At 70.5% G+C, this 85,953-nt stretch carries 79 protein-coding genes and 11 pseudogenes; 45 read left to right on the top strand and 45 right to left on the bottom strand.

What is annotated here, in order from left to right:
- Positions 1-253: 253 nt before the first annotated feature.
- Entirely contained in the window at positions 254-781 is a 528-nt protein-coding gene (locus tag AB4039_RS16520) for a GNAT family N-acetyltransferase (RefSeq protein WP_266845347.1), read from the bottom strand.
- Between the two features lie 187 nt (positions 782-968).
- Positions 969-1,106 (bottom strand): annotated as a pseudogene (locus AB4039_RS16525) (SDR family NAD(P)-dependent oxidoreductase); the annotation flags it as partial.
- Positions 1,107-1,247: 141 nt separating this feature from the next.
- On the opposite strand from AB4039_RS16525, the gene AB4039_RS16530 reads away from it, so the two are divergent.
- Together AB4039_RS16530 and AB4039_RS16535 are read left to right on the top strand one after the other, a co-directional pair.
- Positions 1,248-1,763 carry a winged helix-turn-helix domain-containing protein gene (locus tag AB4039_RS16530; RefSeq protein ID WP_442271054.1) on the top strand — a complete coding sequence of 172 codons (516 nt, stop codon included), beginning with the start codon at positions 1,248-1,250 and terminating at the stop codon, positions 1,761-1,763.
- Positions 1,760-2,350 carry an IS630 family transposase gene (locus AB4039_RS16535; RefSeq protein ID WP_442271055.1) on the top strand — a complete coding sequence of 197 codons (591 nt, stop codon included), beginning with the start codon at positions 1,760-1,762 and terminating at the stop codon, positions 2,348-2,350. The genes AB4039_RS16530 and AB4039_RS16535 overlap by 4 nt, the downstream gene beginning before the upstream one ends.
- Here AB4039_RS16535 and AB4039_RS16540 read toward each other — a convergent pair.
- From AB4039_RS16540 to AB4039_RS16555, 4 genes are all read right to left on the bottom strand, one after another.
- Positions 2,344-2,799, bottom strand: a complete 456-nt coding sequence (locus tag AB4039_RS16540; protein ID WP_442271056.1) for a hypothetical protein — start codon at positions 2,797-2,799, stop codon at positions 2,344-2,346. The genes AB4039_RS16535 and AB4039_RS16540 overlap by 7 nt on opposite strands.
- Positions 2,800-2,876: 77 nt before the next feature.
- Complete coding sequence (locus AB4039_RS16545; RefSeq protein WP_442271102.1) at positions 2,877-2,960, bottom strand: hypothetical protein; 84 nt, start codon at positions 2,958-2,960, stop codon at positions 2,877-2,879.
- Positions 2,942-3,979, bottom strand: coding sequence for an RCC1 domain-containing protein (locus AB4039_RS16550; protein ID WP_442271057.1), 1,038 nt, complete (start codon positions 3,977-3,979; stop codon positions 2,942-2,944). The genes AB4039_RS16545 and AB4039_RS16550 overlap by 19 nt, the downstream gene beginning before the upstream one ends.
- A gap of 965 nt (positions 3,980-4,944) precedes the next feature.
- On the bottom strand, positions 4,945-5,277 hold the full coding sequence (locus AB4039_RS16555) for a hypothetical protein (protein WP_442271058.1): 333 nt from the start codon (positions 5,275-5,277) through the stop codon (positions 4,945-4,947).
- Between the two features lie 208 nt (positions 5,278-5,485).
- Here AB4039_RS16555 and AB4039_RS16560 point away from each other — a divergent pair, with 208 nt between their 5' ends.
- Positions 5,486-6,031, top strand: coding sequence for a YcxB family protein (locus tag AB4039_RS16560; RefSeq protein ID WP_442271059.1), 546 nt, complete (start codon positions 5,486-5,488; stop codon positions 6,029-6,031).
- Positions 6,032-6,187: 156 nt separating this feature from the next.
- Positions 6,188-6,313, top strand: a complete 126-nt coding sequence (locus AB4039_RS16565; RefSeq protein ID WP_442271060.1) for a hypothetical protein — start codon at positions 6,188-6,190, stop codon at positions 6,311-6,313.
- 726 nt (positions 6,314-7,039) lie between these two features.
- On the opposite strand, the gene AB4039_RS16570 is transcribed toward AB4039_RS16565, so the two are convergent.
- Complete coding sequence (locus AB4039_RS16570; protein ID WP_442271061.1) at positions 7,040-7,321, bottom strand: hypothetical protein; 282 nt, start codon at positions 7,319-7,321, stop codon at positions 7,040-7,042.
- A 103-nt stretch (positions 7,322-7,424) separates the two neighbouring features.
- On the opposite strand from AB4039_RS16570, the gene AB4039_RS16575 reads away from it, so the two are divergent.
- Together AB4039_RS16575 and AB4039_RS16580 are read left to right on the top strand one after the other, a co-directional pair.
- Positions 7,425-8,039 (top strand): PadR family transcriptional regulator, encoded by a 615-nt coding sequence (locus AB4039_RS16575; RefSeq protein WP_442271062.1) that lies wholly within the window; start codon positions 7,425-7,427, stop codon positions 8,037-8,039.
- Positions 8,036-9,589 (top strand): FAD-dependent monooxygenase, encoded by a 1,554-nt coding sequence (locus AB4039_RS16580; RefSeq protein WP_442271063.1) that lies wholly within the window; start codon positions 8,036-8,038, stop codon positions 9,587-9,589. Before AB4039_RS16575 ends, AB4039_RS16580 begins: the two co-directional genes overlap by 4 nt.
- Positions 9,590-9,860: 271 nt before the next feature.
- Here AB4039_RS16580 and AB4039_RS16585 read toward each other — a convergent pair.
- Both AB4039_RS16585 and AB4039_RS16590 read right to left on the bottom strand, forming a co-directional pair.
- Positions 9,861-10,299: pseudogene (locus AB4039_RS16585) on the bottom strand (transposase); the annotation flags it as partial.
- An 81-nt stretch (positions 10,300-10,380) separates the two neighbouring features.
- Positions 10,381-10,766, bottom strand: a pseudogene (locus AB4039_RS16590) (TetR family transcriptional regulator C-terminal domain-containing protein).
- A gap of 6 nt (positions 10,767-10,772) precedes the next feature.
- On the opposite strand from AB4039_RS16590, the pseudogene AB4039_RS16595 reads away from it, so the two are divergent.
- The 9 genes and pseudogenes from AB4039_RS16595 to AB4039_RS16635 all read left to right on the top strand — a co-directional run.
- Positions 10,773-11,138: pseudogene (locus AB4039_RS16595) on the top strand (FAD-dependent oxidoreductase); the annotation flags it as partial.
- Between the two features lie 484 nt (positions 11,139-11,622).
- Positions 11,623-11,886 carry a hypothetical protein gene (locus AB4039_RS16600; protein WP_442271064.1) on the top strand — a complete coding sequence of 88 codons (264 nt, stop codon included), beginning with the start codon at positions 11,623-11,625 and terminating at the stop codon, positions 11,884-11,886.
- A gap of 394 nt (positions 11,887-12,280) precedes the next feature.
- A complete protein-coding gene (locus AB4039_RS16605) occupies positions 12,281-12,598 on the top strand; it encodes a hypothetical protein (RefSeq protein ID WP_442271065.1) in 318 nt (105 codons plus the stop codon).
- Positions 12,553-13,572 carry an ice-binding family protein gene (locus AB4039_RS16610; protein ID WP_442271066.1) on the top strand — a complete coding sequence of 340 codons (1,020 nt, stop codon included), beginning with the start codon at positions 12,553-12,555 and terminating at the stop codon, positions 13,570-13,572. The genes AB4039_RS16605 and AB4039_RS16610 overlap by 46 nt, the downstream gene beginning before the upstream one ends.
- Positions 13,573-13,684: 112 nt before the next feature.
- Complete coding sequence (locus AB4039_RS16615) at positions 13,685-14,428, top strand: DUF5819 family protein (protein ID WP_266846369.1); 744 nt, start codon at positions 13,685-13,687, stop codon at positions 14,426-14,428.
- Positions 14,418-15,590, top strand: coding sequence for an HTTM domain-containing protein (locus AB4039_RS16620; RefSeq protein WP_266846370.1), 1,173 nt, complete (start codon positions 14,418-14,420; stop codon positions 15,588-15,590). Before AB4039_RS16615 ends, AB4039_RS16620 begins: the two co-directional genes overlap by 11 nt.
- A 232-nt stretch (positions 15,591-15,822) precedes the next feature.
- A complete protein-coding gene (locus AB4039_RS16625) occupies positions 15,823-16,050 on the top strand; it encodes a hypothetical protein (RefSeq protein ID WP_442271103.1) in 228 nt (75 codons plus the stop codon).
- Between the two features lie 108 nt (positions 16,051-16,158).
- Positions 16,159-16,521, top strand: a complete 363-nt coding sequence (locus AB4039_RS16630) for a YceI family protein (RefSeq protein WP_442271067.1) — start codon at positions 16,159-16,161, stop codon at positions 16,519-16,521.
- A gap of 293 nt (positions 16,522-16,814) precedes the next feature.
- On the top strand, positions 16,815-17,639 hold the full coding sequence (locus AB4039_RS16635; protein ID WP_266846372.1) for a GNAT family N-acetyltransferase: 825 nt from the start codon (positions 16,815-16,817) through the stop codon (positions 17,637-17,639).
- Between the two features lie 130 nt (positions 17,640-17,769).
- On the opposite strand, the pseudogene AB4039_RS16640 reads toward AB4039_RS16635, so the two are convergent.
- Positions 17,770-18,075: pseudogene (locus tag AB4039_RS16640) on the bottom strand (relaxase domain-containing protein); the annotation flags it as partial.
- 247 nt (positions 18,076-18,322) lie between these two features.
- Here AB4039_RS16640 and AB4039_RS16645 point away from each other — a divergent pair.
- Entirely contained in the window at positions 18,323-18,595 is a 273-nt protein-coding gene (locus AB4039_RS16645) for a hypothetical protein (protein WP_442271068.1), read from the top strand.
- Positions 18,596-18,612: 17 nt separating this feature from the next.
- On the opposite strand, the gene AB4039_RS16650 is transcribed toward AB4039_RS16645, so the two are convergent.
- A complete protein-coding gene (locus tag AB4039_RS16650) occupies positions 18,613-19,149 on the bottom strand; it encodes a hypothetical protein (protein ID WP_266846374.1) in 537 nt (178 codons plus the stop codon).
- 109 nt (positions 19,150-19,258) lie between these two features.
- Positions 19,259-20,366, bottom strand: a pseudogene (locus AB4039_RS16655) (IS3 family transposase).
- Between AB4039_RS16655 and AB4039_RS16660 the strand changes: the two are divergent.
- Entirely contained in the window at positions 20,317-20,907 is a 591-nt protein-coding gene (locus tag AB4039_RS16660; protein ID WP_442271069.1) for an IS630 family transposase, read from the top strand. The pseudogene AB4039_RS16655 and the gene AB4039_RS16660 sit on opposite strands and share 50 nt — an antisense overlap.
- Before the next feature lie 6 nt (positions 20,908-20,913).
- Here AB4039_RS16660 and AB4039_RS16665 read toward each other — a convergent pair whose 3' ends face one another.
- Positions 20,914-21,435, bottom strand: coding sequence for a nucleotidyltransferase domain-containing protein (locus AB4039_RS16665; protein ID WP_266846376.1), 522 nt, complete (start codon positions 21,433-21,435; stop codon positions 20,914-20,916).
- Between the two features lie 464 nt (positions 21,436-21,899).
- Here AB4039_RS16665 and AB4039_RS16670 point away from each other — a divergent pair, with 464 nt between their 5' ends.
- The 4 genes from AB4039_RS16670 to AB4039_RS16685 all read left to right on the top strand — a co-directional run bounded on the left by AB4039_RS16670 (position 21,900) and on the right by AB4039_RS16685 (position 24,087).
- A complete protein-coding gene (locus AB4039_RS16670) occupies positions 21,900-22,472 on the top strand; it encodes a hypothetical protein (RefSeq protein WP_266846377.1) in 573 nt (190 codons plus the stop codon).
- A 323-nt stretch (positions 22,473-22,795) separates the two neighbouring features.
- Positions 22,796-23,146, top strand: coding sequence for an extradiol dioxygenase (locus AB4039_RS16675; RefSeq protein WP_266846378.1), 351 nt, complete (start codon positions 22,796-22,798; stop codon positions 23,144-23,146).
- A 240-nt stretch (positions 23,147-23,386) separates the two neighbouring features.
- Positions 23,387-23,710 (top strand): hypothetical protein, encoded by a 324-nt coding sequence (locus AB4039_RS16680; protein ID WP_266846379.1) that lies wholly within the window; start codon positions 23,387-23,389, stop codon positions 23,708-23,710.
- A gap of 122 nt (positions 23,711-23,832) precedes the next feature.
- Positions 23,833-24,087, top strand: coding sequence for a hypothetical protein (locus AB4039_RS16685; RefSeq protein ID WP_266846380.1), 255 nt, complete (start codon positions 23,833-23,835; stop codon positions 24,085-24,087).
- Between the two features lie 405 nt (positions 24,088-24,492).
- Here AB4039_RS16685 and AB4039_RS16690 read toward each other — a convergent pair whose 3' ends face one another.
- The 3 genes from AB4039_RS16690 to AB4039_RS16700 form a co-directional block, all read right to left on the bottom strand.
- A complete protein-coding gene (locus tag AB4039_RS16690) occupies positions 24,493-25,239 on the bottom strand; it encodes a hypothetical protein (RefSeq protein WP_266846381.1) in 747 nt (248 codons plus the stop codon).
- A 438-nt stretch (positions 25,240-25,677) separates the two neighbouring features.
- The gene (locus AB4039_RS16695; protein ID WP_442271070.1) at positions 25,678-26,238 is read right to left on the bottom strand and encodes a hypothetical protein; all 561 of its coding nucleotides are present in this window, start codon (positions 26,236-26,238) and stop codon (positions 25,678-25,680) included.
- Between the two features lie 370 nt (positions 26,239-26,608).
- Entirely contained in the window at positions 26,609-27,046 is a 438-nt protein-coding gene (locus AB4039_RS16700; RefSeq protein ID WP_266846383.1) for an ankyrin repeat domain-containing protein, read from the bottom strand.
- Between the two features lie 20 nt (positions 27,047-27,066).
- Here AB4039_RS16700 and AB4039_RS16705 point away from each other — a divergent pair, with 20 nt between their 5' ends.
- Complete coding sequence (locus tag AB4039_RS16705; RefSeq protein WP_442271071.1) at positions 27,067-27,465, top strand: hypothetical protein; 399 nt, start codon at positions 27,067-27,069, stop codon at positions 27,463-27,465.
- On the opposite strand, the gene AB4039_RS16710 is transcribed toward AB4039_RS16705, so the two are convergent.
- A complete protein-coding gene (locus AB4039_RS16710; protein ID WP_442271105.1) occupies positions 27,446-27,850 on the bottom strand; it encodes a hypothetical protein in 405 nt (134 codons plus the stop codon). The two genes, AB4039_RS16705 and AB4039_RS16710, sit on opposite strands and share 20 nt — an antisense overlap.
- Positions 27,851-28,569: 719 nt before the next feature.
- On the opposite strand from AB4039_RS16710, the pseudogene AB4039_RS16715 reads away from it, so the two are divergent.
- Positions 28,570-28,985 (top strand): annotated as a pseudogene (locus AB4039_RS16715) (transposase); the annotation flags it as partial.
- A 105-nt stretch (positions 28,986-29,090) separates the two neighbouring features.
- Here AB4039_RS16715 and AB4039_RS16720 read toward each other — a convergent pair.
- Positions 29,091-29,579 (bottom strand): hypothetical protein, encoded by a 489-nt coding sequence (locus tag AB4039_RS16720; RefSeq protein ID WP_266846386.1) that lies wholly within the window; start codon positions 29,577-29,579, stop codon positions 29,091-29,093.
- 816 nt (positions 29,580-30,395) lie between these two features.
- On the opposite strand from AB4039_RS16720, the gene AB4039_RS16725 reads away from it, so the two are divergent.
- Together AB4039_RS16725 and AB4039_RS16730 are read left to right on the top strand one after the other, a co-directional pair.
- On the top strand, positions 30,396-30,899 hold the full coding sequence (locus AB4039_RS16725; protein ID WP_442271072.1) for an N-acetyltransferase: 504 nt from the start codon (positions 30,396-30,398) through the stop codon (positions 30,897-30,899).
- 217 nt (positions 30,900-31,116) lie between these two features.
- Positions 31,117-31,260, top strand: a pseudogene (locus AB4039_RS16730) (transposase); the annotation flags it as partial.
- Here AB4039_RS16730 and AB4039_RS16735 read toward each other — a convergent pair.
- A pseudogene (locus tag AB4039_RS16735) lies at positions 31,258-31,914 on the bottom strand (site-specific integrase); the annotation flags it as partial. The pseudogenes AB4039_RS16730 and AB4039_RS16735 sit on opposite strands and share 3 nt — an antisense overlap.
- Positions 31,915-32,628: 714 nt before the next feature.
- Between AB4039_RS16735 and AB4039_RS16740 the strand changes: the two are divergent.
- On the top strand, positions 32,629-32,955 hold the full coding sequence (locus AB4039_RS16740; RefSeq protein ID WP_266846388.1) for a GYD domain-containing protein: 327 nt from the start codon (positions 32,629-32,631) through the stop codon (positions 32,953-32,955).
- A 161-nt stretch (positions 32,956-33,116) separates the two neighbouring features.
- Here the strand turns inward: AB4039_RS16740 and AB4039_RS16745 are convergent, their stop codons facing one another.
- Positions 33,117-33,905 carry an amidohydrolase family protein gene (locus AB4039_RS16745; protein WP_266846389.1) on the bottom strand — a complete coding sequence of 263 codons (789 nt, stop codon included), beginning with the start codon at positions 33,903-33,905 and terminating at the stop codon, positions 33,117-33,119.
- Between the two features lie 100 nt (positions 33,906-34,005).
- Between AB4039_RS16745 and AB4039_RS16750 the strand changes: the two genes are divergently transcribed.
- Positions 34,006-34,362, top strand: a complete 357-nt coding sequence (locus tag AB4039_RS16750) for a MerR family transcriptional regulator (protein ID WP_266846390.1) — start codon at positions 34,006-34,008, stop codon at positions 34,360-34,362.
- Positions 34,363-35,777: 1,415 nt separating this feature from the next.
- On the opposite strand, the gene AB4039_RS16755 is transcribed toward AB4039_RS16750, so the two are convergent.
- Both AB4039_RS16755 and AB4039_RS16760 read right to left on the bottom strand, forming a co-directional pair.
- Entirely contained in the window at positions 35,778-35,984 is a 207-nt protein-coding gene (locus AB4039_RS16755; RefSeq protein ID WP_442271073.1) for a hypothetical protein, read from the bottom strand.
- Positions 35,985-36,052: 68 nt separating this feature from the next.
- On the bottom strand, positions 36,053-37,093 hold the full coding sequence (locus AB4039_RS16760) for an XRE family transcriptional regulator (protein WP_442271074.1): 1,041 nt from the start codon (positions 37,091-37,093) through the stop codon (positions 36,053-36,055).
- Between the two features lie 258 nt (positions 37,094-37,351).
- Here AB4039_RS16760 and AB4039_RS16765 point away from each other — a divergent pair, with 258 nt between their 5' ends.
- Positions 37,352-38,107, top strand: a complete 756-nt coding sequence (locus AB4039_RS16765; protein ID WP_442271075.1) for an ASCH domain-containing protein — start codon at positions 37,352-37,354, stop codon at positions 38,105-38,107.
- Positions 38,108-38,143: 36 nt separating this feature from the next.
- On the opposite strand, the pseudogene AB4039_RS16770 reads toward AB4039_RS16765, so the two are convergent.
- From AB4039_RS16770 to AB4039_RS16795, 6 genes and pseudogenes are all read right to left on the bottom strand, one after another.
- Positions 38,144-38,576, bottom strand: a pseudogene (locus AB4039_RS16770) (transposase); the annotation flags it as partial.
- Positions 38,577-39,052: 476 nt separating this feature from the next.
- Complete coding sequence (gene aspA, locus AB4039_RS16775) at positions 39,053-40,462, bottom strand: aspartate ammonia-lyase (RefSeq protein ID WP_442271076.1); 1,410 nt, start codon at positions 40,460-40,462, stop codon at positions 39,053-39,055.
- Between the two features lie 53 nt (positions 40,463-40,515).
- Positions 40,516-41,532: an asparaginase gene (locus AB4039_RS16780; protein ID WP_266846393.1), complete on the bottom strand. Its 1,017-nt coding sequence runs from the start codon at positions 41,530-41,532 to the stop codon at positions 40,516-40,518.
- 88 nt (positions 41,533-41,620) lie between these two features.
- Positions 41,621-43,060 (bottom strand): amino acid permease, encoded by a 1,440-nt coding sequence (locus tag AB4039_RS16785; RefSeq protein WP_266846394.1) that lies wholly within the window; start codon positions 43,058-43,060, stop codon positions 41,621-41,623.
- Positions 43,057-43,734, bottom strand: a complete 678-nt coding sequence (locus tag AB4039_RS16790; RefSeq protein ID WP_266846542.1) for a FadR/GntR family transcriptional regulator — start codon at positions 43,732-43,734, stop codon at positions 43,057-43,059. Before AB4039_RS16790 ends, AB4039_RS16785 begins: the two co-directional genes overlap by 4 nt.
- Positions 43,735-43,819: 85 nt before the next feature.
- Entirely contained in the window at positions 43,820-44,611 is a 792-nt protein-coding gene (locus AB4039_RS16795) for a gamma-glutamyl-gamma-aminobutyrate hydrolase family protein (RefSeq protein ID WP_266846395.1), read from the bottom strand.
- Between the two features lie 262 nt (positions 44,612-44,873).
- On the opposite strand from AB4039_RS16795, the gene AB4039_RS16800 reads away from it, so the two are divergent.
- Complete coding sequence (locus tag AB4039_RS16800; protein ID WP_442271077.1) at positions 44,874-45,782, top strand: LysR family transcriptional regulator; 909 nt, start codon at positions 44,874-44,876, stop codon at positions 45,780-45,782.
- Between the two features lie 226 nt (positions 45,783-46,008).
- A complete protein-coding gene (locus AB4039_RS16805) occupies positions 46,009-47,274 on the top strand; it encodes a hypothetical protein (RefSeq protein WP_442271078.1) in 1,266 nt (421 codons plus the stop codon).
- Between the two features lie 82 nt (positions 47,275-47,356).
- Here the strand turns inward: AB4039_RS16805 and AB4039_RS16810 are convergent, their stop codons facing one another.
- Entirely contained in the window at positions 47,357-48,880 is a 1,524-nt protein-coding gene (locus AB4039_RS16810) for an FAD-dependent monooxygenase (RefSeq protein WP_266846543.1), read from the bottom strand.
- A gap of 628 nt (positions 48,881-49,508) precedes the next feature.
- Between AB4039_RS16810 and AB4039_RS16815 the strand changes: the two genes are divergently transcribed.
- Positions 49,509-49,724 carry a DUF3117 domain-containing protein gene (locus AB4039_RS16815; protein WP_266846545.1) on the top strand — a complete coding sequence of 72 codons (216 nt, stop codon included), beginning with the start codon at positions 49,509-49,511 and terminating at the stop codon, positions 49,722-49,724.
- 38 nt (positions 49,725-49,762) lie between these two features.
- Here AB4039_RS16815 and AB4039_RS16820 read toward each other — a convergent pair whose 3' ends face one another.
- Positions 49,763-50,200 carry a DoxX family protein gene (locus tag AB4039_RS16820; protein WP_266846398.1) on the bottom strand — a complete coding sequence of 146 codons (438 nt, stop codon included), beginning with the start codon at positions 50,198-50,200 and terminating at the stop codon, positions 49,763-49,765.
- Positions 50,201-50,298: 98 nt separating this feature from the next.
- Between AB4039_RS16820 and AB4039_RS16825 the strand changes: the two genes are divergently transcribed.
- A complete protein-coding gene (locus tag AB4039_RS16825) occupies positions 50,299-50,898 on the top strand; it encodes a TetR/AcrR family transcriptional regulator (RefSeq protein WP_442271079.1) in 600 nt (199 codons plus the stop codon).
- 278 nt (positions 50,899-51,176) lie between these two features.
- On the opposite strand, the gene AB4039_RS16830 is transcribed toward AB4039_RS16825, so the two are convergent.
- Positions 51,177-52,115, bottom strand: coding sequence for an NADP-dependent oxidoreductase (locus tag AB4039_RS16830; RefSeq protein ID WP_442271080.1), 939 nt, complete (start codon positions 52,113-52,115; stop codon positions 51,177-51,179).
- 309 nt (positions 52,116-52,424) lie between these two features.
- Here AB4039_RS16830 and AB4039_RS16835 point away from each other — a divergent pair, with 309 nt between their 5' ends.
- Complete coding sequence (locus AB4039_RS16835) at positions 52,425-53,600, top strand: phospholipase D-like domain-containing protein (protein WP_442271081.1); 1,176 nt, start codon at positions 52,425-52,427, stop codon at positions 53,598-53,600.
- A 79-nt stretch (positions 53,601-53,679) separates the two neighbouring features.
- Here the strand turns inward: AB4039_RS16835 and AB4039_RS16840 are convergent, their stop codons facing one another.
- Entirely contained in the window at positions 53,680-54,795 is a 1,116-nt protein-coding gene (locus AB4039_RS16840) for an NADAR family protein (RefSeq protein ID WP_442271082.1), read from the bottom strand.
- A gap of 91 nt (positions 54,796-54,886) precedes the next feature.
- Between AB4039_RS16840 and AB4039_RS16845 the strand changes: the two genes are divergently transcribed.
- Positions 54,887-55,759 (top strand): endonuclease/exonuclease/phosphatase family protein, encoded by an 873-nt coding sequence (locus AB4039_RS16845; protein ID WP_442271083.1) that lies wholly within the window; start codon positions 54,887-54,889, stop codon positions 55,757-55,759.
- A 299-nt stretch (positions 55,760-56,058) separates the two neighbouring features.
- Here AB4039_RS16845 and AB4039_RS16850 read toward each other — a convergent pair whose 3' ends face one another.
- From AB4039_RS16850 to AB4039_RS16870, 5 genes are all read right to left on the bottom strand, one after another.
- Complete coding sequence (locus AB4039_RS16850; RefSeq protein ID WP_442271084.1) at positions 56,059-57,045, bottom strand: TolB family protein; 987 nt, start codon at positions 57,043-57,045, stop codon at positions 56,059-56,061.
- Positions 57,042-58,286 (bottom strand): MFS transporter, encoded by a 1,245-nt coding sequence (locus AB4039_RS16855; RefSeq protein WP_442271085.1) that lies wholly within the window; start codon positions 58,284-58,286, stop codon positions 57,042-57,044. Before AB4039_RS16855 ends, AB4039_RS16850 begins: the two co-directional genes overlap by 4 nt.
- Complete coding sequence (locus AB4039_RS16860; RefSeq protein WP_266846406.1) at positions 58,286-59,635, bottom strand: discoidin domain-containing protein; 1,350 nt, start codon at positions 59,633-59,635, stop codon at positions 58,286-58,288. Before AB4039_RS16860 ends, AB4039_RS16855 begins: the two co-directional genes overlap by 1 nt.
- 291 nt (positions 59,636-59,926) lie before the next feature.
- Positions 59,927-60,619 carry a hypothetical protein gene (locus tag AB4039_RS16865; RefSeq protein ID WP_442271086.1) on the bottom strand — a complete coding sequence of 231 codons (693 nt, stop codon included), beginning with the start codon at positions 60,617-60,619 and terminating at the stop codon, positions 59,927-59,929.
- 646 nt (positions 60,620-61,265) lie between these two features.
- Complete coding sequence (locus tag AB4039_RS16870) at positions 61,266-62,003, bottom strand: VOC family protein (RefSeq protein WP_442271087.1); 738 nt, start codon at positions 62,001-62,003, stop codon at positions 61,266-61,268.
- Between the two features lie 801 nt (positions 62,004-62,804).
- Here AB4039_RS16870 and AB4039_RS16875 point away from each other — a divergent pair.
- Positions 62,805-64,166: a tetratricopeptide repeat protein gene (locus tag AB4039_RS16875; protein WP_442271088.1), complete on the top strand. Its 1,362-nt coding sequence runs from the start codon at positions 62,805-62,807 to the stop codon at positions 64,164-64,166.
- 17 nt (positions 64,167-64,183) lie between these two features.
- On the top strand, positions 64,184-65,053 hold the full coding sequence (locus AB4039_RS16880; RefSeq protein WP_442271089.1) for a glycosyltransferase family 2 protein: 870 nt from the start codon (positions 64,184-64,186) through the stop codon (positions 65,051-65,053).
- A 178-nt stretch (positions 65,054-65,231) separates the two neighbouring features.
- Here AB4039_RS16880 and AB4039_RS16885 read toward each other — a convergent pair whose 3' ends face one another.
- Positions 65,232-65,459: a hypothetical protein gene (locus AB4039_RS16885; protein ID WP_266846411.1), complete on the bottom strand. Its 228-nt coding sequence runs from the start codon at positions 65,457-65,459 to the stop codon at positions 65,232-65,234.
- A 314-nt stretch (positions 65,460-65,773) separates the two neighbouring features.
- Positions 65,774-66,145, bottom strand: coding sequence for a winged helix-turn-helix transcriptional regulator (locus AB4039_RS16890; RefSeq protein ID WP_442271090.1), 372 nt, complete (start codon positions 66,143-66,145; stop codon positions 65,774-65,776).
- Between the two features lie 91 nt (positions 66,146-66,236).
- Here AB4039_RS16890 and AB4039_RS16895 point away from each other — a divergent pair, with 91 nt between their 5' ends.
- The 3 genes and pseudogenes from AB4039_RS16895 (at position 66,237) to AB4039_RS16905 (ending at position 69,985) form a co-directional block, all read left to right on the top strand.
- Positions 66,237-67,076, top strand: coding sequence for an SDR family oxidoreductase (locus AB4039_RS16895; RefSeq protein WP_442271091.1), 840 nt, complete (start codon positions 66,237-66,239; stop codon positions 67,074-67,076).
- Between the two features lie 1,328 nt (positions 67,077-68,404).
- Positions 68,405-68,494: pseudogene (locus AB4039_RS16900) on the top strand (transposase); the annotation flags it as partial.
- Positions 68,495-68,995: 501 nt separating this feature from the next.
- A complete protein-coding gene (locus AB4039_RS16905; RefSeq protein ID WP_442271104.1) occupies positions 68,996-69,985 on the top strand; it encodes a MerR family transcriptional regulator in 990 nt (329 codons plus the stop codon).
- Positions 69,986-70,233: 248 nt separating this feature from the next.
- Here AB4039_RS16905 and AB4039_RS16910 read toward each other — a convergent pair whose 3' ends face one another.
- From AB4039_RS16910 to AB4039_RS16920, 3 genes are all read right to left on the bottom strand, one after another.
- Positions 70,234-70,974, bottom strand: coding sequence for an alpha/beta hydrolase (locus AB4039_RS16910; RefSeq protein WP_442271092.1), 741 nt, complete (start codon positions 70,972-70,974; stop codon positions 70,234-70,236).
- A 392-nt stretch (positions 70,975-71,366) separates the two neighbouring features.
- On the bottom strand, positions 71,367-71,654 hold the full coding sequence (locus AB4039_RS16915) for a hypothetical protein (RefSeq protein WP_442271093.1): 288 nt from the start codon (positions 71,652-71,654) through the stop codon (positions 71,367-71,369).
- Between the two features lie 606 nt (positions 71,655-72,260).
- A complete protein-coding gene (locus AB4039_RS16920) occupies positions 72,261-73,721 on the bottom strand; it encodes an oxygenase MpaB family protein (protein ID WP_442271094.1) in 1,461 nt (486 codons plus the stop codon).
- A gap of 236 nt (positions 73,722-73,957) precedes the next feature.
- Between AB4039_RS16920 and AB4039_RS16925 the strand changes: the two genes are divergently transcribed.
- The 5 genes from AB4039_RS16925 to AB4039_RS16945 all read left to right on the top strand — a co-directional run bounded on the left by AB4039_RS16925 (position 73,958) and on the right by AB4039_RS16945 (position 77,740).
- The gene (locus AB4039_RS16925; RefSeq protein ID WP_442271095.1) at positions 73,958-74,512 is read left to right on the top strand and encodes a hypothetical protein; all 555 of its coding nucleotides are present in this window, start codon (positions 73,958-73,960) and stop codon (positions 74,510-74,512) included.
- Positions 74,513-74,803: 291 nt separating this feature from the next.
- A complete protein-coding gene (locus tag AB4039_RS16930) occupies positions 74,804-75,631 on the top strand; it encodes an RlpA-like double-psi beta-barrel domain-containing protein (protein WP_442271096.1) in 828 nt (275 codons plus the stop codon).
- A 236-nt stretch (positions 75,632-75,867) separates the two neighbouring features.
- The gene (locus tag AB4039_RS16935) at positions 75,868-76,335 is read left to right on the top strand and encodes a hypothetical protein (protein ID WP_442271097.1); all 468 of its coding nucleotides are present in this window, start codon (positions 75,868-75,870) and stop codon (positions 76,333-76,335) included.
- Between the two features lie 233 nt (positions 76,336-76,568).
- Positions 76,569-77,096 (top strand): RICIN domain-containing protein, encoded by a 528-nt coding sequence (locus tag AB4039_RS16940; RefSeq protein WP_442271098.1) that lies wholly within the window; start codon positions 76,569-76,571, stop codon positions 77,094-77,096.
- A 200-nt stretch (positions 77,097-77,296) separates the two neighbouring features.
- The gene (locus tag AB4039_RS16945) at positions 77,297-77,740 is read left to right on the top strand and encodes a protein kilB (protein WP_266846422.1); all 444 of its coding nucleotides are present in this window, start codon (positions 77,297-77,299) and stop codon (positions 77,738-77,740) included.
- Positions 77,741-77,845: 105 nt separating this feature from the next.
- Here AB4039_RS16945 and AB4039_RS16950 read toward each other — a convergent pair whose 3' ends face one another.
- The 3 genes from AB4039_RS16950 to AB4039_RS16960 form a co-directional block, all read right to left on the bottom strand.
- Positions 77,846-78,388, bottom strand: a complete 543-nt coding sequence (locus tag AB4039_RS16950) for a 2'-5' RNA ligase family protein (protein WP_442271099.1) — start codon at positions 78,386-78,388, stop codon at positions 77,846-77,848.
- A 180-nt stretch (positions 78,389-78,568) separates the two neighbouring features.
- On the bottom strand, positions 78,569-78,994 hold the full coding sequence (locus tag AB4039_RS16955) for an SMI1/KNR4 family protein (RefSeq protein ID WP_266846424.1): 426 nt from the start codon (positions 78,992-78,994) through the stop codon (positions 78,569-78,571).
- 318 nt (positions 78,995-79,312) lie between these two features.
- On the bottom strand, positions 79,313-80,809 hold the full coding sequence (locus AB4039_RS16960; RefSeq protein WP_442271100.1) for an esterase/lipase family protein: 1,497 nt from the start codon (positions 80,807-80,809) through the stop codon (positions 79,313-79,315).
- Positions 80,810-80,829: 20 nt separating this feature from the next.
- Between AB4039_RS16960 and AB4039_RS16965 the strand changes: the two genes are divergently transcribed.
- A complete protein-coding gene (locus AB4039_RS16965; protein WP_442271101.1) occupies positions 80,830-85,800 on the top strand; it encodes a hypothetical protein in 4,971 nt (1,656 codons plus the stop codon).
- Positions 85,801-85,953 lie beyond the last annotated feature (153 nt).

Consider the following 85,953-nt stretch of genomic DNA (forward strand, 5'->3'; position numbering starts at 1 on the left):
GCCGGGGCCGGGGCCGGGGCCGGGGCCGGGGCCGGGGCCGGGGCACGCTCCCCGGTGACGCCGAGGAAGTCCAGCCCGGAGACGTGGTTGACCATCCCGTACCAGAGCATCGGGTCCCCGGCCACGTCACGAGCCCTGCCGACCGGACACCCGGCGGGCAGGCCCCGCCAGCCCCACATGCCCTGACGAGCCCGCCGCGACCGATCCGCCGATCACGGGAGCGGAGCCGCTTGCTCGTCACTGACCCACTCTCCTAGCGGGAGCCGCTGCGGAAACCCGGATAGCCCAGGATGAGGACCTTCTCCGCCGGGTTCCGGACGTAGGGGATCACCTTCCCGGTGTCCTCGAAGCCGAGCCGCCGGTAGAAGGCCAGCGCGCGCCCGTTGTTCTCGTTGACGCCGAGGGTCAGCCGCCGGGCGTCGGTGTGCTCGCGCGCGTGGCGGATGGCCGCGTGCACGAGTTCTGCGGCGGGGCCGGCGGTGCCGCGATGAGCCGGGGCGACGTAGACGGAACGGACGCACAGGGTGTCGGGGACGTCGGGGACGGGTTCGACCCCGGCGACCCCCACCCAGTTCCCGGTCTGGTCACGGACCGTGAAGGTGGTGCGTTCCCGGGTGGCGGCCTCGGCGGCGGCCTGTTGCTGCCAGTAGCGGTCCGGACGGGCGGCGGTGTCCTCGTAGGAGAGGTTGAAGGCCTCAGGGGAGTCGCGGAGCGCTTCCAGCGTGATCTCGCGGAGTTCCCGCCACTCCTCGGCGGTGATACGGCGAACGACGTAGTGCATGCGCCGAGCCTGGCACGGTCGCCGCAGGGCGGGATCACACGTGAGGATGATCTTCGCTCCGGACCTCCCCCGTGGTGGGGAGGCCACGCGACAGGCGGATCAGAGCCTTCCCGGCGGTTGTGTCCGGCGCGGTTGTGTCCGGCTGGTGGAGGAGCACTGCCGAGGATCGGGAGGCTCGTGATGGCCGAGAGATCACCCGGACCCCCTGGGCCCGCAGCCGCTTGGAGAGGATCTCGGCGAACCCTGCCTGGGCGCTCTTGGCCGCGTAGAAGGCGTCGTGTGCTTCCGAGCGGTGATGACCGGCCGTTCCGCAGGCGGAGACCATGTTTTGCCACTGCTACGGCACCGGGCGGGCGCATCCCCTATGGGAGGTGGAGGCCGAGGAGCCTGAGAGCCTGGGCAAGCCTTACTGATCTTTTCGTAAGTTCGGTGGGTGTGGTGGCGGTGTGGGTGGGAGGCTGTCGGGGTGGCTTATCGACCTTCCCCTTCGGCTGCCGGCTCCTCCCTTCCTCCGTTGTCGCGGCCTCAGTTGGCGGAGGCGCGTCGTGTTCGGGCAGCCGAGTTGTTCGAGGACGGTGTCTCGAATGCGGAGATCGCGAGGGCGGTGGGGGTGTGTGCCGAGAGTGTGCGGCGTTGGCGGCGGGTGTGGGAGCAAGGCGATGCTTCGGCCCTGCGGCGACGGGCAGCCACCGGACGGCCGCCCAAGCTGGACGACACCCAGGTCGAGACGGTCCGGGCCGCGTTGGAGCACGGTGCCCAGGCGCATGGTTTCGAGGCCGACCTGTGGACCCTGGAACGAGTCGGCGCGGTCGTCACCCGTTCAACGGGGGTGGTGTTGTCGAGGGCGTCGGTGTGGCGGCTGCTGACCGGCCGGCTCGGATGGAGCCTGCAACGGCCCGAGCGGCGGGCGGTCGAGCGGGACGAGTCGGAGATCGCCCGCTGGATCGCGCACGAGTGGCCGCGCATCAAAAAGGGGCCGTGAACACACGTGCCTGGATCGTCTCCCTCGACGAATCAGGCGTCTCCCTGCTCCCTCAGATCCGCCGCACCTACTCGCCCCGAGGCCGGACTCCGCTCCTGCGGCACCGCCTGAACTGGAAGCGCGCCTCGATGGCCGGGGCCTTGGGTTACCACTCCACCGACCCCGATCGAGGGGCCCGCCTGTGCTTCCGCCTCAAGCCCGGCAGCTACGACACCGCCGCCCTCATCGAGGTCCTGGAGCAGATGAAGGTGTTCTACCGCGGCGAGCGAGTGGTCCTGGTCTGGGACGGCCTTTCCGCCCACTGGAGCCGGGCGATGCGGGCCTGGGCCGCCGACCAGGACTGGCTCACCCTGGAGCGATTACCCGCCTACGCTCCCGAGCTGAACCCGGTGGAGCTGCTGTGGTCCTCACTCAAGAAGCGTGAACTCGCCAATCTGGCCGGCGACCACCTCGCCGATGTCGCCGACGCCACCGAGCACGGGATCCACCGCATCCACACCAACCCCCGACTGCCATGGTCATTCCTCGCCCATATCGGCCTGACCATCCACCCGCCACACCCACCGAACTTACGAAAAGATCAGTAAGGCAGCTGGTCCAGGAACCAGGTGGAGAGTTCCTCGGTGACCAGGGTGTGCATCTCGCTCTGGGAGGCGAACTTGACGGCGTGGAAGGGCGTCTCTTCCAGGTCCTCGTCCCTGATCGGGGTGTAGAGGTCGTCGTGAGTGGCCGGCTCGCGTACGGCGATGGCGCTGACGGCCGGGACGAAGCAGTGCTCGCGGATCGGGTTGCTGACGCGGAAGCCCAGCACGGCCGGGAGTTCGTTCAGCTTGTCGGCGAGGATGCCTAAGCCGGGCAGGGTGCCGCCGGGTGCGCCGTCGATGTCGGGCAGTCCGTTGGTGAGGACCTCGCGGTTGGGGGTGGTGAGGACGCGGGGGTTGGCGACGACCTGGCTCTCGCCCTCGGACTGGGTGCGCAGTTTTGTGCCGGAGACGGCGGCTCCGTCCCCGATGAGGGCGTCGGCCCCGGCAGCCACGTCGTTGCGTGGAGCGTTAAGGGAGTCGGCAGGGTCGGGAGGCGTTCTGCACCCCGACCCTGGCTGGTGCTGGTGTGTCAGTTGGCCAGGCTGAAGTCGCCGCCGATCGGTGCGGCGATCTTGTCGACACCGGTCAGGGACGTCAGGGTGGTGACCGGGATACTGCTGTCTGTGCGGGTGTTGTTGCCGAGCTGGCCGGAGCCGTTGGCGCCCCAGGAGCGCTCCGTGCCGTCGCCGAGCAGGGCGATGGTGGTTCACGGCCGCCGGCCACGAGCTGGACGCCGGTCAGACCGGGTACCGGGGCGGGAGTGATCCGGTAGTCCGTGGTGCCGTCACCGAGCTGGCCGGAGGTGTTCTGGCCCCAGGCGTGGAGGCTCTTGTCGCCGCCGGTGACGGCCATGCTGTGGCTGGCGCCCGCTGCGATGTGCGAGACCTCGCCGGACCAGGTGTCCTGGGTCTTGACCGGCGTGGAGCGGTTGATGGTGCTGTTGTCTCCGAGCTGGCCGGTGGCGTTGTGGCCCCAGGCCATGACCGCGCCGCCATTGCCGGGCGGCCCGACGAGGGCGAGGTTGTGGTTGGCGCCGGCGGCGATCCGGGTGAGGCCGGTCAGACCGCTCACCGGGGCGGCCACGTTCCTGCTCGCCGAGCTGCCGTCGCCGAGCTGACCGTTGATGTTGTAGCCCCAGGCCCAGACCGTGCCGTCCTCGCGCAGCGCCAGGCTGTGGTTGAGCCCTGCGGCGATCGCGATGACCTTGGTCAAGCCTTCTACCTGCACCGGCACGCTGCTGTCGGATTTGGTGCCGTTGCCGAGCTGCCCGTAGTTGTTGCACCCCCAGGCGACCACGGTCTGGTCGGCGCGCAGGGCCAGACTGCGCGATCCGCCTGCCGCGATCTCGGTGGCGTCGGACAGGCTGACGACCTGGCCGGGAGCATTGTGCTTGAACACCGAGCCGTCGCCGAGCTGGCCAGACTTGTTCTCGCCCCAGGACTGCACGGTCCCGTCGGTCAGCAGCGCTAGTCCGTGACCGGAGGCCGAGCCGCTGCCGCCGACCGCGATCTTCACCACCTCGTTGCTGGTGAGTCCGAGCACTGTGGCGGCGGTGGGACAGAAGTCGCTCCAGGCGCCGTTGCCGAGTTGTCCGGCCCGGTTGTCGCCCCAGGACTTCAGCCTCTTCTCCACGTGATGCCTTCCCGATCGGTAACGAGAGCGTGGAGCGCGGGCTTGAGGCGACTGTGGTCGCCCTTCGAGTTACCCCCGCGCGCACGGTTACCGTATGTGCTCAAAGAGTCACGTCTCGTCATGACTGGTTCCTGAAGAAGGTCTGGGTGGACCGGGAGCAAACGCCGACGTTCTTGCGCAGCCCGAGCCAAGATCGTTCACGGAATGTGTGCCAGAACCCAAACTCGCGAACAAAGCCACCCGGTCGTAGTCGTCCGGGCCGTCACCTGTGCAGATACCGCCCTCGCAGTCCAGGCGCTCGCAGTGGTCGACTGGTGGAAGGCGCGGGCCGGTTCCGGCGTTCTGGGGGCCGACCGCGGGACCGGCACGGACAGGGGCACGCCTGCGAATCCGGCCCGGATGTCCGCGAAGGAGCGTCCCTCCCAGCTTTTGCACGTGTCCCAGCCCCGTCCGCCGGGGAGGGTTCCCGGGCAGTCGTACATGTGCGTCTCGGGGTCGATGTCCATCTCAGCTCTCCTGGCAGGTAGGCCCGCTGATCCTCGCGCGCTCCGTGACGGCGGCCAGGGCGGTGGGCGAGGCGGTGGGGGACGTGAAGCTTGCCCTGTTCCCTGCGCCACGCGACCACCGCGCCCCAGCCGAAGGCCGGGTTCGTCCGCGTGCCGCCTGCCGGAGCGGGGAAGCCGGGCAGGCGGCGGCGCCAGGACGTGACGGCCGCGCGGCTCACCCCGATCCGGCCGACCTCCGCGAGCCGCACCGTGTCCTCGCCTTCAACGACCGGCGCCGGGGCCGCGAGCGGGGAGCGCCGGCCCGGCCCGGTACGGCGGACCTCCTCCCAGTCCACCTCCGGCCGCACCGCATCCAGCAGCGCTACATCCTCGGCCGAGTAGAGCGGGACCAGACCACGCCCCCGTTCGCCTTTCCCCAGTCCACCTGCGCCGTGGCGACCGAAGACAGATAACCGAGCCTCACCAAGTGATCGAAGTCGTCCTGCGGACGCCGAGGCGCCGGGCGGCCTGGTCCGGGCCGGGGGGGACGTGCCGGTCGAGGAGGGCCGGCAGGTCCCTGCGGCGGCCGAGGGCGGCCACCTGGTCCGGGTGGACGTCAGGAAACTCCGTGTCCCCGCCGAGGCGGATCAGCAGGCCAGCGCGGACAAGGTGGCCGATCGCCGCCGCGGTCACCCGCGGTCGGCACCGCAACGGCTGCCCCAGGGCCTGCGTCAGCCGGTCCGCCGGCACCCCGGCACCGAGCGGCCCCCGAAGGGCCGCGCGGACCTGCTCCGGGTCGGCGGCCTCCACCACCGCCCGCGACCACCGCCACGGGCCCGCGTCCGCCTCCGGACCAGGCCCGACCCGACCGCCCGCCGCCAGGCCGCCAGGCCGCCAGGGTCCGCCTGTGGCTCCGCGGCGTTCTCGTGCACTCCAATGCACGTAGTCCGTAGCGCTGCTGACCGCCGCACCGCGCCTCCCATATCCGGGGGGAGGGAGCGGAACGCTATGCTCCGCCCATGTGAACGACAACGAGATAGACCTGCGCCCGGACGTCCCGGCCGCGGGCGAAGTGCTGCGGTTCAGGGGACAGGCGGACAAGAGCGAGCTCCGTGCGGCCCTCCAGGCGGCTGGAGTGTTCCGCCGGACGCGGTTGTTCGGCGTGGCGGGGGCGCTGGCCATCGCGCTGCTGGGCGTGGGCCTCAGCGCCGACGGCTATACGGTCGACTTCCCCTTCCTGGCCGCAGCGGTCGCGTATGGAGCAACGATCTGGCTGCTGACGCCCCGTCGGACCGTCTCCCGCACGCTCAAGGCCGCCCAGGCGCACGGTGAGATGGAGTACGCCGTCGACGACGGCGGCATCACGGTCAGCTGCGCCGGCGGCGAGCAGGGGCGCGTGTCCTGGGAGGAGCTGAAGCGGTTCCACGAGACGCCCGAGGTCTACGTCGTCGTGGGCAGGTCCGGCTGGAAGACCTGCTTCTTCGTCCTGCCCAAGAGGCTGATGCCCGCGCCGGGCCAGGCCGAACTGGTCGGCTCCCTGCTCGGCTCACGACTGGGGTGGGCCTGAGGACGGCGTCCCGGAACGTGGCCGCCCACAGGCTGCGATGACCAGCAGGGGTCGCGCCGGGGCGGTACGCGCGGCCAGGCCGCAGCGGAGGGGCGTAGCCGGCCCGCCCGCCCGCGCTGCGGGCGCCGGCGGGGAGTCAGCTGGTAGGTGTGCTTGATGTGCGTCCAGGCCCTGGTGTACGCGCACCAGAACGCCCGAGACGAGGGTGCCCACTGGTCCGGGGACTGGTCGCCCTTCGACCGGTTCGACGCCGCCGCGACCGCGAGCAGCTGCGGCCCCTGAAGGTCGTTGGCGAATGCCTTGCGCTTGGGGGTGTCCCAGGTGCCGGCGCCCGACCGCCAGGCATTGGCCAAAGGCACCATGTGGCCGGCATCGACCTGCGAGGCCGAAGACAGGGTCTTGCCGTCATACGGGCTGACCAAGTGCCCGTGACGGCGCGGCACTGATCGTCACGCACGACCCGCAGCCGGCGATCAGGGAGCGCTGAGGCGCGCCTCGTTTGACGGCTACTCCTGGTCGCCCCTTCGCTGGATGCACCCCGTGAACACGGACCTCCCTGCGGCCCTGGCCGTCTTCCCCAACACCCTCGGCCGCCTGCACCGCCAGGACTCGTGTGGGAAAGAGGCAGCCCACAAGCCACAGGTCAGGACCTGACAGCGGGTCTCGGACCGCAAGGACGGCGCCGCTGTGGAGCACAACCCCGCGGCGGCTCTGTCGTGGTCGCTCGCCCGCGCGTTGGTTCAGTGCCCGGGGCCAGATCCCGGGCCGCCCCCGGCGGTTGGCATAGTCCTGGAAGCGGGCGCAGGCCGGGGAGGGGGTGATCAGGGGCGGGGCGAATCGGGCCGGCGAAGGCACCGCCGTCCCTACACACGCGTCACGCCTTCTACCCGCGAAACGACACGCACCTGCACCAAGCGGACGACACCTCCTCCCCTGCCAGCCCAGCTCAGAACACCGCAACGCGGTGAACGTCGCTGCCGCCAGCCGATGCAGAATTCATGACGCCCCTCAGTCGGTGGGGTATCGGGCGACGAGGGCGGGTTCGTAGACGACGGTGGTGGTGGGGCAGTCCTCGGCGAGACCGAGGAGGGCCTGGCGCTCGTTCTCGTCGACGGCCTGGTCCCAGCGCAGCTTCGTGCCGACCCAGGTCGCGGCGTAGGACAGTACCTCCAGGCGGCGTCCGCGTTCCTCGTACGGGAGGGCGGTCAGCTCCATCCCGTTGGCCTGGAGGTACGTCGAAGGCTCGGCGCAGTCCGCGTCGAGCCAATGTTGCAGTCGTCGTCGCCGCACCTGCTTCCAGGGCTCACACCCTTGCACTCAGCATCTCTGGGGATATGCTCGGATCCGAGTAATCGCATCCGAGCAGTCTGCCGTGTCAACACACTGGAGTTCCATGCCCGCCCGTGAACCCCACGCCGTCCAGAAGCCCCCGAAGCGCCCCGCCAACGCCCTCGCCCTCGCCGTACTCGGGTTGCTGCTGGAGCAGCCGATGCATCCCCATGCCATGGCCAGCGCGCTCCGCGAACGCGGCATGGAGCGCGCGTTCAAGCTGACGACCGGATCGCTCTACGACACCGTCCGCGCGCTCACGCGGGACGGGTGGATCGAGGCGGACGGCACCGAGCAGGTCGGCAACCGTCCGGCCCGCACCGTCTACCGCCACACCCCCGCCGGGCGGGACGGCTTCACCGACTGGCTCGACGAGCTGATCCGAGAGCCCTCACCCGAGTACCCGCGGTTCCTCTCCGCCGTCGGGTACCTCGGCGCGCTGGGCCGTGTCCGTGCGGCGGGGGCGCTGCGGGAGCGGGCCGCCGCGCTACGGGAGCGGATCGCGCAGGACGCCGAGGGCTACCGCGCGGCCCGCGAGGAGCACAACGCGCCGCGCCTGTTCGTCATCGAGGCCGAGTACGCCGCGGCCATGGCGCAGGCCGAGCTGGCGTGGGCGGAGCGCATCGCCGACGAGATCGAGCGCGGGACGCTGACGTGGCCGGAAGGGGGCGGGCGATGAGTGACACCGCGTCGAAGGACGAGGTCGTCGACGTTCTGATCGTCGGTGCCGGGCCTGCCGGGCTGGCGCTCGGCGGGGAGTTGGGGCGGGCAGGAGTGCGGGCGCTGGTCCTGGAGCGGGAGCCCGAACCGCCGGGCTTCTGCCGCGGGTTCAACCTCAACGCCCGGAGCCTGGAGCTGCTCGACCGCCGTGGCCTGGCCGCCGGCTTCCTCGCGGAGGGACCGACCGTGCAGACGACGGTGTTCGTCGGTGCGTCCCGCCTCGACCTCGCCGCCATGCGCACGAAACACCCCTACACCCTCGGCATCCCCCAGACCCGCGTGGAGGAACTGCTCGCCGAGTGGGCCGTGGGGTCAGGCGCGCGCCTCGTCCGCGGTCGGCGCCTCACCGGGCTGCGCCAGGACGGTGAGGGCGTGACGGTCGAGGTGGACGGGGCCGAGGGCCCGTCCATCGTGCGCTGCCGGTGGCTGGTCGGCTGCGACGGGGGCCGCAGCACGGTGCGGAAGGCGGCCGGGATCGGGTTCCCCGGGACGCCCGCGCGGAAGTTCACCCTGCTCGGGGACGTGGTGCTCGCCGACCCGTCGGCCGTCTCGTTCGGCCCCAATGCCGGGCCCGGCGGCCGCTCGGTGTTCGCGATCCCGCGCCCCGGTTACGTCCGTCTCGTCACCGCCGACCCGGCACCGCCCGCGGACCCGTACGAGCCGGTGCCGCTCGACTCCTTCCAGCGCGCGGTCGAGGCCGCGTTGGGACACCAGGCCGACATCGCCGAGGCGCTGTGGCTGACCCGGTTCGGGGACGCGGCGCGGCTCGCCGAGCAGTTCCGGGCAGGCCGCGTGCTGCTCGCCGGGGACGCCGCGCACATCCACCCCCCGGCCGGCGCCATCGGCGTCAACGCGGCGATCGACGACGCCGTCAACCTGGGCTGGAAGCTAGCCCTGGTGGCGCGAGGGCAGGCGCCGGACACGCTGCTCGACACCTACCACGACGAGCGCCACGCGGCCGGCAAGCGTCTGCTCCGCAACACCCGCGCGCAGGCGGTGCTCGCCCCGGCGGACGGAGACGACGACCACCTGGCGCCCGTACGCGATCTGCTCGCCGAGCTGGCCGAGCCCGGGGACACGGCCGGGCCGTTGGCCGAGATGATCACCGCTGTCGACACCCGCTACCCCTCCTCCGGAGACCCCGCACACCCGTGGGCGGGACGGATGGTGCCGGACATCCCGGTGGGCCCGGACGGCGAGGACAGCCTCACGGGACTGCTGACCCGCTCGGCCGGCGGCGCACTGCTGCTCGACGGCTCGGCGGGCTCGCACGCCCTCTCCGCCGCCGCCCGTCCATGGGCGGACCGGGTCACCACCGCCCGTACCCACTCGCACGCCCTGGAGCGCGCTCACGCGGTCCTCGTCCGTCCGGACGGGCACGCAGCATGGATCGGCGCACCGTCAGTACCTGTGGACGCGGCCGCGGAGGAGCTGCGGGAGACCCTGGCGCACTGGTTCGGGCGCCCGGAGGCACTCGTCGACGGTCTCCCGAGGACCGGCCACCGCTGAGCGGGCGTGGCCCTTCCGGCTCGCCGGTGACACGATGGCTGAGGCTGGGGCGAGGCCGAGAAGCGCGCCATCGACACCGCGTACGGCACCACCGCTGAGACGAGCAGGCTCGGCACGCTGCACACGCTGTACGCCCTATACGCGCTGTACGCGGAGAACAGCTCGGAAGGCTGAGCCTTGCCGGGCCGCGCGGGTCGGACAAGATCCGGAAGAGGCGGCTTACTGAGCATTTCAGAATGAGGTTCGGAGGCGCCGCAAACAGATGATGCTTGTCGTAGTCGTAGCCTCGGTCGGCGAACAGCCGCCGCGGCCGGTGACGGGGTCGGCCGACCAGGCCGCGGATACGGGGGATGCTGTCCAGCAGCGGCATTAGCTGGGTGACGTCGTGCCGGTTTCCGCTGGTCAGCGACACCGCGAGAGGCGTTCCGTGCCGGCCGGGGATCAGGAGGTGCTTGCTGCCAGGCCGGGCGCGGTCGACCGGCGAAGGTCCCGTGTGAGCCCCCCCTTTCAGGGCCCGGACGTGAGAGCCGTCGATCGCGGCGTCGTCCATGTCCAGCAGACCCGCCTTGCGGAGTTCTGCGAGGAGGATGACGTGCAGGTGGGGCCAGACGCCGGCTTCGGTCCAGTCCCGCGCGCCGCCAGCACGTCACCCCGCTGCAGCCGATCGTCTCGGTCGGCACGTCCGCCCAGGTCACACCCGTGCGCAGGACTTACTGATCGTTTCAGAATGAGGACGTGGGTGGCGGAGGCGGGCTGCAGGCCGGTTCGAGCAGGACCGTGGATGCCTGGGTCTAACGCAGGGCGGAGGCGACCAGGCCTTCGAGGGCCTCGCGCGGTACTTCGCCGCCGCTGACCAGCCGGTCGAAGATCAGCCCGTCGATGCAGGTCAGCAGGATGTGAGTGCGATTCTCGGCGTCCGGCACGCCGTGCACGGTGAGGAACAGTCGGACGGCCTGGCGTCCGGCGTTCTCGCGGGGTACGAGGATCTCACGCAGCTCAGGGTCACGCACGCTCTCAACGGCGCAGGCGTAGCGGGCCGGCGAGGCGGCGGCCCTCGCCGGTGAGTCGCTGTCGGGTGAAGCTCCGCCTGGTCGAGTTGGACCAGGTGCGTGACGAGTCCGATGAGCAGCGCGGCTCGGGTGCGGAAGGAGGCCGACGGGAGGGTGCGTCGGTCCACACGGCAGTGGTGGTCGGAGGGGGCATCGGCGGGCTGGCCACCGCGATCAGCCTGCGCTGTATCGGATGGGAAGTAACAGCCGTCGAGCGCGCCCATGCTTCACTGGGCGAACTCGGCGTCGGCGAGGCGGTACGGGACGCCTCGCGAGGCCAGTACAGCGGCGGCACTCGCACGCCATAAGGCGGTTGGCTGGCCCRCATGGACGGCTTGGTGCTGGAGAAAGCGGTGGGCACGCCGATCATGGGCATCCGCCGCTCCACCTTGCACCGCCTGCTTCGCAACTACCTGCCCGCCGAGGCACTGCTGATCGGTTGCGAGGCGGCCTCGGTCGAGCAGATCGACCCCGGGACGGTTCGAGTCGGCTGCGGCGATGTGTGGCCGTAGGCGGGGCGCGACTCGGATCAGTTCAACTGCGGTAGGACCCTGGCGTGGTGCCGAAGGCGGCGCCGTCGCCAAAGGGCTGTTCTACCTGCTGATCAATGGCGTCGCCGTGTTCGTTCGTCGCCCTGGTGTACCTGGTCCGGCACATCCGGCTCTCCGGCCGGCACCACCGTACGCTCCGCTGACAAGGCTCCCGATGGCCCTGGCGGCTCGGGGGGCAGGTCATGACGCTGCCTCCGATCAGCTGGATCGCCCGGCTGGTTCACCGGGTCGTGGCCCTGAACCGGCACCGCTTACCGAGCGACACGGTGGCCTGATCCCTGCTTGCTCATCTGCGGTCTGCCATGCGTGATGGCGCCTGACAATGAACCCTTCAGCGTCTGAAGGTGACTCCGTGACCGTGGTCACCGTCTGCGGCGGGGAGATCGTCGCCGTGCGATCCCAGGGCTCTACCGACCACTGAGATGTCGTCGCGGTGACTGCGTTCCGAGCGCTCGAGCCGGTCCGGCGCCTGCAGCTGGTGCTCTGTGCGCCGAAGCGGATGTCACGTTCCTGGCCGACGGTGGAGGTGATCTTCTCCGTGCCGGCAGGTGACGATGGTCTTCTTCTCCTGCTCGACGTACGGGGTGAGCGCGTGGATGCCGCGCTGGGCGGCGCGCGAGATCAGCCGCCGGGTGCCGCCGGAGATGCAGGATCGCTCGCCAGCCGCTTGCGGATGGACTCATTCTCGATCTGGTGAACGATATCTGAATGCTTCCGATTCTGCCCTCAGGGTCATGTGAATGTACGGAAAGTGGATCGGCGCGCCCGTCCTGCAGCAAGTTGCTGAGATCACCCGCCTGGCGGCGCTTCGAATGTGTGGCGGGTTTGGGTGCATTGCTGAGGTGGGTGGATCCGCCTCGCGTGAGTTAACCATGCCCCATCCGCCCGAGGGAATGTCGGATGATAGGCGTGGTAAGTTTCGGTATTCTCATTTCACTTCGCGGTGCTGAATGTGTTTATAAGGCACCCTCTTTCCCGCTGTCTGTTTTTGACGCGCGGTTATTGCTCCGTAATATGCGGCGACAACAAGGCTTCCCGGGTGATCGGTAGGGCCCGGTACGCCACGGCCCCCCACAGGAAATGGCCTCTTGATGAAGCTGAAAATCCAAGCGGCTCAGCGCCGCACTCTGTCCGGCTGGCTGGCCTCGGCCGTCGCCGTCACGGTTGCCGCTGTCATGGTCGCCGGATTGCCGACGCAGGCCCTGGCCATCGCGACTGCCGTGCCTCTGGGCACCACCGCCAGCTACTCCGTTCTGGCAGGTCAGGGAGTCACCAACACCGGCCCCACGGTGATCGACCACGACCTCGGGACGCACCCGAACCCGGCCATCACCGGATTCCCGCCCGGCCTGGTCCTCGGTCCGTGCACCCTGCGGATGCTCAGGCCCTCCAGGCCAAGAGCGATCTGATCATCGCGTACAACAACGCGGCCGGCCAGGCCGAGGACTTCGACCTTCCGGCGGCCATCGGTTCGGGAACGTCCGGTCCCACGGAGCTGATTCCGGGCGTCTACACGAGGGACCCCGCCGGCAGTGTCGGACTCACCGGGGACCTGGTCCTGAATGCCGGGGGGAACCCCAACGCCGTCTGGGTGTTCCAGATTCCTGCAGCCCTGACGACGGCAACCTCCAGCCGGATCCTCCTCACGAACGGCGCTTCGCCGTGCAACGTGTTCTGGCAGATCGGGAGTTCGGCCGAACTCAACACCAACACCACCTTCGTGGGCACCATCATGGCCCTGACCTCGATCTTCCTGCGAACGGGGACGAACATCGAGGGCCGGGCGCTGGCCCGTAACGGCGAAGTGACGATGGACAACAACCGGATCTTCCTCGGCGGGTGCGCCACCGGCGGGACGACCACGGGCACGACCACCGGTACGACGACCGGAACGACCACTGTCGGCACGACGACCGGCGCGACCGCCGGAACGCCGACCCCCGGATCGACGACCGGTACGACCGTGGGTCTGATCGGTGGTGGCCTCCTGGGCGGACCGATCGTCGACCTCGTGTCTGGTGGTACCTCGGGGAACATCGCCGGAAACACCTCCGGAAACACCTCGGGCAACACGGCCGGGAACACGGCTGGCGGGAACACGACCGGTGGGAACACCATCGGCGGGACGATCACCGGTGGGAACGTCACTGGTGGCCACGGCGGTCAGCCCGGTGGCCCGGACCACGGCGGCAGGCCGGGAGATGACCACGGTGGGCCGGAGGGCGGGCCGGGCCATTGGCACGACGAGGGACCTGGTAAGCCGGACCACGACCACGACCACGACCACGGCCACGGCCACGGCCACGACGGGAAGCCCGGCGACCACTACGGCTACGGCAACAAGCCCGAAGGCCACGAGGGTCACCAAGGCCACGAGGGCTAGGCAGCAGGCTGCACGAAGCCCGTTCATCGAATGACGGCGCGCGGCGGGATCCTCATCGAATCCGCCGCGCGCCGTAGGTGAGAGTCGCAGAGACCTCAGGCGAACAGCAGACATGAGAAAGACCGGGTGGGTCGCGGTGTCGAGCGGAATTGAATCTGCGGGCGTGAAGGAACTTCATCAGTCCGATTCCGGTCCGGTCCCCCGACAGCATCATGACGAAGCGGCCGTTCCGGGCAAGCAGCTCATAAGAGTGCGCGCAGTGAAAGCAGGGCTGCGCACCGCCGTAGCCCTCTGCCTGCTGACGACACTGGTCCACGCTGTCTTGGTGTTCCTTCACGTGGCCCCCGCCAACCCTGTATCGAAGCGGTACAGCTCACAGATCAACGGGTGGGTGTACCCGCTCTTCGAACAGAACTGGCGGCTCTTCGCCCCGGACCCCGACTCCTTCAACCGGAAAATCCTGGCGAGGACCGCACATACCGACTCCGATGGATCGGTGAGGGTAACCCCCTGGCTCGACCTGGCTGCCGTGGACAATTCCGCAGTCGATCACAATGTTTTTCCAAGCCATACATCTCAAAACCTTCTGCGCCGCGCCTGGACCTCCTATGTCGAGACACACGGAGGAAGCGACACGGCACGCTCGGAACGGGCCGTGATGTTGCAGAAGTACCTGCGCAACATCGCCGCGGACCGCGTCGCTGCCCACAACGACGGCGGCACCTTCGACTTCATTCAGCTTCGGGTCGTCACACTGCCCGTCGCCGCGCCCGGCACAGCAGCCGGGAACCGCCCGCCGGCACCCACCGAGGACCGGCTCCTGCCCTGGTGGAAGGTGACCTCCCATGGGAAATGAGCAGATCCCCCAGCCCCCTTCCACGACCGCCACGCCGCACCGACCTGCGGCCCAAGAGACTTCGCTCGCCGGCGCGGCCCACCAGTGGATCCTCGACCGGATCGCCGCACTGTGGGCACTACTCACCGACCGGCCCATGTCCCTGTACGCCGCGTCGGTGCTGCGCATCGGCTACGGACTGCTCTACCTGATCTTCCTGCTGCGCGAGTTCCCGCACCGTGACGAGATCTGGGGCCCCGACTCCCCGTGGACACCGGCGCTCGCACGACAGCTCTTCGACCAGACGGGCTGGAACAGCGCCCTGGTCCTGTCCGACAGCCGCGCCTACTTCGAACTCTGCTACGTGACGGCCCTCCTCACGTCCGCGTTGTTCATGCTGGGCTGGCGGACCCGCGCCATGTCCATCCTCTTCGCCGTCGTGGTGACCTCGTTCCATGCCAGATCGATCTTCATGACGGACGGGGGCGACAACCTGATCCTGCTGATGGCCCTCTACCTCGTCCTCACCGCCTGCGGCCGGCGCTGGTCCCTGGACGCACGCAGAAACCGGCTCAGGGCGGCACGTGCGGAGAGTGCGCCGGAGCCGGTGAGGAGCGTCTACGCACGGCAACTCCTTGACGCTCGCATCACCTTGACCACGGTGGTGCACAACTGCGGCATCCTCGTCATCGCGGCACAGGTCTGCTTCCTCTACGGATCGGCCGGCCTGTACAAGGTCCAGGGCCCGACCTGGGGCGGCGGCACCGCTCTCCACTACGCGCTGAACCTCGAACTCTTCCAGCCCTGGCCTGCGCTCTCCCACCTCGTGGACGGGTACCCGATGGTGATCGCGATCGCCGGCTACGGGACGGTGCTCTTGCAGGTCGCCTTCCCGTTCGTGCTCTTCGGCAGGCTCAAGTACCCCGTCCTGACCGTGCTGCTGGGCATGCACATCGGCATCGCGGTGCTCCTGGGACTGCCTCTCTTCTCCGGCGCGATGATCATTGCGGACGCCGTGTTCCTTCCCGACCGCTTCTACGCCTTCCTGCCTCACCTGTGGCGACGCGCAGCACGGCGCACGGGGATGTGGCGGTCGGCACCCGGCCGAGGGGCAGGATCCGCATCGGTACCTCCACAGGGCAGAACCGGCGAACCCAGCTCCAAGCGTCGAGTCGGCGCCTGAGGAGCCGTTGCCCTATCGAGCACGGTGGGTGTGAGTTCGAGTGTGGTTGCCCGGTGCCCGCGAACTTTCCCGCCTGGGACCGCGTCCACGCTTCCATCCGACGCTGGCGGACAAAGGCCTGACAGCCGAGTTCCGCGACCGGCTGCGCGACCGGATCCGTGAAGCGGCCGGCCGCGACCGGGAGCCGACGGCAGGCGTCATCGACTCCCAGTCGGTGAATGGCGCCGCCTCGGTGCCAGCCGCGACCAGGGGCTTCGACGGCGGCAAGACAGTCAACGGCCGCAAGCGCCACATCGTGGTGGACGCCCTCGGACTGCTACTGCATCAGCGGCGATCCGGGCGAAGGATTCCGCCTGCTCGTGCTCTCCGACAGTCTCCAGACAGGCGGCGAGCATCCCAGGGGCCCAAGGCATGCCGGCCTCACAGGCACGCCGCAGCAACGGCCGCGCCGAGGGCCTGAGCGAGCACCGGTGACGCACCACGAGCACGTCGGTCCCCAGGGCTGCCGTACGCGCTCCGTGACCGCCATCGGATCCGTCCTGGTTGAAGGGGCAAGTCAGGGGCGCACATGACCATGACCAAATGGTTCTTCGAGTCCGGTCATACTGCGGCGGAGTTCCGCGCCAGGCACATGATGGTCACCTACGTGCGCGGGCAGCTCAAGAACGTGCACGGCCTGCTGGAGGTCGATCCCGACGAGCCGGAGAAGGCGCGCGTCGAGGCGACGGTCGACGCGACCGAGGTGTACACCGGTCAGCCCCAGCGCGACGCCCACCTCCGCAGTGCCGATTTCTTCGACGTCGAGCACCACCCGACCTGGACGTTCGTCGGGTCGCGCATTCAATCAGTGAGCGGAACCGAGTTCGAGGTGACCGGAGATCCCACGGTACGCGGCGTGACGCGCCCCGTAACCTTCGACGTCACTTACTGATCGTTTCAGATGGTGCCCAGGCAACGGAGGCAGATGAGGCAGCAGGCCCGTTCGAGCACGCCCTGGTGGAGGTCTGCCTGTCGTTCGTAGCGGGTGCGGAGCCGTGGGCAATGCTGGGTCGGGTCCCCGAGATAGTCACCAACAAATATCGGTTGTGAACAGCTGCACAGTCCTGCGACGGTGCCTGTGTGTATTGCAGAGCCGTCAACGAGTCTGACATCGAGGCGATCTTAGATCTCTTCGGCTGCGCCGAGCATGCCGCAATCGGGCGCCGGGAGACGACGCGAGCAGACGTGCGTGACCTGCTCGCGAGCCCCGGCCTGGATGTGGCGTCGCGCACGATGGTCGTGGAGTCGAAGGAGGGGCGGCTCAGCGGCTTCGTCGCCCTGCATCCCGCACCGCAGGCTGGCCAACTCCGGGCCCATCTGATCCTTGCACCCGCAGACGGCGCTACGGACACGGCCAGAGCACTGCTTCACCTGCTCGACGAGTGGGTGCTACGGGACGCGCCACAACCCAACACCCCCGTGACCATGTTTCAGCTGCCCAACTGCCCGGCCCATGACCTCATGGCCGCCGAGGGCTGGAGCATCGTGCACAGCTACACGCGCCTCAGAGTCGACCTGGACACCACTGAGTTCCCCGAACCGGCTCAGCCACCCCTCGGTGTGCAACTGCGCGTCGCTGCCGATGACCAGGACCGGCGCGCCGTCCACTCTGTTTTGGAGGACGCGCTGGCCGGGCACTGGAACCACCGGCGGCGTACCTTCGCCGAGTTCGACCGTGACCAGCGACAGCGCGGCAGCTACGACGCGGCCCTGTGGTGGCTGGCCGAGGCCGGTGGGGTCTGTGCGGGTGCTGTCATCGCTCGCGACCCGTCAGAGCGCGCATGGATCGCCTGGCTCGGAGTTCTCGATGCCTACCGCGGCCGCGGCATCGGCACGCAGTTGTTGCGCACCGTCTTCCGGCTCCTCCGGGACCGTGGCCATCACAGCGTGGGCGTCGATGTCGACACCCACAACTCTGCCGGCGCTCTCAGCGTCTACCGGGCCGCCGGGATGAGCGAGCGGGGCACCGCTGACCAGTGGCGCAAGATCTACGCCCACCAGCCTTTCTGACCAATTCAGTTGAGCCTCGGATCTTGCGCTCGGCGATCTTGGTCGGCAGGGTGTCCGCGTGCGTGCTGATCTCGTTTCAAATGACCTGTGGGAGCGCGTGGCTCCGCTGCTTCCGCTCGCTCCCGAACATGGAGCGCAGTTCGGCGAGCGAGCGCAGCTCCTTGCGTTTGGGCGAGCGGGTCCGGTCGGCGGCCTGGCAGGCCAGCCCGTAGGCGGCCCGCTCCCCCGGCGGGTGCCCCTGCCGTTCCTCGTACTCGGCCGTGAGGACGGGGAGCGCGTCCTCGATCTGCTGGCGGCGGGTCGACTGCCATCGGATGAGCCGCTGGTCGATGCCCGCGATCTCCATGACCGGCCGGCGGCCGGGCGTCACCTCCCGCGGCTCCCACGCCCACCCGAGCCGGGCGGAGACCTCCTCCACGAAGCGGAGGGTGTAGATGCCTGTCCGTCACCTGCGATGTCTGCGGCGAAGCACTCACCGACCCGGACACCGAAAACGTCATGCACTTCGACACTTATAACGTCCGCACCATCCAGGTCCTCATCGACCGCGACGCCATCATGACCGGCGCTGCCGCCGGAGGAGTCCAGCCCTGGAAGTACTACGACCTGGCGAGGGCTACTGCAGCTACGACTTCTTCGCAAAGTGCCCCCACCGCCTCGCCTGTGCCCGCTGCCCGTTCTACGTGCCCAAGGACACCACCCGGGGCCAGCTGCTGAACGTGAAGGACGGCATCCAGCAGATGTTCGAACAGCTCGACCTGACCACAGACGAACGCGAAGCCCTCGAAGGCGACCGTGAGGCAGTGGAGGCGCTTCTCGATCGTCTGGCCAACGTTCCCACCCCGGCCGGCCCGACGCCAAGCCAGCTCGGCGCTCAGAAGGCGTTCATCCCCCTCACCGCTCTCACCGGTGGACCTACGCCGGCGTCAGGACGGAGCACAGGAGGTGGCTCGTGACGCCGACGAGCACGCTTCTACTCGGCCCCGTCTGGGGTGGCCCTCTGGGCGTGGAAGGACACCACTCCGCGCCACGGCGACGGGCCACCCAGCGTCTGGTCGAGGTGTTCTTGCGACGCGTCGAGCGAGCGTCGAGCTGCGTTGACGAACTTCAGGTGCGCCTCCTCAAGAGCGCTGTGAATCGGCCGAAGCTCCTCCAGGTCCGTGGACTGGCGGCCATGGAACAGGATCGTGAAGTCCTCCACCACGTCGCAGAGCTGCAAGGCTGCGGTTGCGGCCTCGCGAGTCGCAACCAAGCTCAACGACTGAACGCCCGCGTTGAACGGCCCCCATACATGGGCAGCAGGCTCGCGCTCCTCGAGGAACGCTTCACGCAGCTCAGCTTCCACGGCGCCGAACGCCTGCAGAAACCTCTCGTAGGCGGCGGTCTGTGTCCCTTGCAACCACTGCCGGTTCTGGCTGCGCCGCCCGACGATCCCGCCTGCGATGACGCCCACGACGGTGGCGGCGACGCCGCCTGCGGTGGATATCAGAAGTTCCCACGGGACAGCCATGTCAGTTCCCCCTCAGGCTGGATGGGCTGTTCAAGCGAGCGCTCGTTCACTCTAGTGGCCCGTCACTATTGGTCGGCGGGTCTGGTGCAGGTTCGGGTGACAGGTTCGGTCACGCGGCCTGGAGGGCCGGTGTGGTCATGACGGTCTCGTATTCGACGGGGGTCAGGCGGCCGAGTGCGGCTTGTCGGCGGCGTCGGTGGTAGGTCCGCTCGATCCAGGTGACGATCGCGATCCGCAGTTCCTCTCGGGTGGTCCAGCTGCGGCGGTCGAGGACGTTCTTCCTCAGCAGGCTGAAGAAGGACTCCATGGCCGCGTTGTCGCCGGCTGCCCCCACTCTCCCTATCGATCCGGCCATCCGGTGCCGGTCGAGCGCCTGGACGAACTTCCGGGACCGAAATTGCGATCCGCGATCGCTGTGCGCGATGCATCCGTCGACGTTTTCACGCCGGGCCACGGCATTGTCCAGAGCGGTCACCGCCAGGCGGGACTTCATCCGTGTGTCGATGGAGTAGCCCACGATCCTGTTGCTGAACACGTCCTTGATCGCGCAGAGGTACAGCTTGCCGTCGCCGGTGGCATGCTCGGTGATGTCAGCGAGCCACAGACGGTTCGGGCCACTCGCGGTGAAGCTGCGGCTCACGAGATCGTCGTGCACCGGCGGGCCGGCCTTCTTGCCCCGGCCGCGAGGAACCGGTAGCCGAACTCCGGGTCCTCGCGGTGGGCGTCGAACAGCGCGTCCGCGCGATAGGCCTGTTCCAGTACGGCGTCGGGCACCGGCTTGTCGAGCCAGCGGTAGTAGGGCTGCCTGGCGAGCTTCAGCACCCGGCACGTCACCGAGACGGGCGTTCCGTCCGCGGCCAGCTCCTTCACGAGCGGGTAGATCCTTTTCCCGGCAGATGCGCCTGCGACAGATAGGCCGCGGCCCGGCGCAGGACCTCGTTCTCCTGCTCCAACAGCTTGATCCGCCGACGCGCTTCGCGCAGTTCCGCGTTCTCCCGGCTGGTGGTCCCGGCCTTGGCCCCGTCGTCGATGTCCGCCCGGCGCATCCATTTCCACAACGTCATCGGGTGGACCCCGAAGTCAACGGCCACCTGCTCGACCGTCACACCCGGGCCGCGGTTCCGCGCGACCCGCACGACGTCCTGGCGGAACTCTTCCGGATAAGGCTTGGGGAAGAGGACGACCACCTGGAAGTCCTCCAACGACCCCGACTTCATCACCAAGATGCACCGGATTCTGGCCCTCTACGACACCCCGCCGGACGACTGGCGCGTCGTCTGCGTGGACGAGTTCGGCCCGCTGAACCTGATGCCCCGCAAGGGCAAGGCGTGGGGACCGGTCCGTTCACCGCGCCGGCTGCGGGCGACCTACAACCGGTACAACGGCGTCATGCACGTGCTTGCCGCCCTCGATCTGGCCACGGGCGAGATCTACTACCGCATCCGCAGACGAAAACGCTGGCGCGAGTTCCTCGGCCTGCTCAAGGCCCTGCGGGCCCGCTGGCCCGGGGAGAAGCTGTACGTCGTGCTGGACAACTTCTCCCCGCACAAGCACCCCAACGTCCGGGCGTGGGCAGCGGCGCACGACATCGAGCTGGTCTTCCTGCCGACCTACGGATCCTGGCTGAACTGGATCGAGTCCGAGTTCGCCGCCATCGCCGCCTACGTCCGCCGGCGCAACGCCAGGACCGGGCCCAAGACCCGGTTCGCTCCCGACTCGCCCATCCGGGAATGGACCGAGTACCCCACGGCGGCGTGATCCTCCCTACAGCACCGGAAACCGCTGTTCGGGCAGGAGGTCGACCCCGAACCGCTCGTTCAGGGCGGCCAGGTCCCGGCGGTCCTCGTCATCGAGCTCGTACCCTGAGTGGCACTCCACCTGACCCTGCGCGGTCAAGCACCGCACCGGCTCACCCTGAAGGGTCCCGTTCCCGCCGAACCAGGCAGCCAAATAGACCCACGCCTCGCCGTTCTCCATCGTGTAGTCGCCATTGCCCTCTCCGTCGAACACCACCGGATGGACATCGACACTCCTCCCCTCGGCATCACGCAAGACGAAGCACGAGGAAAGACGGCCCTCCACAAGAACGAAGCCCAGGCCGCCGAGGGCCTGAACCGCATCCTCAGCCTGGTCGACCCGGACGATCAGATCGACATCCTTATGCGGCCGGGTCTGCTCGCCGAGGAGGGCATCAACTCCCCAGCCACCGTCCCCGAGCCACACCTGAACACTCTGCGCCTCCAGAGTCCTGATCACAGCCAACGCGTTCGTAACATCCATCATCATCACGCCAGTATCGCCACAAAAACGACGGACACCTCGGCATTTACCTGGTCAACGCTCTGCCTTTACCGGGCACCGGGTCCACCAGCTCGGCCCAGCTCTGCTGACCGTCACGTTGGACGCGGCTCACGCCCAGGCCCTCGCCGTGCTCCCAGCTGCCCGCCGCGGACTCCCCCGCCAGACGCCCGCCATCGAGGACGAACTCCGCTGGGGCGCAGGGCCGGCCGAGACGGCTGCCGCCTCCCTCGCGGTGGACCTGGCCGCCTACGGGGCCGGAACCTACGGTCTTTCCCGCGCCTCGCTGTTCCGCCAGACTGTCCCGGTCGTTGATCAGGGGGCAGGGGATGAGTGACGGGCGCGGTGGTGGTCGGGTTCCCGTGAAGTCGGGCCGTCGGGCAACCGGCGGGAAGGGGCGCGGCAAACAGCGCACCGCCGGGATGTCCTCCCGGATGGTGACGCGCCTCAGCGTGACGACCGCGATCGCCACGCCGTGCGCCCTGATCGGCCTGGCGATTGTCGCGAGCAATCCGGACTACGGCGCGCTCGGCATGATCACGGGGTTCGTGGTGCTCGTCGCCGGCCTCGGAGTGGTGGCCGGGCTGCGGCCCACCTGGTGGCTGATCGGTCCGGCCCTCGTACTGGAGATCGGGCTGCTGGTGGCATCCAGGCCGGTGGTTCGGACCGAGGTGCTGGTCCTGCGCGGAGTGCGTACTCCGGTGGTAGTGACCGACGCCCACAGCTCCAGGGACAAGACCGGGCGCGTGAGTTGGAAATGCGACCTGCGCCGTACGGACGGCCTGCCCCTGCCGCACGCCACGCTCGAAGGATATGCGGGCTGCTTCGGCCCCTCCGACGTTGGCCGGACCCAGAACCTCCTGGTAGATCCGTCCGGCTGGGTACCTCCGCGAGCGCCGGACGTGGACCATGCAGGCCTGGATGAGGGGATCGCCCTGATCGGTTCGGCAGCGGTGCTTTTCGCAGGCCTGGCCATCGCCGCCGGCCGGCTCAACCTGCGGGCCGCCGGCCGCCGAGTTCGGTGAACGAGCAATGCACCCGGTTCTGCCGGCTCATCCCGGGTATTCCAACAGGCTCCGCAGGTGCGGGCTTGGCGAGGGTGCGTGGGGGCGGAGGCCGTCGCCCCCGCAAGCCCAACAGCCACGAACGTGAAGCAGCGACCGGTCACACTTCACGGAGACAAGTCAGTAGCGGCGAGATGGGCTCCCCAGGGGTATGGGCTCCCCAGGGGTGTGGTTGTCCGTTGTCACGCAACTCAGTCGTCGTGTCATCGAATGCAGCCCAAGGTCTTTGCCACCATGATGCCGGGGGGCACGACCGCCAGCACGTCGTCGGGCAGGAGCCAGCCATGATCAGCGGTGCACATGTCATCCTCTACAGCCAGGACGCCGAGGCGGACCGCGCCTTCATCCGCGACGTCCTCAACTTTCCCGGCGTCGACACAGGCGGCGGCTGGCTCATCTTCAAGCTGCCCCCGGCCGAGGTGGCCGTGCACCCGGCCGACGGCCCGCCCCAACACGAGTTCTTCCTGATGTGCGACGACCTTGATTCCCAGCTCGGCGAGTTCCGCGCGCAGGGCGTCGAGATCACCCGCCCGGTCAGCGAACAGCGCTGGGGCAAACTGACTGCGATCCGGCTCCCCAGCGGCGCCGAACTCCCGCTGTACGAACCGCTGCACCCCATCGCCCACAGCCTGTGACTCCACGGCACTCAGCTGAGCCGACGAGTCTCAGGGTGGCCGCAAAAGCATCGGTGGCGCCGCCGCAACAGAGAGGCCGGCCGCGGCGGAATCGCTTTCGTAGCGGTTCGTAACAGCCCGGCCCATCGCGTGACGCTCGGACGTTGCGTCATCGAACCTAGTCGCCGCAGGTCAAGGCGCCGCGACCGCCTGACTTCGGTGACACGGAACAACAGGACCAGTGTCCTGTCTCACCGAACCTTGACCGATCTCATCAAACTTTGGCCGAGGTCTCCACGGACCCGCCAGCACGCAGCACCCGACTCCGAGGCGCTCCTCGCAACCCGGGCCGAGTCGTACCGGCTCCATGTCGAGGTCCGAAGCAGCCTCTTCCGGCTCCGCCTCGTCGCGCTGGTCCCGCAGGCGCAGCAGCTTGCCGAGCAGGCCGCTGAGATACAGGTGAAGACACGAGAGATCTTCTTCGCTGCCGACAGGGACGGCATGCCCGCCCGAGGCGAGGTGGCGGAGCATGCCGGTGAAGCCTTCGCGGTCCGCGCCAAAGAGGTGCCGGCTGCAGGAGAGTGATGAACCCGCTCAGTGGTCAATCTTCGCTGAGAACGGCCAAAGTTCGGTGAGACAGGACAACCAGCCCGGTGGCCTTGGCGTGGCACTCGCGCAGGAAATCGAACACGTGTTTTAGTGGAGTGGTGAGAGCACCGTTCCGCTTCCCCGAGGACCTGATCACCCTGCAACAGGCGTGGCAGGAGACCTACGCCGCGCTCGCGCAGGCCCCCGCCGGGGCGGGCACCACCGCGCTGCGGCGCCGGCTGATCAGCCTGTCGGCCCGCCTGTGCACCCACCCCTACTGGACGGAGCCCGCCGGCTGGCGGGCCGGCGGCGTCGAGCTCCGCCACGCCGCCCACACCCACACCCCGGCGGCAGGACGGGAGGCCGCGGCATGAGCCGGCCCGTCGACGCCGCACCCGCACGACCCGCGCCCGTCCCGACCGGACCCTGCGTCCGCTGCCGTCGGCCCACCACCCGCTACGGAGCAGGTGCCAGCCCGCTGTGCACGCCCTGCCAGCAGGCCCGGCAGGAGCAGCAGACCGGCCCCTGACCGTGACCGAACCCCCACCACCCGTACCGATCACGCTGCTGCTGCCGGACGGGCAGACGATCGAGCGCGTACGGCTCTACGAACGACTCCAGCTCGACACCGGACCGTGGGTATACCGCATAGCCGTCCCCCTCTGGCAGACGGCCGAAGGCGGCGGCGAGCCGGCCGAGTCAGCCCTCATGCAACCAGCGAACTACCAGACACCCACCATGACAAGGCCGGCGCCGCGCCGCCACACTCCGCCTCGCGCTCAGCGCCACTTGTGACTGCTCGGCCCGAACTCCCGTGGGCTGCCGAGCCAGTCCGTGAGCGCCGCGTCGGGCGTGTCACCTCGCATGCCGTCCACCGTGCGCGGATCATCCGCTGTGATCTCCCGCGCCAGACGCTCGGCCTGGAGCAGGGGATCCTCGTCGGTCACCGGTCGTACGAGCCCGATGCGCCCCAGGGAACGCCAGGCGCCATCGGGCTGGAGCGCATAGGTCCGCAGGGCGAGGCGAATCTCGTCGAGGACCCCGGGGGTCGCCCACGCCTGATCGACTTCACACGTCCAGGTGTCGAGCCACGTGGAGTGGGCACGCAGGATGCCCTGGAGTTCCCGGGCGACGGCGGCGGAGGGCCACTCCCACCCACGGTCCCGGGTGGCCCGTGCCACCTCGGCGTCGTACTGCCCGGCATCGAAGCGGTATTCGTAAGAGGAAATGTCTTCGGGCTCCTTACAGGCCCACACCACCGTGTCGCCCTCGCGTCGCATGACGACATCGAGTGCGGAGCGGCAACAGCACCACGCCGCAATTTCTACTTCGTGGGGCACCTCCCCCACCGAGAAGGGCCCATCCGGCAGCAGCCATCTGAGAGGGTCACCGCAGACCGCCCCGTAGTAGTCGTGCTCGATGAAGTCCGAGCCGTCGATCAGGGGGCGGACCTCGGGGTTGTCGTGACGGTCCCGCGGATCCGAAGGGATCACATCGATACCGAAGACATTCAGATGCGTACGCATGGGCCCAGCCTGGGCCCGGCAGCGGGCGGTTGTCACACCGTTTTCCCCTGGTCGTCGGCCCGGCCGAGAGGACCCGCGCGGGCACCCGGGCAGGTTCCGGCGCGGGAGCCGTACGGTCGGGGTGAAGATGGTGCGCCCGCAGCCGGCGGCGGACAGCGCGTTCCGCAGCCGATTCCGGCGTGAGGCGGCTGCCGGGCACAGGCGGGCGGCCGGCGCCCGAACCTCGGTTACCACGACAAGCCAGCCACCCGCCCGGTCACCGAAGCTGGAGGAACGTGGAGCCGACACGCCCCTGGCGATCACCGCCAGTGATCGCTACACCTCGCCGGTTACGCCCGGACAACGCAGCGACGGACGTGACCAAGAAGCTCGCCTCGCGCCAATAACGGGCGCCCCGAACACGGCCTCGACTGAAGAGCTGGCGTATGTCACACCACGTCAGGTGGACTGGCCGTTGACGCGGTACTCCTCGAAGGGCATCGAGTCCCATTCAGTATGTGCGCCGTCGCGCGTCACCATGAACAACGGACGGGATCGGAGGTCCTGCCCAACGAGTTGTCCGCGAATCAGTACCCCGGGATCATCCGGTCCGGCGTAGCCCTCGGGCGTGTAGCGAAGGTACGCGTCCGCTGCCTCGGCATACGCGGTTGCGTCACTCTCCAGCTCCGACAGGTCTCTCCCGACCAGGGGGAGTCCGTGGTACGCGACCTGGGGACCGTGCACGGCGTCGGCAGCGATGCAGAACAGCCCTACAGCCTGGCTGACGTAGGCCGTGACGGCAGGCGGTGAAGGAGCCACCCCGCGACGGTGGACTTCGATCTTCCAAGTCGGCGAGAAGATCGCGTGGTCCCGTGCACAATCGCTGACCTTCGTCTGGCCGAATGTCTCAGCCGCCTCGACCACTTCGTCGATGGTCATACCGAACCGGAGCGGTCCGACGCCGACAGCCGGCGAATAGGACCACTCGTCCCGTTCGGCGACTCCGGTCTTGAACGCCATAGTCACTCCTCTGGAGACACCTGGGCCTTGCCGCTGCCCATCATGTCAATCGACGACCAGCGGACCGCCGGTGCCGCCGAGCGCGCGCAGATCACTCAGCGCGAGCCCCCATCTGGGCTCGGCCGCGAATACGCGACACCTGAACATGCGAGCTCACCAGTCTCAAGCCCCGGGATCGTCTCGGCGGCCTGCGCCGACATCGGCACGACCGAAAGGCCGCAGCACCACGCTCAGGCACCTCCACACGACGCGCCCGGCCCACCGCCTCCAGGCTGCGGCGCTGCGAGCCACGCGGCTTGGTGGAGGGCGCCGTACGGCCGAGTGCCGGCGGGACCGGGGCGGCGGGGCGCAGGCGATCACTGGGCGCCAGCTACGGAGCTGGGTGAGCTGTCGGTTGCGCCCCTGCTGCCCGGAGGATCTCGGCAGCGTCGGGGTGAGGTCCGTTGTTCGCCCAGTCCAGCGGGGACATTCCTGTGCCGTGGTCTTCGCGAAGGTTGGGATCGGCACCATGTGCCAACAACTGCCAGATCGTTTCGGTGTGCCCCCAGCAGGCGGCTGCGCACAGCGGTGTGCCCTCCGAGCCGCGGCCGCTGCTTTCGGTGTCGGGAGAGGCTCCGGCTTCCATGAGCAAACGAGCTATCTCGGCCTCGCCCTGCACTGAAGCCAGGTACAGCGGAGTGGTGCCGTCACTGTTCCGTCTCTCTGGACTCGCTCTACTGCGCAACAGGGCCTTCGTGTGCATGGCGTCGCCTGCCAGGACTGCTTCGAAGAGGTGGCGGGAGAGCTTCTTCTGCTTGCGCTGCTTCATGGCTGGTGAAACTAGCGGGCATGCGGCTGCGCAGGCGAGGTGCGGCTCTGGTCCACTTCTTGTGGTGCCTCACGGACCGTGAGGTCAGTGGCGTGTGGTGGGATGGCCGGACTCTGTTGTTGATCTTCTGGGAGCCCTTCGTGACGTCCTCGTACCCGTCGCTGACTCGTGCCTTGACCGAGACTTTGGTCGATGTGTTGTGGTTCATCGAGGGGTGCGAAGACGAGCAGATGGACCCGGACGACGCGGTCAAGGTTCTGGAGGGCGTTGCCCACGTGGTCAGCACGCTGCCGACTGATCAGCAGCGGGAGCTGATCGAGCTGGTGGGAGAGATGACAGCCTCTGAGACCAACCTGGCTCGTCGCGAGTTCTTGGAAGGGTTCCCGGAGGGCTTCGGCCTCATCGACGATGCGTCCTGAACAGCCTTTTCAGGAGTAGAGCAGGACGCGCTTGCGGAGGAGCTCGAAGCCGGCGCGGCCGAACATCTGGCGCTTGAGCATCTTGATCCTTGACATGGCCTTCGACGACTCCAGAGTTCCACGGCTGCGAGAGTCCGGCGGTGACGGCGTCGAGATCGCGTTCCAGGTGCCGGGCGAATCGTTGGAGGCTGTGCAGGTCGGTGGTGGTCACGGCTTCGATCCAGGCCGGCAGCTGGTGTCCCTGCAGCTCGGTGAGCATGTGGGCGAAGGAGTGCACGTGACCAGCGAGTGCGTCCAGTTCAGGGCAGTTCGCCAGCATGGTCTTGAGCTGGAGCCGGTCGCCTTCGGCCAGGGCGTCGGGGTGGGTGAGGATCCAGCGGGTCACGGCGCGGGCGGACGGCGGCCGGGGCCGACCGGCTGGGGCTTCCCGCGGGGATTCCGGCTGACGTGGTCGCGAACGCTGCCGTAGCCGTCCGGGTAGCCCTGTTCCTTGATTTCCTCCCACAGCTTCCAGGCGTTGGTTCAACCCTCTTGAGGGCGGCGCCGGCGGCGGAGCCTACCGRTCAGCGTCCAGGCGCCCAGTGCCGAAGGGCATGCCCGGATCGGACGTGGCGTGGGCGAGACCGTTTGGCGCTACTTCTGCGGCGCGGTCAGATCCGGCGTGAGGATGGCTTTGACCACCGGCTCGTAGGGGTTCGGCGTCTCCCACGGCTTCATCTTCTTCCGCGGTTCGGCAGTGCCCTCCCTACGAACTCGTAGCCGACGCCGTACCTCCCATGAGAGCCCGCAGGACAGCCGGTCTGGTTGCACGGCGGATCGCCGCCGTACAGGTCGACCTGGCCCGTTACCGTTTTCGTGGCTCCGCAATGGGGCCTCCGGCCTTCGGGTCTGGCATGACTTCCCCCCTTGTTGTTGATGATCCGGGGGGTGGTGTCACCGGGTCCTGAGGCATCGACGGACCGCTGATGAGGGGCTTGAGCCCCGGCTCCACCCGGGCCGGAAGAGCTCCCCGTAACGTGGATGTGGCAGCCCGATGCCGAGGCAAGGCCGGACGAAAGCGTGGTGGAGGGGCCTGCACGTGATCGACACCAGCATCATCGACGTCTTCCTCGGTTCGGATCACCCGCCAGATCCGCAAGGCCGGACGGCGCCGCCTGGTCTCGCTGCTACGGCCGAAGGCGCCGCGGCTGGTCGAGGAGATCTTTGCCGCGTTGGACGAGCAGACCGTCATCGTCCCGGGGACCGAGGCGGCCGCGCTGATCGTCCCGAGCCTGGCCGCCTCGCTGACGGCCGTCCTTGACCAGCGGAAACTGCTGGCGGGGCGGATCGAGGAACTGCTGGAAGCCCACCCTCTTTCGAAAGTCCTGACGTCGATGCCGGGAGTCGGCGTCAGGACCGGAGCCCGGATCCTGATCGAGGTCGGCGACGGCAGCACCTTCCCGACCGCCGGCCACCTCGCCGCCTATGCCGGTCTCGCCCCGGCGACCCGCAGCGTGGCAGACAGAGTTCCACCCGACCACCTTGACCAAAGACATAGGGGCCCCCGCTCTCCCGACCCCTCACTTGTGCGCAGCCACCGGCTCTCCGAGGGTCTCGAAGCCCGCCGGTGGGCGACGGGTTCGGCGTCAGCACGAATCGGGGTGCGGGGGTGAAACATAGATCGCGGACAGCACCCCGTCGCCCCGCACGGTGACCGGGCCGGGGGCGGTGGTGTCGACCAGCTTCAGGTCGTACGGCAGGGCCGTCAACGGGAGGTCTTCGCCGAGGTAGCTCACCGAGAGCGTGCCACGACAGACCGAGGGCCCCGGCGGCGCGGTGTCGGGCACCCGGCCGTCCTGCGGGCCGACCGCATGGGAGGCGATGCCGATCAGGGTGTACGAATATTCGTAGCGGGCCCCACTGACGAAACTGGCCGCGTGCGTCTTCTTCAAATCGACCCAGTAGTGGGCGAGCTTCACCGGGACCGATTCGCACGGGCGCTTGATGTCCTCCGGAGTGAAGTTCAGCCCGGAGGAGTCCAACATCAGGCCCTTGGTCTGGTAGTCCCCGCTGGCGCTGCGGAGTTCCTTCAGGTAGCCGGTCAGCTGTTCGACGCTCATTGCGGCGGTCTTCACACACTCCTTGGGCGCGGTGGGCAACGCGCTCGCGGCCGGAGCGGCGGAGCCTGTGGCGGGCGCGTAGTGCACGAGTCCGGAGTTCGAAGGAGCCGGGGCCTTGGCGGCGGGCTCGCCCCCTCCTGAACATCCCGAGACCGCCAGAAGCACGGCCGCGAAGGCGGCGGGCACTACCGATGACGCACGCGCGCGGTGCATGTGTCCCTCCAGGTGCAAATCGAGACGGCTTCCCCGGACGGATCCTCTCAAGTACGGAAGGACCGCGCAGCCGTTCGGACAAGGAACCGGCCCGGGCCGACGGGCCGGACTGTGTACGCGGAGACCGATCCATTTCCATCCGTCCGGGCGTCGTCGTGCAGGGCTTCGACGCCGACGAGGAGTACGCCAAGGTGTATGCACTCCCGCAAAAAGCACTCTTCACGGCGAACCGGGCGGGCGTGGCCCCCTTCGTCATGCGCGGCCGCGAGTACCCCGTCGCRCTCAAGGCTGCACCGGCCCGGCCGCCGGGTCGACCTCACAGTCCTCCGCACCCGCGGACCACCGCACCGCGGCACGCGAGCGCACTCGACAAGCCCGTCGGACGGCGGCTGAGCCAGAAGAGGGTTCATGGAGCACGTCGCGAACACCTACGCAACACGAAGGCCCAGTTCAGAAGCCATCTAAGAAGCCGTTGCCGTCCCGATCACGGAGTCTGTCGATCGAACGGCAGTCTCGATAGGGTGATCGCGGACCTTGCCCGGCATGAGAGCGGAGCCTGGCGGTATGCGGGGAAAATCAAGGGGAGCGGACGGCCGCGCACTGCTACGGTCGGGCGCCATGAGCTGGCTTCCCGATGACTTCGTCCACCCCGTCCTGGTACCGCTGCCGGGCGGTGGTCATCACCTGCGGCCGATCCGGGAGGCGGACACCCCGCTCGACTATCCGGCTGTGATGGGTTCGCGCGAGCGGCTGTGGACCATCTTCGGCCCGGCCTGGGGCTGGCCCGCGGCCACCATGACCTACGAGGCCGACCAGGCCGACCTGTTGCGGCACGAGAAGGAGATCGCCGCGCACCAGTCCTTCAACTACGCGCTGTTCGACGCGGTGGAGACAGCTCTGCTCGGCTGTGTCTACATCGACCCACCGGAGAGGGCCGGCGCGGACGGCGAGATCTCCTGGTGGGTGGTGGACGAGCTGGTGGGCAGCAAGGTCGAGAAGGCCTTCGACGCGCTGGTGCCGCAGTGGATCGCGGCCGACTGGCCGTTCGAGCAGCCGCGCTTCCTCGGCCGCGAGATCTCCTGGTCGGACTGGCTCGCCCTGCCGCAGCATCCCGACACGTAAGTGGCTGCTGCCCGTACCGGTCTCGAAGGCTGTCGGTCGAACGGGAGTCTCGATCGGGTGACTGCGGCGGTTTCCGCGCGTGGAAGCAGGGCTTCCTGGTAGCTCGGGGGTGCGATCCCATTCCGAGTGGTTCCCGGAGGCCTTGTTGTCCTTGTTGTACGTGCCCGGGCACGTTGACTTCAACTCGCCCGCCGTGTCGTGCGATTGCCTCGCGCATGTGTACGGCAACGCGGCCGACCATCCGGACCGGGTACGCCGGTACCCGTCGGACATGACGGACGCGGAGTGGGCGGCGGTGCGCCCATTGTTGCCGGTGCCGGCCTGGCCGGAGGGCCGGGGCGGGCAGCCCGAAGGCGTGCCGTCCCTCCTCGAACAGGAACGCCTCCCTCGGCCGGGGCCCCCAACCGCGAGCGCCCTTGCCCTGTACGAACCCCCGACAGGTACGCGATCTTCGCCATTACGTAATCCCGGCAGGCCACGGCCTCCTTCCGAGCTGTAGGAATGGCATCCCTCCATCCGGAGAAGAACTCCTTCAGCGCTCGCTGCGACGGCGGCACCCGAAGCCCGAAGTCACCGCGGTGACGGGGCCGGTTGAAGGGGTCTACGGGCGATTCCACGATCGCCCCGAACAGGCGGTGAATCCCGCCTGCGTATCGCTGTTCCAGGAACGCGAAGTAGGCATCAATCTTGTTGATCTTTCGCTCGGACGGTCGAGCGGGCCCGCCTCCCCGGACCTGCGAAGTACCGGTCCATCACAGACGCGGTGAGCTGCCACGGCACGATGCTGTAGTGCTCGCACACCTCCAGCGCCGGCTTGACCAGCTGTCGACTGTCCCGGGCATCAGACCCGCGGCGTCTCGCGCCCACTGGTACTCAGCAAGCATGGCGAAGAAGAAGGCCCGCTGATCCGCTGTCCTGCTCTGGCAGAGCGACGTGCATGGAGAGAGAAGACCTCGGCCAGCCCGACGTCCGCACTGCTGCCAGTGACCGAGGAACGGGTTTCGGAATCTCCCATGAACCCGCAGATCACGAGTGCCGCTCGCAATATCCGTGAGCAACTGAGGTGATCTCACCCCCTTGAAGGACACCTCGAACACGGGACCCCACCAGGCAGATCTCCTCGATCGCGCCCTCCCTGATCGCCGATGAACCCGTACGTACTCCAGTAACGAAGTAGGCCGGCCACCGCACGGCGAGGGCGGCGCCGCGAGCGCGGGCGGCGGCCCGACGCTGCAACACCCCGAACGACGACCGACCCTCTTCGGTGTGCCAAACGACCAACTCGCCATCCAGCACCAGGCCGGCGGGGAGCTGCGCCTCGGCGGCGGCCGCCAGATCCGGCCACCGGTCCTACACAGGGGACCCGCGCCGGGTCTGCACCAGCGCGGCGGGGCCCGGCACGGCTTCCGCAGCCTGCGTGAGCATCGGCTCCACCGGCGGCCTGAGCACCATCCCGGGCCTCCCTCGCACCCTCCACTTCCATGGTCGGCCGAACCCCTCGGGGCGTCCTGCCGCCTCATCCATCCGGGGATCAGGTGTGCACTGAGCGTTGTAGTTGGTTCTGACCGCGCTTCCGTGATGAGCAAGCCCTTTGTATCGGGCGGCCAGCTCACCCGTTGGCTGTGCGCCGTGGCGGTCATCGTCCCCGGCTGTTTGGGGGAACTGTGGGCCACCCGGCCCTTCTCCCACCCAGCGCGGGCATCCATTGCTGAAACGAAAGAGAGAGACGATGCCGCTCTATCTATCAAGGTTCAGCTACACGCCGGAGACGTGGGCGAGGCTGATCGGTCACCCCGAGGACCGCGCAAAGGCCGCTCAGTCGTACATCGAGTCCGTCGGTGGGAAGCTCCACGGCTTCTGGTACGCCTTCGGCACGCACGACGGCTATAACCTCTGGGAAGCCCCGGACAACGTGTCCATGGCCTCGGTTGCGCTGGCGATCAGTGGCGGTGGCGCGCTGAGCTCGTTTGAAACGACCGTTCTCCTGAGCGTCGATGAAACGCTGGATGCCCTGCGCAGAGCCGAGCAAGTCCGTTATCGGGCTCCTGGCAAGTAGCGGCCCGGCGAGCCGGCCTGCTGCCTCAGGCGGGCTGGGGCGCGGCCGCCCCTTTCAGGCGTATCCGTCACGGAAGAGCGGTCAGAACCCTTCAGTTGTCGGGGTTCGCCATCTGAAGTGCTCAGCCTGTCGGAGTCGCACCCGGGGACGCCGGGCCTGCCTCAGCCGAGCCCGGCCAATTCGGCGATCGTCCCGCCGAGCACCCGGTCGCGTACCTCTCCCGGGCTGGTGACCCGCTCCACCATCGCTCGGGCGAGGACTGGGTCTCCGTACGGGGCGTCCGAGCCGAACAAGGTCCGGTCCGGGATCTCCTTGATGGCCAGCCGGACCGAGAAGACGATGCTGGCAGTGGAGAGCTCCAGGTACATGTTCGGGGTGTCCCGGACCAGCTCGACAGTCTCCATCCAGTTCAGCCCTCCGAGCTGGCTGACCACCAGCGGAACCGTCGGATACCGGCCGGCGAGCGCTGACAGCGTCCTCAGGTCGTCCGCCGTGGTGGGGGCGGATCCGTGCACGACCACGGGCAGCCGACCGTGATCGGCCGCCGCCTGGAGCACCGGTTCAATCATCCCTGCCCGTCCGGGCGGCGGCGTCAGCTCGCCAATCCCGTGCAGTCCACGCCCGATGACCTCGCGTTCCACGGTCGCGGCGATTTGTTCCGGCTCCAGGTCCAGCGGTACGGAAAGGAAGCCGATGAACCGCTCCGGCCGTGCGGCGAGTGCGGCGTCCAACTCCCCCCACGCGCAGCGATACCCCTCGGCCGTGCCGGCCCGACCCCCGATGGCCTCGTGCAGGATCGCCATCTCCCGACGCAGCGAGGTGAGGTCAGCGGCCCGCTCCGGGTGTGGACGGGTGGCGAACAGCACGGCACGGTCCACCCCGGCCTCGTCCAGTAGCCCCACATGTGCCTCGACGGGGTCGTGGACGTGACTGTGTGCATCGATGATCAATGGTTCACTCCCTCCTTGACGATCGGCCCCGGAATGCGGCCGACCAGTCCACTGTTGCTCCCTGACACGGTGGGAAGGTCAAGTGGGAAGAAGCTGGGCGATGCTGATCGGTGAGCTGTCACGTCGTGTCGGAGTCAGCGAGCGCCTGCTGCGCTACTACGAGCGGATGGAGCTGATCCACTCTGAGCGCCGCACGAACGGCTATCGCGAGTACGACGACCAGACGGTGGAGACGGTGCGGCGCATCCGCGCCTTGTTGGCCGCGGGCCTGCCCACCCGCATCATCCGTCAGGTCCTGCCCTGCACCTTCGACGAGGCAACGCTGCGCCCCTGTCCCGGCATTCTCACCAGCCTTCGCGACCAGCTGAACGTCCTCGACCAGCGAGCCGCCGACCTGGAGACCGCGCGTAGCCTTCTGCGCCAGACGATCGCCGCCACGGAGAACTCAGCAGGCTAGGACCGGACGGCGACCGCCCAAGTCCCGCGCATCGTTGAGTTGTCGCAGGTGAGAACCGTAGTCACCCTCTCGTCCGCCAACCGCGGCGCTCAGGGCCGCCAGAAGTCGGACGCTCATCCGCCAAGTGAAGCGCTCATGTCCCGTGCCAGCGAACCTTGATCGAGTGCCATCGAGGTTTGATCAGCGCTCTGAGCGAACCCCCCACCTGAGGCGGGCTTGCCTCGGGTGGGAGTTCGAGGGTGTTGTTCAGCGGGCGAGTCGGTGGACGCTGCCGCAGGTCGACATGACCCAGCTACCCGACCACTCCCTGGCCGACGACGCGGTCGGCCGGCTAGGGCTGGGCGGCCGTTCCGTATGCGGCGCCGAGCGCGGAGAAGACCATGGCGCTCGCGCTGCCCATCACGCCGAAGAATGGACCGTAGATCGGCTGCTCAATCTCCGCCACCGGCCCGTCGGACGCTACTGCGGAGACCGGAGGCCGACGAGCGCGCTCGCTCCGAGGAGCGCGACAGCGATACGACGCATAGGACTTCCTTCCAGGTGCGGGGTCGTATGGACCCCTGCCGCTAGAACGCGATCATCACGCCCGTGGTTTCTGCCTTGTCGTTCATTCGATCCAGCGAAAAGTGCTCAAAGCCTCGGTGAGAACGCTCAGCCTTCGGTGAAGCGGAACACCACCCGGGTGAGTCCCGCCGCGTCCACACTCGACCCCAACTTCGAACATGCACCCTAATGGGAAGGGACGTCCTCCGCCTGCATGCAGATACGGAGTCGGCGCCTCGCCCGTGTGCCCGGCATGCAAGGAAGCACGGGCGGCGCAGTACGGGAAGTAGCGATGTCCGCACCACCACCGGCCCACACCCCGCGCCTGGACCTCCTCCGCTTCCTTGAGCGGGTCCAGGTCCAGGACCTCCAGCGCACCCGCGACTGGATAGCCACCGAAGAACGTCTGATCGCCGCCCAGGGCGGACGCCGGCCCGCGCCGCCGCCCGCACAACAATGCGGGCCACCACCGGGTGGGGGTGGCGGCCCGCCGCGTCTGCTCCCGCCTCCCGCCCTGCTACGGGGCGGGGGTGAACTCCACGTCCGTGCCGCCGCAGCCCGCCGCGACGTCCAGCAGCCGGTCCCACTCCAGCTCATCCACCGCCAAACCCCACCGCAGCTTCGTCGCCGTCCGTCGAGCATGGCGCCATCGCGTCGGGGTGTGTCTCCGTCGCCCCCACCGACGGCAAACCGTCCCGTGCTCGCGTGGGCCTCGCCACTCCGACGGCGGTCCCGGCCCCGGATCTCCCGGTGCGGGAGCATGCCTTTCCGCGGTCGGCGCTGCCTTCGCAGGCGGTGCCCGAAGCCGTCGCGGCCCGCGCACCTGTCGCGGCGGCTCCCGCCGAGGAGATGCCGGTGTCGGCACGCCCCCCTCAGGTGGCACGGCCGGTGCGGCGGGACGACCGGCCGGAGACCCGGGTGCGAGTCGAACGCAAGAGGACGCCGTCGGCGAAGCCGAAGCGACCGCGGTCGACGGTTGGCGTTCCGCAGGCCAAGCCGAAGGCGAAGAAGGTGCGGCCGCCGGTGCCCTCGACTCCTCGCCGGGCGCAGCCCCGCCGGGGACCGGAGAAGGTGGACATGGCCGAACTCTGCCGGGCCTCAGACGGCGTCACGAGTCCCGCGATCACGCAGCTCTGCAGGTCGTCGCTCAGCTGCTGTGCAGGACTCCGGTGCGGGCGGCGATGCCTCGGAGTTCGGGTGTGGTGCGTCCGGAGAGCAGCAGGCCGGAGACGAGGGATTTCACGGCTGGGCGGGCGTGGGTTTCCTGCGGGGCCCAGTACTCCGCCTGGAGGAGAGCACGGATGCATGCGTCACGTCGGCCCCACTGCGCGAAGGCCTTCGCGCGGTCGGTGAAGTAGAGGGCGCGCCGCTCCATGGTGGGAAGAGCCTGGGGGGCGAGAGCATCTGCTGCGGCAATGGCAGCCGAGGGATCTGCGGCGGTGCTCTCCGCCGAGATCAGATGGAGCTGCACGGTGACCCAGCTGAACCCGCCGTTGGTGTCCCGGAGGTGGGTGACGGAGCCCAGGCTCTTGGCGATGGCAGTGGCCTCGCTGGTCAGTTCACGCATACCTGCCTGGTCGCGTTGGTGGGCGACGGTGTAGGCGGCGCACTGGACCAGCAGACCTCGCTGGGCGATCCCGGCGTTTCCTGGTTCGCGCAGGGCCGGATCCTGGGCGGCGTGCAGGGCGAGGGTCAGGGCCTGGTCGTGCCATCCCGCCTTTCGGGCGAGGACGGCCTGCTGGCGGGCCGCTTCGGCTACCGCGACGGGCGCGCCGCCGGCGGCGGCGAACTGCCGGGCGCGGTCGGCTGCCGTCCAGCCGAGTTGCGGCTCGTCGAGCTTGATGAGGATGCGTGTCGCCAGGAGGTAGGCCCGTGCGAGCACGGGGAAGTTGTTGCTGTTGGACCGGTGCCCGGCGGAGATCAGGCGTGGGAGCCGTAGGGCGAGGCTGGAGTACGCGCAGTCGTTGAAGTCTGCCGAGGCGCGGTGCAGTTCCGCCGAGAGGCGGTCCGGGGGCGTGTCGGGGGCCGCGCGGCCGAGTCCCAGCATCGCGTCGCGCAGCCCAGCGACGAGCGTCTCGCCGAGTTGCGCCTCCTCGGTCTCGGCCGGGGTGGCGCCGGCGAGGGGGGCTCCCATGGCGGCAGCCGCGGTGACCGCCAGGTTCGCGAGCAGTTGCCTTCGCGTGCGCACCAGGTCCTCTCCGTCGTTGTGGCACGACACCGCCACCCTCCACATCCCGCCCGGCGCCTACGACAGCGCGCTTCGTCTTCCAGCGGACGGCCTCTGACGATGTTCTCCTCTAAGGGTCCGGCCAAGGCAAGCCGAAACCCTGTGGAGCCCGTCTCCGGGGGGTGGAATGATCTTGGGCGACTGCTGAAGGAAGGGAAGGTCAAAAAGGTGTACGTACCGTCATCTGCACGAGCTCTCGATGATGACGAGCGTGAGCTCGTGGAGCTGGCACGCCGCACCATAGACGCGCATACCGACGCCGGGCCCGACGAAGACGGGATCCACACGGTGGGCGCCGCGGTCATGGCCGCCGACTACCGGATGTTCGCCGGCGTGAACCTCTACCACTTCACCGGCGGGCCCTGCGCCGAACTCGTAGCTCTGGGAGCTGCGCGGGCCCAGGGCGCCCGCCAGATGCGCTGCATCGTCGCCGTGGGAAACCACGGGCGCGGGGTCATCGGCCCGTGCGGGCGCGATCGGCAGGTCTTCGTGGACTACTACCCCACCATGCGCGTCATCGTGCCCACCCCCGCGGGGCTCAGGTCCGTGCTCGCCGCCGACCTGATGCCGCTGGTTCAGCGATGGACCCCGGAGGCGGGCATGAACGGTCTCGACCCATTGCTCTACCAAGACCCCGAGGCGGCCGGTCCCCCGATCATTCGGTTCAACCCCCGCTACCTCGAAGTCGTCCGCTCCGGCGCCAAGACCAAGACCACCCGCTTGCGGGACCCGGCGCAGCTCGGCCCGGCACGGCTGGTGTTTGAGAGCGACCCTGAAGTCGTCCTGTCGGCAGAGGTGACCGGCATCAGGCCCTGCCTGGTCAGTGACCTCACCGACCAGGACGCCCAAGCTGAAGGGCTGACGACCGCAGCCGAACTCCGGGAAGCTCTCAAGGGCCACTACCCAGATCTGGCGGAAACCGACGAAGTCGACGTCATCACCTTTCAGACCAACGACATGAAGGGCGCCGCTTAGAGGTCGACATATCCCGCCGTTTCATCCTGGGATCGGCTATTTGGTCAGCTGTGTCGGGTCGCGCCGGGAGATGGTCTTTCGCCGGTGAGGCGGCGGGCCATGAGGCCGGTCATCGCGATGTGGATGACGGCTTCGGAGCGGGTGGGCAGGGTTTCGTAGTCGCGGGCCAGACGGCGGTGGAGCATGAGCCAGCCGTAGGTCCTCTCGACCGCCCACCGCTTCGGGATCGGGGTGAAGCCCCTGGTCCCGGGCTTGCGGCGGTGATCTGCACATCGATGCCGAGGGCGGCGGCCTGTTCGACGAGGTGCTGGTGGTGGCCGCCGTCGACCCCCACCCTGCGGACTCGGGTGTGGTCGGCGGCGACCTGGTCGATGAGGCGGGTGCCGGCGACAGAGTCCTGCACGCTGGCCGCGGTGACCAGTACTGAGAGGAGAAGGCCGAGCGTGTCGGTGACGATGCTCCTCGGCCTGGCCCTCAATGCGGACCTGCTCGGTGGCCAGGTGTCGGCAGTAGCCGGCGCGGGACGCCCCGGTCACCCGGCAGATCCGCTTGACGCCGAAGTCGGCTCGGTTCTCGGAGATGAAGCCCAGCGGCGGGATCTCACTTCATCTCCCGGGCGAAACAGGCGGCTGCCCGGCGCAGCAGGTCGCGCTCCAGCCGCCACTCCTGCCCGGCCTTGAGCAGCCTTGCGTGCTCCGCTCGCAGCCGGGCCGGCTCTCGGCCGCGCTCCCCCTGCCGTCGCCGCCCCCGGGCACGCCTGGGCCTCGTCCTTGCGGACCCACGTCCGAAGCGACTCCGCGGTGATGCCGAGGTCCCGTCCAGTCGACGGCTACCGAGACGGCTCCCATGGCCAGGGCGCTCGGCGCGGCGAGGGGGACGGCAGTGGGCCGTCCGCGCCGCCGGGACGGGACGGGCGCACGGGTCGTGGGCCGGCACCGGCCCGGGTCAGGCCCCAGCCGTTCTGGTTCCCGCGAGCACTTCCGGGCGCAGCAGGGCGGCGAGCCTCTCGGCCGGGAGCAGGCCGCGCTCCAGGACCAGCTCCGCCACGCCGCGGCCGGTACGCAGGGCCTCCTTGGCGATGTCGGTGGCGGCGGTGTATCCGATGTGCGGGTTCAGTGCGGTCACCAGGCCGATGGAGTTCTCGACCGTCGCGCGCAGGGTGTCGGTGTTGGCGGTGATGCCGGCCACGCAGCGCTCGGCGAGGGTGAGGCAGGCCGCGTGCAGGTGGGTGACGGACTTCGACAGGGAGTGCAGGATGACCGGCTCGAAGGCATTGAGCTGGAGCTGTCCGGCCTCGGCGGCCATGGTGATGGTGATGTCGTTGCCGATCACCTCGAAGGCCACCTGGTTGACGACCTCGGGGATCACCGGGTTGACCTTGCCGGGCATGATGCTCGAGCCCGCCTGGACCGGCGGCAGGTTGATCTCGCCGAGGCCCGCGCGCGGTCCGGAGGACAGCAGGCGCAGGTCGTTGCAGGTCTTGGAGAGTTTGACGGCGATGCGCTTGAGGACCCCGGACATCTGGACGAACGCGCCGCAGTCCTGCGTGGCTTCGATCAGGTCGGCCGCGGTGACCAGGGGCAGCCCGGTGATGTCGGCGAGGTGCCGGCGGGCGGACTCGGCGTATCCGGCCGGGGCGTTGAGGCCGGTGCCTATGGCGGTGGCGCCGAGGTTGATCTCGTGGATGAGCCCGAGGGCCTCCGCGAGCCGGCTGCGGTCCTCGTCGAGCATGACGGCGAAGGCGGAGAACTCCTGCCCGAGCGTCATCGGCACGGCGTCCTGCAACTGGGTGCGGCCCATCTTCAGCACGTCGTGGAACTCGGCTGCCTTGCGGGCGAAGGCGTCCTGGAGGACGGCCATGGCGTCGAGCAGGCCGCGTACCGCCGAGACGGTCGCGATCCGCACGGCGGTCGGGTAGACGTCGTTGGTGGACTGGCCGAGGTTGACGTCCTCGTTGGGGTGCAGGTGCCGGTAGTCGCCCCTGGCGTGTCCCAGCAGTTGCAGCGCCCGGTTGGCGATGACCTCGTTGGCGTTCATGTTGGTGGAGGTGCCGGCGCCGCCCTGGATGACGTCGACGACGAACTGGTCGTGGAGCTTGCCGCTACGGATCTCCCGGCAGGCGGCGACGATCACGGCGGCCTTCGCGGGCTCCAGCAGGCCGAGTTCCTCGTTGGCGAGGGCGGCGGCCTCCTTGACGGCGGCGAGGGCGTCGATCAGGTGCGGGTAGGCCGAGATCGGCGTGCCGGTGATGGGGAAGTTCTCAGTGGCGCGCAGGGTGTGGACGCCCCAGTAGGCTTCGGCGGGGACGTCGCGGTCCCCGAGCAGGTCGTGTTCGCTGCGGGTGGCGGCGGTCATGGGTGTGCGGCCCTCTTCCTGAGGTGGTGGGTCGGGTGATGAGGCGGATGGAGTCAGGCGGGGGCGGGGGCGGTGGGCGGGTTCAGCAGCGGCACCGGGCGTATGCCGCCGACGGGGCGGCCGCCGCCGGTCATCGGCTCGCCCTCGAACCCGACGAGCAGCCGCGGGTCGGCTCCCGCCCAGGCGAGGGCGGCTGCCGTGACGGGGATGCGCGCCCGGTCCGCCCCGTCGGCGATCTTCACCGCGACGGCGCTGCCGTCGGGCAGTGCAGCCATCTGGATCCCCTCGAAGCCGTCCTTGGCCAGCAGCCCGGGCACCGCGCGCATCAGCTCGGCCGTGTCCCGCCCGGTGCCGGAGGCCATCTCCGGGTGGAGGCGCAGCGCGTCCGCCACCCGGCGCTCGGCGGTGTCCGGCGCGGCCGTGGCGATGCGCGCCGCGGCTCGGGCGAGGCCGTGCAGGGACACCGAGAACAGCGGGGCTCCGCAGCCGTCGACGGTGACGTGCGCGATGTGCTGGCCGGTGAGTTCCCCGACGGTCTCGGCTATCGCCGTCTGGAGCGGGTGGGCCGGGTCGAGGTAGGTCTCCAGGGGCCAGCCGGACAGCTTGCACAGGTACAGCATCGCGGCGTGCTTGCCGGAACAGTTCTGGGCGAGCCGGGAGGGCCCGCGGCCCTCGCGTACCCAGGCGTCCCGGACTGCCGGGGCGTACGGCAGGTCGGGGACGTTGCGCAGGTCGTCCTCGGTGAGGCCGGCCCGTTCGAGGATCAGCCGGGCACCTGCCAGGTGGTGCTCCTCGGCGGAGTGGCTGCCCATCGCGAGGGAGAGCAGGGCTCCGTCGAGCGGTAGACCGGCCCGGACCATGGCGACGGCCTGGACCGGTTTGAGGGCCGAGCGCGGGTAGCAGGCGGTCTCGATGTCGCCGATGCTCAACCGGACGTCGCCGTCGCTGTCGAGGACGACGACGGAGCCGTAGTGGATTCCCTCGATCACGCCGCCCCGGGTGACATGGGCGACCGGTGCGTACCGGGGCTCGCGGATCGCGGGTGCGTCCGCCAGGAGACTGCTGTGCATCACTGCCTCGTTCGGTGGTGGGTTGCTGCGGGCCGGTGGCGTGCGGCGGCCTCGCCGGCCCGGCCCGGGGGCCGGGCCGGCGTGCCTCTCAGTCCTCGGTCCCGGCGGCGGCGCGCGCCACGCGGCCGCGGACCGCGTACCAGCCGGCGACCAGCGCCGCGGCGATCAGCGGGACGCACAGCACGGTGGTGCGCGCGGCCCCTCCGTCGGCGTACATGAGGACCAGGACGGAGGCGAGGAAGGCCAGCGTCACGAGTTCGGTCCACGGGGAGCCGGGCAGGCGGTAGGCGGGGCGGGTCAGTTCACCGGCACGGGTCTTCCGCCAGAAGAGGAGGTGGCAGACCATGATCATGCCCCAGGTGGCGAGGATGCCGATGGCGGCGAGGTTGAGCACGATCTCGAACGCGTCTGCGGGGACCACGAAGTTGAGCCCGACGCCGAGGACGCACATGCCGCTGGTGAGCAGGATGCCGCCGTAGGGAACCTGGGTGCGGCTGAGGCGGGCGGTGAAGCGCGGGGCGGAGCCGTTGACGGCCATCGAGCGCAGGATGCGGCCGGTGGAGTAGAGGCCGGAGTTGAGCGAGGACATGGCCGCGGTGAGGACGACGAGGTTCATCACGTCGCTGGCCGCCGGGACGCCGATGTGGGAGAGCACGGTCACGAAGGGGCTCTGGCCGGCGCTGTAGCTGCTCCACGGCATCAGCATCGAGAGCAGGACGACCGAGCCGACGTAGAAGAGGCCGACGCGCCACATGATCGAGTTGATCGCCTTCGGCATGATCTTCTCGGGGTTCTCGGTCTCACCGGCCGTGACTCCGACCAGTTCGACGGAGGCGTAGGCGAAGACGACGCCCTGGATGACCAGCAGCATGGGCAGCAGGCCGTTGGGGAAGATCCCGCCGTTGTCGGTGATCATGGCCGGGCCCGGGACGGTGCCGTCGACGGGGTGCCGGGTGACCAGCAGGAAGATCCCGATCGCCATGAAGACGACCAGCGCGCTGACCTTGACGATGGCGAACCAGAACTCCAGTTCGCCGAAGAACCGCACCGAGATGAGGTTGACGGTGAGGACCACGGCCAGGGCTATGAGCGCGATCACCCACTGCGGGACATCGGAGAACAGGCGCCAGTAGTGGGTGTAGGTGGCGACCGCGGTGATGTCGGCGATGCCGGTGGTCGCCCAGTTGAGGAAGTACATCCAGCCCGCGGTGTACGCGCCCTTCTCCCCGAGGAACTCCCGGGCGTACGAGACGAAGGCGCCGGAGGACGGCCGGTACAGGACGAGCTCGCCGAGCGCACGCACGACGAGGAACGCGAAGATCCCGCACACTGCATAGGCGACGAACAGTGAGGGCCCGGCGTCGGCGAGGCGGCCTCCCGCGCCGAGGAAGAGCCCGGTGCCGATCGCACCCCCGATGGCGATCATGTTCACGTGGCGGGGTTTCAAGGACTTGCTGTAGCCGGTGTCCCCGGCGTCGACGTGACGGGTCGTGGGGCGCTTCTCGCCTTTGAGGAACTGCTCGCTCACGCCTCGGGTCTGCCTTCCGTAGGGGTGACCGTGCGCTGGGGGCGCACGATGTCGGTGAGGGTCGTCTCGACCCGCAGGAGGTGGTGGGACATGGCCTCCACCGCGTCGTGCTCGCAGCCGTCGACCAGCGCCTCAAGGATGGCCCGGTGCTCGCAGTTGGACTGCTCGCGCCGGCCGCCCAGTTCGTTGAGGAAGGTCGACTGACGCGCCAGTGCGTCGCGGATCTCCTCGATGACGCGGCGGAAGACGGGGTTGCGGGATGCCTCGGCCACTGCCAGGTGGAAGACCGTGTCCATCGCCACCCACGCGGTGGTGTCGGTCTCCTGCTCCATCCGGTCGAGCAGATGGCCCAGATGGTCCAGGTCCTCCGCGGTACGGCGCAGCGCGGCGTACCCGGCGACCGGGATCTCGACGTGCCGGCGCACCTCCAGCAGGTCGCTGGCGGCGTAGTCGCCGAAGGTGGGGTCCTCGACCGTGTTCGCCAGGACGAACGTCCCCTTGCCGCTCTTGGAGACGGTCAGGCCCATGGCCTGCAGGGCCCGGAGCGCCTCCCGCAACACGGGCCGGCTGACCTCCAGGGTCCGGCACAACTCGGCTTCGGAGGGGAGCTTGTCGCCCACGGCGTACTCACCGCGCTCGATGGCGCTGCGCAGGTGGCCGAAGACCGCTTCCATCGCGCTGACGCGCCGGGGGGCCTGGCCAGCTGTCTGGCTGTCTGACAGGTTCACGCTGTGATCCTGTCGGGTGGGCCGGAGGGTGTCAAGACACCTGTGTCGGGAAAGTCCGGCCCGGCGAGCTTCGTACCGAGGGCACCGTCCGTCCGGCCACCGGAGCGGGCTCGGCGCTCGCGGCGGAACCCGCAGCAGCCACCAAGGCGTGCACGACCGGCGCGGCGCCGCCCATCTCCGGGTGCCACTGGACACCCACGGCGAAGCGGTGCCGGGTGCTCTCGATCGCCTCGACGGTGCCGTCCGCCGCACGGGCGGCCACGACGAAGCCGGCCCCGAGGCGGTCCACCGCCTGATGATGGTGTGTGGCGACCTGCCGGGTCCCCGGGAGGAGGGCGCCGATCCGCGTACCCGGCACGGTGGTGACGGCATGGGCGCCGAAGTGGCCCCGGTTGGGGTTGTGGCCGTGATGGCCCACACTGTCGGGCAGGTGCTGGATGAGGGTGCCGCCCGCGTGCACGTTCATCAGCTGCATTCCCCGGCACACTCCCAGCACGGGTATGTCGCGGGCGAGGGCGGCGACCAGCACGGCGTGTTCCCACCGGTCGCGCCGGCGGACCGGCAGCCCCGTGCTCGGGTGGGGCGGTGCACCGTACAGGGCGGGATCCAGGTCCTCGCCTCCCGTCAGGACGATCGCGTCCAGACGCTCGACCACATCGGCCGCGGCCTCCGGCGCGTCCGGCGGCAGCAGAACGGCGCGGCCGCCCGCCGCCTGGAGGGAGCCGGCGTAGGCGGAGGGCACCAGTGCGGCGGGCAGGTCCCACTCGCCCCACTGGGCGTCGGCCAGGTAGGTGGTGAGTCCGATGAGTGGTGGATGGGGCATACCACTTCCTTCCAGGGCATGAGGGGTGATCGTCGACGGCCGGATCCCCACCCGCCCCGCCGGACGGTCGCCGGCCACGGCGGGCTGTGGCAGAAGGCGGACGGGGCGCGGGCGGACGGGCACCCCGAGGGCGAGGGGAGCGGTGCTCACTCCCCGGGGGCGCGGGCTTGCGTTTTTCTTGCTGCGAGCAAGAATCCTGCTGGCGTTCATCCGTAATCACAAGAAAACACATCTTCGCGACAGATAAGTGAGCCTTAACCCCGTGTACGGACTCGACCCCCGCCTGCTCGCCACCCTCGAAGCCGTCGTGCGCCACGGCTCCTTCAACGCCGCCGCACGCGAGCTCGGCTACAGCGCGCCCGCGGTCTCCCAGCAGATCGCCGAACTCGAACGCCGCGCCGGCCTCAGAGTGCTCGAACGCCGGCCCGTGCGCGCCACGCCGGCCGGCGAAGTCCTCCTGGACGCCGAACAGGGCGTCCGCAACGCGTTGGCGACGGCATCGGTGGAACTCGACGCCATGCGCGCGGGTACGGCCGGACGGATCCGGCTCGGCGCCTTCGCCTCGGCCGCCACCGGCATCGTTCCGCGAGCGCTGGCCCAACTCCACGCGGCCTACCCCCAGGTGCAGGTCAGCCTCTGCCAGCTGGAGCCCGAGGCCGGCTACAACCGGCTCAAGCGGGGGGACATGGACCTGGCACTCAGCTACGACTACGACTTCATCCCCGTCCCGCCGCCCCGGATGCTGCGCCGGACCCTGGTCGCACGGGATCCGGTGGTGGCCGTGGTCCCGGCACATCACCACCTGGCCGACAGGGAGGTCATCGACCTGGCCAGCCTCGCGTCGGAGACCTGGATCGCGGCGCCGGAGGCCGCACTGCGCCTGGAACTGCTGTCCCAGATGGCCGAGACGCCCGGCTTCCAGGCCCGCCTGCAATACGAGGGCGACGACTTCAACACCGTGCTCGGCTTCGTGGCCGCAGGCCTGTGCGTGGCCGTCATGCCGCAACTCGCCCTGACCCGCGCCAACACCCAGGTCGTGGCCCGCCCGCTGACCGAGCCGCAGTTGACGCGCTTCATCTACGCGGTCCGCATCGACACCCGGCACGCCCCGCGCGCTGTCCTGGACCTGGAGCAGATGCTCGCCGCGGAAGCGCTGGCCGCGCTCTCATGAGGCTGCGGCGAGCGGCAAAGGAGACAAAGGAGATATAGGAGACAAGCGGAGCGTGAGCACACGTGAAACGCGCCAAGTTGACGGCGGCCGCACGCGCGTAGACCGGGTCGTGACGCCAGGCCCCCCGCGTGTCCGGCTACCGGACGCAGTGGCTGAAAATTAAACTATTGTCTGCCGGGCGCCCTACGTTTGCGGCGGTTGACGTTCCAGCGAGAGGAAACCCCTCATGACCGCCGCCGAAAGCGCGCCGAGAACGGCCCGCGTCCTCACCGGCTACCGCCCCGAGGACGGCTTCATGGCCGTGCAGCTGGACCCGCCTCCGGCCGAGTACGTATGGCACGACGAGCACGCCGAGCAGCAGGAGCAGCGCTACGGGCCGGGAGTGGAGTACCGCCAGTGGCTGGCAGTGGACGTGGGCAGCGGCGCCGTCTGGTTCGGCGACCTCGACTGGCGGCCCTCGCACGAGGACCTCGGCAGTCAGCTCCCCGGCCTCCCCCGCAGGGCGCTGGGAGACGGGGCCATCCCGGCCCCCGGAGTCATGGTGCAGCTGCTCGGCCACCTGACCCATGACGAAGGGCGCGGCTGCTCCTGGCGCTTCTTCACCGCCGAGGAGCTGCACGCGCTCGCGCTGCGCATACTGCCCGCCGTGCAGCGGGTCGTCGACTCGATCCACCGGATCGGCCCGGAGGACGAGCTGGAGTGGTCGGCCGAGGCCGCCACCGCCTGGGACGACATCGAGGAGGCCACGACCCACACCGTCGACTCCTCGGGCGAGCTCCGCTGGCCCCGGCCCCGCACGACACCGACCCCGGCCTGGCGCATCGAGGTCGGCGCCTTCCTCGCCATGAACCCCGACCTGTGCGACCCCTCCTGGGGCCTGGCCACGGACGCGGACCTCGACGCCTACGCCGACTACCGTCCCGAGAGCGGCTACGACGGGGTACCGGGTCGGATGTGCCGCGCCGCCGACCGACAGATCGAGGACGGTTTCACCTTCTACGGCCACCGTGCCGCCCTGTACGCCTACCGCGCGCAGGCGTGCGGCGGCCGTACTCCGACGGACGCCGGCGTCTGGCTGGAAACGACAGAGGCCGGTCGAGGCACCTGGGAGGCGGCCAAGCCCCTCGGCGCCACGCTCGCCGATGTCCCGGACTGCGTACTGGAAGCTCTGGCCGAAGGGTTCCAGAGCGCTGCGCACGAGGAGGGGCTCGTCCTGATGGGCCTGACCGCCTATCTGCGCCGGCTGCGGGCCGAGGAACGCTCCGCCGTCGATCAGCAGCTCGTTCGCGAAGCCGAGGAAGTCGAACGCCACGAGAACATGCTCAAGGACTTCCGCGCCGCACGGAACCGCACCGTGACACGGATCCTGGCCTGGTCCGACGGTCGCAGTGACGGGGAAATAGCCCGCCTGGCGTCCATGCCCGACGCCTACGTCACCAGCTGGCGGGCCCGCCTGACCGACGAACCGACGACCGCCACCCCCTCAAGCTGAAGCGGCCGGCTGGGCCGAGACGCTCACGGCCGGGCGGAACCTGCGCGCAGGGCTGCGGGTTCGGGGTGGCACAGCCGGTGAGTCAGGCTGCGGCCGGTCCGCCGAACCAACGGCTCGCGGCCTGCTCGAACGCTTCTCCGTCAGGGTGACGATCACCTGCCCAGGCGACCACGCCGTCGGGCCGCACCAGCACGGCACCCGACCCGAGGTCGTTCCTCGCAGCCCCGGCCGCGTACCGTATCCGGCCCTCCCAGCCCGCCGCCGGAGTACGCAGGCGTCGGTCGATGCTGAAATCGAGCACGACACCCCGTCCGTCCTCCATGAGGTCACCGAGGCGGGTGCCGTCCTCAAGACAGAAGTCGGGGGCGCTTCGGCCGACCAGCGGATGTTCGCCGCCGAGGTCGTACCGGATCCACGATCCCGACAGCCGCTCGAACACGTAGGTCGCTCCGTCACGGGTCGCGATGAGATCGCGGACCACGGCCTGGATCGCCTGGGCGTACGGCTCCGGCCGCATGGTCGCCACCTGGGCGCGCGACCAGTCGAGCACCGCCGCACCGATCGGATGGCGCTCGACGGCGTAGGTGTCGAGAAGCCCGTCCGGCGCGCACCCGCGCACGGTCGCCGCGAGCTTCCACCCCAGGTTCATGGCGTCGCCGATGCCGGTGTTCAGCCCCTGGCCTCCCAGGGGGGAGTGGATGTGGGCCGCGTCGCCCGCGAGCAGGACGCGTCCTCGCTGGTAGGCCGTCGTCTGCATCGCCCGATCGGTGAAGGTCGAGGTGATGTGGACCTCGTCGATGGTCACGTCGGTACCGGACACGCGGCGCAGAACCGCCTGAAGATGGCCGCGAGTCGGCGGCTGCGAGCGATCGAACGCACCGCCGTCGAAGTCCATCATCGCGAAATAACCGTGGGCGGGCATCCGGATGTACATGCCCGTCGGCGTCAGGTGGAAGCCGGGGCGCAGCTTCTCGGGATCGGCAAGAGTGGCTTGCATGGTGTAGCCGGTGAACTGCGGCTCGGTCCCGGCGAATTCGAAGCCGGTGAGCCTGCGCACCGTACTGCGTCCGCCGTCGCAGCCGACGAGCCAGCGTGCCTCGTACGCGTCCGCGCCGGCTCGTGCGACCACGCTCTCGCCGTTCTGGGAGACGGCCGAGACCGTGACGTCGCGCCTGATGTCCACGCCGAGCTTGGCCGCCTGCTCGGACAGCACCGTCTCGACCGCTTCGAGGTCCGTCATCACGGATTCGAGTGCCGGGCCGGGAAGCCGGAACGGCAGGGCGGCGACGTCGACCTGGGCCCCGTCGAGCATCATGCCGGCGAAGTGCCCGCCGAGCCGAGGGCGTGACGGCGCGCGCGCCCCGGGCGCCGCACCGAACACCTCCTGATCGCCCGACGCCGTCAGCAGCGGTTCCAGCAATCCGCGCCGGTAGAACGCCTCGACCGACGCGGCGGACAGCCCTCGCCTCCCGAGCGGGGCTGCCCGTAACGGGGAGCCGAGCCCCGACTCCCGTTCGAGCACCAGTACGGAACAGCCCGCGAGACCAAGCTCGCAGGCAAGGGTCAGACCGACCGGACCGGCTCCCACGATCACAACGTCATGCACCAGAGATCCCCTCCTCGGACTCCCCGCCGGATGGATACCCGGCAGGACCTCTCGAAAGGTGTCAGCCCCGACCGACGTCGCACCGACATCGCACCGACGGGCCCGACAGGCCACCGACACCACCGGCTCGGCGGCATCGAGGGCCTGAGCGAGCAGGCGGAGACACCTCGTGAAGCCAAGCGGTCAAGCTGCCCTGGGGGCAGCTGCTGGGCTTGTCCGCCCGGCCGGCTCGCATAGCCGTCCCGGTCGACACCCGGTTTGGGGAGGGGGAGGATGGACGGAGCGTGGCGCCCATGCGATCAGTCCGGCGCCACAGCGGCGCCACAGCCGTACATGCGTTGTCGTGCTGTGGCTGGAGGGCCCACTCCCGGAACGCCGGCGCGGCGGCTTGCCCCCGTGTTTCCGCGGCACCCTCTACCCATCGCGAGGGAGGACATGCATCATGGCCCGGCGCAACCGACGCAATGCCGTCATCTCGCTCGTCGCCTCGTCGTTCGTACTGGGGGCCACGGTCGCTCTAGCGCCCGCCGCCGCCGCGACACCCGCTCTGGGGACGTACACAGTCAATTCCGAGGGCAACGGGACGCGGGTGACGATCAGTGGTTCCGGCTGGGAACCCAACCAGGCACTGCCCGTCAACAACGGTGAGACTCAGCCGCGCGCCAGAATACGGCCGCGGACGGGCGACGGCCCGCTTGAGGTCACCCAGGAGGAAAAGGGCATCGTCATGCGGATACCGCTCGAAGGTGGCGGTCGGCTCGTGGTCGAACTGAGCCCGGACGAGGCCAGCGCCCTCGGCGACGCACTCAAGATCGCTTCGTCGGCTGATGTCCTTGATCAGTGAGACGTGGACATCGGCAGGGAGGGCCGGCCGATGACAGGTCAGAGCGCGGCGAGGACGCACACCGTCACGAACGCCACCTGGAGGAACGTCCGCGGGATCAGTGGCATGACCGGCTTCCCCTGGAGCGTGAGCGCTGACCGGGCGGCGTGAACGTTGGCGGGGAACATCGCCAGCAGCATGACCGTGAGCGCGATCGCGGCCACGGGGCGGGTAGCGGGAAGCAGCAGGCCGCCCGCTCCGGCCAGTTCGAGCAGGCCGGTGGCCGTCACCAGCAGGTCTGCCCGGGGCAGCGCAGGCGGGACCATGGCGATCATCTCGGCTCGGCGACCCGTGAAGTGGGCGACGCCGGTGACCGTGAACATCAATGCCAACGCGACACACAACGCGGGCTGCCAGCCATCCAGGACGGAGAGGCCGAGCAGTCCGGCGAGGCGGGCCAGGATCCAACCGACGACGAGCACGATCACGGGAGCCATTGCGTGTCCATCCTTCCGATTCCCTCATCTTGACACTGGAAAGATTCGCCGACCGTGCTCATCTTGTCAATGCCTAGATCTGGGTTAGGCTCGATCCCATGACGACCCCTGCCTCCGCGTCCCGCCCCGCCGCCGACCGCCACGGCTACCACCACGGCGACCTTCGCCGTGCGCTCCTGACCGCAGCTGTCGAGGCCATCGAGGAGTCCGGCGCCAGCGCGGTGAGTCTGCGCGACCTTGCCCGACGAGCCGGGGTCTCCCATGCCGCACCCGCCCACCACTTCGGCGACAAGGCAGGCCTGCTCACCGCAGTGGCTGTCGAAGGGTTCGACCTGTTCGCCGACGCGCTCAACGCCACGTGGGAACAGACCGGCGACTTCGCCGAGGTCGGTGTCGCCTACGTACGCTTCGGGCTGACCCATCGCGGGCACTTCGAGGTGATGTTCCAGCCCGCCCTGTGCCGCACGGACTCCGCCGAACTGACCGCCGCCCGGGCCCGCGCGGCCGAGTCACTGCGCAGCGGCGCTGCCCTCATGGCCGCTCGCGCTGAAGACGGGGACCAGCAGATCGCCACGCTGGCGGCCTGGTCACTGGTTCACGGGTTCACGGCCCTGCGGATCAGTGGCACGCTCCCGCTGGCGGCGGACGCCGACCCGGAGAGCGTGGCGCGGCAGGTCACCAGGTTCCTCGGCCGGTAGGGCGAGTTCGGCGAGGTGGCAGCGGTCGTGGAGGGCGCGGCGCCGGGGCTGCGTGGCCCGGTGCCCGAGCAGTTCCGTCGAACGCCGGGCTGCCACCACGTCACCGTGGCGGAGGTGGCCGCACGGTCCCGATTCCCTTGCCGCCCGGGTCGGACGGGGGCGGCTGCGGGCGGGGCCAGCGTCATGGACGGGTGAGAACCGGGCACCCGGCCCCGGCGGGTTCGGCCGGAGTCGGGGTACCCGCCTTCTCGACCCGAGAGGTCCAGAACGTGTCGGGACTACGGCACGAGGACGATCTTGCCCTGGACCCGGCCGGTTTCACTGAGCTCGTGTGCCTTCGCGGCCTCGGCGAGCGGGAGGGTTTCGGAGATCGTGGGACGTACTCCGTGGGTGTCGACGAGTTCGGCGAAGGCGGTCAGCACGGAGGGGGTGGGTTCCAGGAAGAACTCCACGAACCGTACGCCGAGTTCGGCGGCCCGGGCCGTCACCTCGGTGCGGTCCACGCCGACGCCGACGACGTCGACCAGGATGCCGCCCGGCTTGAGGGTGGGCAGGGAACGCGGACCGTAGTCGTTGCTGATGGTGTCCAGCACCGCGTCGATGCCGCGCAGGGCCGAGAAGTCCTCCACCGTGTAGTCGATCAGCTCGTCGGCCCCGAGTCCGCGCAGGTAGTCGTGCTTGGCGGCGCGCGCCGTGCCGATGACGTACGCGCCCCGGGCCTTGGCGATCTGCACGGCGAGGTGGCCGACACCGCCGGCCGCGCCGTGGATCAGCACCCGCTGGCCGGACCGTACGTCGGAGAGGGTGACCAGGGCCTGGTAGGCGGTGAAGCCGGAGATCGGCAGTGCGGCGGAGCCGACGTGGTCGAGGGTGCGCGGCTTGGGCGCGATCCGGTCTTCGGTCACCACCACGTGGTCGGCGTGGCTGCCCTGCGGCGGGACGGTCCAGCCGTAGACCTCCTCGCCCACCGCGAAGCGGGCCACGCCCTCGCCGATGCCCTCCACCGTGCCGCTGAACTCGTGGCCGAGCACGAACGGCGGCGGGCCGAAGAAGTCCACCTTGCCGATACGGACCTTCCAGTCCGCAGGGTTCATACCGGTGGCCCGTACGCGCACCAGGACCTCGCCGGGGCCCGGCGAGGGAAGGGGTATCTCGGCGAGTTCCAGCACGTCGGAGCCGCCGATGACCTGCTGTGTGATCACTCGTGTCGTCGTCATGCGGAACATTCTGCGCTTGATGATCTTGAGAGAGAAACGGTTTCGTCCCCGGCCCGGCACGAAACGCACCGTCCGTCCAGTACGGCGATGTCTCCGCGCAACCGCCACCCGATCGACGCCCGGCCCTCCCCGGCAGGGTGTTCGGCCGCCCTGCCGGACGGATGGATGGGCCCGGCGGGTCCGGTAGGTTCCTGGGCGTCAGATTGTTTGATCTTCAGATCGGGTGGGGACGTGCGGATACGAAGTGCAGCGGCGACGGCGGTTCTTGTGACGGGGGCTTCGTTGCTCGGGGCGCCGGGGGCGATCGCCGTGGACGACACGGTCGCGCTCACCGCCACCTTCAACGACCCGGCAGGGACCACGGCCCAGCAGGACGCGATTCGCAACCAGCTGATCTCCCTGGTCAACCGGACGCCGGCGGGCGCGGAGATCAACGGCTCGGTCTACCTGATCACCGACGGTGGCGTCAGCGGCGCGCTGGTCGCGGCGAAGCAGCGCGGGGTGAAGGTCAAGCTCATCGTGGACGGGGACGCGGTCCCGGACGTGGACGCGAACGGGAAGGCCACCGGGTCGGAGTACTCGATGCTCGCCGCGGCGACCGGTCTGGGCACGGATCTCACCGCGGATTCGTATGTGCTGGCCTGCCCGGCGAACCGGGGCTGCATCGGCAACCGCAGCCTCGGCGGAAGCAGCGACACCGGCGCGATCAACCACAACAAGTTCTTCCTGTTCTCCAAGGTCGGCAGCACCGACAACGTGGTGTTCCAGACCTCGGCGAACCTGACCACGAGCCAGCGGCGGAACCTGTTCAACAACTCCGTGACGATTCCCGACGCGGGCTCCGGCCTCTACGCCGGCTACCGCGCCTACTGGCAGGACCTGCAGACCATCGGCTCCACCGGGACCGGCCTGGCCACGTACTACAAGACCCAGGACGCCGGCCCCTACAAGACCTACTTCTTCCCCCGCCAGGAGAAGGCCGGCACCACGTACGACAACGACGCCGGCACCGACACCGTCGTGTCCCTGCTGAACAACGTGGACTGCGCGGGCGGCGCCACCCAGATCCGGATCGGCATGTACGCCTTCACCCGTCTCCAGGTCGCCGACAAGCTCGTGGCCCTGAAGAACGCCGGCTGCCGGGTCGAACTCCTCCACAACGGCGAGGACGGCAACCTCGGCACCGCCGTACAGACCTCGATCGCCGGACGCCTCACCTACGCCGCCCGCTGCTCCGGCACTGCCGTGGACGGCACCGGTGCCTCCCGCACCATCGGCATCCACTCCAAGTACATGCTGATCGAGGGCACCTACCTGGGCGGAGCCAACCGCAAGCTGGTCTTCACGGGAAGCCACAACTACACGATCCCGAACCTCCGGGCCAACGACGAGACCCTCCTGAAGATCGACGATCCGGGCGTCTACGACGCCTTCAAGGCGAACTTCGAAACCATCAAGACCAGCCCGCACTGCACCGCCTGGTAAAAGGACGCGAGAACGCCCGGCCGGGATCACCTCGCCGGGGCGTCTTCGCGCACCCCCCGACGGGTGGGCCAGCCCCGCGTCAGTCGACGAGGGTCTGCCGGGCCTGCAGTTCGGAACGGACGAGCTCCAGGAGGCGGCCCGTCCAGTTGCGGCCCCGGCCCCCGTTCTCGCCCCAGAAGCCCGAGTCGGCGTCGTCGTAGAGCACGGTCGCGTCACCCGTGGCGAGCAGGATCGCCGCGAGGTCGGGGTGCTGCTCGTACTTGGCGCGCAGCAGACGGGCCATGACCGCCGTCCGGACCTGCGCCCAGCCCTCGCGCCGCGGCGCCGCGGCCGCGACCGTACGGGCCTTCGCGCCCGACTCCGCCGCCACGACCGCGGTCCGGGCCTCCGGTTCGGCGACGGAACGGGCCCAGTAGGCGTGCGCCACCGACGGGTAGGTGACGTCGCCGACGGTGATGGGGGCGGGGTAGTCGTTGCGCAGGGCCTGCTTGCCCGGGTCTTCGAGCGCCCGCTGCGGATACGAGTGGTAGATCTTGACCGCGGGGGCGAAGGACTCGGCGGGCCCGTCGGCCGGCACCCGTGAAGGGGCCTTCGCGAGCCACTGTTCGCGTTCCTCGAAGTAGGCGACGGCCTCGTCGTACTCCTCTCGCGTGACCGTTTCGTCGGGCTCGTCCGGGGTCCGGCCGCCGGGCCCGGCCACCAGGACCTGGAGGGGGTGGTCCTTGCGGTCCATGTCGCCGAGTGCGTAGAGCCGTACGGTCTCGGGGACCTCCAGGTAGGCGGCGCGGGCGGCGGCCCGGTTGTCCTCCGTACGGTCCGCCATGAAGACGTCCACCGCGGCGAGGCAGCGGTCGGTCGAGTCGGGGCGGCCGTTCAGCTCGTCGATGGTGTCGCGGACTTCGGCGAGCAGCAGGTCCGGAGTCAGCCAGGTGCTCGGTTCGCCGAACGTCCACGAGGCCAGGTGGTGCGCGGAGGCGCGTCCGCCGTCCGGAAGGCTGGTGGCCACCCATCCGCAGCGGAGCTTCTGCTCGAACTCGTCGAGGGTGACCAGCTCCCAGCAGTCGACGAGGCCGTCGGCGTAGACGAAGAGGTCGGTGAGGAAGTAGGAGCCGCCGTTGCATATGAACGCGTGCCGCCAGGTTCCGGGTATGCGGACGCCGTCCGCCGTGCGATGGGTGATCCGGTTGCCGATCATGCCGTGATGATGCCGGACGGACCGGCCGCGAGGTACCTCGATCGTGCGTCGAGGGCGCCGTGTGATGATGTGCGTCCACTCCGGGGAGGCGATGGTGCTGAGAAGGGGCGCGCGGTGGGCCGCGGGCGCGCTGGCCGCGGTCTGCGTGGTGCTGCTCCTGGGCCCCAGCGCACCGAGCCGTGGCTTCCCCCTCGCGCGGCCGCTGCCGTCCGACGACGCTGCCGCCGCCGGGGAGGTCGTACCGGACCGGGTCGGCACCTGGAACATCTGCAATCCGTGCGGTGGGAGCGGGCTCAATTTCGGCCGGGCAAGGGAGATCGCCACGGCCGCGCCGCAGGTCATCGGCCTGCAGGAGGCGTGCGTGCGGGACGTCGAGGAGATCCGCAGGTACCTGGAGGAGGTCTACGGGCTGGTCTACCGGGTCGAGTACGGGTCGGTCCTGCGGAACTGGAACCGCTGCGGGGGGCTGCCGTGGCGGCCGGGCGGCTTCGGCCAGGCGATCCTCTCGGCGGCGCCGATGACGGACCGGGTGAGCGTCGAATACCCCGACGGCGGCTCCGAGGACCGCGGATATCTGGCCGTCACCACGCTGGTGGGCGGCCGGGCCGTCCGCGTCTACGACACCCACCTCGCCGAGCGCCGGCAGGCAGAGGTGCGGGCGGGCCAGGTGGAGGTGCTCGCCGCGGACGTCGCCCGCCATGACCGTGCGATCGTCCTCGGCGACTTCAACGCCGTGCCGGACGCGCCCGAACTCGGTCCGATGTGGGCCCTGGCCCGGGACACGGACCCCGGCTGCCGCCCCTCGCCCGGCGGCGCCGGAATCGACGCCTGCGCGGCGACCACCGATTGGAACAGCACGTTCGACTACGTGTTCCTCCGCGGCACCACCCCGCGCACGCACCGCGTCCGCCCCAGCCCGTACTCGGACCACCACCTGCTGTACACCGACCTGAACCGGGGGTAGCCGTGTCTGATGGCTGCTTGTTGCCGCCGCTACAGCTGCCTTGCGCGGGGCCGCACTCGAACGGGCCTTCGACGTGGTGGTCATCTCGATGGGTCAGTTCGACGGCACCGACCCGGGCTTCCTCGGAGTCGCATGAACCGGCTCACCCCCACCCGGCCCCCACACCACGGCCCGCACCACGGCCCGCGCCGGGCCTCGCGGCCGGGCCCGGCTGATCCGCCCGCCAGGCCCGTCGGCCGCTTTCACGCCCGAACGGGCGCGGTCGCCGGGGAGAAGGTCCCGCGGTACCGACCGGCGGGTCAGTGCACGGCGGCCGGGGAGAAGCCACCGGGGACCAGGAGGCGGGGTTCGGCCGTGCCGTCCGCCGGGACCGACCAGATGTCGTCGGCGCGGCCCCCCCGTCCCGGGAGGGCATAGGCGACGGTCCCGGCGTCCAGCCAGGCCGCTTGGTCGTCGACGCTGCGCGTTTCCGCGAGCGGGTGTTCGCGCATGTCCGCCAGGTCCAGGACGTACAGCCGCCAGGGTGCGGCGGGGTCGTCGGAGACCTTCTTCTTGAAGGCGATGCGGGCGTCGTCCGGTGACAGCGAAGGGCATTCGACGTTCTCGCGCAGGGCCTTCGCGGACCAGTTGCGCAGGTCCCCCTCGACGAGGTGGGTGCGGCCCTTGGTCGACACCGTGGCGTAGAAGCGGTTGTCGTCGCGTGCGAAGGTCACGCCCCAGTAGTTGACGTCGCCGGCGTGATAGCGGGTCCCGTCGATGGTCAGCGGGATCTCCTCCATCGATTTGATCAGGTAACCGGTGCGCAGGTCGAGGATGGAGGTGCGGGTGGAGAAGGCGGTCGTGGCGTAGGAGTCGCCGGTCGCGAAGGCCGTCCAGGACAGTACGTTTCCCGAGGCCGAGACGCGCGCCCGGTTGGGGATGCCGGGTACGGTCACGCGCCTGATCTCGCGCAGCCGCCGGTCCAGTACGAGGGCCTGGGTGCGGGCCGGGATGCCCGGCAGCTTGCGCAGGCACAGGGCGCGTTCCCCCCCGGCGTAGAAGCGCTCGCAGGCGGGTCCTCCCGTGGCGGGCGGCCCCCCTGTGCCGCTGCTGCGGGCGACCCGTCCGGTGGCCGAGTCCCGGTAGTAGAGCCCGGGTTCGGCCAGGCTGAACGATCCGTCCCCGGTGGCGGTCGGCATGCCGCGGTGCCTGGCGTGCAGTACGTAGCCCAGGGAGCCGCCCCCCAGCACCAGGACGGAGAGTACGACGAGGGCGAGGCGGCGGAGCTGTGGCGGTCGGGGGTTCACGGTACCTCCGGGGCGTCGTGGGAGGGTGCGGGTGCGGGCAGGATGCGCCAGCCGGCCACGAGCGCCCCGGCCAGCGCGAGCGCCGCCGTCCACAGGGCGGGCCCCTGCCCCCAGAAGGTCCAGGCGGCCCCGAAGCCCGCGGCGCCCAGCAGCCGGGCCAGCGCCTGGCCGGTCTGGAGCACCGCCAGCCCGCCGGCCCGGCGGTGCGCGTGCAGCACGGGGCCGGCCAAGGCCATCAGGACCCCGTCGGTGGAGGCGTAGAAGACGCCGAGGAGCGCCGGCACCGCGAACACGGTGGGCCAGGCAACGGGAAACAGCAGGACGGCGTACGCTCCGAGCAGCGCGAGGTGCCCGGCCAGGAACGGCAGCCGGCGCCCCACGCGGTCGGCGAGCCGGCCGGCCGGGACGGCGCACACCAGGTATCCGGTGGCGGCGCCGAGCGGCAGCAGGGGGAAGAGGGCGGGCGGCAGGTCGAGGCCTCGCTGGATGAGCAGGTAGAGGAAGGAGTCGCCGATGGTGGCGGCTCCGAGCAGGGAAGCGGCGTACAGGATCCGGCGGAAGGCCGGGTCGCGAAGCGCCCCGTGCCGCAGGAGCGTCGGCCGGACGGGCGGCGCGGGGGCGGCGGAGGGGACGTAGAGGACGAGCAGGAGCACACCGAGCAGGCCCGTGCAGAAGCTGACGGCGAACACCGCGTCGTAGGCGTCGGCGGTGGCCCACAGCACGGCGAAGGCGGCGAGCGGGCCCAGCAGCGCGCCGGTGGTGTCCATGGCGCGGTGCACGCCGAACGCCCGGCCCAGCGTCTCCGGCGGGCCGCTGAGCGAGATCAGCGCGTCGCGCGGGGCGGTGCGCACGCCCTTGCCGAGTCGGTCGGCGGCGAGCGAGGCGGCGATCCCGGCGGTGGCGCCGCCGGCGAGGAGCAGCCCGAGCCGGGACAGCGCGGAGAGGAGGTAGCCCGCGCCGGCGACCCGCTTGTGACGGCCGCCGCGGTCGGCGAGCCGGCCGCCGAGGAGCCGTACGAGCGCGGTGGCTCCGTTGAACATGCCGTCCAGGAAACCGAATTGGAGGGGTGAGAGGCCGAGGCCCAGGACGAGGTAGAGCGGCAGCACGGCCGTGACCATCTCGGAGGAGACGTCGGTGACGAGGCTGACCGCGCCCAGCGCGACGACCGTGGCGGGGACGCGCCGCCGGGCCCCGGCGGAGCGGGGCGGCGCGTCCGGGCGGCCGGTGTTGGCCAGGTACATCAGTGACAGCTGTACTTCGGGCTGGTGTCCTTGACCCCGTCGGTACCGACGTAGCTCCAGCTGTAGCCGGAGTCGGTGAAGTCGAGCTTCAGGACGCCGTACTGGCCGCTGATGCGCTTCTGGCTGTTGGGCTGCACCTGCTCGATCGGGTAGGGCTCGGCGCCGCCCATGCCGCCGACGATCTCCACGATCCCGTCGGCGGCCGCCTTGCCGTCGGGGTTCTGCGGCGCGAACCGCTCGTAGTGGTGGTCGTGTCCGTTGAGGACCAGATCGGCCTTGGCGCCGTAGAGGATCTTCCAGACGGGCTTGGAAACGGGGTCGTTGCCGTGTCCGCCCGAGGAGTACAGGGGGTGGTGCCAGTAGGCGGCCACGCACTGCTTGCCGTTGGCGGCGAGGTCGGCCTTGAGCCAGTCGATCTGGGCCGCCTGGTCGAAGGCGTTGGAGTCGAGGGCGATGAAGTGCCAGTTGCCCTCGTCGAAGCTGTAGTAGCTCTTGCCCTGCGGGTAGGCGATGTTCCCGAAGTACGCCTTGTATCCGGCCAGGGAGCCGGCCGGGTCGTACGTCTCGTGGTTGCCTGGCACGGGGTGGGTCTTGTCCTTGAAGGCGCCCCAGCTCTTGTCGTAGTAGGCGCGGAAGTCGGCGATGCGGGCGTCGTCGTACTGGTTGTCGCCCATCGTCAGGTAGAACTTCGGGTCGATCTGCCGGGCCAGGGCGGCGGTCTTCGGGTGCGCGCAGCCGCTGTCGGAGGCCGTGCACTGGGCGGCGATGTCACCGGCCGCGACGACCGTGAAGGCGCCGCCGCCGGGGGGTGGGCCGCCGTCGACGGTGCCGTACACCTCGGCTTCGAAGAGGGAGTAGCCGTACGCCGTGCCGCGCGCCGTGCCGTACACGCGCAGGTACCTGCCCTTGCCGGAGAGGCCGGCGAGGTCGTCGGTGCCGCCGTTGCCGGCCTTCTCTTCGGCGATCTTGGTCCAGGTCGCGCCGTCGGCGGAGACCTCGACGCGGTAGGCCTTGGCGTAGGCGGACTCCCAGGTCAGCTTGACCCGGGAGACGGTGGCGCCGGCCCCGAGGTCGACGCGGATCCACTGCGGGTCCTTGCCCTCGACGCTGGCCCAGCGGGTCGAGGCGGCGCCGTCGAAGGCGTTCGCGGCGCCGAGCGAGGAGCTCTCGGTGGACGAGGCGGTGGCCGGCCGGCCGCGCGAGATGAGCGGGTCGGCCGCGGCTCCCGCCCGGCCGGGCCAGGCGAGGAGGAGCCCGGCGACGAGGGCGAGCACCGCGGACAAGACGAGGAGGGCGGGCCGAAGCCGACTGCCGGATGTGGGTGGTGGGGTGGAGGGGTGCAGGTGCATGCCTGACTCCTTGACCTGGGGACGGCGAGAGCTGGACACCGGTGCGGGGAACGCCGCCCTCCGGCCCCGGGGGCGAGCAGGGGACGGCGTCACGGCGGCCGGGTCAGAGCTCTCGCTGAGCACGTCATGCCCATGCCATCAGGCACCGTGCCGGGCCGCCGTCGGGGAGCGTAGCCGATAGGAAAGTTTCCTACCAGTGGTTCAACACCGCGGTCTGCGGGGACGATCACGGCGGTACCTCCACCCCGGCGGCCGCCTCCTCTCCGGGCCTTCCCGTAGCCGGCGGTCGGGTTACGACTTGGCCTCGCGGTAGGCACTCAGCGCACTCCGATCCACTTCGCCGAGCAGAGCCTGCCGAGTGGCCTCGTCGGTGTTCCGCGCCTGGGTCCATGTGCGGGCGATGTCGACTCCTTGGGTGCGGAGGCGGTCGGCCAGTTCCGCCTTCGGCGTGTTCCCGAGGCCTTGGAGCCATGTCGCCGTGAGGTAGGCGGCAGGGTCGTCCTGGTAGCTGCCCCGGGTGGTCGGCTCACGCAGCAGGCGGTCGCGTACGGCGGTCCGCCACGCTTGGTCACGGGCGTACGCGTCGGCGACGCCGTCCAGGATGCCGAGTGCCCGGGCGTTCTTCGTCGGAGGGAGGGAGAGGGCGCCTCCCGTCGCGTCGCCCGGGACGGCTGCGAGCCGCTGCGCCGCGTACCGGGTCTCTGCCAGACGCAGGATCGCGTACGCCTGGGGATCCTGGGTGACGGCGTGCACGACGTTGCGGAAGACGAGGTTGTCGACTGCCAGGTGATAGGTGCCTGAGGTCTCCCACGGGCCGTCGTCCGGGTCCCCCTTGACGACGTACTGGGAGTCGAGTCCGGCGAGCAGCTCATGCGTGTCTTCCGCGAAGTCCGCGAGCACGGTGGCCAGCGGCACCCGTAGAGCGGCATCTATCCGGAGATTCTTCGTGTATCCGAGCCCGGGAGAGAAGAACACGTCCTTCACGGCCTGTGCCTGTGCCTGTGCCTGTGCCTGTGCCTGTGCCTGTGCCTGTGCCTGTGCCTGTGCCTGTGCCTGTGCCTGTGAAATGCCTGCCCTGCTCGGCGGCCGTGGCCTTCACGATGGCCTGACCGAGCGCGGCACAGCTCATACCGGGATGCACGTCCGCCCCCACGGACTTCTGTACGCGCCCGTCCTCGGGCAGGCCGTTGCAGGGAGCGGCCGTATCGCGCCCGAACGTGAGCCATGCGCCGAGCGCCCCCAACAGGGCCAGACCCGCCAGCAGCACGGACCATATCTTGACCGGCACCGTACGCCGGGTCGTCTTCCCCGTCATGGCTGGCCCCATTCCTCTTCGTCGTCCGGCTCAGTTGGCCGTGTCTGTCAGGTACTTCTGCGCGGTCGCGGTCCCGCGTACCCGTCCGCCGTGGGGAATCTGTTCCAGCGAGATGAAAGGGAGAGCCACCCTGGACGGCCCCCCCCAGGGGCCGTCCAGGGTGGCCTGAGGCCAGCGCGTAGCGCCGCCGTAGGCGCCCAAGCCGTGCGGGCACCGCCGACGGCTACAGACGCCATCCCCGTCTCGGGCGGCGCGGGCTGACGCCACGCGGGCTTCGCCGCCGCCCCGGGAACCAGCCGGAGTCGTTGCTCAAGGTCAGCGAGGTGAAAGGAGGCAGAACTCGTTGCCTTCCGGGTCGGCCAGAACCGTCCAGGAGATGGCGGACTGATCGATGTCAGGGTCGGTGGCACCCAGGGCGCGCAGTCGGGCTGCCTCTGCGGCCAGGTCGTCACCGGGGTAGGGGCAGACGTCGAGGTGGACGCGGTTCCACACGCTCTTGGTGTCGGGGGTGCGGACGAACTCCAGGTAGGGGCCGACGCCTCTGGCGGAGCGCATGGTCGCCTGATCGTCGGTGACCTCGTGCAGCGTCCAGTCCATCGCCTCGTCCCAGAACCGGGCCATCGCTCGCGGGTCGGTGCAGTCGACCACCACCGCGGCGATCGGCCCGGTGTCCTGGTAGATCGGACGGGGCTCCAGGACGCAGAACTCGTTGCCTTCCGGGTCGGCCATGACCGTCCAGGGGACGTCGCCCTGACCCACGTCGGCGAGCGTAGCGCCGAGATCCTTCAAGCGCGCGACCAGTTCCTCCTGATGGGCGGTCGAGGTGGTGGCCAGATCAAGGTGCACGCGGTTCTTGACGGTTTTGGGTTCCGGGCGGGAGATGATGTCGATGCAGACGGCCACGGGGTCGGGGTAGGCGAAGCCCACGGGTTCGAGGTTGGTCACGCCGGGTCCCTCGCTGTCGACACCCCAGCCGAGTGCCTCCGCCCAGAACCGGCCGAGCACGGAGTCGTCCTGAGCCTTCATATTGATTTGCACGAGTCGTGTTGCCATGCGGCAGATCCTAGAAGCTGCCGTGGCCCGGGTTGCGCAAGTGAGTGATGTGCTCCATCAGGTACTGACCGTGGTCGCCCTCGTCGAGAGGTGTGCGAGTTTTTGTGAACGAAGGCGCGGCCCGATTACGCCGCCCACATCCGACCGGCCAGTGGCATGGGCCCGAAACTCGACCGGCTCGCCGACGCCACTGACCGATCGGAGGCCCGTCGGCTGCGGCCGGCCTCCCGCCTTCCAGGGCACCGGGACGGCGTGGTGTGCGGCTGGAAGATCTGAGGTGGCGGGCACCTGGCTGCTCCTGCTCGTCGTCGGGGTGGCGGGAGGTTCGGGCCGCTGCGCCGGCCTCGCGGCGCAGGAAGTCGGGAAGCGCCCCGGGGGTGTTGTCGAGCCAGGCGACGTAGCGGGCCACGCCTTCCTCCACGGTGACGTCGGGCTCCCAGTCCAGGGCGGCGCTCATGCGGGTCGTGTCGGCCGTGCCGCCCAGCGGGTCGCCCTCGGGGGGTCGCGGGGTAGGCGTCGAGCTTGCCCACGGCGAGGACGCGGGCTCCGGCGGCGCGCAGGCGGGCGGTGATGCGGGAGCCGACCAGGCCCCCGCCTCCGGTGACCACCACGGTCGAGCCGGAGAGGGCGGCGGACTGGGCGGGGGATACGGCGGCGGACAGGGCGGCGTCGGTCAACGTCACGGTGGTCTCCTCGTATGTGGCGTGATGGACAGTGAATTCGCCTGCACGGATGGTGAGTACGGTGGAGGCAGCGGGAACCCGTTCAACCCGTTCAAGATCGCTTGCGAGGGGGCCCGCGTTGTCAGGGGAACGGAGACCGAACAGTGCGCTGGCGGACGGGATCTCCGAGGCCGGGGTCACGTACTACGCGCTGGCCAGGGAGATCCGCTCGGTGGCGGCCGAGGCGGGCCGGCGTTTGAGTACCGGTCCGTCGGCCGTCGCCTACTGGGTCTCCGGAGGTAAGCCCTCCGGTCAGACGCCCGCCTACATCGCCGAGGCCCTGACCAGAAGGACGAAGCGGAAGGTGACCGTCGCCGAGACCGGTCAAGGCTCCGCTGTCATCGGTGGGGCCCTGGAAGCCGATCCGCTGGCCGCCATCGCCGATCTCGGGAGATCCGTCATGCAAGGTCGCCGTGACTTCCTTGGCGCCGCGTTCACCGCCGCCGCCGTCGGCATGCCCGTGAACTACGACCACGAAGCGGTAGCCGCGACACTCAGGGCGGCCGAGACCGGCGGCAGCGTCGGCCCGGGCGAGGTGACGACGGTCCGGCAGCTCACCGAGATGTTCCGCAGCGTGGACGAACGGATGGGCGGCGGCCACGGCCTGAGCACCGTCACCGCCTACCTGACCGACACCGTCGCACCGATGCTGACCGCCCGGTTCCCCTCCCCCACGGTCCGCTCCGAGGCGTTCGGGGCGGCGGCCCAGCTGGCCTGCCTGGTCGGCCGGAAGCACCACGACCTCGGGCGCGAGGGCGCCGCGCAGAGGTACTACCTGCTGGGCTACCAGCTCGCCTGCGAGGCCGACCCGGACGGCCACGCCGCGTGGATGATGCGCGCCCTGACCCACCAGGCTTTGGACCTGGGGCACCCCGGCTCGTGTCCGGAGCCGGCCGAAGCCGCGCTGCACCGGGCCGCGGGGAAGGTGGACCGGCAGACCGAGGCCCTGCTGCTGGTGACGTGTACCAGGGCGTACGGGGCCGGCGGACAGGCCGCTCGGGCGGCGCGCGCCCTGCTTGCGGCGGAGGACGCGGTGACGGACACGCGTGACCCGGTCCCCGCCTACGCCGCCGCCTCGGGCCCGGTGGCGGCCACGGTCGCCTCCCACATGGGCAAGACCCTGACCGTCATGAAGGACCACACGGCCGCCGAACGGCACTACCGGCGGGCCCCGGCGGGCCGCACCCCGGGCACCTACCAGCTCAAGCACGGGCTGACCCTGGCCGACCTGGGCCGGTCGGTGGCCGGCCAGCACCGCCACGAGGAAGCCGTGGGCCTGTGGTCCCGGTCCCTGGACTTCATGGGCGGCGTGGTCTCCGACCGCAACCGGCAGGCGGTCCGGGAGATCCAGGGGACGGCTGCCGGATACCGCAAGCGCGGTGTGGCCGGTGCGGCAAGCCTGGACCAGCGCGCCACCGGACTACTGCGAAACCACGTGTGAGAGGAACGGGCAACGGAATGCCGAAGATCGGGGTTGTGGTCCTGACCATGGGCGACCGACCCGCAGAGCTGCAAGCTCTGCTGGACTCGGTTGCCGCCCAGGAAGGCGATCCGGCAACGGTCGTGGTCCTGGCCCAGGGCGTTGCCCTGCCCCCGCTCCCGGACGGGGTGGACGGGGTCGGGCTGCCGGAGAACCTGGGCATCCCCGGCGGCCGGAACGCCGGCGTGCGGTGGCTGCGTGAGCGCGGCGGCGTCGACGTCGTGGTGGTCCTGGACGATGACGGTCTGCTGCCGCGTACGGACACCTTCCGGCTGGTCCGGGAAGCGTTCGCCGCCAACCCGCGTCTGGGTGTCGCCGGCTTCCGGATCGCGGACGAGACCGGAGCGAGCCAGCGCAGGCATGTCCCCCGCCTGGGCGGCAGGAACCCGCTGGTGTCCGGACCGGTGACGACGTTCCTCGGCGGCGGCCACGCCATCCGCACGAGCGTGATCGACCAAGTGGGCGACTTCCCCGCCCCGTTCTTCTACGCCCACGAGGAAACCGACTTCGCCTGGCGGGCGCTGAACGCCGGATGGGAGATCGACTACCGGGCCGACATGGTGCTGCAGCACCCGCGCACCGCAGCCTCCCGCCACAAGGTGTACTACCGCAACACCGGCCGGAACCGCGTCTGGCTGGCCAAGCGGCACCTACCCGCCGTCCTCGTGCCGGTCTACCTGGCGACGTGGGCCGCGTACACCCTGGTGCAACGACCACCGCTGTCGGGGCTGGCCGCCTGGTGGTCCGGCTTCTTCGAAGGCGTACGCACACCGTGCCCGCCCAGGCGGCCCATGCGGTGGCGGACGGTATGGCGGATGACACGGCTGGGACGCCCCCCGGTGTTCTGACGGGCGGACACCCGGCGTGTGCGCGGCGCGTGCGCGGGGCGCGTGTACGCGGCGCGTGCGCTGGGCGAACGGCTCGGCCGGCCCGTCGACGTCGCCGAGATCGGCATGAGCGAGGTGCTCGTGAACAGGGCGCGCCTGGGCGGCGGGAGCCGCTGGTGTCCGGCGACAGGCCCGCCGGTCAGGCGACCTCCTGGCGCTCGGGCGCCTTCCGCAGCTTCACGCCGCCGACGATGAGTGCCAGCCCCACGACGACGATGCCTAGGTACGCGGCGGGCGGAAGGTCGACGACCTTGTGCATCCAGCCCCACTCCGTGCCGAAGAAGCTCTGCGAAGCGAAGCTGACGAGCCCCTGGGCTCCTACGACGTAGCCGATGCTTTCGATGGTGTACCCGATGGTTGTTCGCACGGATCAATCCTCTCGCGGCGGTGCCGCAAGATCCTCCTCCCCAGGGCCGAAAACGCGGTAGGCCGAAGGATGCAGTCGCTCGCCCAGAGCACCGGCACGCCACCCCGCCTCGGCATGCGGGCCGGGTTGTGTCAGGCAACCGTGCCGCAGCACAGAAGGTGAGCCGGCCCTCCTCTGGCGGGGGTCAGCATCCTCGGTCGCAAATCGCCCGCAGCCACGGTTCCCTGACGGCGTGCATCCACGCCGCCTGGCAGTTGATGACCACGAGGAAGGACCTGGTCGCGTCGGGGATGTGCACCGGCCACGCTACGACGCTACCCCGCGCCGCGCGGTGACAGCCGCCGTGTGATCCGGTCGAACAGTTCCGTCAGCGGCTCGCCGATGTCCCGGCCGAACTCGGTCAGCCCGTAGGTGACCTGGGGCGGCGTCGTCGGCTCGACCTTCCGCCAGACCAGGCCGTCCTGGACCAGCGCGCGCAGGGTCTGGGCGAGCATCTTCTCGCTGATGCCCTGGATGCCATCGCGCAGCTCGTAGAACCGGAGATCGTTGCTCCGCAAGGAGATCAGCACCCAGGTACCCCACCTGCTGGTCACATGGTCGACCACATCACGCGCGGGGCAGTCGGTGTGAAACACCTCATACCGTTGCCCCGCCTCGGCCTGGTTGAGCTGCGCGCCTTCCACCATGTGATGAGCTTACCCCCAGGTATGTCCTTACCAAGAGTTAGCCCTACTCCTAGCGTCGATGCCACATCGGACCTCGAACAAGGAGCTGATCATGATCGTGGTGACCGGGGCTACCGGGAATGTGGGCCGGCCGTTGACGCGGGCACTGGCCGAGGCGGGCCGGCAGGTGACGGCGGTGTCGCGGCACGCGGCGGCGGCGCCCGACGGTGTCCGCCACATGGTGGCCGATCTGGCCGAGCCGAACGGCCTTGAGCCCGCACTGGCCGGGGCGACAGCGCTGTTTCTGCTGCTGTCCGGCGACATGCACGCCGTCGGAGCCCACCCGGCCGACATCATCGGCCAAGCCGTGGCCGGCGGGGTCCGCCGAGTCGTCCTGCTCTCCTCGCTGGGCGTGGCGACCAGGCCCTTCGGCCCGACGCGGATCGCGATACGAGAGGTGGAGGACGCACTGCGGGACTCCGGCCTGGACTGGTCCATCCTGCGGCCGGGCGGCTTCGCCTCCAACGCCCTGTGGTGGGCCGATTCCGTCCGCACGCGGCGGGTCGTCGCCGCGCCCTTCGGCGATGTCGGGGTGCCGGTCATCGATCCTGCGGACATCGCCGAGGTCGCGGCGGCCTGCCTTCTGGATGACCGGCACGCCGGCGGTGTGTACGAACTGACGGGCCCTGAGGTGATCACGCCGCGCCGGCAGGCGGAGGCCATCGCCACCGCGCTGGGCTCGCCGGTGCGGTTTCAGGAACTCACCCGCGACGAGGCCAGCGCCGCCATGGCCCGGAGCATGCCCGTGGACCTCGCCGAGGACACCCTGGACATCCTCGGCGCCCCGAACCCAGCCGAGCTGCGCGTCAGCCCGGACACACGGAGCGTCCTCGGTCGCGCCCCGCGCCCCTTCGCCGACTGGGCGGCCCGCAACGTCGCCGCGTTCCGCTGAAACTGCCCTGCCCGCCCGGCGATCCACCGCTGACAGTCGCCGCCGGACCTGATCCGTGACGCCACGGAGCTGACGGGCACCCGGCTGGACACCCGGAACACGGGCAGCGGTCCCTGCAATCCCCGGTCCGCGAGTCGGAGCTCGCACGTCACCCAGTACTCGTCAAGGAGGTCCAGCAGTCCAAAGGCCAGCCGCACCCGCTCGGCCGACTCCAGACCTTCGTCGGTGACCGCCTCACCTGTCCAGGAGTGCGCGACCTCGTTGGTCGTGAGGGGCCGGTCTTGCATCTCCGCATCGGCCCACCCGGCATGTCTCTCTACGACGCCCCGGTCGGCGAGCCAACGCCGCGCATCTTCCATGGCCGCATCTCCCTGCGAACAATATGACGAAAGGCGAAAGGTGCCTGACCACCATGCGTGACTCCCGAACCCATTGATATCGATCACGGCGACGGCATCAAGACGCTCTCCGAAGCCGCGAGCAAACGACTCCCGTCCCCGCCTCCAATGCCAACCGGGGCCGCCCTGACCCCGAACCGCCGCATGCAATCGTCAACCGATGACCGATACGAGGCGGCTTCGCCGTCGCCGATACCCGCCGCAGACGGACAGGGGCACCTGCGGACACACGTGGCACCACCTGCCCGCGCCCTCCAAGGAGCCGTAACAGCAGCTGCTCCCAGCCCTTCGCCGGTGAACCCACCGGAAGCCGCGCCCAGGCCGAGCGGAACGGCCGAGTCGGACCCCGGTGCGGGTGGCGGCCGTAGAGCGGAGTGAGGGAGCGAGTGGTTACCGCCGTCACCCGCAGTCCCGGCCAGCGTGTCCGCCTGGGCGGGTGGCGGGCCGGCCCGCCGCGGCTGCCGCCCCGGACGGCGCCGGTACGCTCCGGGGCTTCACGCCGTCGCCCTGGGCGGGGACACGATGCTCGACCCGCTCGCGGTCGAGTCGGGCACCAGCGGCAGGCTGAACGTCCTCGGGCACGAGCTCGGCCACACCCTCGGCCTCTGCCACAAGAGCCGCGACGTGGCGTCGATCCTTGGGCCTCCCCCACGTCGACGCTGTGGGTCACGGAGCCGGCCGACGTGGACATCGCGAACTACCGGAATTTGTGGGGCTGATGAAGCGCAGGGCGTTCGTCGAAGCCACCCCGCAGCCGCCGTGCGAGGACCTCGTCACCGACGCTGCGGGTCAATACAGCTAGGGCCTGTCGGGAAAGTGGATCTTGTTCGTAGATGATCACTTGTTGTGGGACGTGGTGATCTGACGAATGGCCAGTGAGCCCGGCTTGAGCCGTTGCTGCCGCAGGGCATCAAGCCGGGTCGTCCGCAGGTGTGGACGCGGCGGCAGCTGATAGACGGCATACGGTGGCGGACGCGGACCGGCGCCCCATGGCGTGATGTGCCGGAGCGTTACGGGCCGTGGGACCGGGTCCATGACCTGTTCCGGCGCTGGCAGCGGGACGGGACCTGGGCCCGGATCCTCACCCGGCTCCAAGCCGAAGCCGACGCGAAGGGCCTGATCACCTGGGACGTGAACGTCGACTCCACCGTCTGCCGGGCCCACCAGCACGCCGCCGGGGCGGCGAAAAGGGGGATCTCCAGAAGGAACCGCCCGGCGGAGTGTCCGTCGAGCCGGCCGGGCAGCGGGGTGACTCACCGCAGTTCAAGCCAGTGTGGAAGCGATTCGGGTGCCCCGGGTGGGTCTCGGCAGGCCGCGCCCTGGTCCGTGGTGTCGATCAGGTGGGGGTCGGGTGCACGACGAGCTCGGCTGCGGCTGCGGCTGCGGCTGCGGCTGCGGCTGCGGCTGCGCGCATCGTGCGGTGATGTCGCCGGGGGTCCATGGTGTCGTGGTCATTCGTTTTGGCAGGGGCGCACCGGGCGGCTTGACTCTCCAGTGACTGGAGACCGGAGAGTTGCTGTCATGAACGGCATGACGCCCCCGCACTCGATCGGCGACCTCTCCACCCGTACCGGCATCCCGGTCCGCACGATCCGGTTCTACTCGGACACCGGGCTGTTGCCCCCGACCCGGCGAAACCGCTCCGGATACCGCCGCTACGACGACGTGGCCCTCGACCGGCTGCGGACGATCAGTGTGCTGCGGGAGCTGGACATCGGCCTGCCCACCGTCCGCCGCGTTCTCGACGGCGGTCTCTCCCTCATTGAGGTCGCCACCGCGCACGCAAGCGCCACCGAGCTCCAGATCCGGGCCCTGCGCACACGGCTGAGCCTCCTGCGTTCCATGGCCGGACGCGGCGCCACTCCTGAGGAGATCACTCGAATGCACCGCCTGACCCGTCTCGCCTCCGACGAACGACGCCGCCTGGTGGCCGACTTCCTGAGCGGCCTCCAGGCCGACACACCCGCCGCCCGGAGTGCGGTCGCCGCCCTGCGCACTGCCGTGCCCGACCTTCCCGATGATCCGTCCGACGCGCAGCTCGACGCTTGGCTGGAGATCACCGAGCTGATCGCGGACGACACCTTCCGCGCGCTCCTGGCCCGGGCCGCGCTCCCGCCCGCCGACGAGGACGCCCTTGCGGGTATCGCCCCGGGAGAAGCGGCGGATCTCATGTGCTTCGCCCGGCAGGCGGTCGCCGCCGCTGTGGACGCGGGAACCGAACCGGAGAGCGACCTGGCCGTCCCCGTGGTCGACGCCGTAGTGGCGCGCTTCACCGCCGCACTCGACCGGCCCGATGACGGTGACCTGCGGGAATGGATGGCCCGGCAGCTCGCGGTGGGGCACGACCCTCTCGTAGCGCGGTACTGGCGCCTGGTCTGGACCGTCAACGGCTGGCACGTGCTCCCCGGGCACCTGCCCTTCCAGCCCTGGCTGGTCACGGCCCTGCGCACGCCACGGCCGCACAAGCTCGGCCCCCGGTCCACCGAAGCCCACCACGACGCTCCGTCATAGGTGATCCGCCCAACTCGGCCGCCGCAACCGAACCGATTCAGGTCGGCAGCCTGGGCTCCGGACCCACTGCCCCATCCACGGGACGGGCTCCCGGAACTGCTCATCCGTCGCCATCGGGCACGCGTGCCCCTGCCGAGTCGGCAGGGGCACGCGGCGTAGACACGCGCAGGAGCGCCAGGACCCGACCTCGACGAGGAGCATCCTGGCCGGCCCGGCCTACCGTCTGCCGGTGGCCCGACGTCGCGGGCTCACCTCAGGTGCCGGGTGAAGAACCGGGCCGCAACGTCCCCCGCGAACTGCGGGACGCCCGTGTGCCCGCCCATATTGGCGTGGAGGGACTTCTCCTCGGAGCCGAAGGCGTCGAACAGGTCCAGGGACGCCTGCCGGTCGTTCCCCTCGTCGTCCCACTGCAACAGGACGTGCAGCGGGATCGTGACCCGGCGGGCCTCCTCGAAGACGGCGCGAGGCACGAAGCTCCCGGCGAAGAGTCCAGCGGCCACGATGCGCGGCTCGACCGCCGCAAGGCGAACGCCGATGGAGATCACTCCCCCCGAGTACCCGACCGGGCCGTCGATCTCGGGCAGCGACAGGAAGGCGTCCAGGGCGGCCTGCCATTCCGGGACCGCCTTGTCGACGAGCGGGAGGACGAGGGCGTCGATGACCTCGTCGCTGACCGGCTCGCCGGCTTCCATCGCGTGGCGCAGGTCGGCGCGGGCCTGCTCAGCGGCGGGCCAACGGGGCCGGTCGCCGCTTCCGGGGAGCTCGATGGTGGCCGCGGCGAAGCCATCCGCCGCGGCCTGCCGGGCCCGTTCCACGAGGCGGGGGTACATCTTGCGCAGTCCGAGCGGGGGGTGGCCCAGCAGGATCAGCGGCACCGGTGCGGAGTCGGAAGCGGACGCGGGCGTCCACAGGATTCCGGGGATCTCACCGAGGGTGAATGCGCGCTCCAGGACGCCGTCGTCGAGGAGCTGTTCAGAAATGAAGTGCATGGTCGTGCCTTTCGGGAGTGCTCATGAACGGCGCTCCCGGACGACCTATCGCCCGACCGTGACCCCGGAGGAGAGCACCCATGTCGATACTGCGTTCACGGGTACCACCTCCTCGTTCTCTCGCACGGCCTCCGGAAAACTAGCAGGGGTGGCCGTCGTACGCCACCAGGTTTTCGCGCAGGCTCCGGGCCGATGCCAGGGAGTCTGAACACCACGCCGAGCTACGTGGACACCCCTGCTCGTCGGTGCGCCGGACGTCGACGCCGCGGGGCGCTGCGTGGGCTGGCCACGCAGCGCCCCGCGGGGTCGCTACGACCGGGACGCCGGCCTGGGGCCGGACGACGCGGGAGCGGTCGGTCGGCTGCGCACCGACCCGAAAGCAGTCGTGAGGCTCAGTGGTGGACCGCTGTGCAGGTGACCGTGGTCTTGCCGTCTGTCGTCTTGACCGTGTACTTGCTTCCGGTGAGACCGCCGAGGTCGAACCGTCCCGACTTGTCGATGGGGACCGAGCCCGAGGTGGAGCCGGAGTAGGTCACCGTCGTACCGGCGGGGAATCCTACGCCCCACACGTGGTACTTGCCGACTGAGTCCACCTCGACGTTGCACTTTGCGGCCGCGGGGACCGCGGTGGCCGAGGCATGGGCGGCGACGGTGGGGCCCAGCACGAGAGCGGGGGCCACCAAGAGCGTGAGTGCTGCAAGACGACGTGTCCGGTTCATCATTCAACCTGCCTTGGATGCTGACGGTGCGGCCGGTGCGGCCGGTGCGGCGCGATGGCTCCGAAGCCCGCGGCAGCGGCAGCGGCAGCGGTCGAGCCGCCATGCCGCACTGATGGCCGTTTCATCCTATCTGTCGGTTCGTCCTGCGGCATCTCGCGGATGGCCTCGACCGCAGCGGAGGGAGGTCGTGCATGCGCTCCCCCGCATGGCGGGGGCGGGCGGGGCGCGGGAGTACGTGGAGACGATCGCGTCCCCGTCCGCCGGGTACTCGGCAGCGCACCGCCCTCCGCACGCGCGCACGGCCCGGAAGGCGTCGGCTCCCGGCTGGCGGGACCAGCCGTAGGCCGGCCCCTGCGTCGCCGAGGGGCGGTTCGGGGCGCTCCCGACGTCGAAGCAGACCGGGCCCGGCTCGCCGCCAACGACGAACGACGAGGACACCCGCCGCGCCCGCGTGCACGACCCCGAACGCCGGATCCCGGATGGCCGAGGCCGGGCCGCGGAGCGGAATGCCCCGAGGCCGAGCCACTTCGCCGTCCTGGGCCGTCCCGAGCGTTGGGCAGGTAGGAGTCAGGGACGGCCCAGCAGCGCCACACCCGCAGCAGTGTCCGCCCGGGCGGTGAAGAAGTCGACGAACGCGGCGACGAACTCCTCCTCGCCGACCCGGCCGTCACCGTCCCCGTCCAGTTGCCGGAAGGCATCGTTCAGTTCGGCGGGGTGGACCCGCGGGCCCCCGAACAGGACGCGGTACTCGTCCGCGCACAGATATCCGCTGCCGTCGGTGTCGGCGGTCTGGAACAGGGTGCGTACCGCCGGCTTGAGCCCCTGGTCAAGGTAGTCCGGATCCCGGTCGAGGCCCTTGAGCATCGCGGACACGAACTCGGCGCACTCCACCGCGCCGTCGCCGTCCGCGTCCATGCCCTCGCGCAGTTGCTCCCACCAGGACTCGAAGGCGGCGTACAGCCGGTCCTCGCGCTCGACGGGAAGCTCCAGCTGCCAGCACACGTTGTGGACCATCGCCTGGAGGTCGGCGGAGTCCACCCGCCCGTCACCGGTCTGGTCGAGCACCTGCCGGAAGAACGCCTCCAGCCGCGCCGGACGGGAGTCGAAGGTGCGGGGGCGGGGCAGGCGCGTGGCCGCCGGGGGCCGCGCGGAAGCAGGTCGCCGCCGGCCTCCGTCGTCGGCGTTGCCGCGGTAGCGCAGGTGGTCCGGCAGACGGGTCATCACCTGCCGCATACCGCGGTGCAGCGTCCAGGACAGGGCGGCGGCGGTACGGGTACGGGGCATGGCGAACCGCTCGTGCCAGGCGGGTGGCAGGTCGGCGACGGTCAGGGTGGTCAGCACACTCGCGGCGACGGTGCGCAGCAGCGGCCAGGCGGGCCGGAGCCGTCCGAGCCGGCGGGGTGCGGGAGCCTCGCGCAGCATCTCGAAGAGCAGGTAGCGGACCTGGTCACCGAGTTCGAGGACCTCGCGGACGGTCCGGTCGACGTACGCGGGTACGTCGGCGGCGGTTGGCGGGAGGACCTCGGCGGGGATGCCGAGGGCCGTGCAGACCTCTTTGAACTCCGCGTACAGCACGTCGAGCTCGGCTGGTTGGAGCGGGTCACCGGACAGCTCGCGCATGGCCGTCATGGCCTCGTACAGCGTCAGCATCACCCAGGCACGGACCTCGGGGTCCTCGGCGTCGTACGGGCGGCCGGCGTCGTCGGTGCCGCGGATCCGGCGGTGCGCGCGCTCCAGCCGGGCGATCTCGCGCTGCCGGTCCTCGGGCCCGGCGAAGAACAGCCGGCTGCCGCTGTCCATGGTGTGCTCGATCCGCCGCCAGGGGTGGGCTCGGTACGTGGAGAAGCGGGCGGTGCCGGCCGCGACGGCCGGGTGCGCGGTCTGCAGGACGAGCAGCCGCCAGGCCACCAGGCCGATGCGCCATTCGCCGAGGGTCTGGCGCAACAGGCCATCGGGGGTGGGTAAAGAGGTACGCGTCACTCGGTGCTCCTGGAAGACGGGGGCCAACAGCAGCACAACGCCGCACATGCGGGTGAGGTTGCGACGAGCGGACCGGCCCGCGGAGGGCGGCCCGGATCCGGCCCCCGTGCACGTGCCCGCCGACCGTGCCAGAGGCACCTTTCGGTGGGGCTGTCCAGCACGGCTCCGACGCCGTGATCACACCCACCACATCAAGATCATCACTCAGGCCGGCCCCGTGCCGAGACGATCTCTGCGGCTACGCTTCCCAGGGCAGTCGACAGTGAGCACGACCGGGGGAAACCGTGAACGGACCACTGCTGTTCCTCGACGTGGACGGGCCGCTCAACCCTTATGCGGCCGAGCCGGAGAAGTGCCCCGACGGCTACACCACACTCAGAACGCCTCTGGACGGCGAAGTCCTTGAGGAGCACACGAGCCTCTCGTCCCGGCGGCGCCCGCCGCGGGTCTGGCTCAACCCCGGACACGGGCGATTCCTGCTCCGGCTCGGTTTCGAGCTGTGCTGGGCCACCACATGGATGGRCGACGCCAACCGGTGGATCGCACCGGTGCTCGGTCTTCCGGAACTTCCCTTCGTCGACTTCGGCGACGCCCTGCTCCAAGAACGCCCTGATGGAATCCACTGGAAGACCGGTCCGCTGGTGGACCACGCCAACGGCCGTCCCTTCGCCTGGGTGGACGATGAACAGAGCGAGCTGGACCAGACGTACGTGACCGCCCACCATCGCGGGTCCGGGCTTCTGCATCACGTCAACCCGCGGGTCGGCCTACGCGAGAACGACTTCCACACGCTCGCCGACTTCGCCCGGTCGCTGGACACTCCACGAGCCGGCGGCTGAGCACGTCGTCGGCTCTTCAGGCAACCACGCACTCGGCGCCGCGACCGTTTCGCGACAACCCTCAGCCTCCGGCCTTCGAGGGTTCGGGGGTTCGGGGGTTCGATACCTCGGCTACACGGTCAAGCTCCCTGATATGGCCGGAGAACTGCCGCCGCTAGAGGCCGCCACCCCGGGGTAAGGGCCCTGCCCCCCGGCACCCTGGCGCCGGCCGAACGGGTCGTTAGCGGAGCGCTAGCAGATCGTTAGCAAGGTTCGTGATCATGGATCCTCCGCGATCGTCGGCCCATATCGGTGGCCATCGTGGTGGCGTGGTCGCGAGGACCGTCGTACGGCACACCCCCCTGCGACTCCCCCGAATCCGCGCCGCAGAATGCGACATTCAGAGAGAGAACGATGCGAGCAAGAATCGCCAAAACCGCGGTGGCCGCGCTGCTGGCCGCCGGTCCCGCTGCCGTGATCACCGCTGCCACCGCCTCTGCCTCGGAGGACACCGGCACCAGCATCTCGGCGGCGAGCACTTCGGAACAGCAGGGGGAGCCCGCCTCGGCCGGGACCGAGCTGCCGCTGCCGCTTTCCGCTCTCGCTCCGGAACCGGGCAGGACGACGGCACCGCCCACGAAGCCGGAGCCGGGCAAGACCACGGCAGCGCCCACGAAGCCGGAGCCGGGCAAGACGACAGCGGCACCCCCGAAGCCGAAGCCCGGCAAGACCACGGCAGCGCCCACGAAGCCGAAGCCGAAGCCCGGGAAGACCACGGCAGCACCCCCGAAGCCGGGCAAGACGACCCCGGCTCCCCCGAAGCCGAAGCCCGGCAAGAGCTTCGAGGGAACGGCGGACTTCTTCTCCGGCAATGGTGTGGCCGGGGCGTGCGGCCGGCAGATCAGCGACAGCGATTTCGTCGTCGCGCTCGACCCGATCATGTTCGGAACCGGAAACCCGGCCCCTCACTGCGGCAAGAAGGTCACGGTCACGTACAAGGGAAAGTCCATCGTCGCGACGGTCCTTGACGCCAGCCCGACCGCGCAAAAGCACGACCTGGACCTGACGCCCGCCGCGTTCGGGGCACTCGCCCCGCTCGACCAGGGAAGGATCAACGTCACCTGGAGTTTCGCGGAGTAGAGGCGGGCACCCACCGCTGGACGGCGAGAGCGTGGCGGGCCTCGCGCACCGGGTCCGCCTGCCCCCGGCCGGCCGGCTCGGCGGTCGGGTCCGGCTACGGGGGCGAGGAACGCGGCAGAGACCGGGCCGCGGGCCACCCGGGGGCCGTGGCCCGGGTGGGCGTGGTGCGCGTTGCACTGCCTGACCCCCGATCTGGCGCGTGCAACCGCCACCCCTGCGCCCGCGTCGGAGATCTCATGATCGTTCTATTGGTGATCGGCGGCGTTCTCATCCTGGCGGCGGCCATGACCGGCGCGGTGTCCCTCTGCGTGGGCGCCGCGCTTCGCGACCGCTCGCTGCGCCCGCTGCTGAGGGGGRCCGCCTGCTTCCAGCTGTCGCTGACCGCCTTCGCGATCGCGGCCTCGGCCCTCGGATGGGGGCACATGACCGGCTTCAGCGTCCCCGCCCCCTACGCCCAGTGCAACGGAATGGGGCGCGACCGCAATACCCCGCAGCGGTACCTGGTGACGAAGTCGGTGTTCCCCGTCTCCGTCGTCTGCGCCGACGAACCGGACGGTACGGACGGAGACGAGCAGGTTCCGGGCTGGGTCAACCCGACCGTCTTCGTGGCCTCCGGGGTGGGCATCGCGAGCCTGGTGGCGGCCCCCTTCACGACCGGGCGGCGACACCGCCGTCCGGACCGGGGCACGTCCACGGCTGCGTGACGGGCTCCGTCGGGGCTCGTCACCCATGTCATCTTCGGTGCCGTCCGCGCGGGCCGCGCACTCGGATCCGGCGACCCCGTCACGGCTCCGAGCAAACCCTGTCACACCACCCGGCACTCAAGCCCTCCATTTCGTACACCTGTTCCTATATGCTGCGATCGCACCGCCAAAGTCCTTTCTCTGTATGCGACTTACTCCCCAGGGGGGCTTCAGTGAAGCGCTTGATCGCACGCATGACGTGCACGCTCGGACTGCTGCTCGGCAGCCTGGCCGCGACGAYCGCCCCGGCCGGCGCGGCACCCGCCACCGACATGACCACCATCACGAACGTGGCCGGCGGATCGTGTCTGGAGATGCCCGGGTGGACCGGCCAGCCGGGCGCCCAGGCCTCGGTGTGGGGCTGTAACGGCGGCGACAACCAGAACTGGGTCTTCAACAGCGTGGGCGGTGGCTTCTTCCGGATCGTCAACCGTTCCTCCGGCCAGTGCCTGGAGCTGGCGGGGCTGCCGCCGACGACCTCCAACGGAACCGCGGTCACGCAGTGGCCGTGCAACAACGGCCGCAACCAGCTCTGGTGGTTCGACCACTGGCGCAACGTCAACGGCCAGGCCACGGCCGAACTCAAGAGCGCCTATACCGGGTGCCTGGAGATCAACGGCTGGCAGGCGGGCACCTGGGGCACCGGAGCTCAGCTGTGGAGCTGCAACAACGGCGACAACCAGCGCTGGGCCTTCGCGCGCGACTTCATCTACAACCACTGACGGGCCCGCCGGCCTGAACCCGTGGCGCTCCGCCCGGCGGTTCTCCTGAGGGTGCGGTACTCGCCTCGCCGAGAACCACCGGGCGGAGCTGCGTCCCACCCTCGATCAGGCCGGCTCGATCCAGGCCCTGATGGGCCGCCGGCCCCGGGCCACCCGAGAGGACCCCACACCTGATGTCCCTATGGCCTTCGATCGTTGCCGTGCTCGGTACCCTCGCCGGCGCCCTGACCGCCGGGCTCCTCCAGCACCGTGCGGCACGCACCGCACGCGCCGAGGAGCGCGCCGACAGCCACCGCCAGGACCAGCTCGGCGCCGTCACCGATTTCGCGGCCGCCCTGGACGCGCACCGCTCGGCGATGTTCCATCGGGAGCGCCTGGCCCTGGCCGGGGCGGGCGCCGAGCACCAGCTGGAGGCCCAGACGAGGTCCCACGACACCCGGGCGGCCATCACCGCGCCCCACATCCGCCTTCAGGTCCTGGTCCCCGAGCTGGCCGGCCCCGCCCAACAGGCCGCGGACGTCACCTACGCGCTGCGCAAGGCCGGCGACCGGACCGAGCTGGACGCCCAGCGGCATGCGGCCAAGGAAGCGTCAGTCGCCTTCATCGCCGCGGCCGCCACGCTGCTGAGCCCCGGCAACCGCTGACCGAGGGCGACCACCGCCGGCGTCCTGACCGTCCGGCCGCCGCGCCTGTCCCCTACGCCCTACGAGGCGCTCGCAGGCTCCCGTGGAACCGGTGCGGGGCGAGGTCTACGGCCTTGGGAGGCTGCCGTCCGGCGAGCCGCCGAGCGGCACGCTCAACCGCGGTCGCCAGCCTTCCTCCGTCAGCGCCACCAGCTGGACCGCCGCCGCACGGGTGCGCAGCGGCAGCAGGCTGTCGATCGCACCGCGGACACGGGCGGCGGCTGCCGGGTCGTCCGCACCCATGGCGACCGTGACATGGGCGGCGGGCCGCGCCCCGAAGCGGCCCCCGTACGGGCGCAGCCCGGGCCACCGGGCGCGGAACGCATCGACGACCGGCTGGAGTTCCGGAACGGTGACGGCGACGAAGCCGGACGCCGTCACGACCTCGTCCAAGAGCAGATCGGCTGCCGGAAAACTCGACGCCAGGGAACGCACGCCCTCCTCGTCCCGACCTGTCAGCGCCGGTTCCGGCACGAACGGGTAGAGGAGCGAGACGTGCACCGGCACCCCCCGGCGCACCAGCGCCGGGTCGATGCGCCGCGCCGCATCGAGGAGCGGGGCGGCATCGGGCAGAACAATGACGACGGCAGTGGTCCCTGGCTCTGGCACGCCATCATCATCGCAGGTCAGGTACGGGAACCGGCACTGCCCGACGGAGTTCTTCGGATCCGGGTGAAGCGCAGCCGAGGCAGGGGGGTGAACGCGGTGCGATGTCCCGGCGGTGGCCGAAGGCCGGTGTTTCAGTACCGCCGTCCGGGCGCCCCCGGGCGGTGAGGGCGCGCGGCGGCGCTACAGCTTGATGTGCCCTGTCAGCCACCATTCGAGGTACTTGGCCAAGCTCGGGGCCACCCAGGTACGGCTGTCGTCCTCGTGGTTCCAGACGAAGACGTCGGGCCGGTCGATCCTGGGGAGGAGGGCGAACAGGTCTCCGTTCCCCGCGTCCGCGAAGAAGAGCAGCGGATCGAACGGCATGTAGAGCTTGGTGAGCCCGGCGTCCTCGCGCAGGGTCCGGTTCTCGGACGTGATGCGTTCGGCGGACCAGATGAGCCCGTCACCGTACTCGTCCTCGATGCCGTTGCTCTCGCGGAGCAGGGCGGCGAGGTCCGCGGGCAAGGGATGGCCCAGCGTCGTCGCGCAGTGGATGAGCGACGCCTCCGATACCGGTGGCCGGAAGACGGCCGTACCGGGCAGGGCCGCAACGACTTCGGTCCACACCGTTGAACTCGACCTCCATGAGCCTTGGCCCAGATGGAGCCGGCCGGTCCGCGGCCCCGCCGACGCGAGACCGGGCTGCGGCTCGACCAGCGGGACTGATCATCCAGCGAAGAGTACGGCCGCGGCCGAGCCAGCCCCGCACCGGCCCCCGGACCATGCGGGTTCCGCGGCGTCGGCCGGGGCTTTGGCGTCCCGGAGAGTCGGCCGTCGGCTGTGCGCGTCGCGCCCCGCGGCCGGGGACGGCGGCAGGCGTGGTGCCGCGGGGCGCCGACAGGTTTCGGCTCGGCTCCGGTCGGTGATGACCAGGCCCGGTGCGGGTTACGCCTCCGCTTCGGCCAGGGGCTGGTCCGGTTCGGTGGCCAGGACCAGTTGGGTGATGTGGAAGCCGTCCGGGGTGCGGACCTCGATGCGGTACAGGCCCGGGGACGGCGCCGATGCCGTTGCCACCGCTGCGCCGTCCTCCCAGGTCAGGGCGAGGTGCGCCACGGGACGGCTGGGGTCGGCGAGGTCGGTGAGGTGGCAGGTCAGGCCCGGGAGGGAGTCGACGTCGCTGAGGTGGATCTTCCACGGCAGGCCCGCCTCGACGAGGTCGGGCGCGCTCAGGCCGCAGCCGGCCTCGCCCTGGGGCGGTCCGGGGTGGATGTCGTCGCGCAGGATCTCGGTGATGGCGTCGAGGGCGGTCGGTGCCTTGGCGACGTCGCCGTGCTGGAGGGGCAGGTGGGTGACGGCGTCGGTGAGGATGGCCGACTCCTTGTACACGGTGCCGTCGCCGTGGACCCGGAAGTACCGGATGCGGTCGTTCCGGTCTCGGATGAAGGTGCCGTCGGAGTTCTGGCGGGCTCCGTCGTAGTGGGCCTCCAGTTCGCCGCCGGTGATGGTCAGGTTCTGCCAGGTGGGCTGGTTGACGCCGACGACGGAGCGGTGGCCGGGCAGGCCGATGTTCTTCTGGCGGTGGTGGAAGAGGGCCGCGTCGCGCGCCAGCTCCGCGGTGCCGCCGATGGCCGTGACGTCCCCCGGGGTGAGGTGGCGTACGTCGTCCCCCGCGCGCAGGCTGCGGTACTGCGGCAGCAGGTCGTGGAGGCCGGGCATGGTGGCGCAGAGGGCGCGGAGTTTGCGGTGCGGCAGCGGTACGGGGGCGCCGCGGCCGGTGGCGAGGATGACCGCCGCCTTGACCGAGCCCTGGAAGGGCGTGCCGAGGGTGATGACGCCCCGGGTGTCGGTGGTGAGGTCGCCGTCGTGGGCGGGGTCGAGTGCCGCGCGGGTGACGAGGCCGCCCATGGAGTGGGCGACGAAGACGAGCCGGCCCTCGCGCTGGTCGGTGCGGTGGCGGCGGGCCAGGGTGTGGGCGGGGTGCAGGCGCCAGTCGGTCAGGTGGCGGCGCGCGGCGTCGGCCAGGAGGCGTCCGTTGGTGGCGACGGGCAGGCGCCAGTCGTAGGCGAACTCCAGGATCGCGGCGGGGTCGGCGACGCTGGAGCGCACGGTGTCGACCAGATCGGCGTACGGCTCGCTGCCCGCGAGGTACGGGGTCCACGCGGAGTGCTTCAGGAGGCCGGTCGCCTCGATGCGTCCGGTCTTGCCCGCCAGCTCGTCCTCGGTCATGGCCAGGGACTTCAGGCCCGAGGGGGTGGTCCAGGCCTTCAGCAGCCAGGAGATGCCGCCGATGCCCCAGAGGTCCTTGCCGGTGGTCGTGTCGCGCAGGGTGCTGCCCATGATCCCGGGTACGACGACGACCGCGTCCTGGGTGACGTGGTCGGGTAACTCCGCTGCGTCCCGGGGGTGCTGTGCGGTGGTGGTGCGGTGCGGGTGCTCGTCCATGGCAGTGAAGAATAGGGACCGTGAACGGGGAGCGGGGCGAGATCGGCTTAGCCGGTCCGGCGGCGGAGGCGACGACGCCGACGACGACGGCAGGGGTGCGGGCCGTCGCCGGGAAGGTGCCGGCGCCGGCGCTCCGCGCCGCCGCGGAGGCGGAGCCGCGTACGGGCACCCTGTTCGTCCTGCCGATGGAGGACGGGACGGAGGCGCTGCGCCAGGCCTTCGGCGCGCAGCTGGAGGCGGTGGCCCTCTGGTGGGAGCGGCCGCCCCCGGACGGGCCCGGTTTCGTGAAGGTGGCGCCCTCACAGCCGGTGACGAGCCGTCATGACGTGGAGTGCTTCCTGACGAGGTCGGGGATCCGGGAGGCGGATCGGGACGTTCCGGTGGTGCTGTACGTGACGGGGCACGGGGTCGCCTCGTCCGCGGCCAAGCACTTCGCGGTCCTGCGGGACACCGACCCCGGCCGGCTGCTGGCGACCGGGTTGCGGACGACGGAGATCGTGATCGCCGCGCTCGACTCGCACGCGCGGGACGTCCTGGTGGTCGTGAACATGTGCGAGTCCGCCGACCTGGCGGGCGAGCTGCTGGACCTCTCGCGGGACCTGGACACCGCGCGCACCACGTACGGCACGCTGAACGTCCTGGTCACGGCGGCGTCCAAGACACGGGTGATGGGCCGGGAGTTCGCGCTCGTGCTGCGTGCGGCCCACGAGTGGCTGCGGACGGCCGGAGGGATCACCCGCCCGTACCTGACGATGTCGGAGTTCAGCCGGGCCCTGTACCAGGCGGGGCAGGCGATCGGCGCGGAGCTCGGCCGGAGCCTGTCCGTCGACTGCCGCGTGGTCATGGGCAAGCTCCACGTCCCGACCCCGGCCCTGCCGAACCCGGGATACCGGCCGGAGCGGGCAGCGGTGGAGGAGAGCCGACAGGAGCTGGCGGCGAGCCCGGAGGACCTGGACTACTGGGTGGAGAAGGCCAGCGGGCGCACCGGAGCCGACGACCCGGGCTGGTACTTCTCGGGCCGCAGGCGGCTGAACGCCTCGGTGGTCTCCTTCCTGACGGGTCCGCCGGGGATCCTGGTGGTCAGCGGCATCACCGCGAGCGGGAAGTCGGCGATCCTGGGCCGCGCGGTGACCTTGAGCGACGCGAAGTTCCGCAGGTCCGCCCTGTTCGCGGCCGCCGTCGGCCACTGTCCGCCGGAGACCGTTCCGGGCGAGGGCGCGGTGACCGTCGCGGTCACCGCGCGGGGCCGGGAGACACTGGAGCTGTTGCGGGCCATCGCGAAGAAGCTGGGGGTCGGCCCGGATCCCTCGGGCAGGGACCAGCTGAGCCGCTGGCAGTTGGGGCTGCGGGGGTTCCTGGCTTCGCCCGGTCCCATGGTCACGATCGTCGTCGACTCCCTGGACGAGGCGACCGACCCGGCGGCGGCGCTGCACCAGGTCCTGGTGCCGCTGGCCGGCCACCTGTCCGTGCGCGGCGCCGTGCCCGCGGTGCCGGACGGGGGCCGGGCCTGTTCCGGCGACCTGCCGCCGCCCGTGGAGCGCGGGGTCCGGCTGGTCGTGGCCGTCCGCAGCRGCGACCCGGGCGACGGCGGCCCCCTCGCCACCGACGGCGGCACGGGCGGCGGCAGCGAAGGCGGCGCGGGCGGCAGCGAAGGCGGCGCGGGCGGCGGCCCGGACCTCCTGGACCGGATACGGGACGCGTTCCGCGGGGCGGCCGTGCTGCGTACCGACGACGCGGACATGGGCAAGGACGTCGAGGGGTATGTACGGGCCCTCTTGGACGGGGAGGCGGCTTGGGCGGGGCACGACCTGACGGAGGTGTCGCGGACGGTGGCCGCGGCGGTGGGGCGGTCCTTCCTCGACGCCCGCGTGGCGGCGGGGCAGCTGCGCACGGCGGGGCCGCGGCTGCCGGCCGACCCGGGCTGGCTCGCCCGGCTGGGCGAGGGCACCGCCGGGCTGTTGGAGGCCGATCTCGCGAGGTCGGCGGAGGACGGCCTGGCGGCCGACGAGGCGCTGGCGCTGCTGCGGGCCTCGGCGTTCGCGCTGGGGCGCGGGATCGCCTGGGGGGAGGTGTGGCCCGCCGTGGCGTCCGCGGTGCTCGGGAGGACCGTCGAGGACGCCGACGACAAGATCGGGATTCTGCTGGAAGGACGCCTGGCGGGGTATCTCACCCGTGACGTGGAAGAGGATCAGCGGGTGTACCGGCCGGCGCACGAACGGCTGGCCGCCGTGCTGCGCGCCCGGCCCGTGGGCGGGGCGGCGCCTGGTGGGGGGATGGGAATGGCGGATGGTCAGGACGAGCCTGCCGATAAGGCCGATGGGGCCTGCTCTGGTGGGGCCGGTAGGGCTGGTGGGGCTGGCAGGGCCGGTGGGGGCGATGAGGTTACGGGGACGAGTGCGGCGGACAGAAGCCGTGCGGAGCGGGACCCGTTCGGGGGCGGCGCGTACGGGGGCGGCGCGTACGGGGGCGGCGCGTACGGGGCCGCGTACGGGGACGCGTACGGGGACGCCTACACGGACGACGCCGACGTGCACGCACGGATCACCCGGGCGCTCGCCGAGCTGGCCGCGCCGCAAGCCGGCGCCACCGCGGTCACCGCAGCCGCAGCCACGGCCGGCGCGGAAGGCGCCGTCGGCCCCCCGGACACCGCCCCGCATCCCTACGTACGCCGGTACCTCGCGCGCCACGCCCGCCTGGGCGGGGTCCTGGACGACGCGCACGTGCCGGCCGACGTCCTTCCGTGGCTGACCGGCAGCCCCGTCCGCGGTCTGCTGGGCCCCGGCCGGGGGCGGGAGGGCCGGCTGTGGCTGGAGGCGTGGGCCGCGGTGGAGCCCTACCTGCACCGCGCCGACCACCCGTCGCGCCTGGCCAGCCTGCACCTGGCGCACACGGCGCTGCGCTTCCCCGGGACGGCGCGCCCGCGGACGCCCGAGGACGCGGGCACTGCCGCGGGCACGGGCACGGGCGCCGCGGCCCGGGTGCCGGGGCCGCTGGCCGTGCTGTGGTCGCGGTGGACGCCGCCCGTCAACGTCCTGGCCACCCTCGGAACCACGGTGCGGTCCATGACCGCGGTGACGGCCCCCGACGGGCGCGCGGCCCTCGCGGTGGGCGACGACACCGGCGGCATCGAACTGATCGACGCGGTCGAGGGGACGGCGGTCCGCGAACGGATCCGCGGGCACGAGGGCGCCGTACACCACCTGCTCCTCGCACCGCGCCCCGCGCAGTCCCCGCTGCTCGTGTCCGGGAGTACGGACGGAACCGTACGCCTGTGGGACCCGGCGAGCGGCGGGCTCGTCGACCAGGTCCACCGGCCCGGCGGGATCTGGATCGCCGACGTGTGCGCGTACCGCGACGGCGGGCACGAGCTCGCGGTGTTCAGCGTCAACGGGAACGGGGAGGTGGTCTGGTGGAACGAGCGCATGGGGCCGCAGGGCCTGCTGACCCTGCCGGGGGACACGCCGCGTACGAGTGCCACCGCGCTGGCGCCGGTGGAGGATCCGCCCGGCCGGCCGCTGCTGGCGATCGCCGACGGGGCGTCCCTGACGTTCCGGGACACCGGGGCCGCCGTGGAGGTGGCGGCGTTCGGCCTCCATGGGGCGGTACGGGTGCTGGCTGCGACCACGCGGCCCGGGACGGTCGCGGCCGGCCACGCGGACGGGAGCGTCAGCGTCTGGGGCACCGACGGACTGCGCACCACCCTCACCGGCGCCGACGGGCCGGTGAGCTGCCTGGCCGGCCTCGTCCTGGGCGAGCGCCACCTGCTCGCGGCCGGGACGGGCCGGGGCATCGCCGTATGGGACGTCTCCGCGTGGGAAACCGCCGACGTGGCGGCTCCGGCGCTGCTGGACGGGCACGCCTCCGCCGTGACGGCGCTCAGCCCCGTCGCCTCCCCGGAATCCGGAATTCTGGCCTCCGCCTCCAGCGACGGCACGCTGCGGCTGTGGAACCGGGAGGTCCTGGAGTGCGCGCTGGCCGGCGCGCGGACGCCTGCCGAGCCCGTGCCGACGCGCGGGGCACTGCTCCTGCCGGAGCCGGGGGAACCGCGCGGCCGTTCCTGGTTCGCACTCGGCGGCGACGGCGTCCCGTACGTCGACGTCCGGGACATCGGCACGGGGGACGCGGTCGCCCGGATCGACACCGGCCGGCCGCCGTCCGCCCTGGCCTGGGCCCACCGCCGGGAGGGCGGCCGCGTCCTGGTGTCGGCCTCCGGATCGGCCTCCGGGTCGTCCGGAGGCGAGGGCTACGGCATCCGGTTGTGGGACGCGGGCACCCGCCGCTTCCTGCCCGACGTCCTCGAAGGGCACTTCCTGCCCGTCCGCTCCCTCGCCGCCTGCACCACCGCGGACGGCCGCCACCTGCTCCTGAGCGGCGGCGACGACGAAACGGTCCGGCTGTGGGACCTGGACGACCCGCGCCCGCTGCGCACGTGGACCGGGCACGGCCTGCGGATCCGGGCGGTGGCGGCCGCTTCGTGCGAGCGGGGCGGGGACTGGTTCGCCTCCGCGAGCTCCGACGGCACCGTACGGCTGTGGGACGCGGAACTCGGCCCGCTGGGCGGGCCCCTGCGCTGCGACCAGGGCGTCCTGCACGCCGTCGCCCTCGACCCCCGCCCGCTCGGCGGCCTTGCGCCGTACCTGGCCAGCGCCGGGGACACCGGCACGGTACGGCTGTGGGATCTGGCGGGACGCCGCCCCCTGGGCGAACCGCTGACCGGCCACACGTCGGCGGCCGTACACGCCCTGGCCCTGTGGAACGCGGAGGGCCACGGCAGCTTCGCCGCCGCCGGCGCGGTCGACGGAACCATCCGCGTCTGGGACGCCGCCACCGGGCAGTGCCGTCTGCTGCTGGCCACCGGCAGCCCCGTCCGCGGTATCACCGCCCACCCGGCGGCGGCGGGCGGTGGGCGCGTCGTGCTCTCCTTCACCGGGGACGGCGGAGCCGCCGCCGTGGAGATCGACCTCGCCCGGTGCCGGACGTACGGAAGCTGATCGCGCCGTGCGCAGACCCGTGTGCGCCCCCGTGTTCCTTCGTGCGCCCCCGTTGACCCGCGCAACCCGGTCGCTTCGATCGCACCCGAGCATGAAAATGATCGTTCGGCATGTGTCACCGATCAGTACGCCGCACCGAAGGCGACACACACC

The organism is Streptomyces sp. M-16 (assembly GCF_052114405.1).
Lineage (GTDB): Bacteria > Actinomycetota > Actinomycetes > Streptomycetales > Streptomycetaceae > Streptomyces.

What these genes read in the sequence shown, in the direction of transcription:
- AB4039_RS16520 (WP_266845347.1), bottom strand. Translation starts at nt 781, where the DNA reads ATGCACTACGTCGTTCGCCGTATCACCGCCGAGGAGTGGCGGGAACTC.
- AB4039_RS16565 (WP_442271060.1), top strand. Translation starts at nt 6,188, where the DNA reads ATGTGCGTCCAGGCCCTGGTGTACGCGCACCAGAACGCCCGAGACGAG.
- AB4039_RS16575 (WP_442271062.1), top strand. Translation starts at nt 7,425, where the DNA reads ATGCCCGCCCGTGAACCCCACGCCGTCCAGAAGCCCCCGAAGCGCCCC.
- AB4039_RS16580 (WP_442271063.1), top strand. Translation starts at nt 8,036, where the DNA reads ATGAGTGACACCGCGTCGAAGGACGAGGTCGTCGACGTTCTGATCGTC.
- AB4039_RS16605 (WP_442271065.1), top strand. Translation starts at nt 12,281, where the DNA reads ATGAAGCTGAAAATCCAAGCGGCTCAGCGCCGCACTCTGTCCGGCTGG.
- AB4039_RS16615 (WP_266846369.1), top strand. Translation starts at nt 13,685, where the DNA reads ATGAGAAAGACCGGGTGGGTCGCGGTGTCGAGCGGAATTGAATCTGCG.
- AB4039_RS16620 (WP_266846370.1), top strand. Translation starts at nt 14,418, where the DNA reads ATGGGAAATGAGCAGATCCCCCAGCCCCCTTCCACGACCGCCACGCCG.
- AB4039_RS16630 (WP_442271067.1), top strand. Translation starts at nt 16,159, where the DNA reads ATGACCATGACCAAATGGTTCTTCGAGTCCGGTCATACTGCGGCGGAG.
- AB4039_RS16650 (WP_266846374.1), bottom strand. Translation starts at nt 19,149, where the DNA reads ATGGCTGTCCCGTGGGAACTTCTGATATCCACCGCAGGCGGCGTCGCC.
- AB4039_RS16665 (WP_266846376.1), bottom strand. Translation starts at nt 21,435, where the DNA reads ATGATGATGGATGTTACGAACGCGTTGGCTGTGATCAGGACTCTGGAG.
- AB4039_RS16675 (WP_266846378.1), top strand. Translation starts at nt 22,796, where the DNA reads ATGATCAGCGGTGCACATGTCATCCTCTACAGCCAGGACGCCGAGGCG.
- AB4039_RS16690 (WP_266846381.1), bottom strand. Translation starts at nt 25,239, where the DNA reads ATGCGTACGCATCTGAATGTCTTCGGTATCGATGTGATCCCTTCGGAT.
- AB4039_RS16695 (WP_442271070.1), bottom strand. Translation starts at nt 26,238, where the DNA reads ATGGCGTTCAAGACCGGAGTCGCCGAACGGGACGAGTGGTCCTATTCG.
- AB4039_RS16700 (WP_266846383.1), bottom strand. Translation starts at nt 27,046, where the DNA reads ATGAAGCAGCGCAAGCAGAAGAAGCTCTCCCGCCACCTCTTCGAAGCA.
- AB4039_RS16705 (WP_442271071.1), top strand. Translation starts at nt 27,067, where the DNA reads ATGCGGCTGCGCAGGCGAGGTGCGGCTCTGGTCCACTTCTTGTGGTGC.
- AB4039_RS16725 (WP_442271072.1), top strand. Translation starts at nt 30,396, where the DNA reads ATGAGCTGGCTTCCCGATGACTTCGTCCACCCCGTCCTGGTACCGCTG.
- AB4039_RS16740 (WP_266846388.1), top strand. Translation starts at nt 32,629, where the DNA reads ATGCCGCTCTATCTATCAAGGTTCAGCTACACGCCGGAGACGTGGGCG.
- AB4039_RS16750 (WP_266846390.1), top strand. Translation starts at nt 34,006, where the DNA reads ATGCTGATCGGTGAGCTGTCACGTCGTGTCGGAGTCAGCGAGCGCCTG.
- AB4039_RS16755 (WP_442271073.1), bottom strand. Translation starts at nt 35,984, where the DNA reads ATGTCCACCTTCTCCGGTCCCCGGCGGGGCTGCGCCCGGCGAGGAGTC.
- aspA (WP_442271076.1), bottom strand. Translation starts at nt 40,462, where the DNA reads ATGACCGCCGCCACCCGCAGCGAACACGACCTGCTCGGGGACCGCGAC.
- AB4039_RS16780 (WP_266846393.1), bottom strand. Translation starts at nt 41,532, where the DNA reads ATGCACAGCAGTCTCCTGGCGGACGCACCCGCGATCCGCGAGCCCCGG.
- AB4039_RS16790 (WP_266846542.1), bottom strand. Translation starts at nt 43,734, where the DNA reads ATGGAAGCGGTCTTCGGCCACCTGCGCAGCGCCATCGAGCGCGGTGAG.
- AB4039_RS16795 (WP_266846395.1), bottom strand. Translation starts at nt 44,611, where the DNA reads ATGCCCCATCCACCACTCATCGGACTCACCACCTACCTGGCCGACGCC.
- AB4039_RS16805 (WP_442271078.1), top strand. Translation starts at nt 46,009, where the DNA reads ATGACCGCCGCCGAAAGCGCGCCGAGAACGGCCCGCGTCCTCACCGGC.
- AB4039_RS16820 (WP_266846398.1), bottom strand. Translation starts at nt 50,200, where the DNA reads ATGGCTCCCGTGATCGTGCTCGTCGTCGGTTGGATCCTGGCCCGCCTC.
- AB4039_RS16825 (WP_442271079.1), top strand. Translation starts at nt 50,299, where the DNA reads ATGACGACCCCTGCCTCCGCGTCCCGCCCCGCCGCCGACCGCCACGGC.
- AB4039_RS16830 (WP_442271080.1), bottom strand. Translation starts at nt 52,115, where the DNA reads ATGACGACGACACGAGTGATCACACAGCAGGTCATCGGCGGCTCCGAC.
- AB4039_RS16840 (WP_442271082.1), bottom strand. Translation starts at nt 54,795, where the DNA reads ATGATCGGCAACCGGATCACCCATCGCACGGCGGACGGCGTCCGCATA.
- AB4039_RS16845 (WP_442271083.1), top strand. Translation starts at nt 54,887, where the DNA reads ATGGTGCTGAGAAGGGGCGCGCGGTGGGCCGCGGGCGCGCTGGCCGCG.
- AB4039_RS16855 (WP_442271085.1), bottom strand. Translation starts at nt 58,286, where the DNA reads ATGTACCTGGCCAACACCGGCCGCCCGGACGCGCCGCCCCGCTCCGCC.
- AB4039_RS16860 (WP_266846406.1), bottom strand. Translation starts at nt 59,635, where the DNA reads ATGCACCTGCACCCCTCCACCCCACCACCCACATCCGGCAGTCGGCTT.
- AB4039_RS16870 (WP_442271087.1), bottom strand. Translation starts at nt 62,003, where the DNA reads ATGGCAACACGACTCGTGCAAATCAATATGAAGGCTCAGGACGACTCC.
- AB4039_RS16880 (WP_442271089.1), top strand. Translation starts at nt 64,184, where the DNA reads ATGCCGAAGATCGGGGTTGTGGTCCTGACCATGGGCGACCGACCCGCA.
- AB4039_RS16890 (WP_442271090.1), bottom strand. Translation starts at nt 66,145, where the DNA reads ATGGTGGAAGGCGCGCAGCTCAACCAGGCCGAGGCGGGGCAACGGTAT.
- AB4039_RS16895 (WP_442271091.1), top strand. Translation starts at nt 66,237, where the DNA reads ATGATCGTGGTGACCGGGGCTACCGGGAATGTGGGCCGGCCGTTGACG.
- AB4039_RS16905 (WP_442271104.1), top strand. Translation starts at nt 68,996, where the DNA reads ATGAACGGCATGACGCCCCCGCACTCGATCGGCGACCTCTCCACCCGT.
- AB4039_RS16910 (WP_442271092.1), bottom strand. Translation starts at nt 70,974, where the DNA reads ATGCACTTCATTTCTGAACAGCTCCTCGACGACGGCGTCCTGGAGCGC.
- AB4039_RS16920 (WP_442271094.1), bottom strand. Translation starts at nt 73,721, where the DNA reads ATGTGCGGCGTTGTGCTGCTGTTGGCCCCCGTCTTCCAGGAGCACCGA.
- AB4039_RS16960 (WP_442271100.1), bottom strand. Translation starts at nt 80,809, where the DNA reads ATGGACGAGCACCCGCACCGCACCACCACCGCACAGCACCCCCGGGAC.